This window comes from Alkalihalobacterium chitinilyticum, assembly GCF_029028005.1.
GTDB lineage: Bacteria > Bacillota > Bacilli > Bacillales > Bacillaceae_F > Alkalihalobacterium > Alkalihalobacterium chitinilyticum.
Genome location: NZ_JAOTPO010000013.1, coordinates 1 through 115343, shown reverse-complemented (window position 1 = coordinate 115343; position 115343 = coordinate 1). Strand labels below are relative to the sequence as shown.

Below are 115343 nucleotides of genomic sequence, written 5' to 3'. Positions count from 1 at the left end.
TCTACTATACTGATGTGGCAGGCATTTCTGCTGGTGTCGTTGGTACACTCATGTTAGTTGCTCGTTTGTTAGATGGTTTTACGGACGTTGGTATGGGTGCACTAGTTGACAGAACGAAGTCGAAGTACGGTAAGGCACGACCTTGGATCCTCTGGATGGCAATACCATTCGCTGTCTCAGGAGTACTATTATTTTCAGTTCCAGATCTAAGTACGAATGGAAAAATCGTTTATGCGTATGTAACTTATTTTCTTCTTATTTTGATGTATACTGCTATTTCAATTCCTTATAAAACTCTCCTTGGATTAATGACACAAGATCAAAAAGGGCGTACGTTAGTCAATGTCTATACGGGTGTTTTCACGATGTTGGCAACCATTCTCGTCATGACATTAGCACAGCCAATCGCAAGTAGCATTGGTGGGAACTTAGGATGGACGGTTGTTGCGATTGCTATTGGTGTAATCATCATTGTGAATTGCCTTCTAGCATTTAGAAAAACAAAAGAACGAGTTGACATTGAAACGGTCGCTCAGTCTAAAGAAAAAATTCCATTTAAAACAGAATTCAAAGCATTACTTAGTAATAAATATTGGGTCATCATTACTCTATATTGTGTAATCGCATACACATTAAATGCACTTTTATCTGGGGCCGGTATCTTTTATGCTCAATATATTTTAGGCAGTGCCGGGTACTTTTCACTTATTGCTCTTACTTTATTTTTACCGACAATCGTTGGTTTCTTCTTTGTCGGGCGTTTGATTGCCCGTTTTGGAAAACGAAATATCGCTATCTTTGTGACGTGTGTCGCAGCTTTTGGTTCTGTCATCAAGTTAATCGACCCTAACAATCTCTCTATCTTTTTAATCGGGAATGCCGTTCAAGGTTTTGCTCTGTTACCGATCATCACATTCTTATACGCAATGATTAATGACACGACAGAGTACGGGGAGTGGAAGTCTGGTTTTAGAACAGCTGGACTAGTAAACAGTGCGGCAAGTTTTGGGATGAAAGTGGGAGCGGGTATAGGTGGAGCGCTCATCGGTTGGTTATTAGCATTTGGCGGCTATGTTGGTTCACTTGCAGAACAATCGGCTTCAGCAGAAATGATGATTATCACGTTAAATATTTATCTGCCACTACTATTAACGATCTTACAATTACTGTTCCTATGGATGTATAAGCTCGATAAATTGTACCCAAACATTGTGGCAGAAATTAACGAAAGAAAAGCACTTAAGTAAAAATAGAAACCGTAACGGCTTTGTAATAATGATTAGTGGAAATAAAAATGACTATCAAATGGTACTCTATTTGATGGTCATTTTTTGTTTAGTGCTATTCACCTTAACTTAACACTTGGTATTTGAAATTACATTGCCTTCTTTTGAAAAAAACTATAAAATGAAGTACTAGATTGAACACTTTTATGAGGGGGAACAACAAATAGGTATTGAACGAGCACCTTCAGAAAATGTTCCATAACAGTACGATACTGACGTCTTTATTTTTAAATTAAAGTGGAAGAAGAGACGTCTATCCATTAGAATAATGAAGAGTTTGTTATCATAAAGAGGTGTCTAGTTATGAGTGTTATTTTATATGATTTATTTCTAGTAATGTTCGGTCTTATACTTGGGATCATCGTGAAAGATCCGTTATTTAAAATATTTACAGGAAAATATAAAGAAGAAGCACGCCAGAAAAAACGGGTGAAATTGTTAGTGTATATCCGCAAACACGGAGCGAACGTGGGTCCGACTACAGAAGAACTCGCACAAAAGGTATTCTCCAACAAAGTCGATACTGAAACCGTGAAGCAGCTTTTAAAAGATATTGAAGACACCGGTTTGATTAAGCGGGTGGGTCATAAAGGACAAGATGAGTTAAAAACGAGATGGGTGTTTACGGATAAAAAGTATTAATTTTTAAACGGTGCTTTTAAACAAAAAGATGCGAATTCAGCTGTATATTTTCGCATCTTTTTTGTTTTTTAACTAAACAAACGTGATGAATGAGGTTTATTAACCAAATCATTTCACTATAAAGTTTAAGTGTGTTAGGATAGTGACCGTTGATGTCAAGGAGGGAAATTATGATTAATTTTAAAACACTTATAATTCTAATAATTTTAGCTGGGGGTTTGATGACTGCGTGTAGTACGGAAGAGTCGGAAGAACCCGTGAATGATGCAACTGATGAGAGTATAAATGTTGAACCTGATACCCTGTCCAAAAGCTATGATTTAGCAATGGGGCTGACGGTTGCTGTCCCAGGGGGACAAGGCGTAGCGCTTCAGGAGCCAGAGGTTCAGCCTACTCCTGAACGGGCATATGTCGCATCACTTGTTTCAGATGATCCGATGAGCGGTTGTCCCGAAGAGTATTCACATATAATAGAACTGCCGCAACGCCCTCTACTAATTGAAAACTGGGTAGATCCAATTACAGACGAATGTTATCAATCGATCATGGGACATCCTTATGGTGGCAGTTCATTTAATATTACTCGTAAGGAAACAAACTTAACCAATCATTCGGTCGAAGAGGCAAAGGAACGACATGTATCCGTAGCTCAACATGCAGGTGAGATTTCAGAGATAGACTTAAGTGAGCATCCTGAACTAGACGATTTTTATGATTATTATCTGAAAATTGATGGAGTCTATCAAGAAGATGACTTAAATCATGACCGACTGACCGGAAAGCCATTTACAGCCCATCTGCTCGTTGCTTGGGAAGACCGGACGCAATATTTAGTGGCATATTATGTAAACGAAGAACAGCACAGCGAAGACGTATTGAACACTTTCTTTGATATCGCAGCGTCTGTTAAGTTTCAATAACAGTGATTATTCCCCCTTTAGACTAAAGCATTCTAAGGGGTTTTTATATTTCAGCAGTCAAGTTATTTATTATGTACTAAAAAGCAAACTGAAGTAATGTATGACGGGGGATGAAAAGTCGCACAATATAAGTGAACCGTTTCAGGCGTTTATCCAAATTATCTTGTTCAATTGTTAAATATTTTATACCAATATTAATAAAATATGGCGATCACCAAATTCAAGTTAAAATGATCCAAATTTTTTTCGAAATGTGATAAAAAACACAACTTTTTTTTCTAATATATGCTATCCTCTTTATGTAAGAATTATTCAAAAGATCTAATGATCAACAAATCACACTTAATCCGTATGTATCATTTAATAATAGTGATACCCTTTTCTTAAATAATATCTCAAATTTAACCGCATTAGGTATAATAATGGTAGAATTAAATGGAAGCAGTAATTTAAATACTATAGATAAAAATGCAGCCGTTTTATTAACAATGAGAGGTGAGTATTATGCAACATACAAAAGAAAAAATCTCAGAGCAACAAAAAGAAAACAATGAGGTGGTAAAAGTTTATTCTCGAACGAACCCATTTCAAGCGAAAGTTCTCGAAAACAAAAATTTAAACGGACCTGGCTCTAGTAAGGAAACCCGTCACATTGAGTTGTCTTTAGAAGAATCGGGCCTTTCTTATGTACCTGGTGATTGCTTAGGGATTCTCCCGGAAAATGATCCAGAACTAGTTGCAGAACTTCTTCAAGAATTAAAAGCAGATGGAAACCAATCTGTAACAGTAAATAAACAAGGTGATCAACTTTCTTTGAAAGAAGCGTTAACGACTTATTTCGAAATTACTTTATTAACGAAAAAAGTATTGCAGCAAGCAGCAGAGTTAACGGAAAACGAAGAATTAAATAACCTCGTGTTACCTGAAAATGTAAATCAATTAAAAGAATATATAGATGGTCGCGATTTACTGGATCTTTTACGTGATTTCGGCCCGTGGAAGGCTTCTCCACAAGACATCGTATCACTTCTAAGAAAAATGCCACCACGCCTGTACTCAATTGCAAGCAGCTTTGCTAAACATCCAGGTCAAGTACACCTTACGATTGGTGCAGTTCGTTACACAGCTCACGGACGCGACCGTAAAGGCGTTTGCTCGGTACAATGTTCGGAACGTCTACATGAAGGAGATACACTCCCAGTCTTCGTACAGCAAAATAAGCACTTTAATCTGCCAGCTTCAGAAGATACAGATATTATTATGGTTGGTCCTGGTACAGGAATTGCTCCTTTCCGTTCATTTATTGAAGAGCGAGCAGTAAACAGAGGAACAGGACGTTCTTGGTTATTCTTTGGAGATCAGCATTCTTCTACAGATTTCCTTTACCAAGATGAATTAGAACAATATCAAAAAGATGGAGTACTGACAAAGTTAGACGCTGCATTTTCTCGTGATTCGGAGCAAAAAGTGTATGTCCAGCACAAGATGATGGAACACAGCAAAGAAGTATTTGAATGGCTGGAAAACGGTGCCTACTTCTACGTTTGTGGAGATAAGCAATACATGGCCAAAGATGTTCACAACACACTGATTGATATCATCGAAAAAGAAGGAAAAATGAACCGCGACTCAGCTGAAGAATATTTAAGCGATATGCAAAAGCTGAAACGTTACCAGCGTGATGTTTATTAAGATAAGTCTGTGGTGATTTTCATCCTTTGGTGCTAAAACAATTAATCATTCAAGGTACGCTGTTACTAGTCGGATTTTTACGAGGTGGCATCGTACCTTTTCAATTTTTATCACGATTCATTTCCAGTAGTTGAAAGTTCTCATGTTAATCTGCATTAAAATCTGCCTAGGCGTTCCATAATAAACCGTCTGCCTAAATTGAGGATACACTGAATCATAGTGTATATAGATTGGAGCATCTAGTAAGCTTGGATGGTTAGCAAAGAATGCTCGATCTCCGTATACCATACCTTTTAGTGCCGTCATCATCTCTTTTTGGAAAATCGTAAATCGAACTCTAGAAACCTCCTCACTAAATTCCCCGCCGTCTACATATGCTCTCCCCACCAAACGGAATTGTCCAAGGTTGTTTCGTTGCCATTCCGCTAGAACTTCATCGCGCATTTCTTCGTCAATCGCCTCGTAATTATAAACATATCCTACATCTAAAAATAACTCTCCGGTGATATCAGAATGGGTAAGTGTATATTTTCGTCCTTCAATCGGCTCAGTCGAGTTGGCGGGCGGGACCATATTAACCGATAACTTTTCTGGATGAAACGAAGACATAATTTCTCCTCCTTACGTTGTCATTCCTACATTCTATTAATTAAAGTATGAATTGGAGCTTTTCCTATATTAATGATGAACTTTATTTAAGCTGCTGGGATCCCAGCAAATATAAAAACACAAGTGAATCCCAAGATAAATGGAGAGAAGAAAAAGCTAGAGCTCTAAAGCGGGTTTAAACCTGAAGTGTAGGAGAGTAAATATAAACGGTTATCTAACCTTCACTTGAAGCCTGAAAAATGATAATATCGTAAAAAGCAGTCATCAAACACCCACTTGACCTCATGAGTTTTATTGATTTAAAAAAACAGACATCCTAGATAAAACTTAATTACAGGACAAATATAATAAGGAAAATTTACTTTATATCCAAGTTTAGACATCCAAAATCCCTAACCTTATACACACCAAATAACGAGGAGCTTAATAGATGAAAACAGAAAAAGAAAAAATGTTAAATGGAGAACTTTATAACTCTACGGTTATAACATCCATGTAGGTGAAAATTTCTTTGCTAATTTTGACTGTGTATTTTTGGATGTGTGTGAAATTCGCATCGGGACCAATTGCATGATTGCGCCTGGGGTTCACATTTACACGGCGACCCATCCATTAAATGCTACTGAAAGAATATCAGGTGCGGAGTATGGAAGGCGAGTAGTGATCGAGGACAATGTTTGGATTGGCGGAGGGGCGATAATCAACCCAGGGGTAACTATTGGGAATAATGCCGTAATCGCATCTGGAGCCGTAGTCACCAAAGATGTACCAGAGCAAGTAGTCGTTGGCGGTAATCCTGCAAAGATTATCCGTAACATTAAAAAGTAAAACCTCTATCATATGTTACAAATATGAATATCGTCTATACAGTATTACAAGAGGTAGAAGAGGAGACCTTCTACCTAATTCCTTGCAAGACCTCTTTCAAAAGCTTCAAGATGATTTAAAGAAGCATTTCGTAACTGTGTAAAAACGGTTCTGACATCATTTGGGATATCATAAGACAGATATCTTTCATACATAGATATATTTTCGATTTCTCCTTGAACGCCAGCAGCATACGCCGCCTTAATATTTTCTGGTGTTGTAACAAATGCTTGGGACTTATCCACAGGAATCGGTACCTGGTACCGTTCAAACAGTGGCAATAAGGCACTAATATGTCTTAGCTCTGCCTCTTTTATTTGTGCAAATGTACGAACATTTCCAAAGGTCGTTAAAATATTATCATATCTTGCTTGTGCTAGGTATTCGTCTTGGAGGGCATACGTGAGCATTTGCGGTAAGGTCAATGTAGAGGCGCTTAATGCCCCCAAAGCACCATAGTTTTCAGTTTGTCGATTGGCGGTTTCTACCTTTCGATTTTTTTGTGAAAAATACAAAAACCATACCGCATGATTTTGTTCGTCTGAAGCTGCACGTCGAAACCTATCTTTTATAGTATCATCCTGTGCTTTATCTGCGATGTCTAAATAAAAATCAACTGCCTCTTGTTCATCTTTAAAGGCAAATTCAATCCCTGCATTATACGTGTCTGGACACTCTTCAATAATTTGGTACGATGGCTGACGGCCTGTTAGATTTGTATATATCCGGCTAAACTCTTCTAAATGACGTTTTTCGTCCTGTTGTATCTCAAGAATTTTAGTTCTTTCATCTGGAGTAGGTGCTATTTTTGCTAATTTCTCATAACAATCAACAGCACTATACTCGGCATTAATTGCTTTTTGTATATCGTCTATAAGTTGAGTGTCATTTTGGATACGGTAATATCCATTAAGACGTGGGTTATAGTTATAAAAATACGGATTAAAATACAATTTGATCCTCCTCTCTATTAACTTTCAACTTATCTTATGTGTTTAAATATAGGTGGGTGCGCAGGTCATATATTCCATAGTAAACGAATGCCTATTTATACGGGGACAAGATGTTTTGTGCATTAGCCTGCATAGGATGATATTGACCTAGAAGATAAACACCTATGGAGAGGGAGGCTATCAATTGAACCCGTATGATTATTACCAACAACCATCGTATGGTGTAAGTGACTATGGATATACAATGGAACCTACTTATGCAGGACATATGCAGGCACAAAATATGCCTGGAGATATGGATATGCAAAGACAATTTCAATTTTTAGGGCCGTATATTGGAGGATTTACAGGTTTCTTTGGACCACCTGGAAGACCACCGGGGCCGCCACCAGGACCACCGGGATTTCCGGGGCAACAACAACCGCCATTTGGACCACCGCCAGGACCGCCGGGGCAAGCAGGACCTCCAGCGGGACCTCCACCAGCATTCACACCAGCAACTCAAGAAATTACCCCATTTGCGGTTGATCCAGGTGCTATTCGTGGATGTCTATTCCGCTTTACGTATGTATGGTTAACAAATAGACAACAATTCTGGTTCTATCCAACATTTGTAGGAAGAACATCGGTTGCTGGATGGAGATGGACTGGATTTAACTGGGTTTACTTCGGAATTGATCTTAGAAGAATTTCATCGTTCCAGTGTTTTTAATCGTTAATTCCCTTTATAATCGCTTAATTTAGGCGTAGTTTAGCCATCGACACATCTACCCGTAATGCGTTAAACAACAATATTTTTTGAGGGGGCCTGATATATTTCAGGTCTCCTTTTGTATTTTATAGTATGAAGATACAGTGTCTCTCCTGATTTCGCGCCGAAGTGTAATGAGTAGTAATTAATTCAAACTAAATATTTTAAATATTCCTATTTTTTATTTAATGGACGGGTACATTATGGTAGGCTGAATGAAGGCTATTGTTTATTGAAGGAGGCACAATTAATTCATGAAAAAATGGATGATCATTTCTGTACTACTTTTAATTATCATTTGGGCAGCAGTGATTATGAATCAAATGAAATACACTTCATTTGAGGAAGTCGTTCTCCAAAAGCTAAACATTAACGAGTTGGAAAGTGTTTACATTACTCGATTTCCGGATCCGGCAACAGTGACCTTAAGAGATAAGAACGAGATCAAAGAATTGCTCAACGAATTTTCGAATGTAAAATTAAAAGAAGAGAGGTCTCAAGGTGAATATAAGTACTGGATACATATTAACGGAGCAGCTGAATTTGCTGACCCTAACATACGAAGGATTTCGATCGTTCTTTATGAGGACCACATGCGGATAACTGATAGTGAACATCGAACGAGGAGACAAGATACATTTGTTGTTACGAATGAAGTGAACTATTGGCAAGCACTAGAGAGTGAAGACTTCATTTGGGAAGAGCGTTAAGGAAATCCATCTTAATTTCAATCATGGAAAAAGTAGGATCCCAATATTAGAATCCTACTTTTGTTAAACGTTTAGAGTGTACCTTCATATTATTTTTCTAAATCAGGAAATAATCGTTTTAAGGTATCTTTTAATTGGGTTTGATAACTCACAACCAATTGTTCTTCTACATTATCCTCAATGGCTTGAATTCGATGATATTGTTGGTCATTATCTCATTTATTTAACCTTCCCATATATTACATCGTAGAAAAAATTAAATTATCACATATAAAATCTCGATCTAAGAAAAATTATAAATTAGAGGAAGGTTACTCCAGTTACAAAGGAGGAGAATAATGAGTGAGATGAAGTACAAGGAATCGTGGTTTGGAAATATAAAAGCAGATATCCTAGCTGGGGTCGTAGTTGCTCTTGCTTTAATCCCTGAAGCCATTGCCTTTTCAATCATTGCCGGGGTAGATCCAATGGTAGGGTTATATGCCTCATTTGTAATGGCTGTGGTTATCGCATTTGTTGGTGGAAGGCCCGGGATGATTTCAGCCGCAACAGGTGCGATGGCTTTAGTCATTGTCACGCTAGTAGCCGATCATGGGTTGCATTACCTTCTAGCTGCAACGATTTTAACAGGAATTTTACAAATCTTATTCGGTGTTTTTAAATTAGCGAGATATATGAAATTTATACCGCGTTCCGTAATGGTTGGGTTTGTTAATGCCTTGGCAATTCTTATTTTTATGGCTCAACTTGAACACTTTGTTGGTCACCGGCCGATGATTTATGCATTAGTCGCGTTGACGTTACTTATTATTTATTTATTTCCATACATATCAAAAGCTGTGCCATCGACTTTGGTTGCTATCTTTCTTGTAACGGCAATGGTCGTTTTTATGAATATTCAAGCGTGGACGGTCGGGGATATGGGAACGATTCCAAGAACATTACCCGAATTTTTATTCCCAAATGTACCGTTAAACTTAGAAACCCTAATGATTATTTTCCCGTATTCGATCGCTTTAGCTGTAGTCGGTCTTATTGAATCATTATTAACCGCTTCGATCGTAGATGATATGACAGATACCGAAAGTGAAAAAAATGTGGAAAGCCGCGGACAAGGAATTGCTAATATTGCAGTTGGTCTTTTTGGAGGAATGGCTGGTTGTGCGATGATCGGTCAATCCGTTATAAACGTAAAGTCTGGAGGAAGAGGCAGGTTGTCGGCTTTCGTTGCGGGTGCTTTCTTAATGTTTTTAATAGCTGTCCTAGGAGATATCGTTGTGCTTATTCCAATGGCGGTATTGGCTGGGGTGATGATTATGGTCTCCATCAGTACATTTGATTGGAATTCATTACGAACCATTCATCTAGTGCCTAAAACCGATGCAACCGTAATGATTGTGACGGTTGTAACCGTTGTTGTCACCCATAATCTTGCTATTGGTGTGTTTGCAGGAATATTACTAAGTGCGATTTTCTTCGCTTCAAAAATATCGAAAGTAACTGTTGAAAGTCAGGTAAAAGGAGAGAAAAAGACTTATAAAATAAAAGGTCAATTGTTTTTCGCTTCCGTAACCGATTTATTAAACGAGTTTGAGTACAAAGATGATGTGAAGGAAGTGGAACTCAATTTATCAAGAGCGCATATTTGGGATGACTCGGCTGTCGTTGCCATTGATAAAATCGTGAATAAATTCCAAGAAAATGATATTCATGTGAATGTAACAGGACTAAATGAAGAAAGTTCAGAGTTAGTGGAAAAACTAGCGAATAAATTGGGTGGGCATTAAACGGAGGTGAACTCGATGTACAAAAAGATCCTATTAGCCTACGATGGATCGGAACATTCCAAACGAGCGGGTGAAAATGCGATACATATTGCAAAGTGCGGCGGCTCGGATTCTAAGTTAGAAATCGTTTATGTCGTTGATGCTAATAAAGCAAAACATGATGTATTAAGTAATTGGAACTCGCTATCGATTGAAGAAAAGCGAAAAGAATTATTAACCGGTGTAACCAAGAAAGCGACAGATGAAGGGGTAGATTACACGATTCAAATTTTACAAGGTGAAGCAGGACCATCAATTATCAAATATGCCAATGGAAATAATTTTGATCTCGTTATTATTGGAAGCAGGGGTTTAGATGGAATTCAAGAATTTGTCCTAGGAAGTGTCAGTCATAAAGTAGCAAAACGAGCCAATTGTCCTGTTTTAATCGTAAAATAAGTAACTTTTGAAATATAAAGTTGAGAAGTATACTCACTAATTTTTAATCGTAATATGCCTTTTAGTAAGCTACGGAAAAGACTACTTTGGTAGTTCTTTTTTTTGAATTGAAATAGAAGGAAAAGAAGGGAATTTTAATTTAGTAGAGAATAAATGGAGTTACACTATTACAAAGAATGTGATTCTGAAAAGGAATATAACCTACAAGTAAATCCTATTTTTAGGTCCCTAACAACATCCCACCAATCTAAGGAGTGAGAGTGAGAATGGAAATGAACATCAACCTAGCAACGGCAGACCTATTTAGGATTTACTCAACTGTATCCGACGTTTTCTTCCATATCGATGAAGAGGGCATGGATATTGAACGATCTGTATGTTGATGAACGTGCGCGAAAGCAGGGAATAGGAGAGATGCTTCTCTTTAAAGCGAAAGAACTGGTGCTAGAAACCGGGGCGAAAAGCATCAGTTTAAGCACAGCACCCGACAACCTATCGGCTCAGAAATTATATGAAAAACATGGCTACCAACAAGATAAACAGTTTTATCATTATGAATTAAATTTGATGTAAGGAGGGAGATTATCAACATCCATTCATTTCTTGTTCAATTAGCGGTTGTGGCCATTACTATTTTTGGCGGATTGTTTATCACTAAATGGTTGGTGGCCGATCATCTACTATTAAGCCACCTTATTATAGCTATAATAGGTGTTGTACTTCTTACGGCTGCTTTAATTTGGAAAAAGAAGAACAAAAATTCAAGCCAGCCTTGATAGAGTTGGGTTGGGAAATGCAGAAGGGGACTCACAGGCCCTTATTTGTGATAAAATCAGTGGTTTCAGAGGTTTAGCGGACTCACAGGCTCTTATTGTCTAAAAAAACAGCTGTTTGCTCATAAAATCCTTTAAATAACGGCCTCTCAGTCCGCGAAATTGAAAATCTCATAGATTTTAACGAGATAAGGGCCTCTCAGTCCGTAAAAAATCATCAGCTTTCCAAACACCCAATCTATCGGACTCTTTTATTCAAAAGTTATTAAATATACGAACCCCATCGTTCATTTCATGAAATGCATCTTCTCCTACATAAAATCTCGAAAAATCAAATCAGTAGAAATGGGTTTCATATCTAGTTCTCTTGACCAAATCGAGAGTTGACCGATATGGTGAACTTCATGTGTGATGATATGAAGAAGAACTTTTTTGTACGTAAACGAATAGGAGACGCCCTTTTTATTTGTCAATTCCAACCGTTTTTCCTCATCTTCACTTGTCCAGTGCTTTAGAAAATCTTCAGTATTCGCCCTTGTTTCCTTCGCATAGGCCATGACCTCATCAAGACGAGAGATGGAACTAAAGTCAGTTGAGATAACAGGTTTATTTTGCATGTGATGAACCCATAATCGTTCACAATCAATGACGTGATATAGGTTCTTTAAAATACTTCCGACCCCGCCAATTCGCTCTTTTCGTAACTCTTCTTCTGAAAGAGCTTCACACCATTTAAACCAATCATCTCTTACTTGCCAATTATACAAAAATAAATCTAACATCAGACTCACTCCTTAAGCGTATGTTCTCAATATTATAGTAACCTATAAAACCATTTTTTTGATATAATTTGACTTATTAGCTGGATAAAAATTACTAACGTATATCTTAACATAGATTTGATCAGATCCCTGGAGGAAGATAGCGACTTGGTCATAAAAAGCAACGAGAGTAAAGAAAATTGTCTACACCTTGATAAGCTAAAGGCAGGAGAGGATGAGACAGAAATCAGGAGGAACCATTCAAATGCCTGTTGGCTTACTATTAACTATTTCAATTATTGCTGTATCTTTTGCAGCTATATTCGTCAAATGGTCCGACGCACCTGCGACGATCTTAAGCATGTATCGAATGTATTTAGCCTGCCTTCTTTTATTCCCGATCGTATGGGTGAAAAGAGAGCAATTTTTCAAACTATCTAGTAAAGATTGGTTGTTTTTAACGGTGGCTGGAGTCTTTTTAGGCTTACATTTTGCTTTGTGGTTCGGTTCTTTAAAGCTGACAACGGTAGCTAGTTCAACGATTATCTTATCTTTACAACCGATCGTTGCATTGATAGGGGGTTTTTTATTTTTTAAAGAAAAAGCAAGCAAATTGATCATATTACCAATAGGGATTTCAGTTGTAGGAGTCATTATGGTCGGATGGGGTGACTTTGGATATGGTAGCTCAGCTGCTATGATCGGAAATTTGTTATCATTCCTTAGTGTGATCGCTGTAGTCGCTTATTTGCTAGTCGGTCAAAGTAAGGTGAAGAATATCTCTCATTGGATATATAGCTTTTGTGTATTTTTATTTGCTGGTGTTGCCTTAACGATATTTAATCTTGTATTCAGTATACCGATGGTTGGATACGACGCACGAGAATGGGGGATTTTTGTTTTATTAGCCATCGTACCAACGATCGCTCATGTCATATTTAACTTCCTATTAAAATACGTAAACACCACCACGATTTCCATGAGTATCTTAGGTGAACCAGTAGGGGCAACTCTTTTGGCAGTTATCCTCTTAGGAGAACAGGTCTTACTGTTTCAGATTGTAGGCGGGGTTATCGTTTTACTCGGTGTCTTTTTATTTTTACAACAGCAAAAGAAAGCAGATCGCGTTAGGAAAAGGGTGGAGGCGGAGAAGAATATAACTGCTTAGACCAATGGATTTGGATTGAAAATAGGACTTGGTTTCAGGACGTTAAGGAAAAAAATGTAACGTCCTGTTTGATTTTAATTGAATAATCTGAGATTTTCTACTATAATACCAAATATACCAACCGGTTAGTATGTTCCTTCTTAACCGCCTTTGTATGCGCTTTATATGTAGGAAGGATTTATTTTACCAGCAAGCACCATAACTGTAATTTGCGAACTATTAAATTCATAATCTAGTATTTAAAAATCGAACTCAACAACAAACAAGGAGATGAAATGATGAAGGCAATTCAATTTCATGAGTACGGAAAACCCGATGTGTTAAAAGTAGTAGACGTTCCAACTCCCCAAGTAAAACAAGGACACGTTCTTGTCCAAGTAAAGGCAGCAGGGGTCAATTTTGCTGATACAGCCAGACGCTACGGACAATACTTAGAAAAAACTCCACTTCCATACATACCAGGAGGGGAAGTTTCCGGTGTCATTACCGAAGTGGCTCCTGATGTCACTGACTTTAAAGTAGGGGATCGTGTCGTTGCATTAACTGCCAATGGAGGTTATGCAGAATACATTTCCCTTCACGTATCTCAACTCGTCCAAATACCAGATCAAGTAGATTTCAACCAAGCCGCTGCCATCCTAGGTCAAGGACTGTCCGCGTACCATATTTTAAAAACATCAGGGCAAATGAAAAAAAATGAAACTGTACTCGTTCATGCTGCCGCTGGTGGAGTAGGTACATTAGCTGTACAGTTGGCGAAAATCATGGGGGCAAGTCACGTTATCGCTACAGCAAGCAGCACGGAAAAACTAGAACTCGCTACTTCATTAGGTGCTGACACTGTCATCAATTACACAGAAGAAGGCTGGCATAAGCAAGTACGTTCTGTAACAGACGGGAAGGGTGTCGATGTGGTCCTCGAAATGGTAGGAGGAGAAATTTTCAAAAACAGCCTGAAGTGCCTGGCGATCAATGGTCGTCTCGTTATCTATGGACGCGCTGGGGGACAGGTCACACAATTTGATCCAGCGATTCTTATGCAACGAAATGTGAGTGTCGTCGGATTTTGGTTAGTTCATATTCTAAATGATACCAAACTGTATAAAGATAGTTTAAAAGAATTACTAACGTATATCAGCGAAGGACAATTGAAATTAATTGTCGGTGAAGCACTGCCATTAGAGCAAGCAGATAAGGCTCATGAATTAATTGAAGGACGTAAAACAATTGGAAAACTTGTTCTAAATCCGTAACCCTAAACCAATGAGGGGATGTGATCGTTTTGAAAAGTGAAACGAGTAAGGTGGACCAGTCTATAACTGTTAACTATCGGACGTGTCCTTTATGTGAAGCGACATGTGGCTTGGAAATTCATACAAAAGGTCAGGAAGTCGTCCATATTAAAGGAGATAAATTAGACCCTTTTAGCCGTGGTTATTTATGCCCTAAAGGTTATAGTTTAAAAGAATTACACTCTGACCCGGATCGACTAACAAAACCGCTGATTCGTAGAGGAGAGAATTGGCAGGAGGCCTCTTGGGAAGAGGCTTTCTCAGAAATCAGAATGAAGCTTCGTCCGATTATCGAGAATGATGGAAAACATGCCGTCGGAGTTTATCTGGGAAACCCGATTGTTCATAATTTAGGGTTGATGTTATATATGCCGATGTTCCTACGCTCTTTAGGAACTAAAAACATCTTTTCCGCGAGTACACTAGATCAAATTCCTAAACAGCTTTCATCGGAATTCATGTTTGGAAGTGATAGTAATCTGTCTATTCCTGATATTGACCGTACCGATTATTTAGTCATGATAGGTGCAAATCCGTTGGCTTCTAATGGCAGTTTAATGACAGCACCGAATATGAGAGGGCGTCTAAAGTCACTTCAAGAACGCGGTGGTAAATTTATTGTTATCGATCCTGTTCGTACGGTAACAGCGAAACAAGCCGATGAACATCATTTTATTCGTCCTGGGACAGATGCATTATTTTTATTCGGAATGGTCCATACCTTTTTTGCTGAGAATTTGGTGAATTTAGGTCATCTAACGGATTCTGTTCATGGGGTGGAGGACATTGAGAAGGTGTCGAGAGATTTCGCTCCAGAGCTCGTAGGTCCTAAATGCGGAATACCAGCTGAAACGATTCGCAGTATCGCTCGTGAATTAGCAACAACTCCTAAGGCTGTTGTCTATGGAAGAATGGGAACCTGTACCCAGCAGTTTGGTACAATGAATAGCTGGCTGATTGATGTCATCAATGTGCTCACTGGGCACTTGGACAGTGAGGGTGGCGTGATGTTCACGAATCCGGCAACGAGGCGAACTCAAACGAAAAAAGCCCGTAAGCCGCGTTATAATCGCTTTCAATCCGCTGTTAGAAATTTACCCGAGGTACTAGGAGAACTTCCAACGTCTAGTTTGGCTGAAGAAATAGAAAGTTCGGGTCCAGGTCAGATCAAAGCCTTTATATCAATGGCCGGAAATCCCGCTCTTTCAGCGCCTAATAGTGAAAGATTAAACAAAGCCTTGGAAAAAGTAGAGTTTATGGTTAGTTTGGACTGTTATTTAAATGAAACGACGCGGCATGCCGATGTGATTTTACCAGCACCTTCACCGCTTGAGCGCTCACACTATGATATTACTTTCTATAGTCTAGCCATTCGAAATATTGCTCATTATTCTCCTGCCGTTTTTGACCTGCCAAAAGAACACAAAGACGAGTGGGAAACGCTCCTACATTTAACTGCCGCTATCAGCGATCAGGAAATCAAAGGAGATATAACGCAAACAGTAGATGACGTTATGATAAAGGAAATCATCAAACATGAGGCCAAGAACGAAAATTCTCCTATTTATGAAAAAAATGTAGTAGAAGTAATGGGCTTATTGAATGAAAGAAGAGGACCTGAGCGGTTACTAGATTTTTATTTAAGGGTTGGTCCATATGGAGACCACTTTGGTAAGAACCCTGATGGATTAACTCTAGCTGTACTTAAGGATCATCCCCATGGCATGGACTTAGGAGCGCTTCAACCAAGAATAAAAGATAGTCTACAAACCCCTTCAGGCAAAATTGAGTTAGCTCCATCAGTATTAATTGCTGATGTCGACCGTCTGAAAGAAACGATGAACTCCCATTCTGATCACTTTCTTCTTGTAGGACGAAGAGATCTGCGGAGCAATAATTCCTGGATGCATAATCTTCCCGTGCTAGTAAAAGGAGAAGATCGTTGTAAACTTTGGCTTCATCCAGTTGATGCCAAACGGATCAAGCTTCAAGCTGGAGATCAAGCACTAGTGCAATCCCGCACAGGTCAAATCGAAGTGCCTGTCCAAATTACCGAAGATGTGATGCCAGGAATCGTTAGCCTACCACACGGATGGGGCCATAATCTCCCTGGGATACGTCTTCACGTAGCTGAGCAGAATGCCGGAAGTAACGTAAATATTTTAACAGACGAACAAGTCATTGACACCGTTTCAGGAAACGCCGTGCTTAACGGAGTTCCTGTGCGGGTTGAGAAGGCAGTGGACACTTCAATAGGGTCTGTAACTACTAATGCTTTGCAAGAGAAGTAAATATGGAAGCTTTAGTTAGGCATACATGAAAGTAGTAAGATAGGTGAAATATACAGCGATGCTTCTATTAGAGGAGCATCGTTTTTTTATTACCAACAAAAGATCATTTATTAAAATAAATTACAATTTTAACGTAACAAAATATCAGAAAAACAGGTTGTTAGAGTAGATATTAATTTATAGCTGATTAATATACATTTCAATAAGGGGGCACTATGTACCATAAACAGATCATCCCATATTTATTTTTATTACCATTAACGCTATTACTAACAGCCTGTTCCACTTCACCGCAATATTACACACCAACAAATGAGCAGGTTCAAGAATTTTTGCAAATCCATAAAATAGAACCATTAACGATCAGAGACGTAGGTGAATTTTCAACCGTCGTGTTAGTTCAAACAGATTTGAGTAACGCTTATTATGTATTGCATTCTACCGAATCAGGAGAAGTGGAACATAGCTATCTAGGAAGTAATAACAATGCTAAGTCAGTGCCCGTTTCAGTTCTTAACGGTGTAATTGATTTGAACTTTGTTAGTCTCATTATTAATGATGACGAACTGTTTGAAGCCGCTGAACGAGTAGACATTTTATTTCAATCGGGCAGAAAAGTAACCGAGGAAGTAAAAAGCAGAGGCGTCATTGTACCAAGTAAGCTAAAAGGAATCGACGGGGAGTATATGGAAATTGAAATCTACGATAAAAATAACCAGTTATTAAAGAAAATAGGACGGTGAAATCTGTACACTTTTGAAATAATTAATAGAAATCCACGGATGTGTTTATTACATGCTAAATGTATTGTTTCTTTTATTTTGATTGATGAATATAATACATAAACTCAAAATGAAACCTTTAAGCTCGTTGGCCGTATTTATATATAGTGATGAGTACGTGAAGCAGTATAAATATTCGTGAGGTGATTTCTTGTTTAAAAAAAGAACAAAAGTTGGGAAAATAATTGGATATAGCGGGTACTTTATCTTTCTAATTGGAGTGTTTTCCTTGGTCGATGGAACGAACGACCTGTTAAGAAATACTTTCCTTTTAGCCGGTGCTGCAGGTATCCTCGCTTCTAATTTCTTTCGAGTAAAGAAGGATGAGAAACAATGAAACTAATAGTAAAGCGTGTTTTGTTATGGGGGACGATAGCAGTTATATCACTTACTATAATTACTGCTATTTTTATTAATCTCAATACATATAACCCCATGGAAAAAGCTCTAGAATCAATGAAACGGCCGAATGTCGTCGTGGAAAATAATACGATTATTTTTAACCCAGAAGAACCGCCTATCGCAAACGTTGTTTTTTATCAAGGAGGATTAGTAAAGACTGAGGCATATGCCGTTTTAGGGCAGTCTTTAGCTCAAGAAGGCATACGTGTCTTTATGCCTCAAATGTTCTTAAATTTAGCTATAACTAATACTGGTGCCTTTGAGAATATCAGACAAACGTATGAGAATGGACAAAAGTGGTTTATTGGTGGACACTCTCTTGGAGGTGCGAGTGCCTCCATTTATACAGCGAATAACGTTAATAACATAGACGGAATCTTCTTTTTAGGTTCTTACCCAAGTGCTAGCAGTGTCTTAGCTGAAAAGCCTTTAAAAGTTCTTTCTGTTCATGCAACAAACGATCAAATACTGAATTATGAAAAATATATTGAAACGAAGGATATCTTGCCAACAGACACAGTATTTCTTGAAATTGAGGGCGGCAATCATTCTAATTTTGGTTATTACGGTCTACAAAGAGGTGATGGAAAGAGTAACATTTCACGGGAAGTTCAGCATGACTTGGTTGTCGAAGCCATTGTACAAATGATAAAAAATCAATAAGAGAGAAGCGGTGGCAAGAAGCTATCGCTTTTTTGTATAGTGGAGCTTCATTATAGAATCAGACTGCATTTCTCCATGCATAAAACAACAGCAATGGAAAAACCTATAGAAAATGAATTTAAATTGGAGAAAAAAGGTAGATATCATGTCAGGAAATTATCCAGCTTATTTTGATGAATTAGAGAAATTACACAAGCAGCTTGTCGAGTTGAGATACGAATATTGGCTTTCTCATAATTTGTTCACTCTCCAATGGTGGCTTCTTGTTATTGTGTTTATTGTGCCTTGGTTCATTTGGTGGAGGTACGTTGATAAGAAACGTATAAGTTCGATTTTATTATTTGGAACGTTACTTATGTTACTCGTCATCTTGTTAGATGATATAGGGGTCGAAGGAAATCTTTGGTCATATCCGTATCAGTTGATTAATTTGTTACCTCGGTTAATCCCGATTGACCAAGGAATTATTATTGTGGCACATATGTTCTTATATCAATATTTCCCTAAATGGAAAGGATTCATTATTGCTAATACGATCATGGCCCTGCTTTTTTCATTCTTTTTTGAACCTCTTACGGTTTGGCTCGGTATTTATCGTATTGAGAACTGGCGCTATATTTATTCCTTACCTATCTATATCGCAAAGGCAGCTTTCATTAAATGGATCGTGGACCACGTTATTTTGAAAACCGAATTTAAGCACAAACACCAACAAGATTAAATTTGTTATATGCCAAACTAAAAAACAGCACATTTATATGATACTAAAATGTGCTGTTTTGTGTTGTATTAGTTATATTTTATCCTTTAGATTGTATCCTTTTATACATTCCAACTCTATCAGTATTTAGTGAAAATTGTATAAATTCTTTGAAACTATGTAACAAAGTCAAGTAAACTGAGATTAAGAGGGGTAGTGATTTTATATGATGAATGGAGGACGAAAGATGAACAGATTAAACATTATCACACTTGGAACAATAGATCTTGTGAAGAGCCATGAATTCTTTAAAAAGTTAGGGTTTGATACGTCGATTAGAGGACCTGAATCTAATCCTGATATTATCTTTTTTAAAAACGAAGGAACTAGAATTGCCCTATATCCACTAGAAGAACTGGCTAAAGATATTAATCCAGGACAACCACCGCAAATCGGTACGGGATTTCCAGGCATTACGTTAGCTTATAATGCTAAATCAATGCAAGAAGTAGATGATATCTTAAATCAAGCCGAACTAGCGGGTGCCGTCATTGTCAAACAGCCGCAACAAACGGATTGGGGCGGTTATGGTGGCTATTTTACCGACTTAGACGGCTACTATTGGGAAGTGGCGTACGGGGAGTTCTGGGAGTTCGATGCTTCCAACATGTTAGTGATTGAGGATGAATGATAGATGTTAGATATTAAGGTATAGAGGACGTATTTCTCTATACCTTCTTTGTATATAGCCAATGAGAGGTTAATCACCACTGAAAGAAAAACTTTAAAGACATCGTGACTGCGGTGTAAGAAACGACTCCAATTGTAAATGTCAGATAATGAGCTTCATCATCCGGCGGCAATTCATATTTAAGCACGTTCAATATCATCGCCCCCGATATAAACGCAAAAATTATCGATTCGATGAGCGGTGATAAATCGATTGTCACCCCCAACAACCATCCTGCTAGAATCCCGGTTGCAAGGACGTAACGCCCAACATGATTATAAATATCGGCATACTCTCTCCACAAATCATGAGCAACCGCAACAAAATGCAGACCAACTGCTAGTCCATAGAAGACAGCCTGAATTCCTAACACATCGTGAGAAATGATCGTATAGGCGACTAACATATTATAAATGCCGAAAAAGATGATCTGTAACCAAAAGAGAGTTCTCGCTTTATGGGTTTTGTCATTTAGCTGCGCCTTTCGAACGACTTTCTGAATGCCGTAAAAAATTAACACCCCAATTAATCCAATAAAGTAAAGCTCAGACTCCATCGTAAAATAATCCCTGTATTCTTTAACGATAATCTGCTCCTTGTGGAGAGTCGGCAGTACGTATACAAATACATACGATACAGCTAATCCACCAGAAAAGGAAAACCATTTTAACCGTTTAATCCGGTCCGATGGAATTACTTCATTTGCGAGTAAATGTATTAAAATAAAGGAAAATCCCATTATAAATGCGTCTAGTGTCATGTGTTTTACCCCTTCATTAAGGTGTTTAGTATATGTTTTCCAGATCAGGAGTAGTTCATGAGGGGTTCTAAAGTGGGAAATGAATATTTACCGAAGAAACGAGAAGACTTATTGTCCGTTTTAGAGAATTTATTGTCTGATTTGAGAATTTATTGTCTGATTTGAAAATTTATTGTCTGATTTAAAAATATATTGTCCGATTTTAATTTTTATTGTCCAAAGTGTGTCTTCATCATTTAAATTTAGAATTTCAACCCATCATTAGCCTCAACATCTAGACAAAAAGTAAAAGACACCTGCCATTGATTAATTTAGGTTCAACTAAATTCTCCCGCTATATCAAATCGAAAAAAGCAGTAACCATAGCGTAAAACTTCCCCCGGCTTGTATGCATGATTTGGCCAAGTTCTGAATAGCTATTAACAAGGGTGACAAGTACTCCAATTGGGGCTCGGCCTATGGAAAGTCATCGATTAGTGACCAGTCATCCATCTCACGGATCATTCCATCGTTAAAGTGAACGAACGTTTTAGGGCGAGACAACATCTTAGTTTTTCAAATAGGGGGATTTATCATGGTTGAAGCTATTTTGACGTTTTTTACGAGTGAGCAGCAAGCCCAAGCGGTTTTAGCCAATCCAATGATTGAGCTTATTTTCATGGTGTTATTTCTGACATTTGTCGCAGCGATTGTGCTTCATTTTACGTTGTTTAGCAAATTGAGGAGAATTCGAAACCATATCAATGATACGAATTCGTTGGATATTGCGCCGTTAAATACAATGAAAGAAGAATATGAAGCGAGTAAAAATCAAGATGCAGTTAAAGTAGAAACGTTTGTTCAAAATAAGTTCTCTAGTTGGCGTGTGTTTAATGTACCTGTCGTTAGTCTCATTAAAATGATCCAAATGACGGTGTCGGTTTTTATTTTAGTCGGTGTACTAGGAACGTTTATCGGACTTGCGATGTCGCTTGGAAGCATTAATGCAACAGGGGATCAGCTAGTGGAGAATGTCGCGCTCGTCCTTGCTGGTATTGATGTGGCGTTCTACACGAGTATTGTCGGTATGGGATTATCCCTCATCATGACGGTTGTTACTAGAGTAGCAAATACGGAATTCATGTTAACTGACATTATGTTAAAGACCGAGTCCCATTTAGAAGAGAACGAACAAGATGGTATGGCCCGTCTTATTGATGTGTCTGAAACGATTAATGCTTCCATTGTCGAATTACGAGAAACGAATCAGGAATCATTGCAAAGCATCGTTCAATCGTTCCAGGGCTTTCAAGAATATACAGTCGGTCTACAGCAATCTGCGAAAGATTTGGCTAAATTTAATGAAGGCTTAACACAAAACTTAAAAGATTTCGTCGTTATTTTTAATAGTATGAGAGATCTAACGAGCGGTTTTGATAAAGGCGTAACGAAGCTCAATAAGAACTTTGATCAACTCTTTCAATACTTTTATAAAATGGACCAACGCAATGAACGAATGACGAGTGCGTTTACCGAAACGTATAAAAAAATTGATGAACTCGCCACATCTCAGATGGAAACAATGAACGAATTCCAAAACTCGGTCGTTGATTTAAAAGATTACTTCTCTTCTGTCGCAGAAAGGCAGGAAGCAATCTATGTATCTTTCGACCGAATGAACGCCCAGAGTGAAAATCTAGTAAAAATGATGCAGCAAAATAATCAGCAATTTGAGCGGATTTTCGGTGAGGATGTGAGTTCGAAACTCACTTCTATCACGACGTATTTAAATGAACTGAAAAATGACTTCAATAAACTAAACCATTCAATCGTTCGTTTACCGGATTCACTAGACACGATTAACAAAGCGCAAACAGAGTATCGTAATCTTTTATCGTATCGATTTGATGAACTGAAACAATTCAACCATGAATTTATTAATCAATTAAAAGCACAGTCGGCTAATGCGCATACGTTTGAAAAACATTTGAGCGATGCGACACGTTCCTATGAGCAAACAGGCCAACAAAACTATCAATTACTAAATGAAATCAATCGAACGATTACACAAATGGGCGACTCATTTAATCATAGAGAAAATCAAATTGAATCGAGTGTCACCGCACTAAAAGATACGATGAACCGATACGTTACCAATCTAGAAGGAACGTTGGGAGACAAATTAGATAAAGTGAGCCGCAACATTGGCGATTATGTCGTCCAAATGAATGACGCAATTAAAAAAGAGTTTAAGCAAATCGGTGATATTACCGAAGAAAATCAAGTAAGAAGTGCCCGCTCCATGCAGCAAACGATGAATGATTTAGGTCAAGAATTCCAACAGTTAAATCGTCAGCTTCATCTGATCTCACAAGAGTCGATAAGGCAAAATGAGCGAGTAAGGGTTGTAAGCAATGATTAATAAATATAAAAAGCTGTTTAACGGAGAGCAGGAGGAAGGGCACTTTTGGCCGTCATTTACGGACTTGTTAACGGCGATCTTACTATGTTTTATCCTCATTTTTATCATCATGATGGTCATTAAATCATTTCAAATCCAAGAAATGAAACGAACGATCGATCAAATTATGGGCGTTCGCGTTAATTTAATCCAAGATTTAAATGAAGAATTCAGCGACTCAACGTTAAATATTGAAATCGATGAGAAAACGGGTGCATTGATTTTTAATACAGACATTTTGTTTGAGTTTGATGCAACTGAATTAAAACCAGAGGCGTTCCAATTTTTAGATGAGTTCGTTCCCGCTTATTTAGATGTATTACTAGAAAGGGGTTATGAAGATTACATTTCAGAAATTATTATTGAAGGTCACGCCGATAAAATCGGTAGTTACTTGTACAATTTAGAACTGTCGCAGCAACGTGCGTTTAGTGTAGCCGAGCATATTTTGAGTGAAGATTTCCCGTATAAAAACATTCAAGAACACTTGAAAGATAAACTAACAGTGAACGGAAGATCCTTCAGTGAAGGGCGTACCGATGCAGATGGAAACTACAGCAATCAAGAGTCACGCCGTGTTGAATTTAAATTCCGCTTGAAAGATGAAGAAATTTTAGAGAAAACCCGCGAATTGTTGGGGAACTAGTATAACAACACCACGCCATCACTGGAGTGAAGTCCATGTGAGGCGTGGTGTTCACATTTTGGCAAATAAAAGTGAGGAATCGGACAATAAAAATTGAAATCGGACAATAAATTTCGATTTTGGACAATAAAATAAAAAAACGGACAATAAAGTCGTGAAAACCGACAATAAAACGATTGCAGGGGCTATCTTCATCACCGAGAAACACCGATGCAGCTCTCTTTTTCTTATAAATGAGCGTTATCAGTCACCAATCATAAGGATAATGCAAAATGCGTTCCGCAACGTCCATTTCTTTACGAGTATTAAACGTGAGAACTGTATATTTTCCGACAAAGCCAACACCAGCTGGCAAATGATAGCTCGGCATATTGGGGAAAAAATCATCCTGATACTGAACGGACGTCGGATGGTTATGTCCAGAAATATCATAGATAACAAGATGAGGGTCGCTCGAACAACTTGAATCGATGACTTGTTTTAACTTTAGCTTTTGTTCGTCTGTGAAATGAAGACAAGGGCCATGGTGTGTAGCTAATAATACTAAATCAGTATCTCGATTTTCATTTAATTCAAAATCGATCCAGTCAAAGGCCTCAGTCTTAAAATAACCAGGTCCGCCTGTTGCACGCTCTCCATTTTTATCGTACGCCGTTTCTGCCATGATCACTTTTAACCTGACCGCACCATTATCGACGACAAAACTTTGATTAAATTTACTTCCAGCAATCTCTTTTCTCGTTTGCACTTCTGGAAATAGTCGATATAGGTCCTTATCTTTGCGGTTCTCTCCAAATTCATGATTGCCGCATATCCGTTCTTTTCTAATGTTTGGATCAATCGCATTCCACAGGTCATTAAACTGGTTAAAATCAGAATGGTAGCGATCGACAATGTCCCCAAGATGAAGGACAAGTTCCGGTTGGTAAGCATTGATTTCGTTTACCAGATCCACAAAGTGCCGCATATGACTATGGGCTTTGTAAAAATATTTATCTTTGAACACAGCGTTTTGTTCCTTTGGCTTTCCATCCACTTCTGTTTTAAAATGTGTGTCGGTCATGACCCAGACGTGTAGCTCGTTTGGGTCTTTTCTTATAGCATGGTTACTTAAGTCATTCGGGTAGTACATACGGATAATTTCTCCTCATCACTATTTTATATAAAGCAAAAGTAATATGGGGGAGGACGCCTATATCCTAAGCCTAAAAACCTAAGCCATTCATTCGTTATAAATAATATATTTAAAGCTTTATTTTTTGTGAATGATGACGACCAGTATATTCCTATAAAAACAGACTGTAATAGTGGTGACCAGAAAAACACCTATTCTCACGTGAATTTAGTATAGTCAACAATCTGTGCAGAATTCCCCTGATTAAACTTTACTTGATTTATTATTCTAATAATATAAAAATTCAGTCTATTTATTGACGGCCTTTAATTCTCAAAGATATAATCTATAAAAGAGAAATTATTTCATTTTCTTAAAATATTTTACATAAGCTAGCTTTAGAGATTAGAAGCTGAATGGGGGTTGTTTTTATGGGGTATGATGCGATTGTGATCGGGGCTGGTCTAGCGGGATTAGTAGCGACTGCAGAAATTGCCGATACTGGTAAGAAGGTGTTGTTATTGGATCAGGAGCCTGAAGCATCGATGGGTGGACAAGCGTACTGGTCTTTTGGCGGATTGTTCTTAGTCGATTCACCTGAGCAAAGAAGGCTAGGGATAAAAGATTCGAAAGAATTAGCTTGGCAAGACTGGCTTGGGGCAGCGGGTTTTGATCGAGAGGATGATGAAGACTACTGGGGGAAGAAATGGGCCGAGGCGTACGTTGACTTTGCATCTGGCGAAAAACGCGCTTGGCTTTATAAGATGGGGGTTCGCTTTTTTCCTGTAGTCGGTTGGGCCGAAAGAGGAGGAGGTCTTGCTGACGGTCACGGTAACTCGGTCCCTCGCTTTCATATCGTGTGGGGAACAGGGCCGGGAATTGTCGCCCCGTTTGTGAAAAGAGTTCGTGAACATATCAAAAATGGTTTAGTAGAATACCTTCCTCGCCACCGCGTCGATCAACTTCTAACCGATGACGGTGCAATTGTTGGCGTTAGCGGCTCGGTTCTTGCTCCAAGTTCAGCTGCAAGAGGGGAAGATAGTAATCGAGACATCATTGGAAACTTCGAGTATCGAGGACAGGCCGTACTAGTGTCTAGTGGAGGAATTGGGGCTAATCATGACCTTATTCGTAAAAACTGGCCAGAACGATTAGGGGAACCTCCGAAACAAATGATTTCAGGTGTACCAGCTTATGTCGATGGACGCATGCTCAGTATCACAGAAGAAGCCGGCGGGCGAATTGTGAACCGAGACCGAATGTGGCATTACACGGAAGGAATAAAAAATTGGAGCCCGATCTGGACGAACCACGGCATAAGGATCTTACCAGGTCCATCATCCATTTGGCTTGACGCCAATGGTAAGCGTTTTCAAGCACCGAACTTCCCTGGCTTTGATACGATGGCTACGCTTGAAGCGATTAAGAAAACGGGACATGATTACTCCTGGTTTATCCTGACACAAAAAATCATTGAAAAAGAATTTGCGCTGTCGGGGTCGGAACAAAATCCCGATCTGACAGGAAAAAGCATTCGGAAGGTACTAGGAAGGGCATTGCCTGGACCATCAGGGCCTGTTCAAGCTTTTATGGACAAGGGGGAGGACTTCATTATTGCCGATAACTTGAAGGATCTTGTAAACGGGATGAATAAGCTGACAGGGGAAAACTTGCTAAACTATGAAGATATTGATAATCAAATTAAAGCAAGAGATAATGAAATCGATAATAAATTTACAAAGGATCTTCAAGTGACGGCTTTACGCGGGGCACGAAACTATATCGGTGATAAACTGATCCGAGTAGCACCGCCACATAAAATACTAGACCCGAAAAATGGCCCGTTGATTGCCGTACGATTGAACATTCTGAGCCGCAAAACCCTTGGAGGACTACAAACCGATCTTTCCGGGCAAGTCCTCAATGAGGCGGGAGAAAAAATTCCAGGACTGTATGCAGCAGGAGAAGCTTCAGGATTCGGTGGCGGCGGTGTACATGGATACCGCGCCTTAGAAGGGACATTTGTTGGCGGTTGTCTTTTCACCGGCCGTGTAGCAGGTCGTGCGATGGCGAAGAACTAAAATTAAGAGGCTCTAGAGTTGGGTGTTGAAGCCTCAACTCTTTTTTTCTGTATATTTCTATTTTTTCTTTTAAAATTAGAGCAGCGCTTTTTCTTTATTTACCTGACTATCAACTATACGCTTGTCTGTCCTCATGAATATGTTGTAATAAGGAGGTGAGTGGAAGATGTCAAATAAGAGAAAAAAGAAAGAACGTTGCTGTTGTTTAAATGAAATACCTAAATTAAAATTTTTTCCACTTCCAAAGATTAAAAAAATCCCAGTAAGAGACGTACCAGACAACTGCCAGATAGTTTGTGTAGGTTTATTTTGTTTTTTAGCTTGCTTCGCGAACGACGAATAATGTTATTAGAGCTTGAGCGTCGCTGTTGGCGCTCAAGTATACATAATCGTATTTTTTCCAACATCCAGTCCTCATTTTATAACAATAAATTGTTATAATTTATGCAAACCCGAGTTAAATTCCGCATATATCCTAAATATTTTATAAAAGCAAGATGAATACCCAAGAACTTTTATCTCAAAAGCATACGCTCTAATATAAACGTCTATAAAGCGAAATGGGGAGAGATGAAAGTGAATACTCATGCTTCAAGTTACAATACGTTTAACCCAACAGATCAAAGATTTGTTGGAGGCTTTGGTTTTGGTCCTGGGTTCGGTATCGGGCGTCCCGGCTTTGGTTTTGGTCCCGGATTTGGTATCGGACGTCCAGGCTTTGGTTTTGGTCCCGGATTTGGTATCGGGCGTCCAGGCTTTGGTTTTGGCCCGGGCTTGGGATTTGGCCCTGTACTTGGTTTTGGTTTTCCATTCTTAACAGGCCTAGCTGCTGGTGCATTATTAGCACCTGGTTTCGGCTATCCACCATATCCGCCTTATCCGCACCCACCATATTATTGTTGCTAAGAAATAATATCAAAACAAAAAGCAGCACTTCATCAAGAGTGCTGCTTTTTTTGTTATAGGAACAGTTAATTTTTTGCAATGGCTTCTCGAGAATTCACATAGTATTTTACAAGAAACCCCATGTGAATGATGGACATCATAAAATGTATGGCCAATCCTACAAACAACCACATCAACAGGTCGGGCATTAATAAGAAGGCAAGTTCCCAAGACATTCCTCTCTGGAACAGGATACCAGTTATCCGAGGAATTAAAACGATGACAGCAATAGGGACCGCTATATTAAGCAATGCTGCAGTTAGTCTTTGTCTAACTGTTTTTTGTTTTGGACGGGTAATCATTCTTGAAATTTTAATGATGTTGTAAATGATAGTCATAGCAAATAAGACGATAAGTAAACGATAGGCCCAGTGATACTGAACTCTAGAAGAAGGTTCCTGTTCTGTTAAAAGCGAGACCATTCCATTCGTTAAATCCGGATAAAACAAAAACGCATTCACCATATGGTTTTTGTTGATTAAGAAGGCAATGCTATATTCATCTTCAAGGAGCATGATCGCATTCGACGTATACCCGGGCAAAGAACCGCCATGGTGTACAGCTGGACGACCGGCAATTTCACCGATCATTAAGCCCATTCCATAGAAATTGCCACTCGACATCATCAGATCAATACCTTCTGGAGACACGCCAAGGACGGGCTCCTTCATGCGCACCGCTTCGAGAAAGCGAACTAAATCTTTTGAAGTAGACGTTATAAAACCAGCCGGAAGGTCGTACTGAAGATGCGGTTCCATTCGCTTCTTAGAAAAACCAAAAAAGGAAAGGTGACCAGGTGTATCCACTTCACCGATTACCGATGTGTGTTCCAGTCCAAGCGGATTAATAATATGTTCCTTGATATATTCGGGATAGCTTTGGCCGCTCACTCTTTCTACAATCGCTCCTAGCAAACTATAATTTGGATTAAAATAGGAAAAGTGCTCCCCGGGCTCGTACGTTAACGATATGCTATTCATATCCTCAATTAAGTCGTTAAACTGCGATTCAGGTGAAAGGTTAGACATGTACTCAAATTCAGTCATCCCACTAATATGATGCAAGAGATGCCATACAGTGATTTGATCAGATACGGTGAAATCGTCTAAGTACGTAGAAACACTTTCATCGAGGTTGATCATTCCTTGTTCGACAAGCTGCATCACCGCCAGAGCAGTAAATGTCTTCGTCGTCGAGCCAATATAAAACCGGGTTTCCTCGTTTAGGTCGTCACCGAAGACCTTGCTGTACACCAACTCACCTTGGTGCGAAATCGCAACAGACATTCCAGGAATGGCTAATTTATCTACTGTCTGTTGAATGTAATTATCCAATTCATCCTCTATTGGAAGTTTGTTAGAAGATGCTTCGGCATGTGCCGAATGAAAAAGGATGAAGGTAAAGAGAAGTAGCACACCTGTCAGTTTCCCCAAAAACACTTGTTTCATAGATCTCATCATCTTAAATTTCCTCTCAGGTTATTTAGTACCCAAAAAAATACTAGTTCTTCTTTATTATAATACTGGGCATTTATTCCTTTTCATTTTATTATGGATTTTTTATGAATAAATCCTCAGAAAAACGATGTTAAAGAAGGTAGTAAATGTGTATATAATGTTAATTTTTATTTTAAATGTAAAATATTTCAAATTATTATGTTACTCTTTGAATAAGGAGGTGAAGTCTTACATTTTTTAACTTTTATAACTGCTTTATTGAACTGAAGGTAGGTCCTGCTTGATTTTGGTCAAACCATATCTTAAGGAGGTATTAGGATGAAAAAGATAATTTCTATTTTCCTCGTCACTTGTTGTTGGTTTTTCATAAGTAGTCCGTCTTTGGCTTTGGATACAACTAGCGATTTATTTCCGGAAGTAAAGCAAAAAATAATGAACGAGTCAGCTAATGTTAAAAAAAACAGCATTAAAATCATCGACTATCACACGACTATTGTGGAGGTTGAGAAAGAAGTAAAAGTTGAAAAATACGTGAATGAGCAAAAGCAAAAAAGTGATGCTATTAAATTACTAAGAAAAGATATCTTAGTTGAAAGTATAGAAGAAAACCTAACACTATCGGGAGAAAGATTTTGGCAAAACCTCAACGATGACTGGTTAGAATATCAGCAGCAAGAAAGTGAATTATTAACACAGCTCGAAGAAGAATTTAAAGATAAAATATCAGAAAAAGTGATGAGTGAACGAGAAATGACCTCAATTGTCGTATCCTACACGGCTTCTAGTGATACGATCTTTCGTACGAATTATACAAAAGTGCTCTATTATGATCATGAATTAAACCGCTTTGTAACGGCGAATTCTTTTGTAAAAAACGATCTTGTTCAAGGTTTTATAGAACAGCACAAAGATCAACTAGGGGAACAATCAAACAAAGTAATACTGATGTTTCTACTTATGGCTCTTTTTGCCGTTTTTTGTATAGCAGTAATTGTGTTCCAAGAAATTAAAATGGGTAATTCTAAGTTCCGGACTAATAGGAGTTCCAGTTATCAGAAAGATTTATAAAAATGTAAACGGTTACATTTAGGTCTTGTATTGAATTGTTCCGAATTGTGGTTGGTCAATTCATGTGGAGAGGAATTCATCAACCACTTTTAACTGGTGTTGACCTTGTATTCTATAATTAATAAATTTTTTCAAGATAGGATATTTTATAGATTTAATCACTTACAATGAATGGTAAAATAAAGAAACTTCATAAAAGTTTCATTCCGATTTTAATAGGGCTTGTATTAGAAATGATAGATAGGGAGATTATAATGACAATAAAATTTAACCCTTTTTTTAGGGATGAATTAACGATACACGAGATACAGAGGTCAATGGAGAATGCAGTGATTACATCAAAAGAGTTAGTCATGTATTATTTACATCAAATTGCAAAATATGACCAGGCAGGACCAAGACTCAATTCTATTCTTGAAATCAATCCTGATGCTCTTTTTATAGCAGAATCATTGGATTATGAGAGAAAAGCAACAGGAGCTAGAGGACCGTTACATGGTATCCCTATCTTTTTAAAGGATAATATTGAAACCGATGATTTCTTGCATACGAGTGCGGGTACAATGGCCTTAAGTAGCCACTTGGCGAAAGAAGATGCATTTCTTGTTCAAAGACTTCGTGACGCCGGTGCGGTTATCTTAGGCAAATCGAATATGACCGAATTATCAAATGGAATGGCAACTGAAATGTGGGCCGGTTACAGTTCAAGAGGCGGACAAGTCGTCAATCCTTATGGTCCTGAGTGGTTTGTGGGTGGGTCTAGTTCAGGTTCAGCGGTTGCGGTGGCTGCTAATTTCACTGTCGGTTCTATTGGTACGGAGACCGATGCATCCATCCTTAGTCCAGCGATTCAAAATTCAGTCGTAGGTATCAAACCGACTGTGGGCTTAATTAGTCGCAGGGGAATCATTCCTTTTACATACTCTCAAGATACAGCGGGACCTATAGCAAGAACAGTCACCGATGCAGCACTGTTGCTAGAAGTGTTAGCGGGTGTCGATCAACTAGATCCTGCAACTCATAAATATAGCTATATTTCTCCCCAAAACTATTCGAGTTATTTAGATCGTAATGGTCTGAAAGGAGCTAGAATTGGAATATTCACAGACGCTTCAAAAGAATTTTATAAGTCAGATGAATATGACGATCATCTTTTTCAACAAGTGATTCGAACGTTGAAAGGTGAAGGAGCAACAATAGTAGGAGATGTTGACATACCGTCTTTTCATAGAGAGTGGAGCTGGGAAGTCACATTATATGAGTTAAAACATAGTTTAGATAATTATCTTTCCAAACTGTCACCACAGCTGCCTGTTCATTCGGTTTCAGAATTAATCGAGTATAATAAAAGTAACGCAGAAGAAGGTACATTAAAATATGGACAGGACAAATTAGAACAAAGAGCGAAAATATCGGATACATTAAGAAACCCGAATTATATAAATGCGAGACTAGAAGACTTGTATTTTTCTCAAGAACAAGGTATTGACTACGCATTGAAACAAAATCATCTCGATGTCATTTTGTTTCCTTCCTATGTTGGCTCAACCTTATGTGCAAAAGCTGGATACCCTAGTATCGCAGTCCCGGCTGGCTATAAAAAAGACGGCAGGCCATTTGGGATAACATTTGCGGGAGCCGCTTTTTCAGAAGCGACTTTAATAAAATTAGCTTATGCCTTTGAACAAGCAACTACCTTTAGAAAGCCTCCAAAATTAAGAGGTTAAATAAGGGGTGTATATTAGAAATAAATAGAAAATAACGGAGTGATCCAATGAAATTACCATACGGAGTGACGGGCGGATATTATAAACCAGTACTTGAAAAAGAACCACCTTGTATAGATGAAAAAGGGTTTTATCGTACATGTAAAGAAATCGCAGCGAAGAAACATTTGAAGTGCGAAATCATACATGACCTATTTTGTAGCAGTTATTGTGCGGTAAAATTTAACTATCAACCACGACCAATTTATGTACTATGTAATCGCGCTCATCCGTTTATTGGCTTTTGTCTATTTGAAAGTTTAGGCGAGGGCCATGTCTTTCATTGGGATCAATTTATTGACTTTGAAGAGTTAGAAAGAGAATTCAAATCGGATTATTACGTATTATCTGTAGAAGAATTATCCAAACCATTTCAGTTACAAGAGCATGAAGAATTAAGAACTGTTTCTTCCATTATTGAACAAGTGAATTATTACCAACCTCGTACGATTGGTGAAGCGATATTCAATGCATGGGATTGATTTAAATTTAATTCAGCTGGTTACTAGTTCAGCAGCTAATAAGAAAATTGGAGGAAAGATTAGTGGATCTACTAAAACAAAGGGTTTTACAAGCCATGAGTTTAACAGATGACTTTTATAATCATATTAATGACGCTTGTTTAACATTAAGAATATCAAACGTTCCATCCAATACAATTGGGGAACAAGCCTATTGTATGATCGGAGCGAGAGAAAGCTATTTAAAGTCTCTAAAAATGGGTCATTGGGCAGGATTTGATTGTAGTCTAATGGATAGTAATGATAAAACATTAATCAATAGCAAATTGGAAGAAACACATACAAACATAGAGAGATTTTTACGAGAAACTAGCCTAGATCAAATGAACAGTAGTTTGTTATTTGATTTATTAGAACATGAAGTTCAACATCACGGACAGTTAATTCGCTATGCATATGCTAATAAAATTTCCTTCCCAAAAAGCTGGAATATTCGTTATACTGTTTAATCTATGTTCAACAAGAGGCAGGAACTCGTGCATCACCAAGAAAATGTACATAGCTGATGTTTACATTAAACCCGATCTGAATGGATGGCAGTAAGCCGTCCTTTTTATTTTGGTTCACAATAGGACCTTTGATCTAATGAGGTTAAATTTGTAACTTAGTGAGGATAGTTAAGCTTCATTTGAAAATAATATAAAAAAATACAAATAGTGGAGTTAACATGCCATCTCAAAAATTAAGTACAAATAAAACTCGTTACCAAAAAGGGGTTGTCACTCCTTATAATTACAATATTGTAGAAGTAAGAAATCCGACGGTTATCATGTGGTGGTCTGCAGCCATGCCTGGTTTTGGCCATGTGATGTTATGTAAATACTTAAAGGGCTTCATATTAATTATTTGGGAGTTCGCTGTAAACGTGAATGCGAACATCAATACGGCGATTGTCTATACGTTTACAGGCAGATTTGACGAAGCGATCCAAGTGGTGGATACAAAATGGGTTTTACTTTATATGCCAGTTTATGTCTACGCGATTTGGGATAGCAGACGGGCTACGATTGATTTAAACAAATACGCCGTTTTAGCAGACCAATCTAGTGATTCTATCGCTGAGATTAAACCGATAGCTATTGCTGCTATAGAAAATAATTATCTGGATAAACGAAAACCTTGGTTAGCTGTTTTTTGGTCGATTGTAACACCTGGTTTAGGACATCTCTACATCAATCGGTTACCATCCGGATTTTATCTCCTCATCTGGTTTCTTGTAGCCATCTGGTTTTCTAATTTCTTACCAGCCATTCACTTAACATTCATTGGTGAATTTCAACAGGCGACCAGTATCTTACATCCACAGTGGGTGTTATTTTTACCTTCGATGTATGGTTACGCTGTTTATTCCGCATATGCTCAATGTGAAAGTTACAATAAGCTAATGGAGAAACAACAAAGTTACTTTTTACAAGAAGAATATCAGAATTCGTCTTTTAAAGAGAAAACGAATTTATTGACAGAGAGAAGTGGTGAAATGAACGTTGTGGCGTCTTTTGATCACACGGTTTACTTGGAGCTAGCGATTAAAGAACTTGAACGACATGGAATTAGCAAAGAAAATATTTTTACTGTACCTTTAACCGAAAAAAACAAGCCAAAGAAAAACAGCGAGATCATTCGCGGATCAGGGTTCTCCCTTTTAGATATAACGTTTACGTTAGGCACGGTGTTTTCCCTGTTTGGAGTGATTTATGGTTTTGTACTCGACGGAGGTCCGATTGCGTGGGGGTTAATTGGTCTTTTCGTTGGTAGTGGCGTAGGGTTTTTACTTGATTTATTTATCCGCAAAAAGCAATTTAAAACGAGAAAGCGAAAAGGTGAAGGTGGAGAAGTAGTAGTTATGATACATTGCCAAAAAGATCGCATTCCTCTAGTCAAAGAGATTTTATTTGATCATTATACTCTTGGTCTAAAAGTGGTTGAAGAAGAATTTAAAGTGGAGAACTATTAAGAGTAGTCATGCATGAAGAGGAACAGTTTTTTCAGGCGAAATGTTTTTCAGCATTTCGCCTTTTTCCATTTGTTGATTATATTGGTTTTATATTTAACACCAAACAATGATTCGATAAGGTGTAGTTTGAGCGGGAATGCTTTTAGTGGAAGGACCATAAATGACAATAAGATTGCGGTTAGCAGGATTTGTGGTGAACGGTTGACCATTCGTTAGTAAGAGTTGCGTATAAGGAGAAAGATTTAATTGTAATTGTCCATCACGACTGACTAACTGCGAGGTGAAAAAATCGACTTTTACATTTTGATGTGGTTGTTCTTTTACCATAACCAGGGCTGCATATTGCGGCGGATAAATCAAAGGAACCGGTGCATCCCCATCGTAATATCCAGTAACTCGATCACCTACTGAAACAACCGCTTGATCGACAAAGTAAGTGGTCGGAGAGACAACGAAGTTCACAAGGGCACCAGTACCGTCTTCTACAGATATCATTTTATAACATCCTTCACTTTCATCATTGACACTGATCGGAAAATCCTGAATTGAGGTGACGAAGCCTTGAAAAAACCGGAAATTGATCATATGCCATCCCTCCTAATCATGAATTAAAATTTGTTTATTACAAAAGACGTCCATTCATAAAGCTGATAAAATATGATTAACTAAACAACGTGCCATTCATCTCAAGGTCATACATATGCGGAATAACGGGCAAAAGACCAATGGACGGAACATTTTATTTTTATCCCGTTTAACTGACTGAAGAAGAAATTTAAAAGGCTAGGTGGGAGAGGATTGAACACAGACTAAGGTCGCCGTCCTGTGTCAACGTCAGTTTGATCACATCGTGCGGGCTTCTGCACAGTTTAAAAAATAGATACGACGGTAGTTTTCCAGTACGAGGTTTTGGATCATCCGATTGCAAATGTTCTTCTCATTTGTTTTATGTTCCATTGGTTTGTGATATGAAGAATGTGTGAGTCATTTAGCGAACTAGTAGAGATGGCTTTGATAGTTTGGTCATTTTTACACATTTAAATGGAAGCATCTATAAACGTTGATATAACGGACTTCATCAATCGGAATTTAGTATGTTTCCGTTATGATCTATCGATTTCGGCTTTCCTAAGGATGAATCAGCGAATTATTTATGATACAATGACCATCAAAATGAACAAAAGGAGAATGATATGAGAAAAAAATGGTTATTAACATTACTACTTGCTGGATTTGTATCTGTAACAGCAGCATGCGGAAACACGGATGAATCAGCTGAAAATAATAATGAAGCACCAGAAACACAGGAAGAAGCGGCGCCTGTCAATGCCGAACAACCGGACATGCCTGAGCCGGACTTAGACGGAATTCCTGACGTTGTGGCAAGTGTCAACGGGAAAGACATTTCAAAAGAAGACTTTGAGTCCGTTTATGTAAATCAATTCATGCAGGCTGCAATGCAAGCACAAATGTTTGGTGAAGAAGTCAACCAAAACGAATTAAAAGAACAAATGATTGAAAGTATGATTGCTCAAGAACTTCTTAAACAAGAAGCCGATAAGTCGGGACATGAAGCGTCAGAAGAGGACATCAATAACACACTTGAAGATTTAGCGTCGCAATATGGGCTTGGTACAAGTGACGAGTTCCTTGCTGCTTTAGAAGAACAAGGAATGGATCGAGAAGAAGTTATATCTGAACTTGCATTACAAGTAAAAGTAGACAAGCTGATTGCTAGTGAGACGGGAGAGATCGAGCCAACAGAGGCTGAACTAAAAGAATTTTATGAGCTCGCAGTCGCCCAACAAGCACAAATGGGTGGAGAAGATGTAGAAATACCGCCTTTTGAAGAGTTAAAAGATGAGATTGAAAAGCAAGTGAAGCTTCAAAAGCAGACGGAAGTGGCTCAAGCGTTAGTTGGAAAACTTCGTGAGGAAGCAGACGTAACGATTAACTTATAATGATTAATATGACCAGATCCGAGTACGGATCTGGTTTTTTGTATATCGATTATAAAGTATATGCATCTGTCTGCATTGAGTAATATATTGAATCTCTCACTTTTGATAAACCTGGATAGAATGTCTTTGAACATACCATACAGGTGGATCACTCATTCTAATTGTCTAGAAGGTTTTTTACAATTTATAATGAATACTATAAGTACTGAGTTATTTTATTAGCAAAACAATTTTTCATAGGGGGAAATCATGAACAAACAGAATGGCACCTTTAACCAAGAATACGCACGCCAATTAGATCAAAACGATCCGTTAGCTCGATATCGGGATGAATTTTACATAAAAGAAGGTACGATATATTTCGACGGGAACTCACTAGGACTGTTATCGAAACGAGCTGAGCAAACCTTACTTGACTTGCTTCACTCTTGGAAAACACTTGGTATTGATGGGTGGACCGAGGGAGACAATCCCTGGTTTTATTTGTCCGAATCAATGGGTGATCAGATGGCGCCTCTCGTTGGTGCGACTAATGAAGAAGTGATTGTAACCGGTTCCACTACATCGAACCTTCATCAGCTAACGGCATCCTTTTATCAACCGGGCGGAAAGAAAACGAAAATTTTAACCGATGAACTCGCTTTTCCGACGGATATTTATGCGCTGCAAAGTCAGTTAAAGCTGAAAGGAATGGATCCTTCCGAGCATTTAGTAAAAGTAAAAAGTACCGACGGCCACACCGTAGATGAAGACGATATCATTCAAGCGATGAGCGATAATATTGCCCTAATTGTTCTACCAAGTATTTTATACCGTAGCGGCCAAATTTTAGATATGGAACGATTGACGAAGGTAGCTCATAAACGAAATATATTAATTGGTTTTGATCTCTGTCACTCAATCGGATCGATCCCTCATCAATTAAGCGAATGGGAAGTTGATTTTGCCTTTTGGTGTAACTATAAACATTTAAATGGCGGGCCTGGAGCTGTCGGCGGTTTATATGTGAACAAACGACACTTTGGAAAAGATCCAGGGCTAGCAGGTTGGTTTAGTTCACGAAAAGATAAACAATTTGACATGGAACATAATCTAACTCCTGCCGAACATGCGGGAGCTTTCCAGATGGGTACACCCCATGTCCTCAGCATGGCGCCATTGATCGGTTCTTTATCGATGTTTAATGAGGCAGGGATTGAACAAATTAGAAGCAAGTCCTTACAATTAACTGGCTACATGCTAGACCTGATCGATCACAAGCTAAAAGATTACGGATTTACGGTGAGAAATCCAATGGAGGACGAAAAGCGCGGCGGTCATATTTTCTTAGAACATCCAGAAGCTGCACGGATTTGTAAAGCTTTAAAATCTCACCAGATCATCCCAGATTTCCGCTCACCGAACGGGATTCGCCTGGCACCAGTCGCATTGTACAACACGTTTGAAGAAGTTTGGCTGGTGCTAGAAAAGTTGAAGCAAATTATGGATGATGAGGAGTACAAGAAATTTGAAAATAAACGGGGAGTGGTCGCATAGATATGAAAAATAACACCCAAAATCAAAAGCGATGGATTGATATCTCACAGCCGCTAACGAGTTCGATCGCTCACTGGCCTGAAGATACACCATTTTCATACGATGTCAGTTATACAAAAGAACAAACCGGTTCGGTTAACATTGGGAAAATTACAACGAGCGTCCACATCGGAACACATATTGATGCGCCGTTTCATTTTAAAAATGACGGTGCCAAAGTGGGGGAACTAGACATCAACGTCTACATTGGCCCTTGTCGAATTATTGATGTATCAAACGCCTCGAAAATCGATGCAGATACGCTGAGTCAATATGATTTAGAAGGCGTCACTCGGCTGCTTCTGAAAACGTCGGTACCAAACAACCCGAGCGCTTTTCCGAATGAAATTCCGTACATAACGAAGAGCGGGGCAGAGTACATGCAGCAGAAAGGCATTATTTTACTAGGAGTCGATGTTCCTTCTGTTGATCCATTGGACAGCAAAGAACTCGAAGGACATCACGCCTTACATGAACACGGAATTCATATTTTAGAAAATGTGATGTTAGATCAAATTGAACCTGGCGATTATGAATTGATTGCTTTACCACTTGCAATCATCGAATCAGATGGAAGTCCTGTCCGCGCCGTGATTCGTCCGATATAGATAATAAAATAAGAGGCTTTACGGAGGAGTTTAACTATGGAACATAAAGATAAAAGGCACAACTCGACAACTGAGTCTGAAAAAAACATCCATACCGATTTCACAAACAATATGACGTACGGAGAATATCTACAGCTCGATCAAATCTTATCCAGCCAGGATCGTTTGTCCGATCATCATGATGAGATGCTGTTCATCGTCATTCATCAGGTGAGCGAACTATGGATGAAGCTGATTTTACACGAGCTGAATGCCGCAATAGAGTCGATTGAAAAAGATGATTTGCAAACGTCATTCAAACAATTAGCTCGAGTATCTCGAATTCAATCGCAAATCATTCAAGGTTGGGATGTCCTTTCTACATTGACGCCTTCTGAATATATGGAGTTTCGTGATTTCTTAGGGCAGGCATCTGGATTCCAATCATTTCAATACCGAAAAATCGAATTTGCGCTCGGCTATAAAACCGACCATGTGTTAAAAATCTATCAAAAAGATCGTGAGCTTTACGCAGATTTAGAAAAAGCATTTAAAGCACCAGGGTTGTACGACGTCGCGATCAAACAATTGGCCAAAGCCGGATTCACCATTCATCCAGATCTATTGAACCGCGATTATTCCACGCCGTATGAGGAAGACCAATCGGTACGCGACGCTTGGTTAACTGTCTACCAAAACGTCGATCAATATTGGGATTTATATCAGCTCGCAGAAAAACTCGTCGATATTGAAGATTCCTTACAACAATGGCGTTTCCGTCACATGAAAACCGTCGAACGCATCATCGGCTTCAAAATGGGAACCGGCGGATCTTCCGGCGTAAACTATTTGAAAAAAGTACTAGACCAGCGCTTCTTCCCAGAGTTGTGGGATTTGCGGACGGAATTGTGATGATGAATGGCTAATGTATTTGAGATTGTTGGGAAGGCCGCATTTTGCGGTCTTTTTGTTTACTAGTGAGTTAAATTAGAGCTTTGGAATAAATGAGGTAAAGTTTGTATAATCCAGGTTAAAGCCGCCGCAGATTAGAGCCTAGTTTTTCTAATATCAGGGAATTCTGGATCACAAACCGCAACTTCGAGCCCGCTTTATCCAGTTTAAGGAAATTATAGGTCACAAAACGCAGTTTCGAAACCACTTTATCCAGTATCAGGAAACTTCGGATCACAAACCTCAGTTTTTAACCGGCTTTATCCAGTATCTGTTAACTTCAGGTCACAAACTGTAGATAGACCCCCGAAATCTTCAAAACCAGAAAAGTTCGGGGCGCAAACCGTATATTAATTTTAGACAAAAATACCATGTTATTATTTAGCACATCCGCTACGAGGAAAAACAATTCAAAGAACACGATTACTAAACAATCAATCCATTCAATTCAACTAAATATTCTGAAACTATTTCTTTCCTAACCTAATGTAATGTAAACTGAAGGTACCTAAGTTTTTTAGGCGCCTAGATACTAAACCATATCACTGATGCTGATAATCTACGATATAAAGAGGACTTTCATTAAAAATGTAACCGCTTAATAATTCACTATACAATGAACTAATCTTGCTTACATACAGCCTGTCTATAATAATTATTCGGAGTGATACGATGAATCTTACGAAAGAACTTCCCATTCCATTCCCCGTCTTAGTAACGAATGGGCAGCAACTGATTATCGATTTTAACGAGTATTTTAAAGGTACCGAACTTCCAACTGTACAAAAAGGACAACCGCTCATTGACTATTTCGACCAATGGGTGCCTAGTGGGGATTTTCATATTGCTTACTATAACGACCATAAGTATCTATTAGTTTCGAAGACATACCAACATCATGAACAAAAACACTATATGTACATTCTGCTGAACGGTGAACATTATGTGGACCTGTTAGAAAAAGTGAAAGAGTTAGGTAAATATAATCGAGAACTAGATGCAATCATCGAAAGCTCTTATGATGGTTTTTATATTACTGATCATCAAGGAACTACGCTTAAGGTCAACTCTGCGATTGAGCGCATTACCGGGATTCCGCGAGAATATTATATTGGGAAAAACATTAAGTATCTACTTGAAAAAGGGATTCTTACCGAATCGGTTACACTCAAAGTTTTAGAGAAAAAAGAAGCCGTAACGGTCGTCCAAAAAAATCATAACCAAATGGAAACGATGTTAACAGGGAGTCCCATCTATAATGAGGCTGGAGAAATTGAAAAAGTCGTAACCAACATCCGTGACCTTTCTGAATTAAATAACCTTCACGAACAATTAAAAAAGGTTCAACAGTTAAACGATCAATACAAGCATGAATTAGAGCGACTGAAAGCTCATAAAAATTTAGATCCAGAAGTCGTTATCAAAAGTAAAAAAATGGAAGAGTTATTCCAAGTGGCCGAACGTTTAGCTAATGTGGATACGACTGTATTAGTTTTAGGAGAAACAGGAGTTGGTAAGGATGTTTTTACTAGGCATCTCTATCGTGTCAGCAACCGTTATGATACAGGTAAATTGATAAAAGTCAATTGCGGTGCTATTCCGAAAGACTTACTTGAATCAGAATTATTCGGTTATGAAAGTGGAGCCTTTTCTGGAGCAAGTCGATCCGGTAAACCCGGGATGTTTGAATTGGCTGACCGTGGGTTCTTATTTCTAGATGAAGTTGGCGAGTTACCGCTAGATTTACAAGTGAAACTGCTGAGGGTTTTACAAGAAAAAGAGATTCAAAGAGTTGGGGGAACCGATGTTAAAAAAGTAGATGTTCGCGTGATAGCAGCACTAACAAGGACCTAAAAAAAATGGCTAATGAAGGAACTTTTAGAGAAGACCTATACTACCGATTACACGTTGTACCGGTTTCCATTCCTCCACTAAGGGAGCGCAGAGATGATATTTTACCTCTCGTTCAGCATTTTTTAAATGAGAATAATCACAAATATCAAATCTCTAAAAGCTTTGATAGATCGCTTAAAGAATTTTTTTATCAGCATGATTGGCCGGGGAATGTCCGAGAGCTCGCCAACTTAGTCGAACGATTGATGCTGACAGTGCCCACGAATGAGCTACAAATGAAGGACCTTCCTGACGATTACCGAAAAGCGGTAGATAACATCCCGTATGTCCCAAAGGAGTTGGAAACTTCAAATGAAATAAAAACTCCAAAAGAAAAAAGAACTATAAAGGAAATCGGTACTCTAAAGGCAGCTGTTGAACAAGCAGAGCGAGAGGTTTTATCGTTGGCAGCACAACAATTCCAAACGACCTATGAAATCGCCGAACATTTAGCAACGAGCCAAGCGACGATTGTCCGAAAGCTGCAAAAATATAAGATTAAACCAATCGATACAAAAATGAATTAAAATTCAAAAATGAATTAACAAACCGTTCACTTTCAATTCAAAAATGAATTAAAAAGATACCAAGAACCTGAAAAGCGCTACTTATAGCGCTTTTTTATTTTGGCACGAATTTTGCAATTGAAGAAGTAGAGAAACAAAATTTGATAAAAATTACTGGAGGAATGATTAGAATGATCGATTTCGCTTTAACAGATGAACAGAAAGAATTTCAAAAGCTAGCTAGGGATTTTGCACGAAATGAAATTAGACCGGTTGCGCATATTTACGATGATACCGAGGAAGTTCCATGGGATGTAATTAAAAAAGCGGCCAAGTTAGGGTTAACATCGTACCGTTACCCGGTAGAATACGGTGGTTTAGGAATCAGTGATCCGATTACTTCTTTAATTATGACAGAGGAAATTTACTGGGGATGTGCTGGTATTGGTACAGCGATCAATGGAACGGGATTAGCTGCGACAGGCATTATGGTAGCTGGAACGGAAGAACAAAAAAAGAAATTCATTCCACAATTTTGTGATCCTGATAACCCGAGACTCGGAGCGATGGGACTTACAGAACCGAGTGCAGGGTCGGATGTATCTGCAATGGCTACGACTGCCGTTAAAGACGGAAATGAATATGTACTGAACGGAACTAAGCAGTTTATTACAAATGGCGGAATTGCTGATGTTCACGTCATTTTTGCTCAAACCGACAAGGAAAAAGGTTGGAATGGTGTCGCTGCTTTCGTAGTCGAAAAAGGAACACCAGGACTGAAAATGGGGAAAAAGGAAATCAAAATGGGTGTACGTGCTTCGCATACTGCACAAGTCATCCTAGAAGATTGCCGAATTCCGTTAGAAAACCGCTTAGGTGGTGAACCAGGGGAACCGACTCACATTAGCGGTCTTGCCGCATTGAAAATGCTAGAACGCACGCGACCATCTGTTGGAGCTGCAGCCCTAGGAATTGCTAGAGCAGCGTATGAATATTCGCTAGAATACGCAAAAGAGCGCAAACAATTTGGTAAACCAATTATTAAAAACCAAGCAATTGCTTTTAAACTAGCAGATATGGCTACCGAAATTGAAGCCGCTCGATTATTACTGTGGAAAGCAGGTTGGCTCGTTAAAAATAACCAACCATTCGCTCGTGGTGAAGGAAGCATGTCGAAGTTATACGCGGGTGATGTTGCCGTTAAAACAGCAACAGAGGCGATCCAAATTTTAGGTGGCTACGGTTATAGCCGCGAGTATCCTGTGGAGAAATGGCTCCGTGATGCGAAAATCTATCAAATCTGGGAAGGAACAGCGGAAATTCAACGTTTAGTCATTTCGAGAATGATTGAACAGAACGGATAAAAAGTTTTGAGGAGAAGCTTCCAAATAGTAGAGTAAATCAATAAATAATCACACCAAAAACAAATTTGATCGAGGTGGAAACGATGTCGCTTTTAACGGATGAAAACTTACAAATGAAGCTGATGATACGGAGTTTTGTTGAAAATGAAGTGGAACCGTATGCCCAGCAAATCGAAGAAGAAGATCGAATACCAGAACATTTGATTGAAAAAGCAAAAGAACTAGGCTTGTTTGGGATCAGCATTCCTGAAGCATATGGGGGCATCGGCTTAAATACCGTTTCTGATACTGGATAAAACAGGCTCGTATCTTAATGTCTCTAATGGGAACCCGCGGCTCTTAAAGAGATAACTATTATAACAAAGTTGACGGAATAGTAACTATATGATCGTTAGGTGAAAGACCGCCGTTGTGCGGTCTTTTTACATTAGAGATGTTACTAGGATTTGGAGGATACATTGGGGGAGCCGCCGAACAATCAGCTTCAGCCATGAACATGATCCTCGCATTAAATCTTTATATTCCACTCGCACTAGGAGTCATTCAAGTCATTCTCCTTTGGTTATTTAAAGTGGATAAACATTACACAGACATCCTTGCACAGCTTCAAGCGCGCAGAGACGGTGGGAATTAAGTAGTCTACTAACAATGTCGATGAAAGTTGCCGCATTTTTTAATTCTGGATCGCAAACCACTGATACGAGCCCGCTTTTTCCAGTATTAGGAGATTATGGATCACAAGCCACAGATACGACCCCACTTTTTCCAGTATCCGGAGATTATGGATCACAAACCACAGATACGAGCCCGCTTTATCCAGTTCCAGGAAATTATGGATCACAATCTGCAGATACGAGCTCGCTTTATCCAGTTCCAGGAAATTATGGATCACAAACCTCAGATACGAGCCTGTTTTATCCAGTATCAGAAAATTCTGGATCGCAAACCACTGATACGAGCCCGCTTTATCCAGTTCCAGGAAATTATGGATCACAATCCACAAATCGAAAGCATGTTCACCAAATAGCAACACATTTTGTGAAGTTCTTCACAAAATCTTTAAATTTAAACGGTATTTTTACTTCAAGAGCAGTAAGTTCCAAAAGATTCTATTAAAGACAGGGGTTACAACATGAGAATTCAACCATTTTTAATTTTTATTGGCGTTGCACTGTTGATCATTATTCTAATAGGGTGCTCAACGAATGACCAAAACGCATCTGTGAGCGCAGATTCAAAGGTCGATAGAACCGAGTTAGTCCAAATTGCTTCGTTTGGTCTGGAAGGATGTACTAGTTGTGACAATGCAAAAGAGATCCTATCACAATTAGAAGAAGAATTTGCAGATTTGAATTTTATCCAATATAACGTTATTAATGATGTAGATGTTGTGAATGATTATGGCGTAAAAGAACACCCGACAGTATTATTTTTGAATAGTAATGGTGAAGAGCTAAAGCGGTTAGAAAAAGAGACAGACCTTGATCCGTACAGAAAAGCGATTGAGTTTTTACAAACAAATGAGGTTGAACCGATTTTGCCACAAAGCAACTCGAATCAAGAAAATAGCATATTAATTTCAATTTTTGCTGTAGATAAGGAAGATGGAAAATATTTAGAGATACCTAGATTTGTGAAGTATAACTCTGAAGTTCGCTACCCGCGTATTTCTGCCATTCAAGAACTTCTAGCAATCAAAACCGAATTACCAGAACAAGTGACAAGCCCCATACCAGATGATGTTGAATTTGTTCAGATCGACGGGGCAGATGGAGTCACAATTGTTACAGTATCTAATCATTTCGATCAATATATAGGAACAACTATTGGGCAGCAAACAGAAGAATTAATTGCACTTACGCTACTATCGTTTGATGGTGTAGAAAAAGTGCAGATTATTACTGAATCGTATGAGGGGGATATTCTAACTGAGGAATTATTAGATAAAAAATCGCAAAATCAAACATTCTTATTTGAGCATAATGACGAATGGATGCCAATCATCGGTGTGGATGAATACAATACGAATATTTTACACCAACATGATTTAGAAAAAATCCCTTGTTTCTGCGGTTGTGGGGAAATCGGTCATACTAGTAATCATAACTGTTTCTTCACCTACAATGAAGATGGACAGAGAATCTTAGAAAAGCACGGGGAGTATTGTCAAGTATGTTTAGATTTAACTAACATTTACGTTGAGTTGAAAGGCGAAGGGAAGGCCCTTCAGGAAATAAGAGAATATATTGATCGTATGTTTGAAGGTTACATTCCGACAGAAACACCACAACCCTAAACTAATGGGGCAGCTATTAAGAGATGTATGAATTTTTATCTCTAGTAGTTGCTCTTTTTTATGTGGAGGCGGTTTTATAAATTTAGTATTGCATTGGTTTTAAGAAAGGTAATTAAAAAATTTTTATATAAAACATTTAATTCCCATACTGTATAGTTTTAAAAAAACAACGTTAACATAGGGTTTCTACTGAAAAACGAAGCAGGAATCTTTAACCATGTAAAGAATTTAAGCGGTAATGTAAGCGCTTGCAAAAGTGTTTTTATTTTACTATCATTCAAATTAACATCGCTTAATTTTGAATTTTCAGTAATTGATAGGAGGGTTTTGTCTATGGCTAAAAATGCATTTGAAGTGAACCAACAGACAGAGAATGAAGTGTTTCCAGTAGAAAGTATTCATCACTTGGAACTTTACGTAGGAAATGCAAAGCAGGCGGCTTATTTTTTCTGTAATGCCTTTGGATTTGAAATTACATCTTATCGAGGTCTAGAAACGGGCAGCCGCGATCTCGTCTCATATGTTCTTCAGCAAGAAACGATCCAGTTAGTTGTGACCGGCTCACTGAAAGATGATACCGAAGTGGCGTCATTTGTAAAATTACACGGGGACGGAGCGAAAGATATTGCTTTAAAAGTGTCGAGTGTCGACCAAGCCTATGAGGGTGCGGTTAAACGTGGGGGCCTACCCGTTCGGGAGCCTTGGACAGAAAGTGATGAAAACGGGACAGTAAAAAAAGCGATCATTGGTACGTACGGGGACGCCATTCATACGTTAATTGAAATTGTGGATTATAACGGCTGTTTCTTACCGGGATATCAAACCTACGAGGGAAGTAATCATTCCGCATCTGCAGGACTTGTCGGCATTGATCACGTAGTCGGGAATGTAGAAAGTATGGAAGAGTGGACATCATATTATGAAAAAGTGTTTGGCTTCCAAGTTTTAAAGCATTTTGATGATGATGATATCTCTACAGACTACTCAGCTCTCATGTCGAAGGTAATGACAAATGGAACAGGTCGAATTAAATTTCCAATTAACGAACCCGCAGAAGGTAAACGAAAGTCGCAAATCCAAGAATACTTAGATTTTTACAATGGACCAGGTGTGCAACATCTTGCACTACTGACGAATGACATTATCTCAACGGTTAAGGTCTTACGGGAAAACGGAATTGAATTCCTTGATACACCCGCTGCTTACTACGAAGACCTGAGTGCGCGTGTCGGTGACATTGATGAAGATTTAAAAAAACTGCAAGAGCTTAGTATTTTAGTAGATCGTGATGATGAAGGCTACCTGCTGCAAATCTTCACAAAACCGATAGTTGATAGACCAACACTATTCATCGAAATCATTCAGAGAAAAGGAGCAAGAGGCTTCGGCGAAGGAAACTTCAAAGCCCTATTCGAATCCATTGAACGTGAACAAGAACGACGTGGAAATATTTAAGGATTGGTAGCGAATAGATATAAAGAAGGGGTCGTAAGAGGAGGTAGAGGTAACTATAATACGGATTAGATTGAAACCAGTGGTATAAAGTGATGTACCTGGTAACCAAAGACGGTGATTGAGTAGCGCTAGAGGGGAAATTTAGGCGATACCCCTTGCGAATGTGGCCGGTTCGTTCACGCTTGAGGAAAAATTTAGGCGATATCACTTACGAATAGGACCGGTTCGTTCGCACTAGAGGAAAAATTTAGGCGATATCACTTACGAATAGGACCGGTTCGTAAGCGCTTGAGGGAAATTTTAGGCGATCACGCTTACGAATAGGGCCGGTTCGTTTGCACTAGAGGAAAATTTTAGGCGATACCACTTACGAATAGGACCGGTTCGTAAGCGCTTGAGGGAAAATTTAGGCGATACCCCTTACGAATAGGGCCGGTTCGTAAGCGCTAGAGGAAAAATTTAGGCGATGCCACTTACGAATAGGACCGGTTCGTTCGCGCTTGAGGGAAATTTTAGGCGATCACGTTTACGAATAGGGCCGGTTCGTTCGCACTAGAGGAAAAATTTAGGCGATACCACTTGCGAATAGGGCCGGTTCGTAAGCGCTTGAGGGAAATTTAGGCGATACCGCTTACGTATAGGACCGGTTCGTTCGCACTAGAGGAAAAATTTAGGGGATGCCGTTATCCAATGAGGGGATCCGGTGTAACCTTAAGAAAAAGCTCAGGAGTAATCCAATAACGAAAGCGAAAAACCTTAATACACGAGAGTATTGACTCTTCAAACTAAGGAGTAACTGGAATGACGTTTTTCTTCCGTTACTCCAAGATTGATTAAACAAACTAAAGGAGGGAGGACAAATGGTAGAAGAGAATAACCCAAGTGACACGCAAAAGCATAATTCTAGTACTCTACAATTCTTTTCAAACCTGATTGATTACGCAGGCTTATTCCCTCCAGCAAAACTACCATTAGAGCAGTCCATTCAAAATTATGCAGCGTACCAAAAAGATAAGGATGCGTGGATGCTAGGTCACTTTATCATTCCTGCTGGTAGGTTAGATGAGCTTGACCCTTACCTGTCTCTATTTTCAAAGAATAATCCTTTACCTGTTTCAGCCATTGGCCAAAAAACCGTTAACAGCGAACAATGCCTCAAACAGCTTGCTTCTGAGCTGAAAAGTATTCACTCTTTTCATGACAAGCACTGGGAGGTTGCGCAAGTCCAAGTGTTAGAGCTGCCGCTTCCCCCTGTTATACCTAATCGTCAGTTGCTCGACAAAATATCTAGCTTAATAGAAAATCATCAGCTACAACTGTTTTGTGAAGTGACAGTACCGCTAAATGATGAACAGTGGCCCCAAAAGATGATCCTCACGTTAAATGAAATCGCGATCCACAATAACAAAGGCGGTTTACGAATAGGCTTGAAACTACGGACCGGCGGTGTCACTGCTAATGCATTCCCAACGCCACATCAAGTAGCGACCGTAATGCACGCATGTGCTGAGCGGGATATTCCGCAAAAATTCACCGCTGGCCTTCATCATCCAATCCGTATGTACCGAGATGAAGTGAACACCTACATGCACGGGTTCCTAAATATTTTTACAGCTGGGATGCTGGCACGAACGAATGCATGGAGCGTGGATGCCCTTGCTGAGGTAATTGCAGATGAAGACGCATCTCATTTTACGTTTACAGAGGAAGGGGCAAGGTGGCAGGAGTATCTTGTTCAAGTCCCAGACGTAAATTACCTCAGGCAGTATGCATTATGTTCGTACGGAAGCTGCAGTTTTGATGAACCGCGAGACGATCTGAAAACATTCAATATTCTCTAAGTATAGGAGGGGCTTTTATAGATGTTGAAATCTTTTATTCCCGTTGAACCGGACTCTCATTTTCCAATACAGAACTTACCTTATGGTATATTTCGGCCTTTAGAAGGCGGAAAGCCCCGCGTAGGTGTCGCTATCGGTGAATATGTCCTTGACCTTTCAGTAGTCGAAGGTGCAGGGCTTTTAAAAGATACTGGTTTACCTGACGAAACGATTTTTGCCAAACCTTCACTTAATGAATTCATGGCATTAGGTAAAGACGTCTGGAAAAATGTACGTGCGAAACTGCAACATTTATTAAGAGAAGATGAAACGACTTTGCGAGACCAAACAGAGCTTCGGACAGCTGCTATACGCAAGCAAAGTGAAGTGGAACTTCTATTACCGGCACAAATCGGTGACTATACCGACTTTTATGCTTCAAAGGAACACGCGATGAATGTCGGGACAATGTTTAGGGGAAAAGAAAATGCATTAATGCCGAACTGGACACACTTACCTGTGGGCTATCATGGACGGTCTAGCTCGGTTGTGATAAGTGGTACGGATATCTACCGACCAAAAGGACAAATGAAACCGAAAGATGCGGACAAACCACTTTTTGGTTCAAGTCAGCAGCTAGATATCGAACTTGAAATGGGCTGGTTTATCGGCCCTGGAAATGAACGAGGCAAACCGATTTCTGCTGCTTCTGCTGAAGAACAAATATTCGGACTCGTGTTAGTCAATGATTGGAGTGCCCGTGATATTCAAGCATGGGAGTATCAGCCGCTCGGACCGTTTCTGTCAAAAAGTTTCGCGACCTCAATTTCACCGTGGGTTGTCCCGCTTGAGGCGCTTGAACCATTTCGTACGGAAGGTCCTAAACAAGATCCAGCTCCTTTAGCGTACTTGCAAAAAGAGGGGCCAAGTACGTTTGATATACACCTTGAAGTTTATCTAAAAGGAAAAGAAATGGACCGTTCGCAAAAAATAATTACCACAAATTTTAGTTATCTCTATTGGAGCATGGCTCAACAAATTGCCCATCATACGGTAGCGGGTTGTAATCTACGACCAGGTGATTTACTCGCTTCAGGTACGATTAGTGGTGAGAATAAACATGAGCGGGGTTGTTTACTAGAGTTAACGTGGCGCGGCTCAGAGCCAATTGAGCTAGATAATGGAGAGCAGCGAGTGTGGTTAAAAGACGAAGATGAAATTACGATGACCGGCTGGTGTCAGGGAGACGGGTATCGAATTGGATTTGGAGAAGTGACCGGGCGAATTCTTCCAGTCGTAGACTAATAAAATAGTAGTAAAACTAGTCATAGAAGGAGGGTTTAACGTGCCATTTTATAAGCAAATGGGAGAAATTCCTCGCAAGCGCCACACGATGTTTAAAAAGGAGGATGGAACGTTATACCGGGAGCAAGTGATGGGGACGAAGGGCTTTTCGGGTATTCAATCAATTTTATATCATCATTATCCGCCGACAAGTATCGTAAAATCCGAGCTTTTAAAAGATTGCAGCGTTCATTATGAGGGGCAAGCTGATTTGGCTCACCGCCATTTTTACTCGCATCAATATACGGAAAAGACGGACGCCGTTATGGGTAGACACTATTTGTTAGGCAACGAAGATGTCCTCATAGGTGTCGTCAATCCAACTGAGCCGATGGACTTTTTTTACCGAAATGGGGACGGAGATGAAGTACTGTTCGTTCATTACGGTACCGGGAAAGTCGAGACGATGTTTGGAACGTTATCGTATAAACCTGGGGATTATATTGTTATTCCGATCGGGACAATTTACCGTGTCGTACCAGACGAAGGGGATGCCAAATTTTTAGTTATCGAAACGAATAGTTGGATTTCTACGCCAAAGCGCTATCGTAATGCGCATGGACAACTACTAGAACATAGTCCGTTTTGTGAGCGGGATTTACACGGTCCAGAAAAATTAGAAACCTATGATGACCAGAATGAATACGAAGTGAGAACGAAGTCAAGAGGTTTTATGCATGCTCATACGTTTAACCACCATCCGTTAGATGTAGTTGGTTGGGACGGCTACTTGTTCCCGTATATTTTTAATGTTGATGATTTCGAACCGATTACAGGGCGCATTCATATGCCACCGCCGATCCACCAAACGTTTGAAGGAAACAATTTCGTCATTTGTTCGTTTGTTCCCCGCATGTATGACTATCATCCAGAAGCCATTCCAGCACCATACTTTCACAGCAACGTAAACAGCGATGAGGTTCTTTATTATGTCAAAGGAAATTTCATGAGCCGCAAAGGCATCAGTGAGGGCTCAATGACCTTGCACCCATCAGGCATACCGCACGGGCCCCATCCAGGAAAAATTGAAGCAAGTATTGGGAAGAAGGAAACACTCGAACTTGCCGTGATGATTGACACGTTCAGACCACTACGCGTCGTCAAACAAGCCCATAATTACGAAGATGTCGAGTACAAATATAGCTGGAAGTAAGGGGAATGAGGTTGAGTTAGACTGATTAGAAGCTTCTAGAGCGTCTACCTCCTAATTAGTAGAAGGCACATGATGAATATCCGATCAACTTCCACTATACTGGAAAAACTAGATATATCGACGTAAATAACGATATATCGGCGCAACTTACGATATATCGGCGTAACTTTCAATTTATCGGCGCAACTCGCTATATCGGCGTAACTTTCAATTTATCGGCGCAACTCGCTATATCGGCGTAACTCAAAAAAATCAACTCGCAACAAACCCACGTAAATGGTAAACCAACAGCAATTGACCTAACACATAGTATCACCGAACACCTCATCGTGGCATTTTGGCAAAATAACATCTAAAATAAGAAAATATAAAGAAATTATTTTACAAAAATTAGGGGGATCACTGTGGAAAAATTAACAGAACAAGAATTGCAGCAATTTTTAGAAAGCCATCAAGGGTGGCAGTTAGTCGATGAGAAATGGATCGAAAAGAAATATCGATTTAAAGAGTACCTCAATGGAGTCGACTTCGTCCAAGAAATCGCGAAAGCATCAGAAGAAATCAACCATCATCCGTTCATTGCGATTGATTACAAATTAGTTCGAGTCCGGTTATCTTCATGGAAAGAAAATGGGATAACGCCGTTAGACACAAAACTAGCAGAACAATATGACGCCATCTATGAAACAATTAAAAATGTTTGACATATTGATATTAAACCGATATGTTATAATAGTATAACGCTTTAACGCTAAAAAGCGCTAGGGTATGTTTCAGAAGGGTGTGAAAAAATGGCAACGAGAAAAGTACCAAAACATTTAAGGAAATATACGATAGAACAAAACTACGATAGCTATACAGCGATTAATCATGCGGTGTGGCGATATGTCATGCGTCAAAATCATCACACATTAAAAGACTTGGCGCATGAAGCTTATACCGAAGGATTAAAAGCTTCAGGAATTTATACTGAGCGAATTCCGGATGTTAGTGAAATGAATCAATGTTTAGCTCCTTTTGGATGGGGAGCAGCAACAATAGATGGTTTTATTCCTGGCGTTGCCTTTTTTGAATTCCAAGCGAACGGCATCTTGCCTGTCGTCGCAGAAATTAGAAAACTAGAAAACATTCAATATACACCAGCTCCTGATATGATTCATGAAGCGGCTGGGCATGCACCAATTCTATGTAACGAAAAGTACTCCGAATACGTGAAGCTATTTGGAGAAATCGGTAAAAAAGCAATTGCAACAAAAGAAGAACATGACGTGTTTGAAGCGGTTCGTCACTACTCCAACCTTCTTGAAAAAGGTGAAGCAACAGAAGCTGAAATTGCAGAAGCGAAAAAACAAGTAGACGAAAAATCTAAACTTATCACGGGAGTTTCGGAAGCTGAGAAAATCGGTCGCTTATACTGGTGGACCGTGGAATATGGTTTAATTGGTACGCTAGAAGATCCGAAAATTTATGGTGCAGGGCTGTTATCTTCTGTATCAGAGGGCGGCAACATCTTAAGCCCTGACGTTAAAAAAGTGCCGTTTGACCTTGAAACGATCATTCAAACAGGCTTTGATATTACAAAACCACAGCCGCAACTATTTGTATGTACGGACTTCGAACAGCTAATCGAAGGTCTTAAACAGTTTGCGGAAGAAATGGCATTTATGAAGGGCGGCACAGAAGGCTTAGAAAAAGCGATCCAGTCCGCAAATGTAGCTACAGCTGTTTACAGTTCAGGCCTTCAAGTGACTGGGGTCATTAACGATATGATCACAGATGACAGCAATGAACCGATTTACATTAAAACATTAGGCCCAACAGCGTTGGCTTTCAACAACAGTCAACTCGATGGACACGGAACAGAAACTCACCAAGATGGGTTTGGTGCCCCTGTCGGCAAGTTAAAAGGAACAGCAAAGCCGCTTGAGGCATTAACAGACAGTGAACTGATTGCACTCGGTATTGTTGTCGGACAACAAAGTGAGCTCCATTTTGAAAGTGGAGTTGAAGTGAAAGGTACAGTAACAGAAATCACTAAGCAAGATGGAAGTATCGTACTCATCTCGTTTAAGAATTGTTCGGTTGCATTAGGCGAGCAAGTTCTATTCGACGCAGCTTGGGGCATGTACGATATGGCTGTCGGCGAGAAAGTGACTTCAGTGTTTGCAGGAGCTGCCGACGGTGAAGCGTACTATTCAGACGATGAAGAGACAAGTAGTGAAATCACGCACAATCAAGAGCAAACTGAATTAGATGCGTTATACCAAACCATTCGCGATGTAAGAGCGGGTACTGCTGAAAACCCAGCTACTGTGATTAATCAAGCAGCGGAAGAGCTCCAAGCCCAATATCCAAACGATTGGCTATTACGCTTAGAAATCGCCGAAGTTCTGCACCAAAACGAATGGTTGCCAGAACTAGAAAAAGCAATGATTGCTGATCTGCAATCATTAAGCCAAAATAACAGCCAACTAACATCACTAATCGAAAACGGCCTAAACATCTACAAAACAACAATATAAATACACAAACGGTGCCAGGCACCTTTACTACAGCAAAGTGGTAAAGGTGCCTGGCACCGTTTCAAGAGCTCTAGAATAATTACAGTTAGAAATTCCATACTAAACAAAAAATGGTGGTGAACATGAGGATGAAGAAGGTCAGCTTGTTAACAATAACTACCTTAGTTTCGTTTGTTATGTTAGGCTGTGGAGCGGGTAATGGTGCCAATGAGGAGATAGTGCATGATGGAGTCACTCATGAAGAAACAGCGGAATTGGAAGAGACGGTTGGAGATGACCAAACGACAGCCGACGAATTAGGACAAGCAGCATCGCTCGGGCATATCCTAGAATTTGAATTAGAGATTGATTTAGTTAATGATGAAGAAATTGAGATGGAATACAAACAAAAAGGTGGGGAAGAAATAGCTGAAGTAGAGACCAAAACTGCAGAGGGAAAACAAGAGAAAAGAGGAAGAGAAGCAATAGAAGAGATACAAAACTTGGTTTCGCAAACAGCACTCGATCCTAATACAGATCCTAAAGAAGCAATGGAGCAAATTTTAGCGACGTTGAACATCTCAAATAAAGATGTTAGGAAATTGGAACTTGAAGTTGACTTTACTACAGGTGAAAAACTCAAAGGAAACTTTAATTAATCAACTATTTTCTTTACATAACGTTTAAAATGAATATAAGATAAAACAAAGCAGGGGTTCTTAAAGACATTTACCCTTGCGCATTACCGCATTAAAGGTACGTGGTACCGGAGGGAGGAGAAAAATGAGGGAGTTAACATCACTTGACATGGTTGAAGCCTTTTTAAAAGAACATCAATATAGTTTTATTTATATTTCTCGTACGAATTGTGGAGTTTGTCATGCGTTATTACCTCAAGTGAAAGAGCTGCTAGAACAATACCCACTCATCCAAATGGGGTTTATCAATGCGGATGACGTCGAAGAAATTGCCGGTAGGTTTTCTATATTTACAGTGCCTGCCATGCTATTATTTATTGAAGAGAAAGAATACATCCGAGAAGCGAGGTTCGTTCACTTAGACGCACTCGATGAGAAGATAAAAAAGGTCTATACGATGCAGACAACAAATAGTGAACAATAATCACTTTCTTTTTAATGATAGATAGTCGTACAATGAAACATACTAAAGAAAAAGGAGGGTAAGCAAATGGCTGTTGAAATTGGCGAAGAATTATACTTTGGAGATGAAGGCAACGAAGAGCTGTATGAAGTACTTTATACGTGTGAACTCAATGAAAAACACTATTTAGTAGCAGGTCTAAGCGCAGACTTAGAGAATCCAGACAAAGATCCAAACATTATCTCGTTCAGCTATACTGAAGACGAAGAAGGAACGCTATTCTTTGATGAATTAAGTGACGAAGAGTGGCAGCAAGTCGAAGCGAAATTTAACGCGTACATAGAAGAAGTGGGACAAGAAGGATAAATCTTCTTTTAAAAAGAATAAGTGAAGGGTATGGATCCATTGAGGATTTATGCCCTTTTTACGTTGAAATTACGTTTTAGAGTAAGAGTAAGAGAAATAATTGGATAACTATATACACACTAATAAATCACTCAAATTCAAAATACTAATGGAAAGGTATACCAGAATTAGTGTACCTTTTTGTTTATAATAAAAATATCTTGTTTACGTTTTCTAGATCAAAAGGGTCTCTATGCGTATCTAGTAAACGGAAAACTCAACTATATTGGGAGATGCCGCGACACATTTAAAAAGAGAATCAACCAAGGGTACGGGAAAATTAATCCGAAAAACTGTTATATTGACGGACAAAGTACCAATTGTCATCTCAATCATTTAGTTACTCTAAACAAGGAAGATATCGAGTTGAAAATATGCACCATAGACAATAACGAGCAAATAGAACTGGCCGAAAAATATCTGATAAACAAGCTAATACCAGAATGGAATAAAGCAAAGTAAAAAGTAAGGGGGGAACTCTAGAAGCCCTAAAATATTTTGCATTTAGTTTCTTCTAAGTTATAAACCGTAAAAGTCCTTGTTACTCATGGCACTCTTTTATAATAATATCCATTGTATTCTATCCAAACGATGAAAAAGCAGGATAGGAAGGATAGGAAGGAACAGGTGAATTCGTAACGGAACGAACCGGATAATAGGTTGTGTACTGAGGATACGAATAAGTATTTGTAGGGTAGTTATTCATCACTTTTCTTTTTTCTAAATACTCGTGAATGAATGCTTGTTTACCTTTCGTTTGCTCGTACAAAGGATGTTGCCAAAAATTAAAGCTATACATAGCAATTCCTCCTGACTTTTGGATTACCTTTATCTTTATCCGACAGAAGACTCCCTCTTCAATCGCTGAGGTTTTTCAGCGGTAAGGGGGAGATGAATGGCGGTTGGCGATAGCCAAAACACTCACTGGTTTGGTACAATAAGAACGTACGTTCTTCAAAGTGAGGTGAGTTCATGCTAGTTAAAAAGGCGTTTAAATTTCGTATCTTCCCTAATCCAAGACAAATTGAGTTAATCAACAAAACGATCGGATGTTTAAGGTTCGTGTTCAACTACTTCCTCGGCAAGCAAAAACAAAAAGACGCTTATTGGTACATCGTCGAAGAGATGGTACAAAACGGACAGTTGCTATCAAACCATTGGAAGGGCGACTTTTTCAATAAATATGACTCTATTAAAGCCGTTCGCCAGTTGAAAGCGCACTATCCTTTCTTAAAAGAAGTGGACAGTATCTCCCTTCAAAAGTCGGTTGAAAATTTAGCTGATTCGTACCAACGCTATTACAAGAAGCAAAATAAAGCTCCTAAATTCAAAAGTAAGAAGAACAAGGTGCAATCCTATACCACAAAGCAAACCAACGGAAATATCGCTGTTCAGGATAAATACATCAAGTTACCTAAACTTGGTCTTGTTCGGTTTGCTAAAAGTCGTGAAGTGGATGGACGGATTATCAATGCAACCATTAGACGTAATCCAAGTGGAAAGTACTTTGTATCCATCTTAGCTGAAACAGAAGTAATTCAACTGCCGAAAACAAACTCCAGTACAGGCGTTGATTTAGGACTAAAAGACTTCGCAACCCTTGCGGATGGTACGATATACAAAAATAATCGTTATTTTAAGTCGTTAGAGCAAAAATTAGCAAAGGCTCAGCAGGTGCTTTCTAGGCGAGTGTTCGGTTCTAGCAACTGGAATAAACAACGAATTAAAGTAGCTCGTGTTCATGAGAAAATTGAAAACAAGCGGAAGGATTTCTTACACAAAACCTCTACCGATATTATCAAAAACCACGATGTTATCGGAAACGAAAATTTGCAAGTGTCTAACATGATGAAAAATGAGAAAACAGCTCAAGCTATCGCTGATGTGTCTTGGTATCAATTTAAGGTCATGTTGAAATACAAGGCTAAATGGTACGGAAAGAAAGTAGTGGAAGTGAGTAAGACCTTCCCAAGTTCTCAGCTTTGTTCGAGTTGTGGCTACAAAAACAAAGACGTTAAAGATCTAAATTTGCGTGAGTGGACATGCAAGTGTGGAGCCCATCACCAAAGAGATGTTAACGCAGGACAAAATCTTAGAAACGAAGCGATAAGACTTCTAACCGTCGGTGCGACGGGGTTAGCCTAATCCATAACTAGCGGTTACGCTGGTGGTCTTAGGAATCCCCCACTTCAAACAGCTCGCAAGAGCAGTTAAGTGGTGGGTAGTTCAAACTATGAACTTTTATGTAAAAGGAGTATGTACAACTAGGAACTCCCTTTATGGATTACACCCTATTTTTTATGATAGATGGCACAAAACCTTCACATAACAAAAAGATTCATGAATGAAATTAATTGTATAATATTTCTAAAAGTAACACTAAAGGAGAGATAGGTATGGCTTATATTTTACAAGTCGATTTTCCAATGGATGGTCCGTTTGGTGATGAGATGGTGGATGCTTTTAGAGAGTTAGCCAAAAGTATCAATGAAGAAGAAGGCCTGCTATGGAAGATCTGGACTGAAAATCCCGAGTCAAAAGAAGCCGGCGGCATTTATTTATTCGCTTCGAAACAGACAGCACAGAATTATTTAAAAATGCACATGTCACGCTTAAATGACTATGGAATCGAACCCGTTCATGCCAAACTATTTGAAGTGAATGAAGCATTGTCGAAAATCAATAATGGGCCAATTAAGTAATAAATATTATTAAAATTATTAAGCATTTGTAAACAAATGTTATATGAGAAAATACAAAAGGTGGATGACCATGGAGCAGGACTTTCAAAGTCTTGTTTTTTTGTTTATAAAATTTAAGAGCGTGCTATTCCTCAACACACTAATCAAATACTCACAGGATCTACGGTAATCACAACCCAATAAAATACATACATAACAAAATACGATGTGGCAACTAGCAACATATATATGGCGCAATATTAAGTAAAATAGTAGTACATACAACTTCACCTAAATTCGGTAATTACATAATTATTTCAATGTGAAGGTAACTAAAAAAACTCCACAAGGAAATAAGATGTAGACCTATGGATAGATATGGTGAAATTCATTTTTAGTAGGAGGAATAAAATGGATTACACTAATATACACAAGCTTATTAATTACTTACGTGCGACATATAAAATATTAGATGAAGAGTGGAAAAAATCGGTTCAAGCGTTAGGGTTAACGCAAGCCGAGCATCATCTATTGAGCATCGTTTATTATGAAAAGATTATATCGATGTCAAAGCTAGCTCAACTCGGTTTAATTGATATATCAACGGTTATGCAAGTAACGAAACGGTTAACGCAAAAAGGACTTATTAGCATTGAAAAGGATGAAAGAGATCTGAGAGTATCCTATGTGAAGTTAACTGAATTAGGCGCTGAAAAAGTAAGAACGTCTTACGAGGGTACTCTGAAGCTCCAAGCCTATATTGATCAATTCATAGCGAACAGTGAGGAAAATAAGAAATTCATGGAACAGTTAGCCGACTTCCAACAAGAATTAAACCAGCATTTTCATGGAAGAGAATTTGTGGAATGGGTAGAAAAGTCAAGTAAACGAGATACTCACGGGGCGTAGTTGGATTTTGTTGTATAGTTTAACCATTGGAACGCAGCAATGGTTAGTGTTTGCAAAAAATGAATATAACAATGAATCGGACGATGAACGAGAGGACAGGCGAAAGCTTGTTCTTTTTTATTTAGTTAAAAGTTTGTCGAACCCTTCAAGTAGGTGTCCTCAAAAAAGAACTGTAAATTCCTTCTATATATAAAAATATCACTCGGACAAGCGCATTTTGTAACCAATTTAACATAAAATAATCTACGCTTAAGTGATTTATATTGTGGTAAAATATTCAAGAATAAGAAAATTATTTATCCCGTTTAACTGGCGCTAAAACTCCCACTTCAAGCATGTTAGGAAGCAAAATAGGCTAAGTGGAAGAGGATTGAACACAGACTAAGGTCGCCACGTCCTGTGGCAACGTCTGTGTGACCCACATCGTGTGGGCCTCAGTAACAACCCGATTCGTTCAACTAATTTTCAGTGGCGAATGAGCAAACCCCACTAAAAAAGTTTCACTTTATCTTCTAAAGAAAGTATGGCGAACACGAATGAAAAAAACAAAAGATTATACGGCGAACAGTTTGTATGGCATGGTTTCGACAGCTTCGAAGCCCGCGACAGATGCTGGCGTTGAGATGCTGGAAAAAGGCGGTAATGCGGTGGATGCTGCTGTTGCAGCCGCTCTTTGTTTGGGGGTTACCGAACCGCAAGCTTCAGGGATTGGCGGGCAATCGATGGCGTTGCTTTATTTAAAGGAAGATGATCGCGTATTTGCTTTAGACGGATCCTCGCGTGCTCCTTTCAATGTTCAACCGATGAAAACACCAGAAAAACCGATTAAACTAGGACTGAAATCAACGACCGTTCCATCTACACCTGCCACTTTAGGATATATGCAAGAATCGTATGGCAAGCTGACATTTGCTGAAGTCGCAGCGCCAGCGATCCGTGCAGCCAAAGAAGGCTTTACTGTTTCTCCATTAATCCACAAGTTACTCAAAAAAGAAGCGGATCATTTACGTGAAGACCCTTCCATTGTCAAAAACTATTTTGAGAATGGTGAACCGAAAAATACGGGTCAACTCATCCAGCAGCCAGAACTTGCAACCACCCTAGAAACGATGGTGGAAAGAGGCTGGCAAGATTTTTATGTAGGTACGATCGGGCAACAAATAATCGAGGATATGAAAAATCGAGACGGCTTAATAACAGAAGCTGATCTATGTCAAATCCCGCTTCCTGTAGAAAGAGATGTGCTTTCGAGCAGCTACAGAGGGTACGACCTTTATACTTTCCCGCCTCCTGGAGCAGGAAGAGTGCTCATTCAAATTTTAAATACATTAGAAAGCTTTTCTCCTGACATACTGAATACAGAGGAGCCGATCGGTGCCGTTCTCTCTGCTTTAGCGTTCCAATTTGCGCTAACGAATCGACAGAACATGCCGATCCATCCTGATTATTATTTACAAACCGTTAATAATCTCATGTTGGATAAAGAATATGCAGCAGAAGTCGCTCAACTCATTACTAGAATTGCCGAAACAAATTTACCAGATTTGTATCCAGCACCTCCTACTTCAGGTGAAACAACTCATCTTTCAGTAGCAGACAGAGACGGAAATGCAATCGGAATCACTCAATCGATTGAACTCGTATTTGGTAGTAAACGAATGGCTGAAGGGCTTGGCTTCTTTTACAACAACTATATGAGTGCGTTCGATTATAAAAATATGACCCATCCCTATTATCTTTTACCCGGCGGAAAGCCTTGGAGCAGTGTCGCACCGACGCTTATTTTTAAAGAAGGTACACCAAGATTTTTACTAGGCAGTCCAGGTAGCAGCCGCATTTCGACTTCGCTGGCGCAAGTGATTACAAGATTAATTGACCGTAACGAAAACTTAGATGCAGCCATTGCCGCGCCGAGGTTTCATTCTTCAGACACTGGACAGCTTTTAATTGAAAAAGCAAGATTTACTGAGGATGTCTTATCAGCACTAACAAATACCGGGTTTGAATTAAAACGAAGAGGGGCTTATAGTTTTTACCTAGGCTGTGTCCAAGGCATACAGTTCCCGAAAAAACGGGACGAACCATTTTATGGAGTGGCCGACCTGCGAAGAGATGGAACAGCAAAAGGACCAGATACATTAACCTAATAGAAGGGTGAGGGCGTAATGAAAATTGCAATTGTCTACAACCGTGAAAGTCAAGCTGTTATTAATTTATTCGGAAAACAAAACCGGGAAAAATACGGCCTTGAAACGATTCGAAACATTAAGGAAGCCTTAGTTGCAGGCGGCCATCAAGTAAAGACGTTTGAAGGAGATAAAAACATCATTGCGAAGCTGGAAGAATTCATGCCGTCTGTTGTGTCCGGCGAACGACCTGGTCTTGTTTTTAACTTAAGCTATGGTATTCAAGGAAAAGGTCGTTACATGCACATCCCAGGAATTTTAGAAATGCTTGGAATTCCTTATGTCGGCTCAGGACCAGAAACGCACGCTTTAGCATTGGATAAAGTTGTTACGAAAATGATTTTAATTCAAAGAGGACTTCCTACACCTAAATTTACTGTCATGGAAAAGCCGGACTCGCCGATCATGGATAACTTAAAATACCCTCTCATTGTAAAACCAAAAGATGAAGCCGTCTCATTCGGACTTAAAGTCGTTCACAATGAAGAAGAGCTGCGAGCTGGTGTTCAATTGATCTATGAAACGTTCCAAGCCCCGACATTAGTTGAGGAATACATCGAAGGGAGAGAAGTTAACGTTGGGCTTCTTGGAAACAATCCGGTTGAAGCTCTTCTGCCCGTAGAACTGGTCTTCGGTGAAGGAGAACAGATCTATACATACGAAGATAAAAAGAACAAAAGCGGAAGAACTGTACAAAAGGTATGTCCAGCGCCGCTTTCTGAAGAACAAACGAAAGAAATTCAACAGCTGGCGATCGATACATTTAACGCATTAGGCTGCTATGACAGTGCTCGTGTTGACTTCCGTATTGATAAAGATGGAAAACCATACATTCTAGAAGTGAATTCGATGGCGAGCTTAGGGGCTGACGGCTCTTTTGTCTACGCGGCCGAAACGATGGGGTTAAGCTATGCAGATTTAATGAACAAGCTGATCGACATCACGAACGAGCGGTATTTTGGTCCTTATTTTGTTGATAACAATATAGAAGAAGGCAAAGACCAACTAGAACTCATTTCAACGATTACACAAAAACGCGATAAAATTGAAGCTGATCTAAAACGTTGGACAAACATTTCGAGTTGGACAGAAGATCCTGTCGGGTTAAGCACAATTCGCAGACGTTTAGAAGAGCGGTTAAAAGCTTTAGACTTACAACCCGTAGAAGAACACACGAACGGACGATCCGCTTGGACGTGGGAAACAAAAGAAGGCTTTGAAGATGGAACGTTACTCGTCATTCCAATCGATATCCCTGGAGAGCGAACAGGCTTTCCGATTCCGTACCGCACCGAGCAAGAATGGATTTACGGGGAAGGTGTAGCTTCGAGCCGCGGAGGTCTTGTTACCATATTAACGGCCTTAGAAGCACTTGACGCACAAGGGTTGCTGTCAGAAAAGAAAGTCGGTGTCTATTTTTATTCGGACGAAGGAAGAGGGATGCGCTACAGCAATTCAACCCTACGAAAAGCAGCACAAAAATCTAAACAGGTCATTGTCCTGCAACCTGGATTTACAAATGGGAAAATTGCCGACCAACGCCGAGGGTCGAAACATTACAGCATTATCGTGGAAGGCGATCCGATGCGAATTGGGAAGCAAACAAATGAAACCGATGTACTTAGCGATTTTATTCAAAAAGCAGAAAAACTTAAGAAATTTAGCAGTCGTAATAAAAAATTAACCGTGGCTGTTCAAGACGTACGTTCGCAACGCTACAGTGTGTTATTGCCACATCGCGTTCATGCAACCGTCGTTGTCACGTATGTAGACGAAAAGCTAGCTGAAGATGTAGAAAAACAGATCCGAGAAACGTTTACATCCAAGTCTAGCGCCATGCGAGCTTACGTTGAAACATTAGTTGAACGACCGCCATTATTACGTAAGCATAATAACCCGATGATTACACACTTGCAAGAATTAAGCAGTAAATGGAACTTGCCATTTGGAATGGAATCGAGTCTTCTCGCGACGGCTGCTGGAGAAATCCCAACGAATATTCCTGTCGTGTGTGGTTTCGCGCCGGCTAGTAAAAATTTATATACACCGACCGAAGCGATCCATCGAAGTGAATTAATTCAACGTTCGTTACTACTCGGGTTGTTTTTACTGGAACAATAAGATGGAAGTTATGAAAAAGAAATTACCTATTGTGATATCAGTTCCCCACGGGGGACTGATGATCCCAACGAATCTAATCAAGAAATGCTTGCTTACACCAGAGGAAGTTTTACTCGATTGTGACACATGGTCTCATGAGATTTATGACTTTGATGGAATGGTCGAAGAGTTTGTCGACACACCCATCGCGCGTATTGTTGTTGATATGAACCGCGACCTGCATGATCTGCCACCACAAAATCCCGATGGCGTCGTGAAAACGTTGTCTGTCGTCCAAAAGCCTGTGTGGAATACAGAAGACGGCGGTTTATCGGAAGCAGAAATTGAAGTTTTACTGGAAGATTACTATTCAAACTACCATCAACAGCTAGAAGCATCAGCCAATAATCCTAACGTTGTGCTAGGAATAGACTGTCATACGATGCTCGATGTCGGTCCCGTCGCCATAGGGGCAAATTGGGAGAAGCGCCCGCTGTTTTGTCTCGGTAACCGCGGGTCTGAAACCGGCCACTCAATAGGCGAGCCGATCACAGCACCCGTTGAAACGTTGGAAAAATTGAAGGCGTTACTTGAAGAAAAATTCAGTGACTATAAAGACGAAGCTGAAGGTATGCCACTCGTCACACTCAATCAGCCATTTGCTGGCGGTTATATTACGAGGCACCATGGCAACAAAGGCAACATCCCGTGGATCCAACTAGAGATCAACCGCTGCATGTATTTACCTAAGCCATCCGAAAAACTAAAAGTCATCCCGCCCAAGGAGACACAAATCAAACTCAAAAAGTTCCGTGATGATTTGTATGAGGTTTTTAAAGAGTTGGTTGAGGAGTAGAGTATAGATTAATCTGATCACTCACACACGAAGAATGTTTCAATTGAGTTCCCGTTACTATTGAAAACCTAAATATAATTGAACTAAAAAATAGACTATCAATTTTATGTTAAATTGATGGTCTTTTTTTAATTGATATTTAATTTTTCCTTACACATTCAATTTCCAATATGGTTAAATATGTATATAGCGCTAATTATTTTCCTTTCTAGAGGAGGGTGTATGAGAGACCATACCATACAAAACCGTCTTAAACGGTATCTATTAGATCGACTTCAATTATTAAAAATAGAAGAATTAGATTTGCCGGCGCAAGCAAAGGATGAGTTTGATGACATATATCACCATTCAATACTACCAGGTGAAGGAAAGTTTATTTCTTATAAAAGTGACTACCCGGTCTATCAGTTTTTAAATTATCTCATTGAGAATAAAAATGTATTAGTGCATGGTTCTAATAACCACATGATCGATAGCTTCGAACCAAAAGAAAGTACGCTTTTTAATGGGAGGCCAATAAAAGCTGTGTTTGCCGCAAGTGATGGCGTATGGTCATTATTTTTTTCTGTTAAAAATCGAAGAGACTATGCAGGTTCATTAAGAAATCTTTGCTTGACTGTTCCAACAAAGAAAGGCATCAGACGTTACTATTATTTTTCTATTATTAATGAAGAGGTAGAGGACATTTGGACATCTGGAACCATTTATATTTTACCTAAAGATCAGTTTAATCGAGGTGGAATTAGGGATGAGTGGGTATGTGAACAAAATGTAAAGCCACTGGCGAAACTATCCGTGGCCTCAACGGATTTCCCTTTTATAGAAGAAATCAGAACACATGCAGAGAGTGAGTCTATTTTAAAAACCATATTAAAAGCTTTGTTTTTCAAAAGAAACAACAACTCAAAATAGTTGACTTAAACTCTTGAACATCGCGGGAACGGAAGCGGACTCCAGAGGCCCTTATTTGTGACAAAACCAGTGTTTTCAAGAGTTTAGGGACCCCAGAAGCTCTTATTCACTGAAAAAACCATCTTTCACACAGTAAAAATGACAAATAAGGGCCTGTCAGTGCCCTAACATTACTAAAATGGTAGATTTGGAGGAAATAAGGGCTTCTCAGTCCCCTAAAAGTCAATCGTACCTTATTTCTGCCTGTCCAACGTTTTTATTTATGACAAACAAACTACGATCCATTAAGTTTTAACGGACTTGGAAGCTCGCTCTTATTACCCCAATCAGGAGAATTACTCATCCACCTGAACTTGTTTGTTTTTGAAAGCCCCTGAATGTAGCAGCGTAACATCAACTACTATATCGTCTAATAGTTGATCATGTAAAAAATCATCATTCTTTAATTTTGTCCATTCTTCTTTTCTTGTTTTATAAACCAAATGCTCTAAATTTAGAAAATCGATATTTTCCTCAACGCCTAACTGATATAACTCCTGAATTTGTTTTGCAATACTTTCGTTTGTTTCCTGTTCCATTTCCCTTAATTTAGTCAATCCCGCTAACTCATTGCCTATACTTCCTTCACCTTTCATGACGACTTGAAATTGATACGTATCTTGATGTTCTTGCAGAATAACTTCAGTGTCTATATGGTCCATTACAACAAGAAATTCTGCATTTTCCTTACTAGCAACTAGTAGGGATGCGCGCATTGTTTCAGGAGCAACCCAGCGAAGTCCTTTTAATTGGTCTAAATTGAAAAATCCTTTGTATTTTAAATTTTGAATAAAGAAGGCGCCATTTAACGCTAGTTTAGGCTCATCCTCTTGCCCTTTTTGCCAATGATCCTTGTTTATTGTTAGGGAGGGAATATAAGTAGTTTGAGCGGGCTCGAAAATTTCTCTTCCAAATTGGTTTACCTTAATCGGTCTTACTAAAGAACTTTGCTCGAAAAGTCTTTGTGGATTGTGTAAAACCGTTTCTAGCGAAGTGCGTTCGAAAAAACCGAGAGTTGTTAACATCTCATCTAGTGGCTCATTTGTTCCAAATACCCATGGTGTTAATCGAAATTCATAATACCTTGTTAAGCCATCAAAAATATTTTCAATTCCTTCTTCTAAAGCCGACTCACTCAGGAGAATGGTTGTCATATGAGACCAAATAAACCGATTTTGGCCTGACTCATACACTCTAAAGAAAGCTTCAATAAAAGTAGGTCCTGTAACGTCAGAAACATAAGTTAACGGCGGACTTTCCTGACCTTCTGTACTAGCAACAGATGCTAAGTTAATTAATTGAATAAATAAATGGTACTCACCTTCTTTATAGTCTACACCGATGGCGGTTGCATAATTAAGATTTTGAATTTCTTTCATATCCGTAGTACATCCAGATATAATGAGTAATCCAATCAGGAGGCAGTAAAAAATCCTAGATCCTACGTTCAATTTTATTCTCTCCTTCTCCTCATTTGAATGGTAGGCGACGTGAAATCTTTTCTTTTAAATGGATTCGTCAAAAAAGCATTTAAGTAGTCCCTAAAACGTAGAGAGGAAATGGGTTCAAGATAAGATAGGCGAAACGATTCTAATTGTGCTAAATAAATAATAATACTTAAAAAAGCAAGGACAAATCCATATACACCTAAAAAGAGGGAAATGATCATTGAATATATACGTAAAATGGTAACAGTCCCTGTTAGTGATTGATTGACCAGAGTATAGGTTGCTACAGCAGATATAGCAATTACAACGAGTAAGGTTGGTGAAGTCAATCCAGCTCGAATGGCAGCATCACCGATAATGAGCCCGCCAACAATAGAGATCGTTTGTCCTACAGCTGAGGGCATTCGAATGACAGCCTCTCTAAGGATCTCAAATAATAAAAGGATAAAAAAAGCTTCTAACGGTAATGAAAATGGTAAACCTTCTCGAGATATAACAATTGTCGCAAGAAGAGAAAATGGAAGCTGATCTAAATTTACAGTCGTAATGGCAATATAAAAACCTGGAGCAAATATAGATATGGCTAACCCGATAAAACGAATTAACCTTTGTAAAGCTACAATAGAATAAGGGAAATGAACATCCTCCGGTGATTTCAACATAGCAAACAAGTTGATAGGACCGATTAAAACAGAAGGTGAACCATCTACAATCACAACGAAACGACCACGTAACAAGCATTCAATAGCATAATCTGCACGAGTGATATAGTCGAAGTGAGGAAAAATAGAAAACGTTCGATCTGAAATCCATTGTTCTAACTGACCCGAACTTAATAAACTTTCTGTTTCTAACGTTTCTAATCGATTTCTAATTTCCTCTAAGATTTCAGTATTTATTTTGTTGCTAAGATAAAGTAAGGATACTTTTGTTTTACTCAAACTACCTATTTCAAATTGTTCATTATGTAACGTTTCTGACTTGACTCTCTTTCGAATAAGAGAGATATTTATAGGCAGTTCCTCTGTAAACCCATCTCTGGGCCCCTTTAAAGAAATTTCAGTTTTTGATTCCTCAGGAGACCTTGATGGGACCTTAGAAATATCGACTGCATAAACATGTGAATCTTGATTAATGTAAAAAATTAAAAATCCTGAGAAAACTTTATCGACGATTTTCTCCATATTTTCAACTAAGATAATCGGTGGTAAATCCTTCTTATCTCCCTCAAGACCTTCCACTATATACGCTGCTACTTTATTGAAATAGTCATTAAGCTGAGTCATATCCACCATACCTTCACAAATAAAGGCGGTTACATCCGGTTGTTTTTCAATAGGTAAAAATGAAATATCTGCTGAACTTTCAAAAAAAGATTTTAAGTCTTCTTTAACCAATTCTCCCTTGCTTAACATTTCATTGATTTTAGTAATTTTCATCTGTTGTTCGTTGTCTCTCATAACTTTGGGGACCCTTTCTTTTTGTGAAATAACCTACAGTTAAAAGTGTTAAAGTAATCCCTATACCAAATAAAACGACGAAAGGATAGAAATAATTTCTTAAGATGGTTTGCATCCAAATATCACTAACATGAAAAAACATGACTAAAGAATAAACAACAGCAGTCGAGATGATATATAACCATTTTCTCTTAACCGTGCGAAGTTTAAAAATATTGCCAACCAAATAAAAGCAGAGTGATATTCGAATTACAGCACCACATAGTAACTGAAAGACAGCTAATGCATCAACGTGTGATATATGTTCACCTAATTCAACTAAACGCCACTGTTCAAAAGCAGGAAACCGTAAATCAGCTGCAATATTAGGACCAAATGCCACAATCGAACCTATCGTTGGTCCTAGTACGAGTCCTGTTAATAAGGTAATTAAGATAAATATAAATAAAAAGGAGACCGGTTTATTAAAGTATTGCTGCAGTAAAAAAAGGATCAATAAATCAACACTTCCCCCTAGAACAATAAGTACACCATGAACGATAGAAACATGATCGGTATCAAATAGAGGGAATAAAAAAGAATAATCTTTTTTATCCATTGTCGTAATTGCCACGAAATGCCCAAGAGCCCATACAATCGGTAAAATGAATGCTGATGTATAGACAATCGTTTTAAGAGATGTTGTAGCGGCCCATATACATAAAAAGAGAAAAGGGATAACGAGATATCCTGTAGGCGTCAATGGCAGAAAATAAATTTTCACGGATACGACTAAATCATAAAAAGAAATAAAGCCAATGATTATAATATATAAGAAAAATAACAATAGAATAATATTCGAAACCCCTTTTCCGGCTCTCGAATGTACCCAGTCTCCTAAAGGGACTCTCTCAGGATTTCTTTTGAATATAGATGAAAGGATTTTCCCCCATAAAAGAAGAATAATATAACTGATTAAGACACAAATCCAAGCATCTCGCTTTGCGACACCTAATAAATGCGGAATAATTAACACATGATTGGAAATGCCAATAAAAAGGAGCAATACAAATACAATTTGGATACGCGAGAAGGTCAAATCAGATCCTCCTATTAATAATTTGTGTTAGTGTTTGTAAATATTTCTACTTTATGTATTCATCAACAAGAGATAGCTTATTAGCCGGAATACGATGCTGGATCATATAAATATACTTACATCATGTGTTTTGCATATAGCAAAAATCCATTACTAATTAGTAGCAGAATATAGAGGAAATGTAGGAGAATTGACTTGAAAATATTAAAATCTTTCGTTTTATACACATTAGCTATCATACTAATCGTTATCTTGACGATCGCGATCTATCTAATAATTGTAGCGTTACAAGGTATGTTGTTTGTACCTGAAGACTACATGATGTGGATTTTTAAATATCCTGCTTCAAGGTTCGTGCTTGTATACGAAATCCTACTCATTATAAGTTTCTTTTACCTGCTGAATCGACGAACGAAAAAGTTAGCCCATAAAGAACCGTTCCCGGCCCAGAAAGCATGGAGGCAGCGAAATAAAAAACGCATTTACATCATTTTTATCATGATCAACATCGTATTGTTTTATATGATCCTAACATCTGTCACTGTCATTACGAATACTAAAATCATCGATTATTCCTATCTTGCACCGCAGGGGAAGGAATATAGCTACCAGGATATTGCTCAGATTCATACAGGGGTGTTTGGGGACCAATTTTACTTGCCTTTTACACATTCAAAAGGACAATTCTATTACATTATTGAGTTAAAAGATGGTTCGAAAATTGATTTAACAGAGGTGGGTGGAGTAAAAGATAATGAGCATGAATACTTCATGATAGCTGAACTCGATAGCCAGCTCGTAAACCTGAATATCCCAAAAGTGGCGAGTATGGACAACTTTCACTACAGTACAGATCACTTAGATCAGAAGTATACTGACCAAATTCGGAAAATTATCAAGAATACAAATTAAGAAGCGGAAGGCTAGGAGATCATCGGATTTCCTAGCCTTTTTGTGATGGTGTCATTCTCATATTACGACCCTAAAAAACAATAATGACAGTCGATTAAACTTGAAATCATCCACAGGATGGAAAAAAAGAATGTAAATTCCAGAAAAGTATTGACACCTGTTAAAGTATAGTAATATTATAAAACGTATAAGATTACTCGGATATAAAAGTACTGACTGGAAAAACCAGAGGTCCTTCTTCCTGTTAGAGTAAGTGACAACATTATATTGTAGGAGGATCATCAAATGTTACCGAATTTAAAAGATAAACAACAAGAAGTGAACGTACCTTCAAACGAAGGCAAGAAAAGAAGTTGGAACACTGAAGATTGGTGGGCCGTTTGGTTAGGTTTTGGCGTTATATTTTTAGTCCTTATCAATTTTATACCTAAACCTACATTACCTGCTCGCTGGGGGTCAGGTGATCAACAAGGAATTTTAAACACGATACCAAGTGATGGTTTCATACCTGTAATCATTACCGGAATGGTTGCCTTATTCATTTTTTACGTGGCCATACGCTTTTTAAAGAAAGAAATTAGTAATCAGTTTCTAGTAGCATTTCCAGTTCTTTTTACATTAACGTTACTTGCTTACGTACTTGGACAGTATGGACCTTGGCGTCATTACGGGTTTAACGATGTAATCTGGGCGTTAGCCATCGGTTTATTTATTAGTAATGTTTTAAAAACACCTGCGTTTTTAAAGAGCGTTTTGCATACCGAGCTTTATATTAAAGCAGGGTTAGTTTTACTAGGCGCTTCGATCTTATTTGACCGCATGTTAGCTCTTGGTTTGTTAGGGGTTGGGGTCGCTTGGGTAGTCACGCCGATCGTTATTATTGTCATGTACTGGTTCTCGCAGCGTTACTTAAAGATGAACGACCAAAAAGAATTAGCCATAACCATTTCATCTGCCACAGCAGTGTGTGGTGTCTCTGCAGCGATTGCATCAGGAACTGCAGCCAAGGCGAAGAAAGAAGAAATTACACTTGCGATCTCGATCACATTGATTTTTACAATTTTAATGATGTTAGGAATGCCTGCACTTGTTCGATTGTTTGGTATGGATCCGATCGTAGGAGGAGCTTGGCTTGGTGGTACGATTGATGCAACAGGAGCAGTTGTTGCCGCCGGTTCTTTACTAGGCGATGAAGCTATGGAAGTCGCTTCGGTCATTAAGATGGTACAAAACATTTTAATTGGATTTGTGGCAGTAGCCATTGCGATATTCTTCGTATCACGTGTAGAAAATAAAGGAACTTCAAGTCAGAAGAAAGTTACTGGAAAAGAGATTTGGGTCCGTATGCCAAAGTTTATTTTAGGGTTTATCGGTGCCTCACTGATTTTCTCATTTCTATTACCGGATCAAACGGTTGAAGCAGCCTTACCAACTATTGACGGCTATCGTGGTTTATTTTTTACATTAGCGTTTGTCAGCATTGGTTTAGAGTCGAACTTTAAAGAATTAGCAAAAGGCGTTCGGGGTGGAAAACCTATTATTCTATACATTGTCGGACAGCTGTTCAATATCATCTTAACGTTACTTGCAGCGTGGGTGTTCTTTAGCGGAACGTTCTTTACACTGCCATTCTAGGAGATGGAATGATGAAAAAAATGGTAAATTTATTAGGTTTTGTCGTCGTTATTTTTGTCGTAACGTCTGTATTACACCTCTTACCTGGAGCACCTTCAAATGAACCTGGAGCAGGCGACATCTGGTGGATGAATGTTCCTGAGATTAATGAGATGTATGAGAAAATGAACGAGAAGACACAGGAATAGGAAGATGATTGGAAGAACAAAATAGGATGAGGCTGTGTTTAAGGAGCGAACTTAGACACAGTCTTTTTTTTATTATCTCTACAAAATGTATAATACTTGTATATAAAATTTATATATGTGATGATAAAAGAAAATTAGAATGAGGAGTGGAAACGATGTACCTTTATCTCTCAAATAAACCGATGGACGACCCTAATTCATTTACACTATCTGGTGAACAGTCGGTAAAATTTTTATTGGAAAGCGAACAGAGGTTAGACGAGGAAAAAGTAGAGGCTCAGGATACAGTGTATCAACTTTTAGATCGTGTCGGCGAGCTCAAAAAACCGTCATTTATCGTATTTAACAATATTCCTGTTACAGAAGAAGGCAGAAGCACATTTGAAGAACGATTTAGAAACCGTGCCCGTAAAATAGAAGACGAGCCTGGATTTGTTGCCATCCGAGTGTGCCGGCCCCTCAATTCCAATACGTACATTATCATGACTTTTTGGGAGACTGAAGCAGATTTTCAAAATTGGAAAACATCAAATGCCTATAAACACGCCCATAAAAAACGCGGAACATCAGAAGGTATCGACCAACAGCAACCACAAATTTTCCCACGCCCATCCTATGTTGAACTTTATACGGTAGAATAAAAAATTGAGAAAGACAACGGTCAAGAGCTTTATGAAAGCTTTTGACCTTATTTTTTTAGTAGAAAAAAAGTTTATAATAAGAGTGATGAATTGGTAGAATGATAGATTGTTACGTTAATTTGATGAAAGTAATTCTATGTAAATAGAGCGTAAAAGAATTTCGTGCTCAACTTATCTAGTTTTAGGAAAGTCAGGATCAAAAAATCTCATTTTCATGCCTGGTTTATCCAGTATAAGGAAAAGCCAAGCCATAAATCTCATTTTCGCACCCGATTTATCCAGTATAAGGAAATAACAGGCCATAAATCTCATATTCATGCCCACTTTATCCATTTTTAGGAAAATACAGGCCACAAACATATTTTCCACGCCCTATATATCCATTATTAGGAAAAAACGGCTCGCAAATATCATTTTAGCAACAATAGCGTCGGCTCAAAAGTAGTCCCAATTACCGAAAAATCTATTAAAAATATTTTTTATAAAAAAATGAACTTTCTTAAAAGCTGATGACTCTTATAGGGGAGAGGGAGAGAGGTGAAGGCATGAATGTCATTCGATTAGTAAAAAAAGCGAAAAAAGGCAACAAAGAAGCATTGCTCCAATTAATTATGGCTGAAAAAGACGTGTACTATAAGCTAGCTCTCACCTATATGGGGAACTCACACGATGCCATGGATGCAATGGAAGAAATGATCGTAACTCTTTATGAAAAAATTGATCAATTAAAAAAAGAAGACGCCTTCTATAGTTGGAGCAAAACGATCTTAGTGAACTGCTGTAAAACACTACTCCGCAAGCAAAAGAAGGTCGTCCTCATTGAAGAATGGAATACGCCACACGAAAGCGAAACGGGGCATGCGCTAAATGTGAACCCGTATGTTCGGACAGAACGGCAAATCGACATTCAACAACTGTTGCTTCATTTAAATGACCATCAGCAAGAGGCGATCCAATTAAAATATTTTCACGACCTCGACTATCAAACGATAGCAGAGATGACGAATGTGTCTGTTGGAACGGTGAAATCGAGAGTTTTTCAAGGTCTTAAAAAACTAAGAGAGCACTATGGGGGTGAGATGGATGAGTAATATGGAAAAGCGTTTAAAAGAAGAAAGAGAACGGTTGGACCACATGACTGCACCAGCTGAATTAGAAGCGAGATTACGAGGGGCACTAGAGAACCGAACGACGGTTAAAAAAACGAAACGCAAAACACCGCTTTTCGGTGCAGCAGCTGTCGCCTTACTTTTCATGGTCATTGTCGGCTACCATTACAATGGATTTGCTTATTACGGAAAAAAACTGTTTGGGTTTGATGAAGTCATCACAGGTACATTAAAAGAACTAAATGACGATGAGATGGGCCAAATCATAGATAAGCAAAAGCAATTAACAGACGGAACGATATTAACAGTGGACGGAATCATGACCGATGCCAATCAGCTGATCTTGTACTATACATTAACCAATCCGAACGGTCTTTCTTATGAAGAGCATTTCCGATTTTACCGAATGACTGGTTTTCTAACCAACTCCACTGCCGTTGGCGGTCAATCTCTCCTTAATGAAGAGGAGAATGAAATTAAAGGAATGATGTCATTCGAGCCAGTTAGTCCTTTTACAAAAGAATTAACTTTGCACTTTTCTAATCAATGGGAAAATGGACAATTCATCGAAGACACTATTTCTTTTCCGTATAATCCAAATCAAGCGATGCAAACTGAGATTAAACAGTCGATTCGCAAAACTGTAAACGTCGACCAAGGAAAAGTTACCTTTCATTCGATTACAGCAACACCGTCAATGACGGTGATTGACGGAAAGTTACAAGTGGATAATTTTGATCGCGTTAACTATGCATTAGGTGGTATAGAACTAGTGGCTAATGGTGAAGTTGTACAACAACTAGGGGGAGGAAGTACATCGACTATAAGAGGCTATAATTTTGATATCCGCTTTGACGCCTTACCACAGCCATTACAGTCACTTGAACTCGTTATACGAGAGTTTGTCGGTTATGAAACGCTTAACCAAACGGTAAAGCTTAGAACAATTGATAAAGATCCAATTCCACTTTTGGACGATAAATCACTATGGATCACTGACATTTCAACCACTTCTACTGGAGTAGAAATGACAATTGCAACAGAAAATGACGTGATGCTGGACGGTGTCTCCATAAAAGCAGGGGATGAAGTTACCGAGTTACGGACGATCGACAACCAAACCGAATTAAAATTAGAGGATGGAACGCTTCTAAAACAACGAACCTTGTTGTTTGACACCATAGACGAACCCGAACTCTTAATCATAGAAGGAATGCACTACATGAAACGATACAACGAGACCATTGATATACCAATAAAATAAAAAATAATCGGTATGCGGCACCTTTTTAATGGTACCTGCTACCGATTAAATGGTACCAGGTACCTGTCGACCCAATTGACAGGTACCTGGTACTTTTTTTTTGAATGAAACGGCCATTCTTTATTTGAGTTCTTCAGTTACGAAACACTCACATCCACATTAAGTAGTTCAATACTCTTACTAACATCGTAAGCGACCAAACTTTCAGACTAATATAAACTATATGAATATAGTATAAAAGCACCAGTTACCAAATATTTCTGATATACTATTTTTTGAGAATAGATAAGAGAGGAAGAACATCATGTTTAAAAAGATACAGAACAAAATCATGGTGCTAATTGCTGCGATGTTAGTTGTGACTATAGTAACAGTCTCATATGTTACCTACAATCAAACGAGAGATGTTATAGAAACCAGCACCCAGCATGAAGCAAGTAACGTTGTTGACGAGATTACGAGATATGCAAATCAATACCTTGAAGGATTTGCGAACCAACTAATGATGTTTAGTAACGATCAACGAATGATAGAGTACATAACAGCCCTAAACGAAGAAGACAGTGAAACAATTTCTTCGATGCAAAATGCAATTGGTGAGAGTTTTTCAGCGTATATGAAAATGTATGAAAGTATTGACGCATCATTTATCGGTACGCCGACAAAGGTGATGAAAACGTTTCCTGCAACAAGCTTAGGAGATGATTTCGATCCAACAATCCGACCATGGTACATTCAAGCACTAAATAATCCTAACGAAGTCATTTGGACCGATCCTTACCAATCTGCATCAGTTGATGGCGAACTAATCGTTACTGGAGCCAAAGCAGTACTAGATCCCGCAACTGGAAACCTATTAGGTGTCATTGGAATGAACATTTCCCTAGATGGCCTAACAGCGATCGTGAACCAAGTAGATGTTAACTATCAAGGGTTCGCTGCGCTTTTTGATGCAAATGGAACCGCTCTTGTTCATCCCTCATTAACGGGGGAAGATCTCTCAGAAAATGAAACAATTAAACAAATGCTTTCAGGAGATCAAAGCGGATATATCCAGTACCATTTCGATGGTTTAGATCGATTTATGTATTACAGCACAATCCCTGCAACAGGTTGGAAAGTCAATGCCGTGTACATCATCGATAATATGCTGGCTGACTTATATGACATACGAAATAAGATAGTAATGATTGCTTTTGTCATGTTATCGTTATCGCTTATCGTAGCTTACTTTGTTTCTAGGAACATAACGAACCCATTAAAAGCATTGCAATCACATGTTAAAAAAGTTGCGGCAGGTGATTTAACCGTTGAGGCGACGACAAAGTCAAGGGATGAGGTCGCTGAGTTAACGAATAGCTTTAACGAAATGACAAACATCATGAAAGCACTAATTCAATCGGTTCAAACATCTGCCAATGAAGTTAACAATTCCGCGGAGAGCTTAAGTGCAATATCCGAAGAATCGATTGCTTCAAGTGAAGAAGTTTCTTCCGCTGTTGCTGAAATTGCAAGTGGTGCAGTTAAACAAGTCGATGATGTAGAGGATATGAAAAATCGAACGATCGAATTATCGGATCAAATTGAAAAAGTCACAAAAGAAACCTATTCAATGGAAACCGTATCGAACAGCACGAAACAAGTCAGTGAAAACGGGACATTAAAAGTAGATACATTACAGGAAAAAACAGTCGAGGCCAATGAAGTGCTTCACAATGTGGAAAATGTAGTAACCGGTTTATACGAAAAAATTTCCGATATTGAACATGTAATGAGTACAATCAATGGCATTTCTGAGCAAACGAACTTACTTGCTTTAAATGCGAGTATCGAAGCAGCAAGAGCAGGAGAACATGGAAAAGGGTTCGCCGTTGTTGCAAATGAAGTTCGAAAATTAGCAGAGGAATCTTCTCAAGCAACGGTCAGAGTGCGTGAAACGATTAGTGGCATTTTTACGCAATCTGAAAAAGTAAAATCCGAGATTAATCGAACAAAAGAAATTTTCAACTTACAAACCGAAGCAGTCGATGACACACAAGCTGCTTTTAAACAAATTGTAACTTCTATCGAAGACATTGTATCGTCTCTATCGACGATACGCACCGAAGTAGAGATCATGTCGGACCAAAAAGATATGGTGATGGACGGAATTCAAAATATCGCGGCTGTCGCAGAAGAGGCATCTGCTTCCGTTGAAGAGGTTAACGCCGCAAGTGATCAACAAGTCGACGCATTAACACAAGTAGCGAGTTCTGCAGAAGAACTGAACCAAGCAAGTTCCCAGTTACTAGAACTTGTCAAGCAATTCAAAGTTAAATAAACAAACAGCCCATTCATGCCACAAAAGCATGGATGGGCTGTTTTTATGTTCAATACGTCGCACCAAGTTGACTTTCACGAATGAACCGTTCTACTTAAAGGGTTTACTTTTTCCCATGCACTTCCCACTTGTAACAACCGCTTTTCAGTGAAATGATTTCCGATCAATTGCATTCCAACCGGAAGCCCTTCGGAACACAATCCGATCGGTACGGACAAACTCGGAGCACCCGTCAAGTTCGGTGGAGAAGTAAACGGCATACCACGTCTCGTTACTTCTAAGTTTTGCTCAACCCAATTTTTCTGGAAAGCCGGGGTAGTGATTGGAATGGTCGGTCCAATTAACACGTCAACGTCTTCAAACGTTTTCTTTAGGGCTTCTGTTAAAACTCGACGAACTTGCTGCGACCTAACGTAATGAGGGGAATTCGTGAGCACACCTGTTTTGAAAAAAATACGTACATCGTCGGCATACTCCTCAGATCGTGTCTGTAGCCATTCATAGTGATACGAAGATGCCTCACCGATTGTAATAACATAGCCGGCAAAAGTAGACATTGATAGTTCTGGAATATCAACGTCTACAACCGTCGCACCCATCGTTTCTAATGTTTTAATTGCATCCTTAAACAAGATCTCCACATCACGGTCCAAGCCTTGCATGTAATAGGAAGGTACTCCGATTCTTAATCCGTCAATTCCTTTATTTAGATTTTCTGTGTAGTCTGGGATCCGTGCTTTAATACTGCCTGGATCTTTTGGATCATAGCCCGCCATCACATTTAACATGAAGGCTAAATCAGAAACAGAGCGCGCCATCGGACCAGCATGATCGAGGGACCATGCTAACGGGGCAACGCCTTTTGTACTCACTAAACCATAAGTAGGCTTTAAGCCGTACACCCCGCACATAGAGGCAGGCACACGAATGGATCCAAATGTATCTGTACCTGTAGCGAGTGTAGCTAATCCTGCAGCTAGTGCAGCGCCACTTCCGCCACTCGAACCACCAGGACTATAATTAACGTTCCAAGGATTTCTGGCATTTCCATAGACAGGGTTTGTATTCGTTATGCCGCCACCAAACTCATGCATATTTAGTTTCCCTAACATAACGCCTCCAGCTGCCATCAATTTTTTAACAGCAGTGGCGGTTTCATCCGGGATAAACTCAGACAAAATCTTTGAGCCTGCGGTCGTACGAATCCCTTTCGTATAGTAATTGTCCTTAATACCAATCGGAATCCCGTGAAGAGGACCTTTGTATAGGCCATTCATGATTTCTTTCTCAGCATGTGCCGCCTGTTGAAGAGCTAGTTCTGGAAGTGTCGTAATGTAAGCATTGACGGTCGAATCTACGGCATTGATCCTTTCGAGTATGGAGTGAGTAAGTTCGGTAGGGGAAATTTCTTTGGACTCGAGTAACGGTCCCAGTTCCACAGCGGTTAGGGAGTATAACTCAGTCATGACGGATCAGCTCCGGATCCACAATAGTCATGGGCACTTCTTCGTTTAAGTCCGGTTGAGCTTGCAACGGTAACTGCGCTTGTTGGATCGTATGATAGACGTGTTGGATATAAGGAAGGTCTGCTTCTTTTACTGGCATTCCGTTTAGATGTAAACTCTGTCTAATAAAAGTATGGATATCCATCGATTTCACTCCTTCTTATGCTATCAAGATATTCGATAATACTGCAAAAAGGGAGTATCAAACCAAAGTGACGGTCGTTTGATACTTCCCTCAAGTTTTTAAAGAGATATTTTTTTTGCTAGTTCTACATCATTTTCAAGTATTTTCTGAAGTCATATGATGGATATAAGCTGCGTCGGTACATATAATTAAAAGCTTTAGCGTGTGTATCAATTGCCTTTATTAAATTGTCATCGTTTTAAGGTATTCATTTTAGGCGAAAATGGGACTTTGTCTATTGAGTTTTTTGCGAATTTAGGGGTTGGGAAACTGTTAAGGACCTTTGAGAGAATGGGCGTAACTAAAAGCCCTGAATGGTGTGCGGTAGAGGGAATATCTAGGAGAACGGAGTAACCAATAGCCCAGATTGATGCGCGGTAGAGGAAAAAATTAGGAGAATGCGTGAACGAAACGGCGCGGATCGTGTGCGGTAGAGGAAAAAATTAGGAGAACGGGTGAACGAAACGGCGCGAATCGTGTGCAGTAAAGGGAATATTTAGGAGAATGCGTGAACGAAACGGCGCGGATCGTGAGCGATAGAGGAAAAAATTAGGAGAATGCGTGAACGAAACGGCGCGGATCGTGTGCGGTAGAGGGAGATATTAGGAGAATACGTGAACAAAACAGCATGAATCGTGTGCGGTAAAGGGGAAAATTAGGAGAATACGTGAATGAAACAACGCGGATCATGAGCGGCAAAGGGAATATTTAGGAGAAAACATGAACGAAACAGCATGAATCGTGAGCGGTAAAGGGAATATTTAGGAAAATCCGTGAACGAAACAGCGCGGATCGTGTGCGGTAGAGGAAAAGATTAGGAGAAAACGTGAACGAAACAGCATGAATCGTGTGCGGTAAAGGGAAAAATTAGGAGAAACAAGCAACCAATAACAATAGTTAATCAAACCATAAGAAAATAACAAGAGAAGCCGTAAACCATTACATTCTTTTGTACTCATAAACTCAAATTTACAACTTTTAAGACTTGAGAGAAAAAACCAATAAGCCTAAAATCAATATATATCATTAATATATACAACAATAAATTAAAGAGGAGCATAGTAATGATCGTCATCGGCATTGATTTATCCGGTCCCAGCAACCATAAAGATACTGTATTGACAGTGTTTGAAACGCAAGGGGCTCAATTAACATTTTGTAAACTGATCAGAAATGTAAGTGACCTTATGATTTTAAATGAAGTTAAACAACAAAGTGACAGCGATCAAATCGTCGTTGGGATAGATGCTCCTTTATCTTATCAAGATGGGGGCGGTGATCGAGAAAGTGATCGACAGCTGAGAAAGTTTATCATTTCTTTAGGCATGAAATCCGGTTCAATTATGGCACCGACCTTCAATCGAATGGTGTATCTTTCGCTGCGCGGCATTAAGCTTAGTCGTGAAATAGAAAGGTTACAGACGACGAATCGCATCTCAATCGTAGAGGTTCATCCAGGAGCTGTTATTGGCGCGAGACTACCCCAAATAGAAATAGAACGCACCTTAACCTATAAACAGAATATAGAGGAGCGCCGCTATTTAAAAGCGTGGTTTTATAAGCAAGGGATCCTCGGTTTACCAAACCATATTGAGGAGGAAAGTCATATGATTGATTCCGTGGCAGCGGCCTTAGGGGCTTGGCATTGGAGAGATCCCGCATTTCAACCTCAATGGATCTATCCGGCAAACGAACCCTTGCATCCCTATGACTTTTGCTGTTAAAAAAAGACCAAGTGTGCGAACAGGTAAGAATATCTAAATATAGTAAAATAGATACATATTATTACAATTTAATTACTATCGTGATATGATTAAGACTTGAACAGTATTAAATAATAAATCGTTCAGAACAACGATATAGGTAAGCACTAAATAGAGTTAATTAATCAAATAACTACTAGAGTAATATCCAAATATAATTCATCTTTCAAAGGACGGAAATCAAACTATGTTAAAAGATTATCTTGCTGAGGTGAAAGCACGTTGTCTTGAATATGACCTTAACCCGAATGAACTTCCTTCATTTGATCAAATATCAACTGAGGAATTGACAGCAGTACAACAGAAATATGCAGATACATTAGCGGTCATAAATGAATTTATTAATAAATTTCTTAAAAAAACAAAAGGAATCCCATTATTAGTGACTGTCACAGATGACAAAGGTACATTTATCGAATATATGGGTGACGAAAGTTTAAGTGCTACCATCGTTGAACAAGCGGGGCTTCAAAAAGGGATTCAATTTACAGAAAAGAAAGCCGGCGTAAGTTCAGTGCTTGCGGCAATCGAACTTCATAGGTCCGTACAACTGTTAGGAGAGGATCATTACCACCATTTTCTCCATAGTGCGGCGTGCTACAGTGTTCCATTATATGTCCATGAGAGATTAATAGGAACAGTTTCAATTATGACCTTTTTGGACTTTGCCCATCCGATGATCTTGACAACACTTGAAACCGTTGTTGATTCGATTCAAAGAGAACTAGATTTACGTGAAGAAAATCACTATTTAGATCAAATGAATCAAATGATGTTAGAGCAATCTAATATCGGCTATATTGTCATTGACGAAAAAGGAAAAGTGGTCAAGGTTAATCCGAAAGCTAATTCATTCCTAACAAAAGTGCAAAAAGACTGTCGCTACATCCAAGAAATTGAGCCTTTAAATGACCTTTACAATCAATTTAAAGAAGGGAAAACGATACAAGATTACGAAGTCGTCATTCAAAATCATAAAAATATCATTTGTTTAGCGGATTATTTCATTTTTCAAGAAGGCTGTTTAATCCAGCTTCATGATATTACAGAGTACAAGAAAACAGAATCCTATATTCAAAATTCAGAAAAATTATCTCTGGTTGGCCAATTAGCAGCAGGGGTGGCGCATGAAATAAAAAACCCTTTGACTACATTAAAAGGATTTATACAGCTCATGCAACAAAACCTCTACAACGATGCGTATACACCTGTAATGCTAAAAGAAATTGAGCGCATTAATGAAATCACTAATGAATTTTTAGTACTATCCAGGCCAACTGTACTCTCAAAAGAACAGTATGATATCAGAAAATTGTTTGTAGAAATGGATGTATTATTATCTAGTTTAGCCATCACAAAAAATATAGAGTATAGACAGAACTTTAAAGAGACCCCGCGGATTTATAGTGACGGTAACCAATTAAAGCAAGTGATTATTAATCTATTTAAAAATTGTGTAGAAGCGCTAGATCAAAACGGACAAATTGAATTGACACTCCAACCCTATGACTCACAAAATATCTTAATTCGTATAGAAGATAATGGACCGGGGTTCCCTGAACAAATACTTCACAAATTGGGTCAGCCTTTTGTAACAACAAAAGAAAGCGGCAACGGTCTAGGGATCATGGTGTGTAAACGAATCATTGAAACGATCCATTTAGGGCAGTTAAATATGTACAATAAAGAAAACGGCGGAGCAGTTGTCGATATAATCCTTCCAATTAACGGGGAATAAGGAGTAAAAACTATGAAAATCTACTCTTTTTTACTATTTTGGATAGGTATTATCCTGTTAGGGGGCTGTCAATCAACCCAAGTAGATACAATGGATTTATTAGATGAAAAAATAAGGACAATCGAGATATCCAAAACGATAGAAACGGGTGTCATTAATGACAATGTCATCGCAACGTTAGAAGATCAAAAATCAATTAAGATCCTAGAAAAAACGATTCGGTCAGCCGTACAAAAAAATTCTAACGTTAACGTCAAGGAAACGCTCCCTGATTTTAATCTCATTGTAAACTATAAAGAAGGATATCCGAGTCATCCTATTCATGTCTGGCTTGGGGAAGAGGGAAAGGAAAGCACACTCACGTACATCTTTGGTGAGATGGACACCTACATGACTTTACCCGAACAGACGAATGCACTGCGTCAACTTCTCTTGAGCATAGAGCGTTAATCAAAACAAAAGCCCTCACTTTGTTATCTTCGCAAAGGGGGCTTTCATCATTTCCTAACGTATCGGCAGAATAACAAAATATAAGACTCAAAATACGGTTATTCCGTACCAAAATTTAAGCAAGCTTTAATTTCAATATTTTGATCGCAGCTTTCTTCCAGCTCCTTACTGTATACACGCTAACATTGTACTCTTTTGCGATTTCAGATATCGTTTTCCCTTCTAAAATCGCCTCTTTGACCCAAGTTTGTTGTCGTTCTGAAAGAGTCTCCATGTAACAGTTGATGATTTCTACCTCGAGCATGGAGGCATTCCGTTCATCAACGATATAATGAAAACCTTCATCTGTCAGATGATGTCTAGCAGCATATGTTTTTTCTTTGGATAATTCGGTCAGTAATCGCCCACGGACTGTATAAATCGCAAATGTGGCAAAATTACCTTTTTTCGGATCAAAACGTTTGTACGCTTCCCATAAGGCGATCAGTCCGATCTGGTAATAATCATCATAATCTTTATGAATTTGGAGCTGTTTTAATTGTTTTTTCACGATCGGGGCATAACATTCAACCACTTCATCAACTGTTAATTGACTTTCTACCACATACATTCTCCAATAGAAAACGCGCGTTCTCAACTATTCCGCCGGTACCTTTAATTTAAAATATTGATAGAATGCGGTCACACAGGGGAAAATTAGATTTAGATGGTGAAAATTAAAATATCGCTTAGGAGAAATTGAAAAATGGACAGCGGAAACGAAAAAATTCATTGTTTTTATTATTGAAGGAGATTTGCAAGTGAGTGGAAAAAGACAAATAAAAAAGGCGGAAACCATAATAAAAAACAGTCATCAAAAACGATTGACAACTGTACACGAAAGAGCTTTTCAAATTGAGAAAACGTAGTAGCAATCTATTCTAGAGCCCGTATCAGAACGAGTACTCCTTCCTCAGAATTGAGCCTTTTCCTCTAAAATAGCTCTCATTATGACATAAACGAAATAAATCCCCAAGTACGCCCCGGTTAATAAGAATAAAGGATTAAGAAACAGCGCATGGATGTTCGTCATAAAAACAGTATTATCTCTTAGAACCGTATAGATTGCAAAAGAGGCTATGTTTCCAAATGTCAATGCAGCAAGTAAGGCTAGCGAATGATACAGAATGCGAATTTTTGTCCACTTTATTTGAAGAATTATCATAACAATAGGCAGCACGATACTAACAATTAATATAAGGACCTTCATCTAGCGATCACCTCTGCTTTCAGTCTGGACGAATCGAGTTAAAAATAAACCAAATGCAAAAGGCACCTTACGTGTACCCGCAATTCTTACCTTAGGAATACTAGCTATTTACTTTACTATCAAACAAAAAGGAAAATGGCGCGAGCATAAGCAGCGTTTGAGGGTGAAATTCCATCGGATTTCACGATAGCAAATTGATAGCAAAATGTTACACTGTGATATCAGTTCGCTATTTTTATTGACAAAAGGCGACAAACAAGGACTTTAAGAGACATAAGCGAATACAATAGACCGATGCCTTGCTTCAGGAAGGAGAACGATGATTATGGCCGATGTCACAATTGGTGGAAAAAGAGTACCCGATCTAAGACCCAAAATAAATACACAAAAAACCGCTCAAACAAGTTTCATCACAACTCACTGGTTGACCTCTAATTCACCACTATCTAAAATGGTTGTAAGACAAGATCGGATAGAGGCGCTTATTGTCCGTTTTGTCCCGGTTATTGTCGGTTTTTTCATTTTATTGTCCGATTTGTCCTGTTTATTGTCCGTTTTTTCATTTTATTGTCCGAATTCACCTTTTTATTTGCGAAAGTGTGAACAGTGACTTCTTACATATCCAGCTGACAATATCATGAGCTTAAAATATAACCAGAGTCCACTAGATTTCGTATGAAAGGAAGGGGAAAACATGCCTACAGGGAACCGGACCATTGCTTTAATAGATATGAATGCGTTTTATGCGAGTTGCCACCAGGCAGAGGATCCTTCTCTTCGAAATCAACCGGTTATTGTCGGTGGCAGTCCAACAAACAAGTACAAAGGAATGGTGATAGCAGCTAGTTATGAAGCGAAAAATCAAGGGGTCTATACGACGATGTCGGTATATGAGGCGCTAAAAAAAGTCCCTAAAGCGATTGTCGTTCCACGAAATCATCCGTTGTACTCATCTTATTCCAGAAAAATTATGGAGTTTTTAAGATTAATCGGACCGACGGAAGTAGCTTCGGTCGATGAAGCATATATAGATTTGACAGATCGTGTGAACAAGGGGACATCACCGCATACGATTGCAAAGTATATCCAACGAACATTGTGGGAGAAATTACATTTAGGCTGCAGCATCGGAATCAGTGATACAAAGTGTTCCGCTAAGATGGCGGCAGATGTAAAAAAGCCATTTGGATACGTACACTTCGAACGGCTGCAATTTTGCAGTTATTTTCATCCGCAAAAGCTAAGCAAACTCCACGGTTGCGGTAAAAAGACAGAAGAGAAGCTTAATAAATATGGGATTTATACCATTGGAGATCTTGCCCAAACTGATCCTCTGCAAATCAAGCTTATCCTAGGCTTAAGAGGGGAAATCCTGCGTAACAATGCATTAGGAATTGGTTCTGATGTCGTCGATGCGGATCGTGAAAAAGGCGATAAAACGATTGGAAAAGAAAAAACATTTTCTCAACCCACATCTGACACTGATCAACTGCTTGGAATCGCTCGTTCCATGATTGAACTTCTTTGTGAAAGACTGAAGGAAAAACAGTTGCGCGCTAGCACGATTGCTGTTGTTTATAAAACGGAGAGGGGCGGTGCAAGTCATTCCAAAAGCTTAACACTCGCTGACTCAACATCAGAACCCGATCAGGTGTATACAATCGTAGAAGATTTGTATGACCGGCATTTAGTGGACATTCCTCTTTGGTTATTTGGCGTTCGATTAAGTAACTTTGAGGATGCAAACTACGTTCAATTAAAGCTTTTTTAATTATTTCACGTTAAAAAAAGCTGGTATGAATGGGGGAGACAACCTGTTTATCACCGATCAACTGGTTAAAAAACGACAATATGGTAAAATAGAGAACGTAACTTAATAGAAATACATAAAAAAACAGCAAAGTATTACAGAGAGTAAGGAGATTGTATAGAAAGTATGGATATTCAAATGACAGAAGATTTATCATCAATTCTAGCAAAAGAGACAGTTGACAACGCACAGCAGCAAAAGCGTGAACAAAAACTTTGGAAACAGACGGAACTCCCGTTGACATTACTTGATACGTTAAATAGTCTACCTAAAACAGAACTTGATCCCATTCGTAAAAACCTTCAAGTGAAAAATGCTAGTTCATTGAAAAAAGCTGAGCTTGCATCACTTCTTGCTAACGAAATTCCTTTGATGTTTAACGAAGTTTTATTACCGTTAGATCAAGAGCGTTATAATCTACTGAAACAGATTGTAAACGAAAGCGGATCAATACCAGTCACGGACCTTTCAATAGAAAAAATTGAATGGTTAAAAGAAAGAAGTCTTGTTTACCCAGGTCTTTACAACAAGGAAAAAGTTTTATTTTTACCTACGGAACTCATCGATCTATTTAACACCCTTAGCGACGCGGAACTTGATACAACCATTCAACGCAACACCGAATGGGTTCGACTCACGCAAGGATTGCTTTATTATTTTGGTGTGATGAGTGAGGAGTTACTTATCGAAAAAATTCAAGAACTTACTGGTCAACCCGTTGATCCCGATCTGTTTATCCAAGTCATTTCCTCAGCAGGCGATTACTATGGACAAGTTCAAAGCTCAGAGTACGGGCTTCAAGACTACCGTGTTATTAACACGAAAAAAGTAATTGAAGAACAAAATAAAAATTCAGATCTCGACTTTTTTGAGTTTTCTAAAGGTCAGCTCCTTAGAGCAGGTAAGCCTGGATTTATTCAAAAAAGCTCAGCTTTAAATGACTTGGTCAACATTTTACTAGAACAATCGGATTTAACAGCTAGTGCGGGGGATCAATTAGCAGCACAAATTCTTTACATGATTAACACAGACGTACAACTAACACTGATCGCTGACTATGTACAAAGTAAGGTAGTGCTTTCTGAAAAAGTGTCGCAACAATTGCCTGAGCTACTGAAAGAAGTAAAAAACCAAACGCGCCTATGGGAATTAAAAGGACATACAATAAACGAAATTACGCCGCCAGAAGAGAAAAATCTAAATCCTTTCCCTACGTATACATTAGAGTCGCTGCAACAAAAATCCAATGACATTCATATTAAAAACCTAAAGAAAATCGGCCGTAACTCACCTTGTCCTTGCGGCAGCGGAAAGAAATATAAGAAGTGCTGTATGAAGTAACTTTTAGTAAAGAAGAGGGCACTTGTTAAAAGTAAATCAAATTTACTTTGAGAAACGCATGAGTTTTCATAAGAGAATTCATGTGTTTTTTTCTGTTGTCATCGTTCATAATTTTCAAGCCAACCAAAAACGATGTTCTAAGCTGATTAATAAACAGGCCTGGATATAATGTGGTTTCAAAAATAGTTGGTGAATGCAACAATCGATTGAATGAAACTTTATTCGAGCCCAACCGTATATAGGAATAAGGTCACTGAACGATCAATGTCTTGCAATTACACAATTCCAAGGAGGGATTTTTGTGAGGGATATCCGTAAATATTTAGGCTGGACGTTGTTTATTGGATTGATTTTATGGATCGGCTTTAACATTCACCTCCATCTATTAGAGAAAACGAATATGATGTTTGTCATGATGCCACTTATCCTTTTTTCATCACTTTTTCCTGTGTTGATCGGGATGTTACTTCGTTTGCCTCGGCTAATCGATGAAATCCGTCAAAACAAACGCTGGGCTGTTCATTGGACAAAACTAATTATAATAGGCATACCGACTTTATACGTTGTTGTCACACCCATTCTATCGATGACCGCAATAGGTCCGTATTGGCCGTTTTCATTTAAGATCTTGCAGTTAATGGACGCCCACATTCATGCCATGGTCGGACTAGTTTTAGGATATGTTGTACTCGATAGTGTAAAACAATAAAGGTGGATGATTGTTATTAGCAGATTATTTACAGAAAGATCGTGACTGAAAAGACATAGAGTGAATCTGTGTCTTTTTTTTACCCTTAGATGTTGCTAACCAATACTTTGATTTTTCACAAAAATGATAAACGACAATGAACTGGGTATACTACCATTAATATGTATTGATTAGGGGGTATACAAATTGAGCGCTGAGACTGCATTATCAATTTATGCATTAGGTGGTATGAATGAGATCGGCAAAAATATGTATGTCGTTCAGTATGAAGATGACATCGTAGTCATCGACTGCGGGAATAAGTTCCCAGATGAAAGCTTATTAGGTATTGACTTAATCATTCCCGATATTTCGTACTTAGAAGAAAATAAAGAAAAAGTACGTGCATTAATTGTTACACATGGACATGAGGATCATATTGGCGGCATTCCATTTTTCTTGAAAAAACTGAATATTCCTGTCTATGGGACTCGCTTTACACTTGGACTCATTGAATTAAAATTAAAGGAACATAAAATTAGTAGAGAAACTGAACTTCATGAAATCAACTCGAATTCCAAACTCAACTTTGGAGAAATGAACCTAGAATTTTTTAGAGTTACACATAGTATTCCAGATTGTTTAGGAGTTCTTTTCCGTACACCAGAGGGAAATGTCGTACATACTGGAGATTTCAAATTTGATTTAACTCCGGCGAGTAACGAGCATTCAGACATTCATAAAATGGCAGAGATCGGTCAAGAAGGGGTCCTGCTTTTATTATCAGAAAGTACAAATGCCGAGCGCCCTGGTTCAACACCTACTGAGCAATTGGTTGGAGAACATGTTCTAGAAGCGTTTATGAAAGCGGAACGTAAAGTAATTCTGTCGACGTTTGCCTCCAATGTGAGTCGACTTCAACAAACGGTCGATGCCGCAATTAAAACAAACCGCAAAATTGCTTTGCTTGGACGAAGCATGGTGAATGTCGTAGAAGTTGCGATGGAACGAGGCTACTTAAATATTCCGGACGGGATGATCATTGATCCAAAACAAATCAACGAATTACCCCCAGAAAAAGTCGCAATGCTTTGTACAGGAAGTCAGGGAGAACAGATGGCCGCATTATCTCGCTTATCGACTGGTGATTATCGCGGCGTTGAACTGTTACCTGGTGATACAGTAATCTTAGCCGCAGGACCAATACCTGGAAATGAAAAGGCAGTCACAAAAATTGTCGATAATTTATTTACACTTGGGGCAAATGTCATCTATGGACCTGGCAGTTCCTCTGGCATGCACGTTTCAGGGCACGGGTACCAAGAAGATTTAAAACTGATGTTGACTCTAATGAAGCCAAAATACCTTATCCCAGTTCACGGGGAGTATCGTATGCTCCATCATCACCGGTTATTAGCAGAGGCGGTTGGGGTAGAAGAAGGAAATACCTTTATTTTAAAAAACGGCGATGTCGTTGATATTAAAGACGGTACCGCCAAGCACACAAGAAACATCCCAACTGGTAATACGTATGTGGATGGAATTGGTGTCGGTGATGTTGGTGAAATCGTGCTTCGCGACCGCAGACAACTTTCCGAAGACGGAATGCTTGTCATTGTGTTGACGATGAGTAAATCAGATAAGAAACTCATATCTGGTCCCGACACGATCTCGCGTGGGTTTGTATTCGTGAAAAATTCAGATGAGCTCTTAAAAGATGTCAATGCACTGATTAAAAGAACGATTAATAACATGGAAGAAGCAGATAAAAAAGAATGGGGCATGATCAAAAAGAATCTTAAAAAAGCAGTGGGCCAATATTTATTTAATCAAACTAAGAAAAAGCCAATGATCTTGCCGATTATTATTGAGGTTTAAGTGAGATAAGCATAAAAAGAAGGTTGACTAGTTTCTGTTTCTAATCGCATGTCTAAATTGTGCTGAGCCGCAATTTTAATAGGTAGACGAGACAACAGGGAGTAACGTCAACCTTTTTTATTTCATAAATTTAGCTTAGTTTTCTGTGCCCACCGTGGAAGTTCACCGCATGACTGCATATACCTCGAACACTGATTACTGCACCAGCCGCTCACGTTTCCCGCCGTTTCGTTCGCGCTTTCCCCTAATTTTTTCCTCCACCGCTCACGATCCGCGCCGTTTCGTTCACGTGTTTTCCCAATTTTTTCCTCTACCGCTCACCATTCAGCGCTTTGAAGTTATTCAATACGCCTCATTGTCCATTCAACCAAAAAAAAGACCGCCACAAAGGCAGTCTTTTCATTATGTAAATCGCAAACCTATCTACGAACTAATCATCCATGCGTTACTTCTTCAGCGACTCAGAAAAAGTGACCTTTTACACAAGAATAGGGTTCTCCTTATGGCTGCTTCCTTCCAGATCTGACCCGTTCGGAGATTATCCTTTGCAAAAGACTTTTTCCTCAACACCTCATCCAAAGCACTGACCACACATCATTAGTCCTTCAATAGGAATTCGACCCTGCTATAGCGGTTTGCAGGTTACAAGGCACCGCTACCTCCCCGTCTATTGCGATATGTTTCATGTGAATAACTATATCATACAGTAAATCCTGCTGTATGCATATGCCAATTGTTTGGCAGGGAAGTAGAATTATGCCAGGCAAGTTAGGTTCTTCATAAATATGAAAATTATATTGAAAAACTAATATTCAAATCAATCTATCAAAATAAAACATCTGTCAATTTAATAACAATCGACGTCACAACTATATTTAATAGCTAAAATAGAGAGTAGGAGAAAATTAATATACTTCAAAAGATATTTAAATAAACTAAAATTCTGATTATTCGTTGACAAAATAACTAAATGCCAATAAAATGAACTAGACTGAACGGTTACTCAGTCTTTTATAATTATATATGAAATCGTTTTCAGTAGGCTTGTTTTTCCCACTAAAGGTTCATTAAAAATAGATGTACTTCGTCCAGTGGACCGTTCATCTATAGTCTCAAAACTTAATACAAATCTAATGACCGTTCATTATCCGCAACAAACAATAGAACCATCTACCAATCATTTGCGAGCAACACTTCTTTAAAGTATATATACATAAAAATTAGGAATGAAAGGGAGAGGCCACACATGAATTTATATTCAAACCTTACAAACGCTTTAAACCTTAATCCAGACAAAGAAGCTTATATCTTTTTAAATGAAAGTACGACTTATCGAGAGCTGCACCAAAAAGTAAACCAATTTGCTCATAGCTTGTCGCAGCAAGGGATTGAAAAAGGCGATACCGTTGCATTACTTTTAGGGAACACACCTGAATTTGTAGTCGCTTACTACGGAACGATTTGTGCAGGGGCTACAGTAGTGCCTGTAAACCCAACGTTCACAGCTCGTGAAATTGAATATATCTTAACGAATAGTAAAGCTAAAGGTGTAATTGCAGACGCAAGTTTACATACCCCACTAACAGAAGTTAGACAAAAGGTTTCTTCTGTAGACTTTGTTGTCTATACGAAACCAGTTGAAAGTGAACTAGCTTTTGAATCGTTTATTGATAATGATGTCCAGAATTTTAATGGACCAGTTGTCGAAGAAAATGATGTAGCTGTTATTTTATATACTTCAGGTACAACAGGTGCTCCTAAAGGAGTTATGTTAACACATAAAAACTTACAATCGAACGCTGAAGCTGTAAAAGATCTTTTTGAAATGACAGCTGAGGACCGCGTCGTAACTGTTTTACCGATTTTCCATGTATTTTGTATGACGGTTTGTTTCAATGCTCCTATTTTATCTGGCTCAACCATGATCTTATTACCAAAATTCAGCCCGCAAGAAGTTGTAGAAACCTTCGTAAAAGAACAAGCAACGGTCTTTGCCGGCGTTCCGACGATGTTTAATTTCTTACTGCAAATCCCAACAACTAAAGAACAATTTAGCTCATTACGCATTTGTATTTCCGGTGGATCTTCGTTACCAGTAGCCGTATTAAACAAATTCCAAGAGCATTCCGGAATCCAAATTCAAGAAGGGTACGGATTAAGTGAAGCAGCTCCAGTAACAGCATTTAATCCTTTAAGAGGCGTATGTAAGCCTGGTTCAATCGGGGTTAATATTCCTTATGTTGAAAACAAAGTCGTTGACCCAGAAGGCGAAGAAGTACCGCGTGGTGAGGTAGGCGAACTGATTGTAAAAGGACCAAACGTAATGAAAGGTTATCTTGGTATGCCTGAAGAGACAGCGCGTTCGATAAAAGACGGTTGGTTATACACTGGCGACATGGCGACAATGGATGAGGAAGGCTATATTTATATCGTTGACCGCAAGAAAGACATGATCATCGTTGGCGGTTATAATGTTTATCCACGTGAGATTGAGGAAGTGCTATATGACCACGCTGATATCGTCGAAGTCGCTGTTATCGGTGTACCTGATGAAAGTTACGGGGAATCGGTTAAAGCGTTTGTCGTATCTAAAAATGAAACATTAACAGAAAGTGATTTGAAAAATTACTTAGCTGATAAACTTGTTAAATATAAACGTCCGCAATATATTGAATTTCTTTCGGAATTACCGAAAAACACAACAGGAAAAATCTTACGCAAAAATTTAAGAAATTTAGAGCACTCCACAAAGTAATCAACGACATCAAACAACGAATGGACCTTCCAAAGATCCATTCGTTGTTTTCTTTTCATGGAACATATAGAAAAAATAGTTATTAGTTGACAAATACGATGAATATTCTTAATATTAACATAAACCGACCGAATGATCGGTCGGACACCAACTATAAATATTTATGAGGTGAATCAAACGTATGGATAGAGTAATTGAGATCCTAGATGGCTCGATCAATGAGTTAACTAAATTAGAAGAAGAGTTAAAGAACTTGAACGATGAAGAGCTAGGACATATTGCCGCTTCGTATCCATTTAATGATTATTTTCACGAATTTGTATCAAAATTAGACCGTTGGAAAAAAGAACTTGAAGGTAAATGATCGTCCATGGGGGATTTGTAACCTATATGTAGTTATCATTCATGCACTAAAAGGTTACCGCTAGGAGGAAGTCAGTTGTGTCGGAAAGTACAAAAAAGAGAATTATAGATTCTGCATTAATGTTATTTAAAGAAAAAGGCTTTCATGAAGTTTCTGTTCGAATGATAGCAAAAGAAGCCGGTGTGTCCAACGGCGGTTTCTATCATCACTTTCAAACAAAAGACGAACTTTTATACCAAATTAATGATTTCATTTTGACGTACGTTATGGAAACAGGAAAAGCAGCCGCTGTCGAAAGGGAAAACCCGGTCGAAAAGTTGGAAGGCATGATCCGTGCGTTTATCTTAGCGTTTGACGTGTATAATCTCGAAATTTCAGTGATGTACCGTGAAAATCATTATCTCGCTCCCGAGTATTTCGAGAAAATTAAGCAAAAACGAGACGAGTATCAAGATTATATTTTTACGATATTAGAAGAGGGTATAAAAGCTGGAGAAATTCGTTCGAATACACCCCTTTTACTAAACGGAATGGCGATGTTTGGAATGATTAACTGGACGTATCAATGGTACGAAAAAAACCGCAGCATTTCCATCGATCAAATTGCTGATGTGTATATTGATTTTATCATGAATGCATTACTTACGAAGAAAGCAAAACAAAGCCCAAGATATCAAGAGTATTTTCTTGATGATGAATAAGGTTTCAACGTTTTCACATAGATGAAAGTTGTTACAGAAGTTTCAAAAAAATATATTAGGGTATGAGGAGAGAACAGAAGATGAATTTTCAATTATCAGATGAACAACAAATGATTAAAAAGATGGTCCGTGATTTTGCTGAAAATGAAGTAGGACCTACAGCTCACGAACGTGATGAAGAAGAGCGTTTTGACCGTGAATTATTTAATAAAATGGCGGAACTAGGTTTAACTGGTATTCCATGGCCTGAAGAATACGGCGGAATCGGTGCTGACTATTTAAGTTATTGTATCGCAGTTGAAGAACTATCTAGAGTAGATGCAGCAATGGGTACTACCTTATCGGCACATACTTCATTAGCTGGCTGGCCTGTGTATAAGTTTGGAACAGAAGAGCAAAAACAAAAGTATCTTCGTCCAATGGCAGAAGGAAAAAAGATCGGTGCATACGGTTTAACTGAGCCTAGTTCTGGATCTGATGCAGCCGCAATGAAAACGACAGCTAAACGTGATGGCGACGACTACATTCTGAACGGTTCAAAAATTTTCATTACAAACGGTGGCGAAGCTGATATTTACGTCGTCTTTGCATTAACTGACCCTGAATTAAAACATAAAGGAACAAGTGCCTTTATCATTGAAAGTGATATGGCTGGCTTCTCCGTTGGTAAAAAAGAAAAGAAATTAGGGATCCGCTCATCACCGACAACTGAAATCATTTTTGAAGATGTACGTGTACCAAAAGAAAACCTTCTCGGTAAAGAAGGAGAAGGCTTTAAAATTGCGATGATGACATTAGACGGCGGACGTAACGGAATCGCTGCTCAAGCAGTTGGAATCGCTCAAGGTGCACTTGATGCGTCAGTTGCCTATGCAAAAGAGCGTAAGCAATTCGGAAAATCGATTGCTTCACAGCAAGGTGTTGCTTTTAAATTAGCGAACATGGCGACAAAGGTGGAAGCTTCTCGTTTACTTACGTATCAAGCGGCGTGGAGAGAAAGCGAAGGACTTTCATACGGTAAAGAATCAGCCATCTCCAAATTAATGGCTGGGGATACAGCGATGGACGTTACGATTGAAGCTGTTCAAGTATTCGGCGGCTACGGTTATACGAAAGAGTATCCAGTTGAGCGCTACATGCGTGATGCAAAAATTACGCAAATTTATGAAGGAACACAAGAAGTTCAACGTCTCGTAATTTCAAAAATGCTATTAGCTGACTAAAAAAGGTTAGGCGTTCACCTTTTTATCAAAATTTTTTCGTTCAGCGATGAATGAATAAGTGGTACGGGAGTATGCTATATTATTACGACTCAATCGTACGGTAGGTGGCAAACCGCCCTGACTAATTATAGAAGCAGTCGTATAAATAAACTACGGTTGGAAATTCTACGGATATAATTTTGTTCAAAAGGAGAGATGAGTAAATGAAAAAACGTCAAAATTTAAAAGAAATCGAAGAACAGCAACAAGTCGTTCAAAATCAAAATCAAGCTGAACAATTTGATAATACAGATACTGAATTCTCCTTGGATGAAAATGTCCAAGATGCTATAGCGAAAAGTCACCAGTACGCAGCACAGAAGCAGCAGCCGACGTATCAACCGAATAAACCTTTCTAAATTGGGAGTAGTTCCCAATTTGGTCGTATGAAGGAATAATTACTTACAATTACGTAAAAAACTGGCACTTTAACAAGTGTCAGTTTTTTTGTGCTTGATTGTATCGAAGTATCACCGATTGTGACTAAATTTTAAACATAAATGTTATTAGTATAAAAAATTATAATTCTTTCAAAAAAAGTGATTGCAATCGTTTTCAAAATCAATTAAAGTTAAAACATAAATTCCGAAACGTTTTGGAGGATCACATGACTACGATCAAAGATATAGCGAAAGCAGCTGGGACGTCAGTGACAACAGTGTCTAGAGCACTTAATGGTCATTCGGATGTAAGCGCTAAAACAATGAAACATATTAAAGAAATTGCCGATCGCTTAAACTACAGCCCTAATGTCGTTGCTAGAAGTCTCGTCATGAAGAAATCCAAGACCATTGGTTTACTTGTTTCAGAGATTAGTAGAGAAGGCACAAAGGATAACTTTACGTTTGAAGTTCTATGTGGCATTAATGATTGTGCAGCCGAGTATGAGTATGATCCAATTTTATTTAATACAAATACATCCAAACAGCGAATTAAAAGCTACACGCAATTATGTAGAGAACGTAAAGTTGACGGCGTCATCTTACAAGGAATGAAGAAAGATGATCCTTATTTAATAGAGGTCGTTGAAAGTGACATTCCGTGTGTACTAATTGACATTCCGATAACAGGTAAAAATGTTGGGTATGTCTCAACGAATAACCAACTTGGTGCAAGACGAGCAATTGAACATTTAGTCGAGCTTGGACACCAACACATTGGGTTTATCAATGGGCATGAACAGGCGTATGTAAGTGAAGAGCGGTTTAAAGGCTATAAACAAGCCATTCAAGAAGCAGGATTAGAACTTCGTGAAGAGTGGGTTGTAAATGGTCAGTTTTCAGAACGCACTGCAGAATTTACAGCTAAAAAGCTCTTAGCAACCTATCCGCAAATTACTGCACTCTTTTGTGCAAGTGACCTAATGGCGTTAGGAGCTGTAAGAGCAGCCAATTCCCTCGGGCGAAAAGTACCCGATAGTTTATCGATTGTTGGCTTTGATGATATTGTCTTGGCACAATACGCATCACCAGCGTTAACAACGATTTCTCAAAACAAATATTTAATGGGGTATCAAGCCGCGAATATGTTAATTGGTTTACTAGAAGAAAAAGAAACAAATAAAAGTGTTTTAATAGAAAATCAATTAATAGTTAGAGAATCAACGGCTGAAAATAAATTAAAAGAATGGTATTAAACCATTTTTTTAAACCAAATCCGAAACGTTTCGGATCATACTAAAATATTTTTTTACGCAAAAACCGAAACGTTTCGGATGCTTAGGAGGATGTAATGGATTACAGAGTAATAAAGGAAAATGACGTATTTTTATTAACCGATGAGAAAGGAAATATTCCTGAAAATCATTCTTACGGGGCAGGGCTTTATACAAAAGATACAAGATACTTAAGTAAATTTAATGTAAAGATTAACGGAGAAAATCCGGTTTTACTTTCGTCCAATGCCGATGAGAACTATATGGCAACAATCTTACTTACGAACCCGCATATGGAAAAAGACGGTTCCCTCATCTTATGGAGAGAGTCGGTTGAAATTGAGAGAAAGCGATTTATTTATAACGATGTCGTATATGAGTTATTAAAAATGAAAAGCTATTATCCAAAACCGATTTCATTCCAAGTGAGCGTAGAAGTCGATGTAGATTTCCAAGACATGTTTATCGTTCGCGGATTCCAAAACGGGGAAACAGGTCAACGTACAGGTCAAGAAAAATTAGAAAGCGGCTTACGCTTTAACTATACAGGGGCAGACGACATTCAAAGAGCAACCGTTATTCAATGGGACCAAAATGCTAGCGCTATCAACTTAGAGGGTGAAATTACATTCGATCTAAACCTTGCTCACGGCGAGGAACAAGTCATCGCATTTACCATTGCTCCAGTCGTTGGTGAAGATGTTCCAACAATTGTTCAACCAGAAGAAGCCCTGACTCAATTAAAAGCTTCTTACGCCCATTGGAGCGAAACAACAACAAAAATTGAAACAGACAACGAACAGTTACAAAAGTTAGTGGATCGTGGCATTGCTGATTTAAGAGTCTTACTAACCGACCTTGGTTATGGAAAATTTCCTGTTGCAGGATTACCGTGGTTCGCAGTTCCCTTTGGTCGAGATAGTTTAATAGCAGCCTTGCAAATGCTTCCGTTTAACCCTGAAGTGGCAAAAGGAACCTTAAAAACAATGGCAGCTCATCAAGGAACGAAAGTCGACCCTTGGAGAGATGAACAACCAGGAAAAATCATGCATGAAATTCGCTTTGGTGAATTAGCGAATACAGATCAAATCCCGTTTACACCTTATTTTGGAACGATTGATGCAACACCGTTATTCTTAGTTCTTTTAACAGAGTACATCAAGTGGACTGGCGATATTGAATTATTCAGAGAGCTAGAAGCCAATGTTCAAGCAGCGATTACGTGGATCAATCAGTATGGAGACCGAGACGGTGATGGCTTTGTTGAATACCATCAAGAGTCTTCAAAAGGTATTGCTAACCAAGGTTGGAAAGACTCAGCTGACTCTATCGTCCATCGTAACGGAGACTATGCTGAAACACCGATCGCTTTATCTGAAGTACAAGGCTATGTGTATCAAGGAAAAGTCGGTATTGCTGAACTCTATGAAACAATCGGCAACACAAGTGAAGCTGAAAGATTAAGAGAGGAAGCCGCTCAACTACAAGAAAAATTTGAACAGCATTTCTGGATGGAAAACCATTCATTCTATGCACTTGCATTAGATAAAGATAAGTCGCAGGTAGGTACAATCACGTCAAATCCAGGTCACGTTCTATTTTCTGAAATGTTGAATGAGACAAGAGCAACTCTAATCAGTGATGTATTAGTAAGCGATAAAATGTTCTCTGGTTACGGAATACGAACAATGGGTGAAGGCGAGGCAGGCTACAATCCGATGAGTTACCATGACGGCAGTGTTTGGCCGCATGATAATAGCATGATCTTACTTGGAATGAGTAAGACGAAACACGCTACACAAGCGATGACCGTCATAGAAGGACTCATGAAATCAGCTTCCAACTTCGAGTACGACCGTCTGCCAGAATTATTCTGCGGTTACTCCGATCAAGAAGGACGACCAGTAAAATACCCTGTCGCATGTTCACCACAAGCGTGGGCTGCTGGAACACCACTTGTATTCGTGCAAACGATGCTCGGAATATTCCCGAATGCATTGAAGAATACGGTAGAAATGAACCCAGTACTACCAAACGATGTGAATTATTTAAAAGTCGAACAACTGACAATTGGCAACGGTTCAATGGACTTTGTTGTACGTCGCCAAGGTGAGAAGTTCCAAGTAGACATTTTAAGTAACACAACAGGTTTTAACATTGATGTTAATCAAAAAGTTAACATAAACATTTAAACTACAAAAAAGGGGATAAACAAGATGTTTAAAAAGAAAACTCTTGCTTCACTAGGATTTTCAACATTATTAGTTAGTGGATTATTAGTAGGTTGCGGTGGTAGTGATACTTCTTCTACAAAAGAAGATACAACAGACAAAGACAATGAAAATCAAGAGCAAGTTGAAATCACGTTAAGCGGCTGGGGATCATCACCTACAGAGCAAAAGTTATTTGAAGAAACATTAGCTTCATTTGAAGAAAAGAACCCGCACATTAAAGTAAAATTAGACGTTATCGCTGATCAATACATGGATGTAATGAAAACTCGCTTAATTGGCGGACAAGCTGCAGACGTATTTTTCCTAGATGCTTTTGAAGCTCCAGCGTTAATGGAAACAGGTGTATTAGAGCCACTAGACGGTTACATCACAGAAGATTTTGATATTGATGATTTTGAGCAACCTTTATTAGATGCTTTTAAACGTGATGGAGCAATCTTCGGGTTACCGAAAGATACATCAACGCTAGCCTTATTCTATAACAAAACAATGTTCGAAGAAGCGGGAATTGAAAACCCGCCAACAACATTTGAAGAATTACAAGAAGTAGCCAAACAATTAACTCAAGGTACTGATGTATACGGTTATGGAATCGTTGCTGACCTAGCTAGAAACGTATTTATCGCTGAGTCAAAAGGCGGAAAAATTGCTACGGACAACAAAGCGACATTCGGGAGCACTGAAGTAGTAGAAGCACTTCAACCACTTCTTGACATGCGTTTAGACGATAAGTCTGCAGCTCAACCTTCTGAAGTTGGAGCAAACTGGGGTGGAGAAATGTTCGGACAAGGTAAAGTCGCTATGATCTTAGAAGGAAACTGGACATTACCATTCTTAGCTGAAACATTCCCTAACCTTGAGTTCGGTACAGCAGAAGTTCCAACAATTGACGGTCAAAACGGAACAATGGCATTCACAGTAGCATATGTAATGAACGCACAATCTGAGAAAAAAGAAGCAGCGTGGGAGTTAATTTCTTACTTAACAGGTAAAGAAGGCATGGAACAATGGACGAGCGGCGGATCTGCCTTACCAACTAGGGTTTCTGTAGCTGAAAGCCTCGGATTATATGATGATGAAATTCGCCAACCATTTATTTCAGGTGCTTCTTACGCAACCGTATGGGCTGACGATACGAACTTACCAATCATTAATAATAACTTTAACAACCAATTTACAAGTGCATTTTTAGGTCAACGTCCTCTTGATGAAGCTTTAGAAGAAGCAGAAAGAGTAGCTAACCGCGAAATCGAATAGTTTGTAGTCGAGAAGAGGGGACCCCTCTCTTCTCTTCTTTAAAAGGAGTTGTAGATAGATGTCACAACCAGAAACAAAAGCCTCCAATACAAGCAAGAAACAAAAGAAAAGAACATATACGAAACGTGATTTACGTGAAGCAGGACAAGGATACTTATTTCTTTCCCCGATGATCTTTACTCTAGGGTTGTTTATTATTGCACCAATCCTTTATGCTGTTTTTCTGGCTTTTCATAAAGTGGAATTACTTGGACAAACGAGCTTCACTTTTATTGGATTCGATAACTTCGTTCGAATATTTGATGACTTCCGTGCGGGGATCGCTTTAAAAAATACAGCATTTTACGTACTTATCGTAGTTCCAACTCAAACTGCATTAGCGTTATTTTTAGCAGCAACATTAAATGCAGGGATGAAAGGTCAAAAGTTTTTTAGAATTGTTTACTTCTTACCAACGTTAACATCTTCAGCGGTATTAACTTTAATTTTTATGTGGATGTACAACCAAAACGGTTTAATTAACCATATTTTAGCGTTTTTTAACTTACCAACGTACAATTGGATTGGAGATCCAAGTGTCGCTTTAATTGCAATTATGATTATGAATATTTGGGCTACTGCACCATTCTTTATGGTTATTTACTTAGCAGCCCTTCAAGATATACCAGATTCATTATATGAAGCAGCCGATCTGGATGGCGCAAATGCGATCCAAAAGTTCTTCCATGTTACAGTTCCAATGCTTCGTCCAGTTACTTCCTTTGTTATTATTATGGGGATTATCGGAACATTCCAGTTGTTTGACCAATCGTATATCTTCTCAGGCGGATCAGGTGGACCTGATAACTCAACATTAACTGTCGTTCTTCTGATCTATCAATATGCATTTAGCTCAATGGGTACGATGGGGTATGCAGCTGCTATTGCATTTATGTTAGCGTTGATCATCTTAGTTGCAACATTATTGCAAAGAAAGTTCTCTAAAGATGAAAAGATTTATTAATATGTATGACGACTTAACATTCGAGCCCCTAATTCGTCTGTGCAACAAAGGAGGACAAGAGATCTTATGAAGAAAAAATTTTCAATAGGAAAAGCATTCCTATATGTGGTCCTAGTCGGATATGCAATTGTAACGTTAATCCCATTCTTATGGGCATTGTCTTCTTCGTTTAAAACGTTAGAAGAAATTCTAAGCGGTTCAATGAACTTTTTACCGCAAATGTTTACTCTTGAAAATTACCGTCAAATTTTTATAGAGCAAACACTGTTTCCAAGATGGTTATTTAATAGTGTGTTTATCGCCGTAGTTGGAACAGCTCTTAATCTACTATTTAACTCTATGGCGGGTTATGCACTAGCACGTATTAGTTTCCCAGGAAAAAAGAGTGTGTTTATTATCGTACTAGCAGTTCTTATGATCCCTGGTCAAGTAACAATGATCCCAAACTACTTAATCTTAAAAGAATTAGGCTGGTTAAACTCTTACCAAGGAATGATCGTTCCTGCCATGGTAAACGCAACATTCATCTTTATGATGCGTCAATTCTTCGTTAACTTCCCGAAAGAACTCGAAGAAGCAGCTGCCCTTGATGGATTAACTCGTTTAGGTACATTCTTTAGAATTGTTTTACCGATTGCAAAACCTGCACTAGCAGCACAAGCGATCTTCGTATTCATGGCATTCTGGAATGACTTTATGAGACCATTAATTATCATGACCGATCAAGAGATGTTCACATTAACGGTTGGATTAAATGCCTTCAAAGGACAATATGTCACGTATTGGAACTTTATTATGGCCGCCTCCATGGTGTTTACATTACCAGTACTGATCATATACGCCTTCTTTAACCGTTACTTCTTAAAAGGAATTTCGTTTAGAGGCGATAAGTAAAGGATATTACTAAATACGTATCAAACAAAAGTGAGGTTCACTAGCAGCCTCACTTTTTTACACATTCAAAAGATCCTAGTACCCTCGAATAGGGCCCTTTTTCTACAACAAAATCATGCTAATCACTCAAACAAGATAAATGTCTAAAAATTCGATTGAGGAATAAAGGTGGAATGATGATGGAAACCAACACAAACAACCATAAAGAACAGATTGCAAAAGCGATGCAATCCGTTATTACTGAGCATGAAAAAGTAAACCAAGATCCTTGGCGATTAAACTATCATGTAGCGACACCGGCGTTTTGGATGAACGACCCGAATGGTTTTATTTATTATAAAGGTGAGTATCATTTATTTTATCAACATCACCCATATTCACCTGAGTGGGGGCCTATGTTTTGGGGACATGTAAAAAGTACAGATTTGATGCAGTGGACACATTTACCGATCGCCCTTGCCCCAAGTGAAGACTATGACGCAGACGGGTGTTTTTCTGGCAGCGCCATTGAAAAAGACGGCAATTTATATTTAATGTACACGGGCAATGTATGGACAGGAGAAAACCGTGATACCGATTTGAAGCAAGTCCAGTGCTTAGCAGTAAGTGAAGACGCGATCCATTTTGATAAGCTAAAAGAAAATCCAGTGATTTTGGAAGCACCTGAAGGAAATATACACCCTTACCATTTCCGCGACCCGAAAGTGTGGAAGCATAACGATTACTATTATTGTGTCTTAGGGTCGAAAACAAATGAAGAAACAGGACAAATTCTGCTCTATCGTTCTCGTGACTTATTTTCATGGAAGTTCATGGCAGTTTCTGCAAAAGGAGAAGGAAACTTCGGCTACATGTGGGAATGCCCAGATATTTTTACATTAGAAGAACAAGAGGTTCTCGTCATGTCTCCTCAAGGATTAACGCCCGAAGGAGATAAATATCATAACCTTCACCAAGCTGGATATGTACTTGGTAAACTCAATTACGATACAGGAGTATTACAGCACGGAGAATTCGAAATGCTCGATTACGGTTTTGATTTTTATGCCCCGCAAACAACGATCGATGATCAAGGTAGACGCATCATGATCGCTTGGATGGCGATGTGGGAAAGCGAAATGCCTGAACAAAACCAAAATTGGGCCGGTGCCATGACACTGCCACGCCAACTCATATTAGAAAACGGAAAGATCAAATCAAAACCTATACCCGAAATTGAAAACATTCGCGGCAACCAAGTAATTTACGAAAACCTAATCGTCGAAGGAGAAGTAGCCTTTAAAGAAGTTGACGGCAATTCATTAGAATTAGATGTCTACATAAATGCAAACGAAGCTTCTCAATTTGGCTTAAAGCTGAGAATGAATGAAACTGGCGAACAGTATACCGAATTAAAGTATGATGTAAACAGTGGTGTGATGACCTTTGACCGAAACCAAGCCGGCTCTGGACCTGGCGGTGTAAGAAAAGCTCCTGTCCAATTAATCAACAATACCCTTCATTTACGAATTTTCATCGATAAATCGTCCGTCGAAGTTTTCATAAATGACGGTGAAAAGGTGATGACAGGCAGAATTTATCCCGATGAAAATTCAACTAGCATCCGCTTTTTTTCCGACGGCCCCTGCCAGTTGACTCACTTGAAAAAATGGGATTTGAAGCACAGTATAACTTATATGGAAAAGAAATAAAACATAATTATAATGAATAGAGCACAGGCGGATCCTGTGCTTTTATTGTGTTTAATTATGCAGAGAGAAATACTTTTTCTAATTGATTTAAGGCGCAAGCCACTAACATGAGTTTTGATCCTATTTTCAAAAAAAGAAAGAAAGCATCGCATGAAGTTATAGACCATAAATGGTGAGTGGAGGGTACTTTTTGTTACTGGTGTTTACGGTCTAATTTTTCTTATTTTTGGGGTAAGAGGGTTCATAACGTGCATTTACGGCCCATATATTCCAGTTATTGAAAAAAGGAGGCCCGTAACGCGTATTTACGGCCCACACCTTCCTGTTATTGGAAAAAGAGAGCTCGTAACGCGCATTTATGGCTCTCATCTTCCTGTTGTTGGAAAAAGAGGGCTCGTAACGCTCATTTATGGCCCTCATCTTCCTGTTGTTGGAAAATGAGGGCTCGTAACGCGCATTTACGGCTCTCATCTTCCTTTTACTGGAAAAAGAGGGGTCGTAACACGCATTTGTGGCCCATATATTCCTGTTGTTGAAAAAGAGGGCTCACAACGCGCATTTATGGCTCTCATCTTCCTGTTGTTGGAAAAAGAGGGCTCGTAACCTATATCGAGTTATCTCCAACCCCAACCAATAAAAACCCTAGCAAAACTGGATTATCCATTAATTTCAAAAAATATGAAACTATTAAAATTTCAATTCGTAAATTCAGTATGGAACTAATTGAGATGGTAACTTTTTGCATACAGAAGGTTAGCTTGCATACGAATAAAAGCAGGTATATTTAATAATTAATTTCTACTAGTAACACTACTTACCAGCCTTTTTTAGTTTTATAAATCATAGTTTGGGAGGGTTTTAAAATGACAGTAGTTGTATTTCTTTCTTTTCTCATCCCGATCTTAATTCTTGCTGCGATCGGGGGCGTGATTTGGTGGTTCTGGATGAAGTTCCGTTATAAAACAGCGAGATCCAATGAAGCGTTAATTATTGCCGGACCCAAGTTAGGTGATCCGAACAAAGAAACGAATATCTTTACTGATAATGAAGGGCGTTCCATGAAAATCATCCGTGGTGGCGGCCATCTTCTCAAAATGCATCAAACCGCAACACCGGTTGACTTAACTTCTTTTCAATTAAAACTAACGACACCGAGAGTTTACACATGCGGAGGGGTACCAATTGTGGCTGATGCTGTAGCGATGGTAAAAGTGGCCGATACATTAAGAGGAATTGCCATCTACGCCGAGCAGTTTCTCGGTAAAAAACAAAATGAAATAGGAGACGAAATTTCAGAAGTATTGAACGCAAATCTTCGTGCGATTTTATCAAAAATGACTGTTGAAGAAATTAACGAAGACCGTGAAAAGTTCAACGATGAAGTAACGAAAGTCGCTCAAAAGCAGTTAGATGACATGGGCTTTAAAATTACTTCTTTAGGATTACAAGATTTACGTGACGCCGACCCTGAAAACGGATACTTAGAAAACTTAGGTCGTCCTCGAATTGCTGAAGTTCGAAAGCGGGCTGAAATCGCTGAGTCCGACAGCGATAAAGAAGCACGAATTCATAAAGCAAATAATGATAAAGAGGCAAAAGAACAAGAGTTTCAACGCAAAATCGAAATTTCTGCTGCCCAAAAAGAAAAAGATCTCAAAGATGCAGCGATAAAAGAAGAGACTGAACGAGCGAGAGCAAAATCGGAACAGTCCTATCAATTAGAAAAAGCAAAGCTCGATAAAGAGGTTCAAGAAGAAGAGTTACAACTCCACGCACGCAAAAGAGAAGAGGAGCTCCGTATTCAGCACCTCGAACGTGAACGTGCTGTAAAACTAGAGGAAGAAGAGGCGAAAGTACGTAAAGCGAAAGCAGATGCTGATTTTTACGAAACAACGAAAAAAGCGGAAGCCGACGCAGAACGAGCACGTATTGAAGGGGAAACGAAAGCAAAAATCAAACGAGAAGAAGGTCTTGCTGAAGCGGAAGTTATTCGTAAACGAGGGGAAGCGGAAGCCGAGGCAAAACGATTACTTGCTGAAGCAATTGCAAAGCATGGCGAAGTGATCATTATCGAAAAATTAATTGAGATGTTACCACAGTTTGCTGAGTCAATTTCAAAACCATTGTCTAATATTGAATCCGTTAAGATTATCGACACTGGAAATGGAAACGGCGTCTCATCCTACAGCAAAAGCATCACGAACACGATGGCACAAGTGCAAGAACCTTTAAAAGAATTAACCGGACTCGATATTTCCAAATTACTTACAGACCTCGTGAACAGAGGAAATACCCATACGGTCGTTCGCACAGAAGCCGCGCAGCCAAACGATGATCAAAGCGCCAAAGTGCAAACCGCAGCAACTGAAACGAAGACAGATGAAACAAAAAGCAATGAGTAAGTTGATATAAAGTAAATAAAGCACTCAACTTAAGAAAAAAGTTGGGTGCTTGTTACTAACCGCAATATAGAAATAGAACTATCTCAATACACAATATATATTACCCCAATATAAAAAGCTCCTCCTACTAGGGGAGAAGCTTTACTGTTAAGCTAAATTACGCTTTGTTAACGTTAGTAGCTTGAGGTCCACGTTGACCTTCTTCTACGTCGAAAGTAACTGTTTGACCTTCTTCTAAAGTTTTGAAACCTTCACCTTGGATAGCTGAGAAGTGTACGAATACGTCGTCTCCACCTTCAACCTCGATAAATCCAAAACCTTTTTCTGCGTTAAACCATTTTACTGTACCTGTGTTCATGTGTGTTTCCTCCTAGTGCTTTGTTGCACAAAATATTACTATCCTTGCCGTCATACTCATTCAAGACAAAATAACTCATTGGTATTTGTACTTTCAATCATCATATTCCGAACAACAATAATTGAGTTAAGTATAACACATTGAACAAGAAAAGGGAAATTACTTTTAATAAATAATTTGTAAAAGCTTACATCCAGATAAAGGATAATGTGTTAAAAAGCTTTTCATACAAGGAATTACGCTCTTCTGCATAAACCGAGTTGGAAAGTAAATTCTATAAGTACTTGAAAAATCAGGAGGCTGATCTAGTGGAATCATATCAAATTAAACACATGATTATTGACGATGACTTTGAAGGGGACCCGTCCGTTACAGCTGAATTCACTTATGACGATAAGGATTACAGCGTTACGTTCCACAAAACAGATTTGGAATTAATGAATTCTTGGTTGTTCGCAAGCGACACAACGCTACCAGCCAATTTGCCGGATGCCATGATCGAATCGCTTCGTGAAGATATTAAGAAGAAGATGTAGTCTTGTTGTCATAGGGATCTAGTCATTGAGACTAGGTCTCTTTAATTGAACGAATCTCTATTTTCATCCCGCATTCCGTGATCGTAAATTCTTCTTCGTGATCATAGCTTATATTTAGCACGAACATATATTATACTTAGGACAAGCTGATCTGAATATAATGAAAAATCATTAGTATAGAGGATGATCTCATGGACGAAAAAATCATAATTGTTGAAGGTAAAAACGATCGTAAACGAGTGCAGAAAGTTTTAAATGAGGATGTAGAAATCATTTGTACCCACGGAACATTAAGTGAAGAAAAGTTGGAAACGTTAATTTTACCTGTGGAAGACCTCGATGTGTATATACTAGTTGATGCCGACGATTCTGGAGAAAAATTACGAAGGCAGCTAAAACGAGAATTACCAAATGCCACACACTTATATACGGACAAAGATTTTGGACAAGTGGAAACAACGCCATTTGACTACCTTGCCGAGGTGTTAGGGGAGTATTTTGAAGTGAAAGGTCCTTTTTTAAACAGCGACCTTGCGAAATTCTAAAACTGATATTCCTTTTATGGTGATTTGTACGACCGGTCAGGCGGAGGCATAAACAAACTGTGGCTCGTATTGGGGCGTTTTCTTAGTTTATTGTCCGAATCACACGGTTTATTGTCCGTTTTGAGTTTTTATTGTCCGATTTCACGATTTATTGTCCGTTTTTAATTTTTATTGTCCAATTTCACGATTTATTGTCCAAATTATGTCCATACCATAATTCTGCTATACAAATAATGCTCCATTCTTTCAAAATAATACAATTGTTCAATAAAACAAACAAGGCCTGCTAGCAAGGAGTGTTGCCTCCAACTAGCGGGCCTTGAGTAACTTATCATCTAATCTTCAATCGATCTCCAGCTCCACGATGCTGCCTCACCAATATGATACCTATCGCAAGGACGAGTGCAAATTGTCCAATATGCCCAAGTAAATAAAATTCTTTCAGATAAATGACACCCGTAAACACGAGTAGGTCACGAATCATAAAGCCTGCCATAAAGAGGAAGCCGACCGCATAAATTTTAGCGTCCGTATTTCTTAAAAACACACGAATGACAATCGCAAGAATTAATAGCACCTCAAAGCCCGACAACTTTTCAAAAATTCCTTTTGTCACCGTAAAATAATCAGGGTTAGTGACTGAAAGTGTAAACGCAATGACCGCTAACCCCAGATGTATTTGCCATAGACGACGAACCCATTTCTTATACCCTGGACCAAATAGCTTATCGATAATCATCAAGTCGAAGGCAGACCGGAAAAAGACCGCGATCTGAAAAACATAAATCCATACATACGGAACATCGATAATGAATTGTTTTGAACCTGTGATACTAAATGAATACAGTGCAGCACAAAACGTCATAGCCGCATAGGCCAAGTAAAGGACAGAAAACCGTTTGATGATAAAAAAGATCAAGGCAAGCACCGTAATAAAAATCTGAATCGCACCAATCACGATTTTATCAAAATCGTCTCTGATCATTTTTGTTAAATAAGAGGAGTGCGAACCTGCAGACACCGCGCCTGACACTCCAATTAAGTTCCCGTTGGAATACGAGCGAATCGTAATTTGGTCAGAAGCAACTGTCGGATCTAGCTCGATAAAATGACGGCGGTTATACCCTCTATAAGTAACCGTATCAGCTTCTGGGATGTTCCCAAATTGATAAATTAATTGATCTCCCTGATAGACTTCAAATGTACCGTACATAAACGAAATAAAAATAGCAGGGTCTATCCAGCCGCCATCAGGGAAGGTATTTCGTAAATAGAGAATTTCACGATCCTCTCGAGGCTCATCAAGTTCTTTCACATTTTCTGTCGGCAACCAACCTGTTTGTGGAATGCCCGTATCAGCTTCGACCGACTCAACCCATTGATATTCCCAGCCTTGCTCCATTCTTTGTAATGAAGGAGAAGATGCATCTCCTTGACTTGATGCTGAATCCGTAAAGAAGATCGTGTTAGTCATCATTAATAAAAATAATATAAGTACAGCTTTTGCCTTCATAGTTTCCTCCGATAACTTCTAAGTAAAGTACGACGAATAGTTGTTCGTATTAAAAGTAATATAGTACTTCTCTAAAATAACGCAGAAATCCGAAAAAGAGAATGGTTTCTTCTTATTTTAATTCAGAACCTCGTCCATTCCTAATCATTGCCTTCAAATGGTGCTTATACTAAAATAGGGAAGGATATGAAAAAAGATGAAATGAAGGAGATAATAAATGGATTCAGTTACTCATGCGTTATTCGGATTAACAATTTACGGCGCAACGAATAAAGAAGACATGCCAAAAGAAGTGAAAAAATCAGTATTTGTTGCAGCTGTCGCCGGTAGCATGATCCCTGATATTGATGTAATTTCTCAACTTTGGGATACAGAAGGTATGTACCAAATGTGGCACAGGGGAATTACCCACTCGATCTTTTTAGTGCCAGTCTGGGCGTTACTCATTTGGCTCGTCTGTTTTCTCATTTGGAAGACGAAGGACAGGCGAATATTTTACATCGCCGCACTTGCTGTCTTTATCCATAATACGAGCGACATTTTAAATGCGTGGGGGACAGGCTATTTTGAACCGTTCTCAGATGCAAGACTCGGATTCGGTACGATACCGATTGTTGACGTCGTCATTTGGCTGATCATGCTAATTGGCTTCCTTGTCGTAAAAATAAAGAAAGTAACCCCGCATAAAGTGTATAAAATCGTATGGGTCTTTATCATTGCACATATTTTGGTCCAATCGATACAAGGGTATATCATTTATCAATCAACAGTGGACCAGTACGAAGAACAAGCCTTAACTGCACGATTTATTCCGGGTCATTTTAAAATCGCCGGAAAGAATGGGCTAGAAGTAGAGGTCTTGCAAGGTACCGTTTGGGGCGGACTGGAAGTAGTCGATCAAATCACATCACAAGCTGAAACAAACTTAGATGTTTTATTCCGCGAAAACCCAAGAGCTAAGACGCTTTATCAATGGTCGCCTTTCGTCGTAGTCGTCGATGATGAGGAAAAACTAGGAATTTACGATCCAAGATTTTTTAGAATGGGCGTACCGTTCTTATATGAATATATTTATAAAGAAGATGTACAGATTGAAGAATAACTGGGGTCAAATCCTCTAAATGAAAAAGTCCTCTCCAAGTTTGTACTGGACCACAAAGTTAGTTAGTCTTACTTTGCGGCTACCTCAGTTCCAGATCTTGAAGAGGACTTTCTTGTTATTCTTTCGCGCTTTGATCGGTTTTTTTATTACTTTGAACAATGAGCATCGTAACCAGGTAGAGAAACGCGATAATATTCATCGTGAACATCACATAATCGTAATTAGATGCCGTTTGTTCAAAAATGTATGTAAAATATCGAATACAATTGATCATTAGCAGAATTAAAAACCCAAGTGCTAAATAACTACTTTTCATTGACGACCTCCCATTACTTCCTTCAGCGGCGTCTGTTGCCTTACATCATTATTACCAATATATAGAATGTTATAAGTAGTATATTCCATAAAATGGGGGAAACCGATGATTGAAATTCGCAAAGCTAACAATGAAGATCAAAGCGAGATCCTAAAGATTTATAATGAAACAACACTCCATTTACTAAAAAGAAAGATTAAGCAATGGGACTACCCTTGGGACGCTGAGAACATACAAAAAGAAATCAAGAAAAACGAAGCTTATGTCGTTTTATTGAATCGTACGTTGGTAGGTGCGTTTTGTATAAGTCCGATAAAAAAATTAAGTACGATAACAATCGATCCTGAAGGTGTTTATTTATCTAAAATTGCTATTCTTCCCAAATTTCAAGGAAAGAACTTAGGTTCAGAGGTCGTCCAGTTTGCCTGTTCTTTTGCAAGACAACAAAATCTAGCGTTATACTTAGATTGCTGGGCCGGAAATGAAAAGTTGAAAGAGTTTTATTCGGATAACAGCTTAGAATACATAGGAGATTTTCCAGAGGAAGATTATTTTATTAGTATATTTAAACATCAATGAAGCAGCTATGGAGGAAAACAAATGATTATTGCACTTGATATGGACGGAACCTTATTGAACTCAGATGGAACGATTAGTGAACGAAATAAACAGGTCATTAAGACCCTTCAAGACCACGGCCATCTGGTAACCATTGCAACCGGTCGAGCATACAAAGATGTGAGTCTTCAGTTAAAGGTAGCAAAACTTGAGTGTCCCGTTATTAGTCTAAACGGAGCAGGTATTACCTTACCAGACCATACGATGCTCGGTAGTGAACCGCTAGATAAAATAGAACTCACACCCGCTCTTGAATGGACAAAAGAGCAATATGATTTGTACTTCGAGATTTATACGGACGATGAAGTGTATGCAGGAATTCATAATCTGGAGCACTTGGAGAAGATTGTTGTAAAATTATCCGAAAAAGTATCTGGTGAGTCAGGGGACGGCATGAGTGATTTATTAAAAATCATTCAAAAGCAATTTCAGCAAGCAGCCGTCACTTTTATTGAAGACATATCAACCATTTGGACGGATGAACGGAAAACCATCTATAAAGTTCTTATTTTCTCCTTAAATAAAGAGGCTTTAAAAGAAGCATCTACAGTTTTTTCCGGAATTTCGGGTGTAACGATTACTTCATCACATCCAAACAATATCGAAATTAACAATGAACGAGCTACAAAAGGACGGGCACTCACCAAGCTTGCGTCTCATTACAACGTCGACCTTAAGGACACGATCGTCATGGGCGATAGTTATAACGATTTGTCGATGTTCGAAATAGCAGGGCAGGCGATCGCTATGGAAAATGCAGCGCCGATTTTAAAAGAAAACAGCGATGCCGTGACAAAAACAAATGATCAAGACGGTGTTGCTATTTTTCTAGAAACATTACTTGAAGGCAACGTGAGGTAGACCAAAAAACAACCAGTTTCGGTGCCAGTCATTGGACCTGGTTGTTTTGGTTATTATAATTGTCATATTGATATTTAATTCTTTACACATTCAATACATTTCTCCTTAACCTACCCGTGTTATAATGTAGAAAAGGCAAAACGGAGTGATGATTATGGAAGATACTTTGAAGAAAATTCTTGCCGAGCTTCAAAAGGTTAATACCCGATTAGATGGCTTTGATAACCGATTGGATGGCTTTGACGACCGATTAGACGGCCTTGATAACCGATTAGATGGCTTTGATAACCGATTAAATGGCTTTGATAACCGATTAGATGGCTTTAATGACCGATTAGATGGCCTTGATAACCGATTAGACGGCTTGGAAAATGGACAGCAAGTGCTGATGAGGGATGTTTCGAGTATTAAAGATAATCTTATAAGTGGTTTAGGACCATATTTTGAACATATAGAGAAACATATAGATGAAAAAACATATGAATTAAAAGATATTTTAGAAGACCAACAACGAGTAATTGAAACCTTATCAGTTCGTTCAATTAAGCATGAGAGTGAAATCAAAGACTTTAAAGAAATGCTAAAAAATCAATAAGGACCTATAAGGTTTCTTTTTTTTGTTCTCCAAATGATATTTGATTGAAAAAGGGTAAAGGTTTGCCTAAAAATCAAGAATAAAGGGAACCCGCTATAACGATGAGGATTCCCTAAATTTTTTCCTTAAAATCAATATCACTAATTACATAGCTATTAAATTAATACGCTCTTTCATATTGGAAAGGAGTGAGTGGCTTTTTCTCCAATAGAAGGGACGCATCATTCGCCCAATGTGGATTTTTTAACATCCCGCGCCCTACTGCAATTAGGTCCGCTTGTTCGTTTCCGAGTACAGCTTCGCCTAAAACCGGATCGTCTAATCTCCCAACAGCAATCACAGGTGCACCTGTTTCGTTTTTAATACGAGAAGCCAACGGTACTTGATATCCTGGGTGTGCACCAGGTCGTCCAGTTGAACCGATTGGACCTTCACCACCAGAAGTAATGTGAAAAATATCGACACCAGCCGCTTGGAAACGTTTTGCCATTTCAGAGCTATAATCTAAATCATAACCGCCATCGACATATTCAACAGCTGAAATTCGCATGACAAGCGTCATGTTTTCAGGCATCACACTTTTCGCAGCTCTTATCACTTCTTCGCCAAATAAAAACTTATCTTCACCGTATTTATCAGTTCGTTTGTTTGTATATTCAGAAGCGAATTGGTGGATGAGGTAGCCGTGAGCGCCATGAAGCTCAACGGTATCAACCCCAGCTTTTACAGCACGTTCCACACCATCTCGAAACGCAATTACCATTTGTTCTGCTTCTTCCGTCGTTAATTCATGCGGAGTTTTAAATTGATCATTAAATGCGATCGGGGAGCAAGAAACTGGATCAGGTGCATCTTGTGCTTTACGACCCGCATGACCAATTTGAATACCAACTTTAGCTCCGTATTTATGACATTCATCCACTATACGTTTGAAAGCTGGAATATGCTCGTCACTCCAAATCCCTAAACAATGATCGGAAATGCGACCACGCGCTTCAACATTCGTCATTTCAATAATAATAAATCCAGTTCCGCCAATCGCACGACTCGTATAATGAATGAAGTGCCAGTCCGTCGGAACACCATCTTTATTCGCCGCTGAGTATTGGCACATCGGTGGCATAACGACACGATTTTTTAATTCAAGATCCTTATATGTAAATGTTTCCAACAGCTTAGCCATCAATTTCGCCTCCAGATTCTCTTTTTTAATACAAGTTTAATAGTATAGGATTTTTTGAGGTTGGTCGAGCGAGACCGCTTCATTTTTAAAGAAAAAAGGTTGATCTCCAAAACATATCAAACCATGAGAAACAACAACAATCATTACAATTGCAATCTTTTAGTTAGTTAGATAATATTATCGTTGTACATAAATTTGATTGAAAGAAAAGAGGAATACCGATGATCCAACGTACTGTACTCGTAAAATTTGCTGACACTACAACACCAGAACAACTACAAGAAGTGGTTGACCGTTTCAAAGCCTTAAAGAACCACTTAACGGGCATTGTGGACCTGCAAGCCGGTCTAAACATTTTAGAGCGCAATAAAGAATACCAAGTCGTATTAATGGTACGCTTTGAAGACCAAGCAGCACTAGATGCCTATGTGGCAGACGCTGAGCACCAAGCCGTTGCCGCTTACATTAAAGAAGTAGGAAGAGTCGACAGCATCGGAGTAGACTTCGAGCTGTAAGAACGAGGAGGAAGAAACCCTGTCTTGGGGTTTCTTTTTTTTACTTTAAATGATGGTTAGGATAAACATAGATTAAGATTCTAGAACGATTAGGTTAAAATAAAGAGGTTTAGCCTCTAAATTTTCCAGTCCACGGTAAAATTTTAATCTAAAGAGAGATTTAGCCTCAACTTTATCCAGTTTAAGGAAAATCTTCAACCTAAAGAGAGACTTAGCTTCAACTTTACCCAGTAACAGGTAAAAATTGAACCTAAAAGGAGACTTAACTTCAATCTTATCTAATATAAGAAATTGGTAGCTCCTCAATCAAACTATCAATCCGATTCTACAATACAATCGAGTAGGAGGAGGTGATTAACCTCGACCTCTCACACCACCGTACGTACGGTTCCGTATACGGCGGTTCAATTTTATACTAAGCATGTACTTTGTTGTAATGTTGGACACAAGAGATTAGCCCAAAGTTAGCTAATCTCTTATTTGTTATTGTCGTAGTAAGTACCCACGAATAGGCAATGCGAACGGCCCCTTTACTTGTATGGCTATACTTATAGGCAGTGTATTTATCCATTCCGAGTTTGATTAAGTTCTTCCTGCGGTTCTTGGCTGTTTTCCATTTCTTCCAAATGCAAGTTCTTAATCGAACTCTTGTGCGGGAATCTATCTTGCTTAGTAATCCCTTCATGTAGCCTATTCTGAAGTAGTTAACCCATCCTCGTATTACTTGGTTAATTCGCTCAACCTGATATTTCGTCTCAA

At 38.8% G+C, this 115343-nt stretch carries 105 protein-coding genes, 1 other RNA gene and 3 pseudogenes (1 of these 109 running past the window's edge); 88 read left to right on the top strand and 21 right to left on the bottom strand.

Features of this window, described 5'->3' with window-relative positions:
* From N7Z68_RS17410 to N7Z68_RS17395, 4 genes are all read left to right on the top strand, one after another.
* Positions 1 to 1247, top strand: the 3' portion of a protein-coding gene (locus tag N7Z68_RS17410; RefSeq protein ID WP_275119749.1) for an MFS transporter. It extends 142 nt beyond the left edge of the window; only the last 1247 of its 1389 coding nucleotides appear in the window; its start codon lies beyond the left edge, outside the window; the stop codon is at positions 1245 to 1247.
* 342 nt (positions 1248 to 1589) lie between these two features.
* A complete protein-coding gene (locus N7Z68_RS17405; protein ID WP_275119748.1) occupies positions 1590 to 1928 on the top strand; it encodes a hypothetical protein in 339 nt (112 codons plus the stop codon).
* Between the two features lie 170 nt (positions 1929 to 2098).
* Positions 2099 to 2848: a hypothetical protein gene (locus tag N7Z68_RS17400; protein WP_275119747.1), complete on the top strand. Its 750-nt coding sequence runs from the start codon at positions 2099 to 2101 to the stop codon at positions 2846 to 2848.
* A 504-nt stretch (positions 2849 to 3352) separates the two neighbouring features.
* Positions 3353 to 4540 (top strand): sulfite reductase subunit alpha, encoded by a 1188-nt coding sequence (locus N7Z68_RS17395; protein ID WP_275119746.1) that lies wholly within the window; start codon positions 3353 to 3355, stop codon positions 4538 to 4540.
* A 117-nt stretch (positions 4541 to 4657) separates the two neighbouring features.
* Here N7Z68_RS17395 and N7Z68_RS17390 read toward each other — a convergent pair whose 3' ends face one another.
* Positions 4658 to 5149, bottom strand: a complete 492-nt coding sequence (locus tag N7Z68_RS17390; RefSeq protein WP_275119745.1) for a staygreen family protein — start codon at positions 5147 to 5149, stop codon at positions 4658 to 4660.
* Positions 5150 to 5626: 477 nt separating this feature from the next.
* Between N7Z68_RS17390 and N7Z68_RS17385 the strand changes: the two are divergent.
* A pseudogene (locus N7Z68_RS17385) lies at positions 5627 to 5977 on the top strand (DapH/DapD/GlmU-related protein); the annotation flags it as partial.
* A 74-nt stretch (positions 5978 to 6051) separates the two neighbouring features.
* Here N7Z68_RS17385 and N7Z68_RS17380 read toward each other — a convergent pair.
* On the bottom strand, positions 6052 to 6969 hold the full coding sequence (locus tag N7Z68_RS17380; RefSeq protein ID WP_275119744.1) for a ferritin family protein: 918 nt from the start codon (positions 6967 to 6969) through the stop codon (positions 6052 to 6054).
* A gap of 283 nt (positions 6970 to 7252) precedes the next feature.
* Here N7Z68_RS17380 and N7Z68_RS17375 point away from each other — a divergent pair, with 283 nt between their 5' ends.
* The 5 genes and pseudogenes from N7Z68_RS17375 to N7Z68_RS17355 all read left to right on the top strand — a co-directional run.
* A complete protein-coding gene (locus N7Z68_RS17375; RefSeq protein WP_373323186.1) occupies positions 7253 to 7681 on the top strand; it encodes a collagen-like protein in 429 nt (142 codons plus the stop codon).
* Between the two features lie 293 nt (positions 7682 to 7974).
* Positions 7975 to 8430, top strand: coding sequence for a hypothetical protein (locus tag N7Z68_RS17370; RefSeq protein ID WP_275119743.1), 456 nt, complete (start codon positions 7975 to 7977; stop codon positions 8428 to 8430).
* 338 nt (positions 8431 to 8768) lie between these two features.
* Complete coding sequence (locus N7Z68_RS17365) at positions 8769 to 10217, top strand: SulP family inorganic anion transporter (RefSeq protein WP_275119742.1); 1449 nt, start codon at positions 8769 to 8771, stop codon at positions 10215 to 10217.
* A gap of 15 nt (positions 10218 to 10232) precedes the next feature.
* Complete coding sequence (locus N7Z68_RS17360; RefSeq protein ID WP_275119741.1) at positions 10233 to 10655, top strand: universal stress protein; 423 nt, start codon at positions 10233 to 10235, stop codon at positions 10653 to 10655.
* 300 nt (positions 10656 to 10955) lie between these two features.
* Positions 10956 to 11228: pseudogene (locus tag N7Z68_RS17355) on the top strand (GNAT family N-acetyltransferase); the annotation flags it as partial.
* A 511-nt stretch (positions 11229 to 11739) separates the two neighbouring features.
* On the opposite strand, the gene N7Z68_RS17350 reads toward N7Z68_RS17355, so the two are convergent.
* Complete coding sequence (locus N7Z68_RS17350) at positions 11740 to 12210, bottom strand: DinB family protein (RefSeq protein WP_275119740.1); 471 nt, start codon at positions 12208 to 12210, stop codon at positions 11740 to 11742.
* Positions 12211 to 12424: 214 nt separating this feature from the next.
* Here N7Z68_RS17350 and N7Z68_RS17345 point away from each other — a divergent pair, with 214 nt between their 5' ends.
* The 8 genes from N7Z68_RS17345 to N7Z68_RS17310 all read left to right on the top strand — a co-directional run bounded on the left by N7Z68_RS17345 (position 12425) and on the right by N7Z68_RS17310 (position 20178).
* A complete protein-coding gene (locus N7Z68_RS17345) occupies positions 12425 to 13357 on the top strand; it encodes a DMT family transporter (RefSeq protein ID WP_275119739.1) in 933 nt (310 codons plus the stop codon).
* A gap of 278 nt (positions 13358 to 13635) precedes the next feature.
* Entirely contained in the window at positions 13636 to 14610 is a 975-nt protein-coding gene (locus tag N7Z68_RS17340; protein WP_275119785.1) for a quinone oxidoreductase family protein, read from the top strand.
* A gap of 29 nt (positions 14611 to 14639) precedes the next feature.
* Positions 14640 to 16940: a molybdopterin-dependent oxidoreductase gene (locus tag N7Z68_RS17335; protein WP_275119738.1), complete on the top strand. Its 2301-nt coding sequence runs from the start codon at positions 14640 to 14642 to the stop codon at positions 16938 to 16940.
* 215 nt (positions 16941 to 17155) lie between these two features.
* Positions 17156 to 17683, top strand: coding sequence for a hypothetical protein (locus tag N7Z68_RS17330; protein ID WP_275119737.1), 528 nt, complete (start codon positions 17156 to 17158; stop codon positions 17681 to 17683).
* Positions 17684 to 17873: 190 nt separating this feature from the next.
* The gene (locus N7Z68_RS17325) at positions 17874 to 18059 is read left to right on the top strand and encodes a hypothetical protein (RefSeq protein ID WP_275119736.1); all 186 of its coding nucleotides are present in this window, start codon (positions 17874 to 17876) and stop codon (positions 18057 to 18059) included.
* Positions 18056 to 18787: an alpha/beta hydrolase gene (locus N7Z68_RS17320; RefSeq protein ID WP_275119735.1), complete on the top strand. Its 732-nt coding sequence runs from the start codon at positions 18056 to 18058 to the stop codon at positions 18785 to 18787. Before N7Z68_RS17325 ends, N7Z68_RS17320 begins: the two co-directional genes overlap by 4 nt.
* Before the next feature lie 145 nt (positions 18788 to 18932).
* Complete coding sequence (locus N7Z68_RS17315; protein ID WP_275119734.1) at positions 18933 to 19508, top strand: CBO0543 family protein; 576 nt, start codon at positions 18933 to 18935, stop codon at positions 19506 to 19508.
* Positions 19509 to 19734: 226 nt separating this feature from the next.
* Positions 19735 to 20178 (top strand): VOC family protein, encoded by a 444-nt coding sequence (locus tag N7Z68_RS17310; RefSeq protein WP_275119733.1) that lies wholly within the window; start codon positions 19735 to 19737, stop codon positions 20176 to 20178.
* Positions 20179 to 20251: 73 nt separating this feature from the next.
* Here N7Z68_RS17310 and N7Z68_RS17305 read toward each other — a convergent pair whose 3' ends face one another.
* A complete protein-coding gene (locus tag N7Z68_RS17305) occupies positions 20252 to 20977 on the bottom strand; it encodes a DUF3270 family protein (protein ID WP_275119732.1) in 726 nt (241 codons plus the stop codon).
* Positions 20978 to 21551: 574 nt separating this feature from the next.
* Between N7Z68_RS17305 and N7Z68_RS17300 the strand changes: the two genes are divergently transcribed.
* Both N7Z68_RS17300 and N7Z68_RS17295 read left to right on the top strand, forming a co-directional pair.
* On the top strand, positions 21552 to 23378 hold the full coding sequence (locus N7Z68_RS17300; RefSeq protein WP_275119731.1) for a MotA/TolQ/ExbB proton channel family protein: 1827 nt from the start codon (positions 21552 to 21554) through the stop codon (positions 23376 to 23378).
* Complete coding sequence (locus N7Z68_RS17295; protein ID WP_275119730.1) at positions 23371 to 24063, top strand: OmpA family protein; 693 nt, start codon at positions 23371 to 23373, stop codon at positions 24061 to 24063. The genes N7Z68_RS17300 and N7Z68_RS17295 overlap by 8 nt, the downstream gene beginning before the upstream one ends.
* A gap of 247 nt (positions 24064 to 24310) precedes the next feature.
* On the opposite strand, the gene N7Z68_RS17290 is transcribed toward N7Z68_RS17295, so the two are convergent.
* Positions 24311 to 25195, bottom strand: coding sequence for a metallophosphoesterase family protein (locus N7Z68_RS17290; RefSeq protein WP_275119729.1), 885 nt, complete (start codon positions 25193 to 25195; stop codon positions 24311 to 24313).
* A 413-nt stretch (positions 25196 to 25608) separates the two neighbouring features.
* On the opposite strand from N7Z68_RS17290, the gene N7Z68_RS17285 reads away from it, so the two are divergent.
* Positions 25609 to 27258: an FAD-binding dehydrogenase gene (locus N7Z68_RS17285; protein WP_275119728.1), complete on the top strand. Its 1650-nt coding sequence runs from the start codon at positions 25609 to 25611 to the stop codon at positions 27256 to 27258.
* Between the two features lie 576 nt (positions 27259 to 27834).
* On the top strand, positions 27835 to 28164 hold the full coding sequence (locus N7Z68_RS17280) for a hypothetical protein (protein WP_373323177.1): 330 nt from the start codon (positions 27835 to 27837) through the stop codon (positions 28162 to 28164).
* A gap of 65 nt (positions 28165 to 28229) precedes the next feature.
* Here N7Z68_RS17280 and N7Z68_RS17275 read toward each other — a convergent pair whose 3' ends face one another.
* Positions 28230 to 29663, bottom strand: coding sequence for a serine hydrolase domain-containing protein (locus N7Z68_RS17275; protein ID WP_275119727.1), 1434 nt, complete (start codon positions 29661 to 29663; stop codon positions 28230 to 28232).
* A 315-nt stretch (positions 29664 to 29978) separates the two neighbouring features.
* Here N7Z68_RS17275 and N7Z68_RS17270 point away from each other — a divergent pair, with 315 nt between their 5' ends.
* The 5 genes from N7Z68_RS17270 (at position 29979) to N7Z68_RS17250 (ending at position 34969) form a co-directional block, all read left to right on the top strand.
* Positions 29979 to 30728 carry a hypothetical protein gene (locus N7Z68_RS17270; protein WP_275119726.1) on the top strand — a complete coding sequence of 250 codons (750 nt, stop codon included), beginning with the start codon at positions 29979 to 29981 and terminating at the stop codon, positions 30726 to 30728.
* Positions 30729 to 30982: 254 nt separating this feature from the next.
* Positions 30983 to 32455 carry an amidase family protein gene (locus N7Z68_RS17265; RefSeq protein ID WP_275119725.1) on the top strand — a complete coding sequence of 491 codons (1473 nt, stop codon included), beginning with the start codon at positions 30983 to 30985 and terminating at the stop codon, positions 32453 to 32455.
* A gap of 47 nt (positions 32456 to 32502) precedes the next feature.
* Positions 32503 to 32976, top strand: coding sequence for a hypothetical protein (locus N7Z68_RS17260; protein ID WP_275119724.1), 474 nt, complete (start codon positions 32503 to 32505; stop codon positions 32974 to 32976).
* A gap of 62 nt (positions 32977 to 33038) precedes the next feature.
* Entirely contained in the window at positions 33039 to 33464 is a 426-nt protein-coding gene (locus N7Z68_RS17255) for a hypothetical protein (protein ID WP_275119723.1), read from the top strand.
* Between the two features lie 218 nt (positions 33465 to 33682).
* Positions 33683 to 34969 (top strand): hypothetical protein, encoded by a 1287-nt coding sequence (locus N7Z68_RS17250; RefSeq protein WP_275119722.1) that lies wholly within the window; start codon positions 33683 to 33685, stop codon positions 34967 to 34969.
* 93 nt (positions 34970 to 35062) lie between these two features.
* Here the strand turns inward: N7Z68_RS17250 and N7Z68_RS17245 are convergent, their stop codons facing one another.
* Positions 35063 to 35554: a hypothetical protein gene (locus N7Z68_RS17245; RefSeq protein ID WP_275119721.1), complete on the bottom strand. Its 492-nt coding sequence runs from the start codon at positions 35552 to 35554 to the stop codon at positions 35063 to 35065.
* A 254-nt stretch (positions 35555 to 35808) separates the two neighbouring features.
* On the opposite strand from N7Z68_RS17245, the gene N7Z68_RS24385 reads away from it, so the two are divergent.
* The 21 genes and pseudogenes from N7Z68_RS24385 (at position 35809) to N7Z68_RS17145 (ending at position 55842) form a co-directional block, all read left to right on the top strand.
* Positions 35809 to 35952 (top strand): DUF123 domain-containing protein, encoded by a 144-nt coding sequence (locus N7Z68_RS24385; RefSeq protein WP_373323175.1) that lies wholly within the window; start codon positions 35809 to 35811, stop codon positions 35950 to 35952.
* Between the two features lie 210 nt (positions 35953 to 36162).
* Positions 36163 to 36930 (top strand): SurA N-terminal domain-containing protein, encoded by a 768-nt coding sequence (locus tag N7Z68_RS17240; protein WP_275119720.1) that lies wholly within the window; start codon positions 36163 to 36165, stop codon positions 36928 to 36930.
* 249 nt (positions 36931 to 37179) lie between these two features.
* Positions 37180 to 38466, top strand: coding sequence for a kynureninase (kynU, locus tag N7Z68_RS17235; protein WP_275119719.1), 1287 nt, complete (start codon positions 37180 to 37182; stop codon positions 38464 to 38466).
* A 2-nt stretch (positions 38467 to 38468) separates the two neighbouring features.
* Positions 38469 to 39113, top strand: a complete 645-nt coding sequence (gene kynB, locus N7Z68_RS17230) for an arylformamidase (RefSeq protein WP_275119718.1) — start codon at positions 38469 to 38471, stop codon at positions 39111 to 39113.
* A 36-nt stretch (positions 39114 to 39149) separates the two neighbouring features.
* Complete coding sequence (gene kynA, locus N7Z68_RS17225) at positions 39150 to 40004, top strand: tryptophan 2,3-dioxygenase (protein WP_275119717.1); 855 nt, start codon at positions 39150 to 39152, stop codon at positions 40002 to 40004.
* Positions 40005 to 40715: 711 nt separating this feature from the next.
* Positions 40716 to 41902 (top strand): annotated as a pseudogene (locus N7Z68_RS17220) (sigma 54-interacting transcriptional regulator); the annotation flags it as partial.
* Positions 41903 to 42463 (top strand): AAA-type ATPase lid domain-containing protein, encoded by a 561-nt coding sequence (locus N7Z68_RS17215; RefSeq protein ID WP_275119715.1) that lies wholly within the window; start codon positions 41903 to 41905, stop codon positions 42461 to 42463.
* Between the two features lie 173 nt (positions 42464 to 42636).
* On the top strand, positions 42637 to 43806 hold the full coding sequence (locus tag N7Z68_RS17210; protein ID WP_275119783.1) for an acyl-CoA dehydrogenase family protein: 1170 nt from the start codon (positions 42637 to 42639) through the stop codon (positions 43804 to 43806).
* A gap of 83 nt (positions 43807 to 43889) precedes the next feature.
* A complete protein-coding gene (locus N7Z68_RS17205) occupies positions 43890 to 44102 on the top strand; it encodes an acyl-CoA dehydrogenase family protein (protein ID WP_275119714.1) in 213 nt (70 codons plus the stop codon).
* A gap of 113 nt (positions 44103 to 44215) precedes the next feature.
* A complete protein-coding gene (locus N7Z68_RS17200; RefSeq protein WP_275119713.1) occupies positions 44216 to 44440 on the top strand; it encodes a hypothetical protein in 225 nt (74 codons plus the stop codon).
* Between the two features lie 14 nt (positions 44441 to 44454).
* A complete protein-coding gene (locus N7Z68_RS17195; protein WP_275119712.1) occupies positions 44455 to 44922 on the top strand; it encodes a hypothetical protein in 468 nt (155 codons plus the stop codon).
* Positions 44923 to 44938: 16 nt separating this feature from the next.
* A complete protein-coding gene (locus N7Z68_RS17190) occupies positions 44939 to 46102 on the top strand; it encodes a PCYCGC motif-containing (lipo)protein (protein WP_275119711.1) in 1164 nt (387 codons plus the stop codon).
* 333 nt (positions 46103 to 46435) lie between these two features.
* On the top strand, positions 46436 to 47557 hold the full coding sequence (hppD, locus tag N7Z68_RS17185) for a 4-hydroxyphenylpyruvate dioxygenase (protein WP_275119710.1): 1122 nt from the start codon (positions 46436 to 46438) through the stop codon (positions 47555 to 47557).
* 860 nt (positions 47558 to 48417) lie between these two features.
* On the top strand, positions 48418 to 49398 hold the full coding sequence (locus N7Z68_RS17180; protein WP_275119709.1) for a hypothetical protein: 981 nt from the start codon (positions 48418 to 48420) through the stop codon (positions 49396 to 49398).
* Positions 49399 to 49419: 21 nt separating this feature from the next.
* Entirely contained in the window at positions 49420 to 50682 is a 1263-nt protein-coding gene (gene fahA / locus N7Z68_RS17175; RefSeq protein ID WP_275119708.1) for a fumarylacetoacetase, read from the top strand.
* A 58-nt stretch (positions 50683 to 50740) separates the two neighbouring features.
* A complete protein-coding gene (locus N7Z68_RS17170) occupies positions 50741 to 51874 on the top strand; it encodes a homogentisate 1,2-dioxygenase (RefSeq protein WP_275119782.1) in 1134 nt (377 codons plus the stop codon).
* A gap of 404 nt (positions 51875 to 52278) precedes the next feature.
* Positions 52279 to 52578, top strand: a complete 300-nt coding sequence (locus N7Z68_RS17165) for a 4a-hydroxytetrahydrobiopterin dehydratase (protein ID WP_275119707.1) — start codon at positions 52279 to 52281, stop codon at positions 52576 to 52578.
* Between the two features lie 87 nt (positions 52579 to 52665).
* The gene (locus N7Z68_RS17160) at positions 52666 to 54396 is read left to right on the top strand and encodes an aromatic amino acid hydroxylase (protein ID WP_275119706.1); all 1731 of its coding nucleotides are present in this window, start codon (positions 52666 to 52668) and stop codon (positions 54394 to 54396) included.
* 122 nt (positions 54397 to 54518) lie between these two features.
* On the top strand, positions 54519 to 55034 hold the full coding sequence (locus tag N7Z68_RS17155) for a YusW family protein (protein ID WP_275119705.1): 516 nt from the start codon (positions 54519 to 54521) through the stop codon (positions 55032 to 55034).
* 124 nt (positions 55035 to 55158) lie between these two features.
* Complete coding sequence (locus N7Z68_RS17150) at positions 55159 to 55497, top strand: thioredoxin family protein (RefSeq protein WP_275119704.1); 339 nt, start codon at positions 55159 to 55161, stop codon at positions 55495 to 55497.
* Between the two features lie 66 nt (positions 55498 to 55563).
* Positions 55564 to 55842, top strand: a complete 279-nt coding sequence (locus N7Z68_RS17145; protein WP_275119703.1) for a DUF1292 domain-containing protein — start codon at positions 55564 to 55566, stop codon at positions 55840 to 55842.
* 619 nt (positions 55843 to 56461) lie between these two features.
* Here N7Z68_RS17145 and N7Z68_RS17140 read toward each other — a convergent pair.
* On the bottom strand, positions 56462 to 56680 hold the full coding sequence (locus N7Z68_RS17140) for a hypothetical protein (RefSeq protein ID WP_275119702.1): 219 nt from the start codon (positions 56678 to 56680) through the stop codon (positions 56462 to 56464).
* 173 nt (positions 56681 to 56853) lie between these two features.
* Between N7Z68_RS17140 and tnpB the strand changes: the two genes are divergently transcribed.
* From tnpB to N7Z68_RS17105, 7 genes are all read left to right on the top strand, one after another.
* A complete protein-coding gene (gene tnpB, locus N7Z68_RS17135) occupies positions 56854 to 58026 on the top strand; it encodes an IS200/IS605 family element RNA-guided endonuclease TnpB (RefSeq protein ID WP_275119701.1) in 1173 nt (390 codons plus the stop codon).
* A 251-nt stretch (positions 58027 to 58277) separates the two neighbouring features.
* Positions 58278 to 58583 carry a monooxygenase gene (locus N7Z68_RS17130; protein ID WP_275119700.1) on the top strand — a complete coding sequence of 102 codons (306 nt, stop codon included), beginning with the start codon at positions 58278 to 58280 and terminating at the stop codon, positions 58581 to 58583.
* 390 nt (positions 58584 to 58973) lie between these two features.
* Positions 58974 to 59471: a MarR family winged helix-turn-helix transcriptional regulator gene (locus N7Z68_RS17125; RefSeq protein ID WP_275119699.1), complete on the top strand. Its 498-nt coding sequence runs from the start codon at positions 58974 to 58976 to the stop codon at positions 59469 to 59471.
* A gap of 536 nt (positions 59472 to 60007) precedes the next feature.
* On the top strand, positions 60008 to 61618 hold the full coding sequence (locus N7Z68_RS17120; RefSeq protein ID WP_275119698.1) for a gamma-glutamyltransferase family protein: 1611 nt from the start codon (positions 60008 to 60010) through the stop codon (positions 61616 to 61618).
* Between the two features lie 18 nt (positions 61619 to 61636).
* The gene (locus N7Z68_RS17115) at positions 61637 to 63778 is read left to right on the top strand and encodes a M20/M25/M40 family metallo-hydrolase (RefSeq protein ID WP_275119697.1); all 2142 of its coding nucleotides are present in this window, start codon (positions 61637 to 61639) and stop codon (positions 63776 to 63778) included.
* 1 nt (position 63779) lies between these two features.
* Positions 63780 to 64613, top strand: coding sequence for an N-formylglutamate amidohydrolase (locus N7Z68_RS17110; protein ID WP_275119696.1), 834 nt, complete (start codon positions 63780 to 63782; stop codon positions 64611 to 64613).
* 222 nt (positions 64614 to 64835) lie between these two features.
* Positions 64836 to 65525 carry a hypothetical protein gene (locus N7Z68_RS17105; protein WP_275119695.1) on the top strand — a complete coding sequence of 230 codons (690 nt, stop codon included), beginning with the start codon at positions 64836 to 64838 and terminating at the stop codon, positions 65523 to 65525.
* Positions 65526 to 65860: 335 nt separating this feature from the next.
* Here N7Z68_RS17105 and N7Z68_RS17100 read toward each other — a convergent pair whose 3' ends face one another.
* From N7Z68_RS17100 to N7Z68_RS17090, 3 genes are read right to left on the bottom strand one after another with little or no spacing between them, the layout of a single operon-like run.
* Positions 65861 to 67015: a Ger(x)C family spore germination protein gene (locus tag N7Z68_RS17100; RefSeq protein WP_275119694.1), complete on the bottom strand. Its 1155-nt coding sequence runs from the start codon at positions 67013 to 67015 to the stop codon at positions 65861 to 65863.
* 2 nt (positions 67016 to 67017) lie between these two features.
* Positions 67018 to 68472: a spore germination protein gene (locus N7Z68_RS17095; protein ID WP_275119693.1), complete on the bottom strand. Its 1455-nt coding sequence runs from the start codon at positions 68470 to 68472 to the stop codon at positions 67018 to 67020.
* Positions 68438 to 69550, bottom strand: coding sequence for a GerAB/ArcD/ProY family transporter (locus tag N7Z68_RS17090; RefSeq protein ID WP_275119692.1), 1113 nt, complete (start codon positions 69548 to 69550; stop codon positions 68438 to 68440). Before N7Z68_RS17090 ends, N7Z68_RS17095 begins: the two co-directional genes overlap by 35 nt.
* A 195-nt stretch (positions 69551 to 69745) precedes the next feature.
* On the opposite strand from N7Z68_RS17090, the gene N7Z68_RS17085 reads away from it, so the two are divergent.
* From N7Z68_RS17085 to N7Z68_RS17055, 7 genes are all read left to right on the top strand, one after another.
* Positions 69746 to 70462 (top strand): hypothetical protein, encoded by a 717-nt coding sequence (locus tag N7Z68_RS17085; protein ID WP_275119691.1) that lies wholly within the window; start codon positions 69746 to 69748, stop codon positions 70460 to 70462.
* Between the two features lie 285 nt (positions 70463 to 70747).
* Positions 70748 to 72097, top strand: coding sequence for a YeiH family protein (locus N7Z68_RS17080; RefSeq protein WP_275119690.1), 1350 nt, complete (start codon positions 70748 to 70750; stop codon positions 72095 to 72097).
* Between the two features lie 11 nt (positions 72098 to 72108).
* On the top strand, positions 72109 to 72285 hold the full coding sequence (locus N7Z68_RS17075; RefSeq protein ID WP_275119689.1) for a hypothetical protein: 177 nt from the start codon (positions 72109 to 72111) through the stop codon (positions 72283 to 72285).
* A 155-nt stretch (positions 72286 to 72440) separates the two neighbouring features.
* A complete protein-coding gene (locus N7Z68_RS17070) occupies positions 72441 to 72926 on the top strand; it encodes an antibiotic biosynthesis monooxygenase family protein (RefSeq protein WP_275119688.1) in 486 nt (161 codons plus the stop codon).
* 545 nt (positions 72927 to 73471) lie between these two features.
* Entirely contained in the window at positions 73472 to 74017 is a 546-nt protein-coding gene (locus tag N7Z68_RS17065; RefSeq protein WP_275119687.1) for a sigma-70 family RNA polymerase sigma factor, read from the top strand.
* The gene (locus tag N7Z68_RS17060) at positions 74010 to 75299 is read left to right on the top strand and encodes a DUF4179 domain-containing protein (protein ID WP_275119686.1); all 1290 of its coding nucleotides are present in this window, start codon (positions 74010 to 74012) and stop codon (positions 75297 to 75299) included. Before N7Z68_RS17065 ends, N7Z68_RS17060 begins: the two co-directional genes overlap by 8 nt.
* A 304-nt stretch (positions 75300 to 75603) precedes the next feature.
* A complete protein-coding gene (locus N7Z68_RS17055) occupies positions 75604 to 77619 on the top strand; it encodes a methyl-accepting chemotaxis protein (protein WP_275119685.1) in 2016 nt (671 codons plus the stop codon).
* 74 nt (positions 77620 to 77693) lie between these two features.
* Here N7Z68_RS17055 and N7Z68_RS17050 read toward each other — a convergent pair whose 3' ends face one another.
* Complete coding sequence (locus N7Z68_RS17050; RefSeq protein WP_275119684.1) at positions 77694 to 79085, bottom strand: amidase; 1392 nt, start codon at positions 79083 to 79085, stop codon at positions 77694 to 77696.
* The gene (locus N7Z68_RS17045; RefSeq protein ID WP_275119683.1) at positions 79078 to 79269 is read right to left on the bottom strand and encodes a hypothetical protein; all 192 of its coding nucleotides are present in this window, start codon (positions 79267 to 79269) and stop codon (positions 79078 to 79080) included. Before N7Z68_RS17045 ends, N7Z68_RS17050 begins: the two co-directional genes overlap by 8 nt.
* Positions 79270 to 80372: 1103 nt before the next feature.
* Between N7Z68_RS17045 and N7Z68_RS17040 the strand changes: the two genes are divergently transcribed.
* From N7Z68_RS17040 to N7Z68_RS17030, 3 genes are all read left to right on the top strand, one after another.
* Positions 80373 to 81032, top strand: a complete 660-nt coding sequence (locus N7Z68_RS17040) for a DUF429 domain-containing protein (protein ID WP_275119682.1) — start codon at positions 80373 to 80375, stop codon at positions 81030 to 81032.
* Positions 81033 to 81258: 226 nt separating this feature from the next.
* A complete protein-coding gene (locus N7Z68_RS17035) occupies positions 81259 to 82809 on the top strand; it encodes an ATP-binding protein (RefSeq protein WP_275119681.1) in 1551 nt (516 codons plus the stop codon).
* 12 nt (positions 82810 to 82821) lie between these two features.
* A complete protein-coding gene (locus N7Z68_RS17030; protein WP_275119680.1) occupies positions 82822 to 83259 on the top strand; it encodes a YhfM domain-containing protein in 438 nt (145 codons plus the stop codon).
* A gap of 115 nt (positions 83260 to 83374) precedes the next feature.
* Here the strand turns inward: N7Z68_RS17030 and N7Z68_RS17025 are convergent, their stop codons facing one another.
* Complete coding sequence (locus N7Z68_RS17025) at positions 83375 to 83863, bottom strand: sigma-70 family RNA polymerase sigma factor (protein WP_275119679.1); 489 nt, start codon at positions 83861 to 83863, stop codon at positions 83375 to 83377.
* A 348-nt stretch (positions 83864 to 84211) separates the two neighbouring features.
* The gene (locus N7Z68_RS17020; RefSeq protein WP_275119678.1) at positions 84212 to 84508 is read right to left on the bottom strand and encodes a transposase; all 297 of its coding nucleotides are present in this window, start codon (positions 84506 to 84508) and stop codon (positions 84212 to 84214) included.
* 694 nt (positions 84509 to 85202) lie between these two features.
* Here N7Z68_RS17020 and N7Z68_RS17015 point away from each other — a divergent pair.
* The 4 genes from N7Z68_RS17015 (at position 85203) to N7Z68_RS17000 (ending at position 90225) form a co-directional block, all read left to right on the top strand.
* Positions 85203 to 86279 (top strand): Y-family DNA polymerase, encoded by a 1077-nt coding sequence (locus N7Z68_RS17015; RefSeq protein ID WP_275119677.1) that lies wholly within the window; start codon positions 85203 to 85205, stop codon positions 86277 to 86279.
* A gap of 165 nt (positions 86280 to 86444) precedes the next feature.
* Positions 86445 to 87659, top strand: a complete 1215-nt coding sequence (locus N7Z68_RS17010; protein ID WP_275119676.1) for a YecA family protein — start codon at positions 86445 to 86447, stop codon at positions 87657 to 87659.
* A gap of 301 nt (positions 87660 to 87960) precedes the next feature.
* Positions 87961 to 88368, top strand: a complete 408-nt coding sequence (locus N7Z68_RS17005) for a hypothetical protein (RefSeq protein WP_275119675.1) — start codon at positions 87961 to 87963, stop codon at positions 88366 to 88368.
* Between the two features lie 228 nt (positions 88369 to 88596).
* Positions 88597 to 90225 (top strand): ribonuclease J, encoded by a 1629-nt coding sequence (locus tag N7Z68_RS17000; RefSeq protein WP_373323184.1) that lies wholly within the window; start codon positions 88597 to 88599, stop codon positions 90223 to 90225.
* Positions 90226 to 90636: 411 nt separating this feature from the next.
* Here N7Z68_RS17000 and ffs read toward each other — a convergent pair.
* Positions 90637 to 90901, bottom strand: an RNA gene (ffs, locus tag N7Z68_RS16995) — signal recognition particle sRNA large type.
* Positions 90902 to 91471: 570 nt separating this feature from the next.
* Between ffs and N7Z68_RS16990 the strand changes: the two genes are divergently transcribed.
* The 12 genes from N7Z68_RS16990 to N7Z68_RS16935 all read left to right on the top strand — a co-directional run bounded on the left by N7Z68_RS16990 (position 91472) and on the right by N7Z68_RS16935 (position 106442).
* Positions 91472 to 92980 carry a long-chain-fatty-acid--CoA ligase gene (locus N7Z68_RS16990; RefSeq protein ID WP_275119673.1) on the top strand — a complete coding sequence of 503 codons (1509 nt, stop codon included), beginning with the start codon at positions 91472 to 91474 and terminating at the stop codon, positions 92978 to 92980.
* Positions 92981 to 93161: 181 nt separating this feature from the next.
* Entirely contained in the window at positions 93162 to 93344 is a 183-nt protein-coding gene (locus tag N7Z68_RS16985; RefSeq protein ID WP_275119672.1) for a hypothetical protein, read from the top strand.
* A 77-nt stretch (positions 93345 to 93421) separates the two neighbouring features.
* On the top strand, positions 93422 to 94045 hold the full coding sequence (locus N7Z68_RS16980) for a TetR/AcrR family transcriptional regulator (RefSeq protein ID WP_275119671.1): 624 nt from the start codon (positions 93422 to 93424) through the stop codon (positions 94043 to 94045).
* Positions 94046 to 94125: 80 nt separating this feature from the next.
* Complete coding sequence (locus N7Z68_RS16975; protein WP_275119670.1) at positions 94126 to 95268, top strand: acyl-CoA dehydrogenase; 1143 nt, start codon at positions 94126 to 94128, stop codon at positions 95266 to 95268.
* 203 nt (positions 95269 to 95471) lie between these two features.
* Positions 95472 to 95666 (top strand): hypothetical protein, encoded by a 195-nt coding sequence (locus N7Z68_RS16970; protein WP_275119669.1) that lies wholly within the window; start codon positions 95472 to 95474, stop codon positions 95664 to 95666.
* 236 nt (positions 95667 to 95902) lie between these two features.
* Positions 95903 to 96943 (top strand): LacI family DNA-binding transcriptional regulator, encoded by a 1041-nt coding sequence (locus tag N7Z68_RS16965; protein ID WP_275119668.1) that lies wholly within the window; start codon positions 95903 to 95905, stop codon positions 96941 to 96943.
* A gap of 95 nt (positions 96944 to 97038) precedes the next feature.
* Positions 97039 to 99153 (top strand): amylo-alpha-1,6-glucosidase, encoded by a 2115-nt coding sequence (locus N7Z68_RS16960; protein ID WP_275119667.1) that lies wholly within the window; start codon positions 97039 to 97041, stop codon positions 99151 to 99153.
* Between the two features lie 24 nt (positions 99154 to 99177).
* Positions 99178 to 100452, top strand: a complete 1275-nt coding sequence (locus N7Z68_RS16955) for an ABC transporter substrate-binding protein (protein ID WP_275119666.1) — start codon at positions 99178 to 99180, stop codon at positions 100450 to 100452.
* A 58-nt stretch (positions 100453 to 100510) separates the two neighbouring features.
* Positions 100511 to 101455 (top strand): carbohydrate ABC transporter permease, encoded by a 945-nt coding sequence (locus N7Z68_RS16950; protein WP_275119665.1) that lies wholly within the window; start codon positions 100511 to 100513, stop codon positions 101453 to 101455.
* 66 nt (positions 101456 to 101521) lie between these two features.
* Positions 101522 to 102349, top strand: a complete 828-nt coding sequence (locus N7Z68_RS16945) for a carbohydrate ABC transporter permease (RefSeq protein WP_275119664.1) — start codon at positions 101522 to 101524, stop codon at positions 102347 to 102349.
* Between the two features lie 179 nt (positions 102350 to 102528).
* Positions 102529 to 104040, top strand: a complete 1512-nt coding sequence (locus N7Z68_RS16940; protein ID WP_275119663.1) for a glycoside hydrolase family 32 protein — start codon at positions 102529 to 102531, stop codon at positions 104038 to 104040.
* Between the two features lie 863 nt (positions 104041 to 104903).
* Positions 104904 to 106442, top strand: a complete 1539-nt coding sequence (locus N7Z68_RS16935; protein WP_275119662.1) for a flotillin family protein — start codon at positions 104904 to 104906, stop codon at positions 106440 to 106442.
* 157 nt (positions 106443 to 106599) lie between these two features.
* Here the strand turns inward: N7Z68_RS16935 and N7Z68_RS16930 are convergent, their stop codons facing one another.
* Positions 106600 to 106800: a cold-shock protein gene (locus N7Z68_RS16930; RefSeq protein ID WP_275119661.1), complete on the bottom strand. Its 201-nt coding sequence runs from the start codon at positions 106798 to 106800 to the stop codon at positions 106600 to 106602.
* Positions 106801 to 107108: 308 nt separating this feature from the next.
* Between N7Z68_RS16930 and N7Z68_RS16925 the strand changes: the two genes are divergently transcribed.
* Positions 107109 to 107336 (top strand): hypothetical protein, encoded by a 228-nt coding sequence (locus N7Z68_RS16925; protein WP_275119660.1) that lies wholly within the window; start codon positions 107109 to 107111, stop codon positions 107334 to 107336.
* A gap of 191 nt (positions 107337 to 107527) precedes the next feature.
* Positions 107528 to 107881: a toprim domain-containing protein gene (locus N7Z68_RS16920; RefSeq protein ID WP_275119659.1), complete on the top strand. Its 354-nt coding sequence runs from the start codon at positions 107528 to 107530 to the stop codon at positions 107879 to 107881.
* A 331-nt stretch (positions 107882 to 108212) separates the two neighbouring features.
* Here N7Z68_RS16920 and N7Z68_RS16915 read toward each other — a convergent pair whose 3' ends face one another.
* On the bottom strand, positions 108213 to 109394 hold the full coding sequence (locus tag N7Z68_RS16915; RefSeq protein WP_275119658.1) for a 7TM diverse intracellular signaling domain-containing protein: 1182 nt from the start codon (positions 109392 to 109394) through the stop codon (positions 108213 to 108215).
* A 217-nt stretch (positions 109395 to 109611) separates the two neighbouring features.
* Here N7Z68_RS16915 and N7Z68_RS16910 point away from each other — a divergent pair, with 217 nt between their 5' ends.
* Entirely contained in the window at positions 109612 to 110496 is an 885-nt protein-coding gene (locus tag N7Z68_RS16910; protein WP_275119657.1) for a metal-dependent hydrolase, read from the top strand.
* A 115-nt stretch (positions 110497 to 110611) separates the two neighbouring features.
* On the opposite strand, the gene N7Z68_RS16905 is transcribed toward N7Z68_RS16910, so the two are convergent.
* Positions 110612 to 110812, bottom strand: coding sequence for a hypothetical protein (locus N7Z68_RS16905; protein ID WP_275119656.1), 201 nt, complete (start codon positions 110810 to 110812; stop codon positions 110612 to 110614).
* Positions 110813 to 110917: 105 nt separating this feature from the next.
* On the opposite strand from N7Z68_RS16905, the gene N7Z68_RS16900 reads away from it, so the two are divergent.
* The 3 genes from N7Z68_RS16900 (at position 110918) to N7Z68_RS16890 (ending at position 112886) form a co-directional block, all read left to right on the top strand.
* Entirely contained in the window at positions 110918 to 111391 is a 474-nt protein-coding gene (locus tag N7Z68_RS16900) for a GNAT family N-acetyltransferase (RefSeq protein ID WP_275119655.1), read from the top strand.
* 21 nt (positions 111392 to 111412) lie between these two features.
* Positions 111413 to 112291 (top strand): Cof-type HAD-IIB family hydrolase, encoded by an 879-nt coding sequence (locus N7Z68_RS16895; protein WP_275119654.1) that lies wholly within the window; start codon positions 111413 to 111415, stop codon positions 112289 to 112291.
* Between the two features lie 154 nt (positions 112292 to 112445).
* Entirely contained in the window at positions 112446 to 112886 is a 441-nt protein-coding gene (locus tag N7Z68_RS16890; RefSeq protein ID WP_275119653.1) for a hypothetical protein, read from the top strand.
* Between the two features lie 160 nt (positions 112887 to 113046).
* Here the strand turns inward: N7Z68_RS16890 and N7Z68_RS16885 are convergent, their stop codons facing one another.
* Positions 113047 to 114069: an NADH:flavin oxidoreductase/NADH oxidase gene (locus N7Z68_RS16885; RefSeq protein WP_275119652.1), complete on the bottom strand. Its 1023-nt coding sequence runs from the start codon at positions 114067 to 114069 to the stop codon at positions 113047 to 113049.
* 221 nt (positions 114070 to 114290) lie between these two features.
* Here N7Z68_RS16885 and N7Z68_RS16880 point away from each other — a divergent pair, with 221 nt between their 5' ends.
* Positions 114291 to 114584, top strand: coding sequence for a Dabb family protein (locus tag N7Z68_RS16880; RefSeq protein ID WP_275119651.1), 294 nt, complete (start codon positions 114291 to 114293; stop codon positions 114582 to 114584).
* A gap of 415 nt (positions 114585 to 114999) precedes the next feature.
* Here the strand turns inward: N7Z68_RS16880 and N7Z68_RS16875 are convergent.
* On the bottom strand, positions 115000 to 115343 hold a 344-nt coding region (locus tag N7Z68_RS16875), incomplete at its 5' end, for a group II intron maturase-specific domain-containing protein (RefSeq protein WP_275119650.1).

Coding starts and splice junctions, on each gene's coding strand:
- N7Z68_RS17405 (WP_275119748.1), top strand. CDS start 1,590: ATGAGTGTTATTTTATATGATTTATTTCTAGTAATGTTCGGTCTTATA.
- N7Z68_RS17400 (WP_275119747.1), top strand. CDS start 2,099: ATGATTAATTTTAAAACACTTATAATTCTAATAATTTTAGCTGGGGGT.
- N7Z68_RS17395 (WP_275119746.1), top strand. CDS start 3,353: ATGCAACATACAAAAGAAAAAATCTCAGAGCAACAAAAAGAAAACAAT.
- N7Z68_RS17390 (WP_275119745.1), bottom strand. CDS start 5,149: ATGTCTTCGTTTCATCCAGAAAAGTTATCGGTTAATATGGTCCCGCCC.
- N7Z68_RS17375 (WP_373323186.1), top strand. CDS start 7,253: ATGCCTGGAGATATGGATATGCAAAGACAATTTCAATTTTTAGGGCCG.
- N7Z68_RS17370 (WP_275119743.1), top strand. CDS start 7,975: ATGAAAAAATGGATGATCATTTCTGTACTACTTTTAATTATCATTTGG.
- N7Z68_RS17365 (WP_275119742.1), top strand. CDS start 8,769: ATGAGTGAGATGAAGTACAAGGAATCGTGGTTTGGAAATATAAAAGCA.
- N7Z68_RS17360 (WP_275119741.1), top strand. CDS start 10,233: ATGTACAAAAAGATCCTATTAGCCTACGATGGATCGGAACATTCCAAA.
- N7Z68_RS17350 (WP_275119740.1), bottom strand. CDS start 12,210: ATGTTAGATTTATTTTTGTATAATTGGCAAGTAAGAGATGATTGGTTT.
- N7Z68_RS17345 (WP_275119739.1), top strand. CDS start 12,425: ATGAGACAGAAATCAGGAGGAACCATTCAAATGCCTGTTGGCTTACTA.
- N7Z68_RS17340 (WP_275119785.1), top strand. CDS start 13,636: ATGAAGGCAATTCAATTTCATGAGTACGGAAAACCCGATGTGTTAAAA.
- N7Z68_RS17330 (WP_275119737.1), top strand. CDS start 17,156: ATGTACCATAAACAGATCATCCCATATTTATTTTTATTACCATTAACG.
- N7Z68_RS17320 (WP_275119735.1), top strand. CDS start 18,056: ATGAAACTAATAGTAAAGCGTGTTTTGTTATGGGGGACGATAGCAGTT.
- N7Z68_RS17315 (WP_275119734.1), top strand. CDS start 18,933: ATGTCAGGAAATTATCCAGCTTATTTTGATGAATTAGAGAAATTACAC.
- N7Z68_RS17310 (WP_275119733.1), top strand. CDS start 19,735: ATGAACAGATTAAACATTATCACACTTGGAACAATAGATCTTGTGAAG.
- N7Z68_RS17305 (WP_275119732.1), bottom strand. CDS start 20,977: ATGACACTAGACGCATTTATAATGGGATTTTCCTTTATTTTAATACAT.
- N7Z68_RS17300 (WP_275119731.1), top strand. CDS start 21,552: ATGGTTGAAGCTATTTTGACGTTTTTTACGAGTGAGCAGCAAGCCCAA.
- N7Z68_RS17295 (WP_275119730.1), top strand. CDS start 23,371: ATGATTAATAAATATAAAAAGCTGTTTAACGGAGAGCAGGAGGAAGGG.
- N7Z68_RS17290 (WP_275119729.1), bottom strand. CDS start 25,195: ATGTACTACCCGAATGACTTAAGTAACCATGCTATAAGAAAAGACCCA.
- N7Z68_RS17285 (WP_275119728.1), top strand. CDS start 25,609: ATGGGGTATGATGCGATTGTGATCGGGGCTGGTCTAGCGGGATTAGTA.
- N7Z68_RS17275 (WP_275119727.1), bottom strand. CDS start 29,663: ATGATGAGATCTATGAAACAAGTGTTTTTGGGGAAACTGACAGGTGTG.
- N7Z68_RS17270 (WP_275119726.1), top strand. CDS start 29,979: ATGAAAAAGATAATTTCTATTTTCCTCGTCACTTGTTGTTGGTTTTTC.
- N7Z68_RS17265 (WP_275119725.1), top strand. CDS start 30,983: ATGACAATAAAATTTAACCCTTTTTTTAGGGATGAATTAACGATACAC.
- N7Z68_RS17260 (WP_275119724.1), top strand. CDS start 32,503: ATGAAATTACCATACGGAGTGACGGGCGGATATTATAAACCAGTACTT.
- N7Z68_RS17250 (WP_275119722.1), top strand. CDS start 33,683: ATGCCATCTCAAAAATTAAGTACAAATAAAACTCGTTACCAAAAAGGG.
- N7Z68_RS17245 (WP_275119721.1), bottom strand. CDS start 35,554: ATGATCAATTTCCGGTTTTTTCAAGGCTTCGTCACCTCAATTCAGGAT.
- N7Z68_RS17240 (WP_275119720.1), top strand. CDS start 36,163: ATGAGAAAAAAATGGTTATTAACATTACTACTTGCTGGATTTGTATCT.
- kynU (WP_275119719.1), top strand. CDS start 37,180: ATGAACAAACAGAATGGCACCTTTAACCAAGAATACGCACGCCAATTA.
- kynB (WP_275119718.1), top strand. CDS start 38,469: ATGAAAAATAACACCCAAAATCAAAAGCGATGGATTGATATCTCACAG.
- kynA (WP_275119717.1), top strand. CDS start 39,150: ATGGAACATAAAGATAAAAGGCACAACTCGACAACTGAGTCTGAAAAA.
- N7Z68_RS17215 (WP_275119715.1), top strand. CDS start 41,903: ATGGCTAATGAAGGAACTTTTAGAGAAGACCTATACTACCGATTACAC.
- N7Z68_RS17205 (WP_275119714.1), top strand. CDS start 43,890: ATGTCGCTTTTAACGGATGAAAACTTACAAATGAAGCTGATGATACGG.
- N7Z68_RS17195 (WP_275119712.1), top strand. CDS start 44,455: ATGTCGATGAAAGTTGCCGCATTTTTTAATTCTGGATCGCAAACCACT.
- N7Z68_RS17190 (WP_275119711.1), top strand. CDS start 44,939: ATGAGAATTCAACCATTTTTAATTTTTATTGGCGTTGCACTGTTGATC.
- hppD (WP_275119710.1), top strand. CDS start 46,436: ATGGCTAAAAATGCATTTGAAGTGAACCAACAGACAGAGAATGAAGTG.
- N7Z68_RS17180 (WP_275119709.1), top strand. CDS start 48,418: ATGGTAGAAGAGAATAACCCAAGTGACACGCAAAAGCATAATTCTAGT.
- fahA (WP_275119708.1), top strand. CDS start 49,420: ATGTTGAAATCTTTTATTCCCGTTGAACCGGACTCTCATTTTCCAATA.
- N7Z68_RS17170 (WP_275119782.1), top strand. CDS start 50,741: ATGGGAGAAATTCCTCGCAAGCGCCACACGATGTTTAAAAAGGAGGAT.
- N7Z68_RS17160 (WP_275119706.1), top strand. CDS start 52,666: ATGGCAACGAGAAAAGTACCAAAACATTTAAGGAAATATACGATAGAA.
- N7Z68_RS17155 (WP_275119705.1), top strand. CDS start 54,519: ATGAGGATGAAGAAGGTCAGCTTGTTAACAATAACTACCTTAGTTTCG.
- N7Z68_RS17150 (WP_275119704.1), top strand. CDS start 55,159: ATGAGGGAGTTAACATCACTTGACATGGTTGAAGCCTTTTTAAAAGAA.
- N7Z68_RS17145 (WP_275119703.1), top strand. CDS start 55,564: ATGGCTGTTGAAATTGGCGAAGAATTATACTTTGGAGATGAAGGCAAC.
- N7Z68_RS17140 (WP_275119702.1), bottom strand. CDS start 56,680: ATGTATAGCTTTAATTTTTGGCAACATCCTTTGTACGAGCAAACGAAA.
- tnpB (WP_275119701.1), top strand. CDS start 56,854: ATGCTAGTTAAAAAGGCGTTTAAATTTCGTATCTTCCCTAATCCAAGA.
- N7Z68_RS17130 (WP_275119700.1), top strand. CDS start 58,278: ATGGCTTATATTTTACAAGTCGATTTTCCAATGGATGGTCCGTTTGGT.
- N7Z68_RS17125 (WP_275119699.1), top strand. CDS start 58,974: ATGGATTACACTAATATACACAAGCTTATTAATTACTTACGTGCGACA.
- N7Z68_RS17120 (WP_275119698.1), top strand. CDS start 60,008: ATGAAAAAAACAAAAGATTATACGGCGAACAGTTTGTATGGCATGGTT.
- N7Z68_RS17115 (WP_275119697.1), top strand. CDS start 61,637: ATGAAAATTGCAATTGTCTACAACCGTGAAAGTCAAGCTGTTATTAAT.
- N7Z68_RS17110 (WP_275119696.1), top strand. CDS start 63,780: ATGGAAGTTATGAAAAAGAAATTACCTATTGTGATATCAGTTCCCCAC.
- N7Z68_RS17105 (WP_275119695.1), top strand. CDS start 64,836: ATGAGAGACCATACCATACAAAACCGTCTTAAACGGTATCTATTAGAT.
- N7Z68_RS17095 (WP_275119693.1), bottom strand. CDS start 68,472: ATGAGAGACAACGAACAACAGATGAAAATTACTAAAATCAATGAAATG.
- N7Z68_RS17080 (WP_275119690.1), top strand. CDS start 70,748: ATGTTACCGAATTTAAAAGATAAACAACAAGAAGTGAACGTACCTTCA.
- N7Z68_RS17075 (WP_275119689.1), top strand. CDS start 72,109: ATGAAAAAAATGGTAAATTTATTAGGTTTTGTCGTCGTTATTTTTGTC.
- N7Z68_RS17070 (WP_275119688.1), top strand. CDS start 72,441: ATGTACCTTTATCTCTCAAATAAACCGATGGACGACCCTAATTCATTT.
- N7Z68_RS17065 (WP_275119687.1), top strand. CDS start 73,472: ATGAATGTCATTCGATTAGTAAAAAAAGCGAAAAAAGGCAACAAAGAA.
- N7Z68_RS17060 (WP_275119686.1), top strand. CDS start 74,010: ATGAGTAATATGGAAAAGCGTTTAAAAGAAGAAAGAGAACGGTTGGAC.
- N7Z68_RS17055 (WP_275119685.1), top strand. CDS start 75,604: ATGTTTAAAAAGATACAGAACAAAATCATGGTGCTAATTGCTGCGATG.
- N7Z68_RS17050 (WP_275119684.1), bottom strand. CDS start 79,085: ATGACTGAGTTATACTCCCTAACCGCTGTGGAACTGGGACCGTTACTC.
- N7Z68_RS17045 (WP_275119683.1), bottom strand. CDS start 79,269: ATGGATATCCATACTTTTATTAGACAGAGTTTACATCTAAACGGAATG.
- N7Z68_RS17040 (WP_275119682.1), top strand. CDS start 80,373: ATGATCGTCATCGGCATTGATTTATCCGGTCCCAGCAACCATAAAGAT.
- N7Z68_RS17035 (WP_275119681.1), top strand. CDS start 81,259: ATGTTAAAAGATTATCTTGCTGAGGTGAAAGCACGTTGTCTTGAATAT.
- N7Z68_RS17030 (WP_275119680.1), top strand. CDS start 82,822: ATGAAAATCTACTCTTTTTTACTATTTTGGATAGGTATTATCCTGTTA.
- N7Z68_RS17020 (WP_275119678.1), bottom strand. CDS start 84,508: ATGAAGGTCCTTATATTAATTGTTAGTATCGTGCTGCCTATTGTTATG.
- N7Z68_RS17015 (WP_275119677.1), top strand. CDS start 85,203: ATGCCTACAGGGAACCGGACCATTGCTTTAATAGATATGAATGCGTTT.
- N7Z68_RS17010 (WP_275119676.1), top strand. CDS start 86,445: ATGGATATTCAAATGACAGAAGATTTATCATCAATTCTAGCAAAAGAG.
- N7Z68_RS17000 (WP_373323184.1), top strand. CDS start 88,597: ATGAATGAGATCGGCAAAAATATGTATGTCGTTCAGTATGAAGATGAC.
- N7Z68_RS16990 (WP_275119673.1), top strand. CDS start 91,472: ATGAATTTATATTCAAACCTTACAAACGCTTTAAACCTTAATCCAGAC.
- N7Z68_RS16985 (WP_275119672.1), top strand. CDS start 93,162: ATGGATAGAGTAATTGAGATCCTAGATGGCTCGATCAATGAGTTAACT.
- N7Z68_RS16975 (WP_275119670.1), top strand. CDS start 94,126: ATGAATTTTCAATTATCAGATGAACAACAAATGATTAAAAAGATGGTC.
- N7Z68_RS16970 (WP_275119669.1), top strand. CDS start 95,472: ATGAAAAAACGTCAAAATTTAAAAGAAATCGAAGAACAGCAACAAGTC.
- N7Z68_RS16960 (WP_275119667.1), top strand. CDS start 97,039: ATGGATTACAGAGTAATAAAGGAAAATGACGTATTTTTATTAACCGAT.
- N7Z68_RS16955 (WP_275119666.1), top strand. CDS start 99,178: ATGTTTAAAAAGAAAACTCTTGCTTCACTAGGATTTTCAACATTATTA.
- N7Z68_RS16950 (WP_275119665.1), top strand. CDS start 100,511: ATGTCACAACCAGAAACAAAAGCCTCCAATACAAGCAAGAAACAAAAG.
- N7Z68_RS16945 (WP_275119664.1), top strand. CDS start 101,522: ATGAAGAAAAAATTTTCAATAGGAAAAGCATTCCTATATGTGGTCCTA.
- N7Z68_RS16940 (WP_275119663.1), top strand. CDS start 102,529: ATGGAAACCAACACAAACAACCATAAAGAACAGATTGCAAAAGCGATG.
- N7Z68_RS16935 (WP_275119662.1), top strand. CDS start 104,904: ATGACAGTAGTTGTATTTCTTTCTTTTCTCATCCCGATCTTAATTCTT.
- N7Z68_RS16930 (WP_275119661.1), bottom strand. CDS start 106,800: ATGAACACAGGTACAGTAAAATGGTTTAACGCAGAAAAAGGTTTTGGA.
- N7Z68_RS16920 (WP_275119659.1), top strand. CDS start 107,528: ATGGACGAAAAAATCATAATTGTTGAAGGTAAAAACGATCGTAAACGA.
- N7Z68_RS16915 (WP_275119658.1), bottom strand. CDS start 109,394: ATGAAGGCAAAAGCTGTACTTATATTATTTTTATTAATGATGACTAAC.
- N7Z68_RS16910 (WP_275119657.1), top strand. CDS start 109,612: ATGGATTCAGTTACTCATGCGTTATTCGGATTAACAATTTACGGCGCA.
- N7Z68_RS16905 (WP_275119656.1), bottom strand. CDS start 110,812: ATGAAAAGTAGTTATTTAGCACTTGGGTTTTTAATTCTGCTAATGATC.
- N7Z68_RS16900 (WP_275119655.1), top strand. CDS start 110,918: ATGATTGAAATTCGCAAAGCTAACAATGAAGATCAAAGCGAGATCCTA.
- N7Z68_RS16895 (WP_275119654.1), top strand. CDS start 111,413: ATGATTATTGCACTTGATATGGACGGAACCTTATTGAACTCAGATGGA.
- N7Z68_RS16890 (WP_275119653.1), top strand. CDS start 112,446: ATGGAAGATACTTTGAAGAAAATTCTTGCCGAGCTTCAAAAGGTTAAT.
- N7Z68_RS16885 (WP_275119652.1), bottom strand. CDS start 114,069: ATGGCTAAGCTGTTGGAAACATTTACATATAAGGATCTTGAATTAAAA.
- N7Z68_RS16880 (WP_275119651.1), top strand. CDS start 114,291: ATGATCCAACGTACTGTACTCGTAAAATTTGCTGACACTACAACACCA.